General features: G+C 46.7%; 89 protein-coding genes and 2 pseudogenes (1 of these 91 running past the window's edge). 60 read left to right on the top strand and 31 right to left on the bottom strand.

From position 1 onward, the window contains the following. The 4 genes in view from L5M28_RS00455 to L5M28_RS00440 are tightly spaced (at most 41 nt apart) and all read right to left on the bottom strand, a layout consistent with a single transcriptional unit that may run on beyond the window. A protein-coding gene (locus L5M28_RS00455; protein WP_263202147.1) for a beta-ketoacyl synthase N-terminal-like domain-containing protein crosses the window boundary here: on the bottom strand, positions 1-4,196 show its 5' portion. Its footprint begins 1,690 nt before the window's first position; 4,196 of the gene's 5,886 nt are visible here — the first part of the coding sequence; the start codon lies at positions 4,194-4,196; its stop codon lies off the left edge, out of view. 41 nt (positions 4,197-4,237) lie between these two features. Beyond that, positions 4,238-6,517: a PfaB family protein gene (locus tag L5M28_RS00450; protein WP_263202083.1), complete on the bottom strand. Its 2,280-nt coding sequence runs from the start codon at positions 6,515-6,517 to the stop codon at positions 4,238-4,240. Further along, positions 6,514-14,676 (bottom strand): type I polyketide synthase, encoded by an 8,163-nt coding sequence (locus L5M28_RS00445; RefSeq protein WP_263202082.1) that lies wholly within the window; start codon positions 14,674-14,676, stop codon positions 6,514-6,516. The genes L5M28_RS00450 and L5M28_RS00445 overlap by 4 nt, the downstream gene beginning before the upstream one ends. After that, positions 14,673-15,542: a transcriptional regulator gene (locus L5M28_RS00440; RefSeq protein ID WP_263202081.1), complete on the bottom strand. Its 870-nt coding sequence runs from the start codon at positions 15,540-15,542 to the stop codon at positions 14,673-14,675. Before L5M28_RS00440 ends, L5M28_RS00445 begins: the two co-directional genes overlap by 4 nt. A 674-nt stretch (positions 15,543-16,216) precedes the next feature. Between L5M28_RS00440 and L5M28_RS00435 the strand changes: the two genes are divergently transcribed. Both L5M28_RS00435 and L5M28_RS00430 read left to right on the top strand, forming a co-directional pair. Continuing rightward, a complete protein-coding gene (locus tag L5M28_RS00435; RefSeq protein WP_317629989.1) occupies positions 16,217-17,086 on the top strand; it encodes a 4'-phosphopantetheinyl transferase family protein in 870 nt (289 codons plus the stop codon). A gap of 88 nt (positions 17,087-17,174) precedes the next feature. Next, entirely contained in the window at positions 17,175-17,720 is a 546-nt protein-coding gene (locus L5M28_RS00430) for a hypothetical protein (protein ID WP_263202080.1), read from the top strand. Positions 17,721-17,890: 170 nt separating this feature from the next. Here the strand turns inward: L5M28_RS00430 and L5M28_RS00425 are convergent, their stop codons facing one another. After that, on the bottom strand, positions 17,891-19,879 hold the full coding sequence (locus L5M28_RS00425) for an alkyl/aryl-sulfatase (protein ID WP_263202078.1): 1,989 nt from the start codon (positions 19,877-19,879) through the stop codon (positions 17,891-17,893). A 123-nt stretch (positions 19,880-20,002) separates the two neighbouring features. Between L5M28_RS00425 and L5M28_RS00420 the strand changes: the two genes are divergently transcribed. Continuing rightward, entirely contained in the window at positions 20,003-20,944 is a 942-nt protein-coding gene (locus tag L5M28_RS00420) for a LysR family transcriptional regulator (protein WP_263196747.1), read from the top strand. Between the two features lie 82 nt (positions 20,945-21,026). Here L5M28_RS00420 and queF read toward each other — a convergent pair whose 3' ends face one another. Continuing rightward, positions 21,027-21,884 (bottom strand): NADPH-dependent 7-cyano-7-deazaguanine reductase QueF, encoded by an 858-nt coding sequence (gene queF / locus L5M28_RS00415; protein WP_263180963.1) that lies wholly within the window; start codon positions 21,882-21,884, stop codon positions 21,027-21,029. Between the two features lie 59 nt (positions 21,885-21,943). Between queF and syd the strand changes: the two genes are divergently transcribed. Beyond that, on the top strand, positions 21,944-22,594 hold the full coding sequence (syd, locus tag L5M28_RS00410) for a SecY-interacting protein (protein WP_263196745.1): 651 nt from the start codon (positions 21,944-21,946) through the stop codon (positions 22,592-22,594). 95 nt (positions 22,595-22,689) lie between these two features. Here the strand turns inward: syd and L5M28_RS00405 are convergent, their stop codons facing one another. Together L5M28_RS00405 and L5M28_RS00400 are read right to left on the bottom strand one after the other, a co-directional pair. After that, entirely contained in the window at positions 22,690-23,463 is a 774-nt protein-coding gene (locus tag L5M28_RS00405; RefSeq protein WP_263196744.1) for a Zn-ribbon-containing protein, read from the bottom strand. Then, positions 23,463-23,846 (bottom strand): ELKS/Rab6-interacting/CAST family protein, encoded by a 384-nt coding sequence (locus L5M28_RS00400; RefSeq protein ID WP_263172270.1) that lies wholly within the window; start codon positions 23,844-23,846, stop codon positions 23,463-23,465. The genes L5M28_RS00405 and L5M28_RS00400 overlap by 1 nt, the downstream gene beginning before the upstream one ends. Positions 23,847-24,009: 163 nt before the next feature. Between L5M28_RS00400 and L5M28_RS00395 the strand changes: the two genes are divergently transcribed. Continuing rightward, a complete protein-coding gene (locus L5M28_RS00395; RefSeq protein WP_173913131.1) occupies positions 24,010-24,417 on the top strand; it encodes a DUF3192 domain-containing protein in 408 nt (135 codons plus the stop codon). A gap of 11 nt (positions 24,418-24,428) precedes the next feature. Here L5M28_RS00395 and L5M28_RS00390 read toward each other — a convergent pair whose 3' ends face one another. After that, positions 24,429-24,662 (bottom strand): DUF2789 domain-containing protein, encoded by a 234-nt coding sequence (locus L5M28_RS00390; protein ID WP_028760620.1) that lies wholly within the window; start codon positions 24,660-24,662, stop codon positions 24,429-24,431. Positions 24,663-24,812: 150 nt separating this feature from the next. Here L5M28_RS00390 and L5M28_RS00385 point away from each other — a divergent pair, with 150 nt between their 5' ends. Further along, on the top strand, positions 24,813-25,451 hold the full coding sequence (locus L5M28_RS00385; RefSeq protein WP_028760619.1) for a GNAT family N-acetyltransferase: 639 nt from the start codon (positions 24,813-24,815) through the stop codon (positions 25,449-25,451). Then, positions 25,444-25,749 (top strand): DUF962 domain-containing protein, encoded by a 306-nt coding sequence (locus L5M28_RS00380; RefSeq protein WP_263180964.1) that lies wholly within the window; start codon positions 25,444-25,446, stop codon positions 25,747-25,749. The genes L5M28_RS00385 and L5M28_RS00380 overlap by 8 nt, the downstream gene beginning before the upstream one ends. A gap of 1,825 nt (positions 25,750-27,574) precedes the next feature. Here L5M28_RS00380 and L5M28_RS00375 read toward each other — a convergent pair. Then, on the bottom strand, positions 27,575-27,961 hold the full coding sequence (locus L5M28_RS00375) for a DUF3301 domain-containing protein (protein WP_263165811.1): 387 nt from the start codon (positions 27,959-27,961) through the stop codon (positions 27,575-27,577). Further along, entirely contained in the window at positions 27,958-28,971 is a 1,014-nt protein-coding gene (locus L5M28_RS00370; protein ID WP_263196462.1) for a DUF3549 family protein, read from the bottom strand. The genes L5M28_RS00375 and L5M28_RS00370 overlap by 4 nt, the downstream gene beginning before the upstream one ends. Positions 28,972-29,134: 163 nt before the next feature. Between L5M28_RS00370 and L5M28_RS00365 the strand changes: the two genes are divergently transcribed. Together L5M28_RS00365 and truC are read left to right on the top strand one after the other, a co-directional pair. Next, positions 29,135-29,455: a YqcC family protein gene (locus tag L5M28_RS00365; RefSeq protein ID WP_198572040.1), complete on the top strand. Its 321-nt coding sequence runs from the start codon at positions 29,135-29,137 to the stop codon at positions 29,453-29,455. Then, on the top strand, positions 29,442-30,287 hold the full coding sequence (gene truC / locus L5M28_RS00360; protein WP_263196464.1) for a tRNA pseudouridine(65) synthase TruC: 846 nt from the start codon (positions 29,442-29,444) through the stop codon (positions 30,285-30,287). Before L5M28_RS00365 ends, truC begins: the two co-directional genes overlap by 14 nt. Before the next feature lie 121 nt (positions 30,288-30,408). On the opposite strand, the gene L5M28_RS00355 is transcribed toward truC, so the two are convergent. Continuing rightward, positions 30,409-30,603 (bottom strand): hypothetical protein, encoded by a 195-nt coding sequence (locus tag L5M28_RS00355; RefSeq protein ID WP_263196466.1) that lies wholly within the window; start codon positions 30,601-30,603, stop codon positions 30,409-30,411. A 121-nt stretch (positions 30,604-30,724) separates the two neighbouring features. Here L5M28_RS00355 and L5M28_RS00350 point away from each other — a divergent pair, with 121 nt between their 5' ends. The 4 genes from L5M28_RS00350 (at position 30,725) to L5M28_RS00335 (ending at position 35,758) form a co-directional block, all read left to right on the top strand. Beyond that, the gene (locus L5M28_RS00350) at positions 30,725-31,189 is read left to right on the top strand and encodes a flavodoxin (protein ID WP_113938961.1); all 465 of its coding nucleotides are present in this window, start codon (positions 30,725-30,727) and stop codon (positions 31,187-31,189) included. Next, positions 31,141-32,622, top strand: a complete 1,482-nt coding sequence (locus L5M28_RS00345; protein WP_263196467.1) for a PTS transporter subunit EIIC — start codon at positions 31,141-31,143, stop codon at positions 32,620-32,622. The genes L5M28_RS00350 and L5M28_RS00345 overlap by 49 nt, the downstream gene beginning before the upstream one ends. Before the next feature lie 165 nt (positions 32,623-32,787). Next, entirely contained in the window at positions 32,788-33,654 is an 867-nt protein-coding gene (gene purU / locus L5M28_RS00340; protein WP_105252965.1) for a formyltetrahydrofolate deformylase, read from the top strand. Positions 33,655-33,826: 172 nt separating this feature from the next. Continuing rightward, positions 33,827-35,758 (top strand): HD domain-containing phosphohydrolase, encoded by a 1,932-nt coding sequence (locus L5M28_RS00335; protein ID WP_168823188.1) that lies wholly within the window; start codon positions 33,827-33,829, stop codon positions 35,756-35,758. Between the two features lie 134 nt (positions 35,759-35,892). Here the strand turns inward: L5M28_RS00335 and dapD are convergent, their stop codons facing one another. From dapD to map, 3 genes are read right to left on the bottom strand one after another with little or no spacing between them, the layout of a single operon-like run. Continuing rightward, entirely contained in the window at positions 35,893-36,717 is an 825-nt protein-coding gene (gene dapD, locus L5M28_RS00330; RefSeq protein ID WP_028760609.1) for a 2,3,4,5-tetrahydropyridine-2,6-dicarboxylate N-succinyltransferase, read from the bottom strand. A 21-nt stretch (positions 36,718-36,738) separates the two neighbouring features. Continuing rightward, a complete protein-coding gene (gene glnD / locus L5M28_RS00325) occupies positions 36,739-39,324 on the bottom strand; it encodes a bifunctional uridylyltransferase/uridylyl-removing protein GlnD (protein ID WP_263202077.1) in 2,586 nt (861 codons plus the stop codon). A 33-nt stretch (positions 39,325-39,357) separates the two neighbouring features. Further along, on the bottom strand, positions 39,358-40,188 hold the full coding sequence (map, locus tag L5M28_RS00320) for a type I methionyl aminopeptidase (protein WP_226058787.1): 831 nt from the start codon (positions 40,186-40,188) through the stop codon (positions 39,358-39,360). Between the two features lie 283 nt (positions 40,189-40,471). Between map and rpsB the strand changes: the two genes are divergently transcribed. The 17 genes from rpsB to tilS all read left to right on the top strand — a co-directional run bounded on the left by rpsB (position 40,472) and on the right by tilS (position 60,472). Next, positions 40,472-41,200, top strand: coding sequence for a 30S ribosomal protein S2 (gene rpsB, locus L5M28_RS00315; RefSeq protein ID WP_028760607.1), 729 nt, complete (start codon positions 40,472-40,474; stop codon positions 41,198-41,200). Between the two features lie 120 nt (positions 41,201-41,320). Next, positions 41,321-42,172: a translation elongation factor Ts gene (gene tsf / locus L5M28_RS00310; protein ID WP_028760606.1), complete on the top strand. Its 852-nt coding sequence runs from the start codon at positions 41,321-41,323 to the stop codon at positions 42,170-42,172. 68 nt (positions 42,173-42,240) lie between these two features. After that, the gene (gene pyrH, locus L5M28_RS00305; protein WP_006080981.1) at positions 42,241-42,978 is read left to right on the top strand and encodes a UMP kinase; all 738 of its coding nucleotides are present in this window, start codon (positions 42,241-42,243) and stop codon (positions 42,976-42,978) included. A 21-nt stretch (positions 42,979-42,999) separates the two neighbouring features. After that, entirely contained in the window at positions 43,000-43,557 is a 558-nt protein-coding gene (gene frr, locus L5M28_RS00300) for a ribosome recycling factor (RefSeq protein ID WP_012088724.1), read from the top strand. Positions 43,558-43,638: 81 nt separating this feature from the next. Further along, complete coding sequence (locus tag L5M28_RS00295) at positions 43,639-44,466, top strand: isoprenyl transferase (RefSeq protein ID WP_028760605.1); 828 nt, start codon at positions 43,639-43,641, stop codon at positions 44,464-44,466. 20 nt (positions 44,467-44,486) lie between these two features. After that, positions 44,487-45,344: a phosphatidate cytidylyltransferase gene (locus tag L5M28_RS00290; RefSeq protein WP_131523803.1), complete on the top strand. Its 858-nt coding sequence runs from the start codon at positions 44,487-44,489 to the stop codon at positions 45,342-45,344. Between the two features lie 4 nt (positions 45,345-45,348). Next, positions 45,349-46,539, top strand: a complete 1,191-nt coding sequence (gene ispC / locus L5M28_RS00285; RefSeq protein ID WP_263196471.1) for a 1-deoxy-D-xylulose-5-phosphate reductoisomerase — start codon at positions 45,349-45,351, stop codon at positions 46,537-46,539. A 39-nt stretch (positions 46,540-46,578) separates the two neighbouring features. After that, positions 46,579-47,949, top strand: coding sequence for a sigma E protease regulator RseP (gene rseP, locus L5M28_RS00280; RefSeq protein ID WP_028760602.1), 1,371 nt, complete (start codon positions 46,579-46,581; stop codon positions 47,947-47,949). A gap of 31 nt (positions 47,950-47,980) precedes the next feature. After that, positions 47,981-50,461 (top strand): outer membrane protein assembly factor BamA, encoded by a 2,481-nt coding sequence (gene bamA / locus L5M28_RS00275; RefSeq protein WP_263196473.1) that lies wholly within the window; start codon positions 47,981-47,983, stop codon positions 50,459-50,461. A gap of 64 nt (positions 50,462-50,525) precedes the next feature. After that, on the top strand, positions 50,526-51,023 hold the full coding sequence (locus L5M28_RS00270) for an OmpH family outer membrane protein (RefSeq protein ID WP_028760600.1): 498 nt from the start codon (positions 50,526-50,528) through the stop codon (positions 51,021-51,023). 3 nt (positions 51,024-51,026) lie between these two features. Beyond that, entirely contained in the window at positions 51,027-52,052 is a 1,026-nt protein-coding gene (gene lpxD, locus L5M28_RS00265; protein ID WP_105249717.1) for a UDP-3-O-(3-hydroxymyristoyl)glucosamine N-acyltransferase, read from the top strand. A gap of 31 nt (positions 52,053-52,083) precedes the next feature. After that, positions 52,084-52,548, top strand: coding sequence for a 3-hydroxyacyl-ACP dehydratase FabZ (fabZ, locus tag L5M28_RS00260; protein WP_006080990.1), 465 nt, complete (start codon positions 52,084-52,086; stop codon positions 52,546-52,548). Continuing rightward, positions 52,545-53,315, top strand: a complete 771-nt coding sequence (lpxA, locus tag L5M28_RS00255) for an acyl-ACP--UDP-N-acetylglucosamine O-acyltransferase (protein WP_263196475.1) — start codon at positions 52,545-52,547, stop codon at positions 53,313-53,315. Before fabZ ends, lpxA begins: the two co-directional genes overlap by 4 nt. A gap of 241 nt (positions 53,316-53,556) precedes the next feature. Continuing rightward, the gene (gene lpxB / locus L5M28_RS00250; RefSeq protein WP_113938987.1) at positions 53,557-54,735 is read left to right on the top strand and encodes a lipid-A-disaccharide synthase; all 1,179 of its coding nucleotides are present in this window, start codon (positions 53,557-53,559) and stop codon (positions 54,733-54,735) included. Further along, complete coding sequence (rnhB, locus tag L5M28_RS00245) at positions 54,735-55,367, top strand: ribonuclease HII (protein WP_263172263.1); 633 nt, start codon at positions 54,735-54,737, stop codon at positions 55,365-55,367. Before lpxB ends, rnhB begins: the two co-directional genes overlap by 1 nt. Before the next feature lie 150 nt (positions 55,368-55,517). Continuing rightward, positions 55,518-58,991 (top strand): DNA polymerase III subunit alpha, encoded by a 3,474-nt coding sequence (gene dnaE, locus L5M28_RS00240; protein ID WP_263202076.1) that lies wholly within the window; start codon positions 55,518-55,520, stop codon positions 58,989-58,991. Between the two features lie 41 nt (positions 58,992-59,032). Then, positions 59,033-60,472 (top strand): tRNA lysidine(34) synthetase TilS, encoded by a 1,440-nt coding sequence (tilS, locus tag L5M28_RS00235; RefSeq protein ID WP_263202075.1) that lies wholly within the window; start codon positions 59,033-59,035, stop codon positions 60,470-60,472. 135 nt (positions 60,473-60,607) lie between these two features. On the opposite strand, the gene L5M28_RS00230 is transcribed toward tilS, so the two are convergent. Then, positions 60,608-61,498, bottom strand: coding sequence for a GGDEF domain-containing protein (locus L5M28_RS00230; protein ID WP_263202073.1), 891 nt, complete (start codon positions 61,496-61,498; stop codon positions 60,608-60,610). A gap of 170 nt (positions 61,499-61,668) precedes the next feature. Between L5M28_RS00230 and L5M28_RS00225 the strand changes: the two are divergent. Beyond that, positions 61,669-63,615: pseudogene (locus L5M28_RS00225) on the top strand (monovalent cation:proton antiporter-2 (CPA2) family protein). Positions 63,616-63,725: 110 nt separating this feature from the next. On the opposite strand, the gene L5M28_RS00220 reads toward L5M28_RS00225, so the two are convergent. After that, positions 63,726-63,935 (bottom strand): cold-shock protein, encoded by a 210-nt coding sequence (locus tag L5M28_RS00220; RefSeq protein ID WP_006080998.1) that lies wholly within the window; start codon positions 63,933-63,935, stop codon positions 63,726-63,728. Positions 63,936-64,501: 566 nt separating this feature from the next. Between L5M28_RS00220 and L5M28_RS00215 the strand changes: the two genes are divergently transcribed. The 8 genes from L5M28_RS00215 (at position 64,502) to L5M28_RS00180 (ending at position 75,721) form a co-directional block, all read left to right on the top strand. After that, positions 64,502-66,376, top strand: a complete 1,875-nt coding sequence (locus L5M28_RS00215) for a DUF885 domain-containing protein (protein WP_263202072.1) — start codon at positions 64,502-64,504, stop codon at positions 66,374-66,376. Between the two features lie 263 nt (positions 66,377-66,639). Further along, positions 66,640-69,861, top strand: coding sequence for a DEAD/DEAH box helicase (locus tag L5M28_RS00210; RefSeq protein WP_263196484.1), 3,222 nt, complete (start codon positions 66,640-66,642; stop codon positions 69,859-69,861). Positions 69,862-69,911: 50 nt separating this feature from the next. Then, positions 69,912-70,682, top strand: coding sequence for a phosphatase (locus tag L5M28_RS00205; RefSeq protein ID WP_263202070.1), 771 nt, complete (start codon positions 69,912-69,914; stop codon positions 70,680-70,682). Between the two features lie 15 nt (positions 70,683-70,697). Beyond that, positions 70,698-71,909 (top strand): SDR family oxidoreductase, encoded by a 1,212-nt coding sequence (locus L5M28_RS00200; protein ID WP_263202069.1) that lies wholly within the window; start codon positions 70,698-70,700, stop codon positions 71,907-71,909. A 367-nt stretch (positions 71,910-72,276) separates the two neighbouring features. Further along, entirely contained in the window at positions 72,277-73,083 is an 807-nt protein-coding gene (gene cysQ / locus L5M28_RS00195; protein WP_263202068.1) for a 3'(2'),5'-bisphosphate nucleotidase CysQ, read from the top strand. A gap of 60 nt (positions 73,084-73,143) precedes the next feature. Further along, on the top strand, positions 73,144-74,061 hold the full coding sequence (gene mak, locus L5M28_RS00190; RefSeq protein WP_263202067.1) for a fructokinase: 918 nt from the start codon (positions 73,144-73,146) through the stop codon (positions 74,059-74,061). Positions 74,062-74,278: 217 nt separating this feature from the next. Then, positions 74,279-74,980: a YdcF family protein gene (locus L5M28_RS00185; RefSeq protein WP_263196510.1), complete on the top strand. Its 702-nt coding sequence runs from the start codon at positions 74,279-74,281 to the stop codon at positions 74,978-74,980. A 57-nt stretch (positions 74,981-75,037) separates the two neighbouring features. Next, a complete protein-coding gene (locus L5M28_RS00180; protein WP_263202065.1) occupies positions 75,038-75,721 on the top strand; it encodes a DUF2982 domain-containing protein in 684 nt (227 codons plus the stop codon). A 149-nt stretch (positions 75,722-75,870) separates the two neighbouring features. On the opposite strand, the gene L5M28_RS00175 is transcribed toward L5M28_RS00180, so the two are convergent. The 6 genes from L5M28_RS00175 to galU all read right to left on the bottom strand — a co-directional run bounded on the left by L5M28_RS00175 (position 75,871) and on the right by galU (position 82,994). Further along, a complete protein-coding gene (locus L5M28_RS00175; protein ID WP_263202063.1) occupies positions 75,871-78,165 on the bottom strand; it encodes an OmcA/MtrC family decaheme c-type cytochrome in 2,295 nt (764 codons plus the stop codon). 477 nt (positions 78,166-78,642) lie between these two features. Beyond that, entirely contained in the window at positions 78,643-79,617 is a 975-nt protein-coding gene (locus L5M28_RS00170; RefSeq protein WP_263202061.1) for a LysR family transcriptional regulator, read from the bottom strand. A gap of 318 nt (positions 79,618-79,935) precedes the next feature. After that, on the bottom strand, positions 79,936-80,385 hold the full coding sequence (locus tag L5M28_RS00165; protein WP_113938943.1) for a polymer-forming cytoskeletal protein: 450 nt from the start codon (positions 80,383-80,385) through the stop codon (positions 79,936-79,938). A gap of 112 nt (positions 80,386-80,497) precedes the next feature. Then, positions 80,498-80,980: a ferredoxin-type protein NapF gene (gene napF / locus L5M28_RS00160; protein WP_168823154.1), complete on the bottom strand. Its 483-nt coding sequence runs from the start codon at positions 80,978-80,980 to the stop codon at positions 80,498-80,500. Positions 80,981-81,072: 92 nt separating this feature from the next. Further along, the gene (gene galE / locus L5M28_RS00155) at positions 81,073-82,086 is read right to left on the bottom strand and encodes a UDP-glucose 4-epimerase GalE (protein WP_263202059.1); all 1,014 of its coding nucleotides are present in this window, start codon (positions 82,084-82,086) and stop codon (positions 81,073-81,075) included. Then, positions 82,086-82,994 carry a UTP--glucose-1-phosphate uridylyltransferase GalU gene (gene galU, locus L5M28_RS00150; protein WP_168823151.1) on the bottom strand — a complete coding sequence of 303 codons (909 nt, stop codon included), beginning with the start codon at positions 82,992-82,994 and terminating at the stop codon, positions 82,086-82,088. Before galU ends, galE begins: the two co-directional genes overlap by 1 nt. A gap of 321 nt (positions 82,995-83,315) precedes the next feature. Here galU and phhA point away from each other — a divergent pair, with 321 nt between their 5' ends. The 8 genes from phhA to ompW all read left to right on the top strand — a co-directional run bounded on the left by phhA (position 83,316) and on the right by ompW (position 90,699). After that, on the top strand, positions 83,316-84,116 hold the full coding sequence (gene phhA, locus L5M28_RS00145; protein ID WP_263202057.1) for a phenylalanine 4-monooxygenase: 801 nt from the start codon (positions 83,316-83,318) through the stop codon (positions 84,114-84,116). Between the two features lie 131 nt (positions 84,117-84,247). Then, positions 84,248-84,586 carry a 4a-hydroxytetrahydrobiopterin dehydratase gene (locus L5M28_RS00140; RefSeq protein ID WP_106650051.1) on the top strand — a complete coding sequence of 113 codons (339 nt, stop codon included), beginning with the start codon at positions 84,248-84,250 and terminating at the stop codon, positions 84,584-84,586. A gap of 268 nt (positions 84,587-84,854) precedes the next feature. Beyond that, entirely contained in the window at positions 84,855-86,393 is a 1,539-nt protein-coding gene (gene tyrR / locus L5M28_RS00135; RefSeq protein WP_113938940.1) for a transcriptional regulator TyrR, read from the top strand. A gap of 383 nt (positions 86,394-86,776) precedes the next feature. Beyond that, positions 86,777-87,763 carry a fumarylacetoacetate hydrolase family protein gene (locus tag L5M28_RS00130; protein ID WP_028760574.1) on the top strand — a complete coding sequence of 329 codons (987 nt, stop codon included), beginning with the start codon at positions 86,777-86,779 and terminating at the stop codon, positions 87,761-87,763. An 87-nt stretch (positions 87,764-87,850) separates the two neighbouring features. Beyond that, positions 87,851-88,501, top strand: a complete 651-nt coding sequence (gene maiA / locus L5M28_RS00125) for a maleylacetoacetate isomerase (protein ID WP_219234214.1) — start codon at positions 87,851-87,853, stop codon at positions 88,499-88,501. 86 nt (positions 88,502-88,587) lie between these two features. Beyond that, positions 88,588-88,878, top strand: coding sequence for a hypothetical protein (locus L5M28_RS00120; RefSeq protein ID WP_263202056.1), 291 nt, complete (start codon positions 88,588-88,590; stop codon positions 88,876-88,878). 52 nt (positions 88,879-88,930) lie between these two features. Then, entirely contained in the window at positions 88,931-89,575 is a 645-nt protein-coding gene (locus L5M28_RS00115) for a nucleotidyltransferase family protein (RefSeq protein WP_263202143.1), read from the top strand. Positions 89,576-90,051: 476 nt separating this feature from the next. Further along, the gene (gene ompW / locus L5M28_RS00110) at positions 90,052-90,699 is read left to right on the top strand and encodes an outer membrane protein OmpW (RefSeq protein WP_263202055.1); all 648 of its coding nucleotides are present in this window, start codon (positions 90,052-90,054) and stop codon (positions 90,697-90,699) included. A 99-nt stretch (positions 90,700-90,798) separates the two neighbouring features. On the opposite strand, the gene L5M28_RS00105 is transcribed toward ompW, so the two are convergent. Continuing rightward, the gene (locus tag L5M28_RS00105; RefSeq protein WP_028760569.1) at positions 90,799-91,542 is read right to left on the bottom strand and encodes an SDR family NAD(P)-dependent oxidoreductase; all 744 of its coding nucleotides are present in this window, start codon (positions 91,540-91,542) and stop codon (positions 90,799-90,801) included. Between the two features lie 117 nt (positions 91,543-91,659). Here L5M28_RS00105 and L5M28_RS00100 point away from each other — a divergent pair, with 117 nt between their 5' ends. The 11 genes from L5M28_RS00100 to L5M28_RS00050 all read left to right on the top strand — a co-directional run bounded on the left by L5M28_RS00100 (position 91,660) and on the right by L5M28_RS00050 (position 103,853). Further along, complete coding sequence (locus L5M28_RS00100; protein ID WP_263202053.1) at positions 91,660-92,079, top strand: YbaY family lipoprotein; 420 nt, start codon at positions 91,660-91,662, stop codon at positions 92,077-92,079. Between the two features lie 70 nt (positions 92,080-92,149). Next, positions 92,150-93,091, top strand: a complete 942-nt coding sequence (gene metA / locus L5M28_RS00095; RefSeq protein ID WP_263202052.1) for a homoserine O-acetyltransferase MetA — start codon at positions 92,150-92,152, stop codon at positions 93,089-93,091. A gap of 292 nt (positions 93,092-93,383) precedes the next feature. Beyond that, complete coding sequence (locus tag L5M28_RS00090) at positions 93,384-94,574, top strand: thiolase family protein (RefSeq protein WP_198573590.1); 1,191 nt, start codon at positions 93,384-93,386, stop codon at positions 94,572-94,574. A gap of 132 nt (positions 94,575-94,706) precedes the next feature. Then, positions 94,707-96,206: a CoA-acylating methylmalonate-semialdehyde dehydrogenase gene (locus tag L5M28_RS00085; RefSeq protein ID WP_105249702.1), complete on the top strand. Its 1,500-nt coding sequence runs from the start codon at positions 94,707-94,709 to the stop codon at positions 96,204-96,206. 80 nt (positions 96,207-96,286) lie between these two features. Then, positions 96,287-97,444, top strand: a complete 1,158-nt coding sequence (locus L5M28_RS00080; RefSeq protein WP_113938930.1) for an acyl-CoA dehydrogenase family protein — start codon at positions 96,287-96,289, stop codon at positions 97,442-97,444. 59 nt (positions 97,445-97,503) lie between these two features. After that, entirely contained in the window at positions 97,504-98,277 is a 774-nt protein-coding gene (locus L5M28_RS00075) for an enoyl-CoA hydratase (protein WP_263202050.1), read from the top strand. Next, complete coding sequence (locus L5M28_RS00070; RefSeq protein ID WP_028760562.1) at positions 98,277-99,446, top strand: enoyl-CoA hydratase/isomerase family protein; 1,170 nt, start codon at positions 98,277-98,279, stop codon at positions 99,444-99,446. Before L5M28_RS00075 ends, L5M28_RS00070 begins: the two co-directional genes overlap by 1 nt. Positions 99,447-99,582: 136 nt before the next feature. Continuing rightward, positions 99,583-100,485, top strand: coding sequence for a 3-hydroxyisobutyrate dehydrogenase (gene mmsB, locus L5M28_RS00065; RefSeq protein WP_263202048.1), 903 nt, complete (start codon positions 99,583-99,585; stop codon positions 100,483-100,485). 24 nt (positions 100,486-100,509) lie between these two features. Then, positions 100,510-101,268 carry an SDR family oxidoreductase gene (locus tag L5M28_RS00060; protein ID WP_011846385.1) on the top strand — a complete coding sequence of 253 codons (759 nt, stop codon included), beginning with the start codon at positions 100,510-100,512 and terminating at the stop codon, positions 101,266-101,268. A gap of 215 nt (positions 101,269-101,483) precedes the next feature. Then, positions 101,484-101,726 carry a hypothetical protein gene (locus tag L5M28_RS00055; protein ID WP_263202141.1) on the top strand — a complete coding sequence of 81 codons (243 nt, stop codon included), beginning with the start codon at positions 101,484-101,486 and terminating at the stop codon, positions 101,724-101,726. 78 nt (positions 101,727-101,804) lie between these two features. Beyond that, positions 101,805-103,853 (top strand): alpha/beta hydrolase family protein, encoded by a 2,049-nt coding sequence (locus L5M28_RS00050; RefSeq protein ID WP_028760559.1) that lies wholly within the window; start codon positions 101,805-101,807, stop codon positions 103,851-103,853. Positions 103,854-103,886: 33 nt separating this feature from the next. Here the strand turns inward: L5M28_RS00050 and L5M28_RS00045 are convergent, their stop codons facing one another. Continuing rightward, positions 103,887-104,348 carry a Cu(I)-responsive transcriptional regulator gene (locus L5M28_RS00045; RefSeq protein WP_212600051.1) on the bottom strand — a complete coding sequence of 154 codons (462 nt, stop codon included), beginning with the start codon at positions 104,346-104,348 and terminating at the stop codon, positions 103,887-103,889. Positions 104,349-104,503: 155 nt separating this feature from the next. Between L5M28_RS00045 and L5M28_RS00040 the strand changes: the two genes are divergently transcribed. Together L5M28_RS00040 and L5M28_RS00035 are read left to right on the top strand one after the other, a co-directional pair. Next, positions 104,504-106,738 carry a heavy metal translocating P-type ATPase gene (locus L5M28_RS00040; protein ID WP_263202046.1) on the top strand — a complete coding sequence of 745 codons (2,235 nt, stop codon included), beginning with the start codon at positions 104,504-104,506 and terminating at the stop codon, positions 106,736-106,738. A gap of 382 nt (positions 106,739-107,120) precedes the next feature. After that, positions 107,121-108,713, top strand: coding sequence for an ABC-F family ATPase (locus L5M28_RS00035; protein ID WP_081729050.1), 1,593 nt, complete (start codon positions 107,121-107,123; stop codon positions 108,711-108,713). Between the two features lie 188 nt (positions 108,714-108,901). On the opposite strand, the gene L5M28_RS00030 is transcribed toward L5M28_RS00035, so the two are convergent. The 6 genes and pseudogenes from L5M28_RS00030 to L5M28_RS00005 form a co-directional block, all read right to left on the bottom strand. After that, positions 108,902-109,426, bottom strand: a complete 525-nt coding sequence (locus L5M28_RS00030) for a lipocalin family protein (protein ID WP_263202044.1) — start codon at positions 109,424-109,426, stop codon at positions 108,902-108,904. Positions 109,427-109,545: 119 nt separating this feature from the next. Next, positions 109,546-110,424 carry a DMT family transporter gene (locus L5M28_RS00025; protein ID WP_263202042.1) on the bottom strand — a complete coding sequence of 293 codons (879 nt, stop codon included), beginning with the start codon at positions 110,422-110,424 and terminating at the stop codon, positions 109,546-109,548. A gap of 97 nt (positions 110,425-110,521) precedes the next feature. After that, a complete protein-coding gene (locus tag L5M28_RS00020) occupies positions 110,522-113,116 on the bottom strand; it encodes an FAD-binding protein (RefSeq protein WP_263202040.1) in 2,595 nt (864 codons plus the stop codon). Positions 113,117-113,293: 177 nt separating this feature from the next. Then, positions 113,294-114,322: a diguanylate cyclase gene (locus L5M28_RS00015; protein WP_263180990.1), complete on the bottom strand. Its 1,029-nt coding sequence runs from the start codon at positions 114,320-114,322 to the stop codon at positions 113,294-113,296. A gap of 301 nt (positions 114,323-114,623) precedes the next feature. Beyond that, positions 114,624-115,112: a transposase gene (locus L5M28_RS00010; RefSeq protein ID WP_263196509.1), complete on the bottom strand. Its 489-nt coding sequence runs from the start codon at positions 115,110-115,112 to the stop codon at positions 114,624-114,626. Then, a pseudogene (locus tag L5M28_RS00005) lies at positions 115,109-115,343 on the bottom strand (IS4 family transposase); the annotation flags it as partial. The gene L5M28_RS00010 and the pseudogene L5M28_RS00005, both read right to left, overlap by 4 nt.

The following is a 115,343-nucleotide window of genomic DNA, read 5'->3' as shown; positions in this document are numbered from 1 at the left end:
CCTAAGCCCCATGCGCCGCCATGCACCTCAAGATTGCTGACTTGTTCAATCATCAGGAATTTTTCAGAGGCAAAACACAAAGAGGGCTGCAAACCGTGTTGGGCTTGATGCGCCGCATGGGCGCCGCTAAAACAGCCACCGATATCGGCGCCGAGCAATTTATGGATTTGGCTGTAATCAAATTGGCTTTGCGCGCAATCAAGCAGCGGATTAAAGCGCTGTTTATTCGGATTATTCAAGGCGAGGTTGCGCGCTTTGATTTCAGCTTCGGTGTGAATAACGCCTTTACCGTCGGCCAGTTCTTTATCGGTGAAGAAGCCGGCACAGCCGCCATCCATTTTAAGGATCAGCTTGTCACCCACGAAACATTCGTAGGAGAAGAAGAACAACAAGGTATCGCCATTGCGGGCAAAGTGATTGATGGAAATGTCGTAGCGCAGGGTGTCACCACCGCGCGGTAAGTCGCCAAGGAAGGTCAGGGTGCAATCGAGCAGGCGATAAACGCGCTCGCCCTTGTTTTCAAAATCGATACCTAAGTAGCTGATCAGCATCAAGTCGCATTGACCCGATTCGACCGCCACGGCCCAAGGGATTTGGCCATCGACCAAATACGGCGCGTCCACAGGAATGTCGTATTCCGTGGTCATAGTGCAAGGCTGATATTGGTTCATCTGGGCGTTTAATTTCGTTACCCGAGATACCAGCAAATAGTCAGTCGTTGGCAGGCGTACACGACGCGAATAGCTGTCGATAATGGCATAATCTGGGCCAAATACTTTAGCAATATCACCTTCGGCGTACTCGACTAAATCCGCATAATCCCAAATGCAAGGCTTGCTTATCGGTGTTGGCGGCGTGTACTCAGGCACTTTTGCATGATTGGGATAAAGCACTGGATGTGGAAGAACCGCTGTCGCAGATGCCTGAACAATGGCTTGCTGTTGTACTGGCGCAGCTTGGCCATTGACGGCTAACTCGCTGGCAAGCTGGGCTTTCATCAAGGCATCGGCTAGTTTCAAGCCTTCAGCACGGCTTTGTAAAAAGGCTAAATGGGCTTCACGGGCGAGTTGCTGATTGCTTAAAAATGCCGCGTCTTTTAGCTCTGCTTGAGTGGCGTTTTTATTGGTGCTTAGGGCATTCATTGGCATGCTGCTTAATGTCTCTTTTTGTTGAGCCGTGGTTGGGCTGCTTGTTGCAAAGCGACTCGTGTCTTTGCTCGCTATTTGGGCCAAATGTTTGCGTTGGCTGCGCGCTGGCAGTGCTGTCATGGCTTGGGCTTTTTGTTGTATAGCATCAAGGCCTGCGAGCGGCGTATCTAGGATATGCTGATAGATATCGCGGCCACCGAGCGTTACTTGTTTTATTAAGTGTTTTTGCTCAGAAAGCGTTAAATCTTGTTCAAGCCTTTGCTGCAAATTGTATGCTTGCGTGGCACTTTGGCTGAGCAGTAACTGCGAGCATTTACCTTGGCTAAACGTGGCAACGAGCGCGTGCTGCTGAGCTTGAGAAGAATGCTTGTTAAGTTGCGCTTGATTTTTAAGCTGCACCTGATTTTTAAGCTGAAGCAGCGCGCTCAAAATACTCGCCATTCCCGCAGCGGCAAAGTTGTGGCCTAGGGTATCAGCGGCTTGGCTGCGCTCACTCACACTCGGCAGCAGGGTATTGAGTACCTGCTCTGAATCGGCAAGTTGCTCAACCGCAATACTGGTTTCAATCAAGCTAATCTGGCTGCTATTCACCTTGGCTTGGGTTAGCAAGTCATCGCAAATACGCACAGTGTTGCTATTACCTTGTATGTCACAAATCGCGCCAAATACTTGGCCGCTGATGTGACCATAACTGTCGCCATAGCTGCTATTGGCATTAGCATTGTCAGCGGCATTACTTGGCTGGGCTGCACTTGATTGCGCTGTTGTGAGCACTAACGCGCCAGCACCTTCACCGACTTTCCAGCCTGCGTCAGTGGCAGTAAATGCCACTGGCGATACGGCGTTTTTAAGGATCACTTGCTCTAAACTGCCACTTAAATCGACGGCGGCGATCACTACGGCATCTAAGGACTCTTGGGACAACAGGTTTTCGGCCACATCGATACAGCGGGCGACCGATTGCTCCGCCGCCGAAATGGTAAAAGCTGGGCCGTTAAAGTCCCAAAGGGATGCGATACGTGACGCCATGATGTTGCCAATAAAACTGGTGTATTGGTTCAGTTTGGCGGCATCGAGCACACTGTCCATGGCGATCTTTTCAAGGGCGAGATACTCAGCTTGTGTGAGTGTTATCCCTTGTTTTTTAAGGCTGTCGGCCAGTTGAGTGTGTAGATTTACGCGGCCACGGAACTGGTGTAATTCCAGTTCAGTTTCCATCGCTACTAATACAGCAACCTTGCCACCGGGCTTTAAGTTGGCATCACGAATCGCTTCATCAGCCACTTTGATTAGCAGCAGTTGCTGGGAGATCAGGCGGTCATCTTCATTGGGCGGCACTTTAAAACGCAGAAAGTCAAAATCGAACTGGTCGATATACGCGCCCTGTGGTGCGGCTGCGAGGCCAGTTCCGCTTAAACCAAAGTTGGCCAGAATATCAGGGTGTTTGTCTAAGCCTTTCCAGCGTTTAGCGGGCAGCGGGATAAAGGCATGCTGCTTTGCGCTTATCGTGTTATCCAGTGCATTAATGGAGGATAAAGGCCCAAAGTGCGATGCTAAACCAATGATATTTAATGGCGTATGCTGGTAACTTACTGCGGCTTGTTCACTCTTTTTGTTTGTATTAGCAGCATAGGATTCCAGCAACAAATGCGCGTTACAGCCGCCAAAACCAAACACGGAAACACCGGCGTGGCGGCGGTCATTGCCGGCTTTATCTGGCCAAGCATGCAATTCAGTTGGCAGATTTTTTGCGCTAAACAAGCCCTTAGGCGAAGATATCGGCGCTGATAAGTTAATACTTGGCGGCAGTCGGCCCGAGCGCATGGCAAAAATCATCTTCATGATCCCCGGCATGCCTGCGGCGGTGAGTAAATGGCCTAAGTTGGATTTTGCTGAACCGATCAGCGGCACTGCAGAGCCAGCGAGTTTGTCCTCGAAGAAGCGCTCCATCGAGGCGAGTTCGACCTTATCCCCAAGCGGCGTGCCCGTGGCATGGCATTCAATCACTTCGATATTGGCAGGAAGTGTATTTGCCGCGCTATAGGCGCGCTCGAAGGCTTGAACTTGGCCCTTGCTGTTGGGGCTTAATACAAACTGGCCTTTACCGTCGTTCGATAAACCAATGCCGCTGACGACTGCGTAGATGTTATCGCCATCGCGCTCGGCATCTTCTAAGCGTTTTAAGACTAACACCCCTGCGCCTTCTCCGGCGAATAAGCCCTTGCTGTTGCTATCAAAGGGTGCCGAGATTCCATGATCAGGGTAGGCGTGGAAAATCGAGAATCCCATGTTGATAAAGAAGGGATCTGCGCCCGATACTGCGCCCGCAAGCATCATATCGGCCTTGCCTGTGGTCAGGTAATCGCAGGCGAGTTTAAGTGCGTAAACCGAGCTAGCGCAGGCGGCGTCCAGGCTTAACTGAGTACCACCTAAACCGAGTGCATCGCTGACTAGCTTTGAAGCTGTGTGAGCAACGGCGCCATTGGCGACGTTTAATGCTTGCTCGACGTTTAACGCTTCTCCAGCGTGAGCTTGGTTAAAATCAGCCAGTTGAAAAGCGCTTTGGTTAAGTTTGTTTTGCAGCGCCTTTTCAACGGTTTGATGATACAGAGGCAAAAACAGTTCGTTGGAGCGGGCGGTCGGGAACGACAAGGTTCCCATTACGATACCAGTGCGCGCCAGTACTGCATCGCTTGGGGCAATCCCTGCGTCTTGCAGGGCTTTACGACTGCAATCGAGTGCCCATAAAAAGCTTTCATCTAACCCGTCAAAGGCGGACTCAGGCAGTTGATAACCCTTGGCATCAAACTCAAAGTGTTGGATGTAGCCGCCCTTATCACAGTAAAAACGGTCAGACTGACCTTGCACACCTTGGTAATCGGCGGGATTGGCATTGAGCTTCTCGCGGCTGATTTTGGTGCGAGAGTCTTTTTTATCCAGCAGATTTTGCCAGAAAGTTTGAGGATTATCGGCGTCAGGATACTGAGTCGCGAGGCCGACAATCGCAATTTTTGATGCGCTTTTTGACGCACTTTTTGACAAAATCATAGGCACGGTAGTTTTATCAATAGTAGGGGAATGCTGAGAACTCACAGGGGTTCTCCTTTTGGTGATACTGCTGATGATAAAGGGGCTGCGTTAGCACTTAATGGCTGCATGAGCGACGCGAGCGACAGCGGTACTCTGTGGCTTATCAGTTGAGCTAAACACTTGAGTAAGCTGGTAATCGCATCGGCACCTTTGGCATTGCAGGCAATGGCGGCTGTTGCCTCGTTTACCGTGCTTTGGCCTGCATGGGCATGGCTGATTTTATCTATGAGTGTGCTGGTTTGCCTATCGGCGCCCACTTCGACAAATAGCCTTGCGCCTTGCTCAGTGGCATTTTGAATGAGTGCACTAAAGTCGAGTGGCGAACAAAAGGTATCGGCAATCGCGCGGCCAATGCTGTGACTATCAACGGTTACTGGCGCAGTTTGCGCTGCGCTAATAAAGCGAATAGGGGAATCTTGCGCCGCCGCTTCCAGCGCCTCAGGTTTCACTGCTTGAGTATAGAAATCTTGTACTTGCCCATGGACTAACAGGGCAGGTGCGGTATGCATGGCCGTGACGCGATTGGCGGCAATCCCGCGTTTGCCTAACGTGGCAAGCAGGGCTTTGCAGCTTGTTTCGCAGCCTGCAATGACGCAAGTATCACCTTGAGTGATGGCTAAATAAGCACGAGGAAACTCTGGCAATAATGCCTTGATTTCATGGCTATCAGCGCGCACCACAAAGCTGTTCCACACTATGGCTTCATTATCCGCAAGCTGCCACGCTCGGCGGACTGCGGTTAGCTCGCCAGAAATGGCATGGTTGAAAATATCACTATTTTCGGTGGCGTTGATCATAGCATGGGGTGTTTGCCACACATCTAGGCTGGCCCACATGGCTGCTTCGCCCATTGAGTAACCCAGCGCCATTTTTGGTTTAATATTAAAGACTTGGGTCAACAGCTTAGTGAATAGGTAACTGGCGCCCACGCCACTAATCGCTTGCTGACTTAAGCTCATGCCAGCTGCGGTTTTAACATCTGCCGCATAAATCTGCGGTGATTGCAGCATGGCGCTTAAATCGCCTTCACGTTCTAGCTGGTGATACAGCGTGGGGAAATATTCATGCAAGTTATTGAACATATTGGCGTAAACCGTGCCAACGCCGGGATACACGAAGGTGAGCCCCGCATCCCCTAGCGGCTTAGCGGTAAAGCAGCTGCCCGCTGGTGTCTTAAAGTGTTGACCATGATGACGCACCGCATCATTTTCAAGCGCCGTAAGCATGGCCTTAGCTTCAAGTTTGAGATCATCAATCGATGCTGCCATTAAGACTAATGCTAGTGGTGCGTTGGCATCATAGCGTTCAAACCAGAATGCGAGTTGATGTGATGCAAATGACGTGTTTAGTGCGCCAATCTCTAGTGAACTAAGCAGCTGAAACAGCTTTGCTTTTAGCTCATAAATACTGTCATCACTTATCGGCACAAACAGCCGGTTTTTATCAACAAGGGCTTTGGGCACGATAACTTGTGAGCCTTGGGTCAGCACAATACTTTGGTTTAGATGTCGAGATTCATCCGTTTGACTTGACGTTTTTGCTACAAGATTTAGGCACAACACCCGCGCTTGATGTTGGTCGCTAAACCAATAGCCCGTTTGCTGATTTTCCCCTTCTTTGCCATAAAGCGGCGCTTGTGTTCGTGCGGCGAGGGCGGTTACACCTTGGCGCAGCGCAACAAATGCTTCGTTGAGCGTGTTGGCGATAAGCTGATGCTGAACGGTTTGTGCTGGATTGCGCTTTGCCGCCGCTAATGCCGCATTAGCAACAGCCGCCGTGTTAGCAACTGCTTCCGTATTAGCAACAGTCGCATTCTCGCCACTTGTTGCCTCATTGCCTGCGGCAAAGCCTGCAATGAACGCGTGGGCGTGAAGGCGCAGTTTGGCGGCGCGTAAACCATCGAGCAAATACAGCGATTGAGTAAAAGGCTGTGCCTGTTCCCCATCATTGAATTTAAGTTCAACGAGCTTGCCTTGCTCAATGGCTGTTGTTGCTTGGCCTAACAAGGCAGTGAGCGAGCTTTGCTCATGCACTGACGGTTCATGCCCTCTTGGTTCATGAGCTGTCGGCACATGTACTGTTGATTGGTTGGCATCGGCAGCGCAAATCTGAACTCTTTCACGTTCCTCAAACGTCCCTAATACTTGGGCTGAGTGAGGGGAAAGATTGACCGCATCGCCAAGCAACACTGCAATACGCAATGGCTTGGCAAGCTTTTCAGTCATAGCCGTGTCAGCTGGGCCGCTATGGGTCGTTGCTAAAGTGTGGGCTAAATTCACTCGACTTTTGCCTCCACGCTTTCAATGGCTTTATTCGCAGCGGTTTGATTAGCAGCAACTTTATTAGCTAAGAATGCACCGTTAAGGTTTTTGCTGATGGTGACTTTGGCGTTGTTCATCTCGCAGCTTAAGCGGCCATCTTGATGATACAGCGTGATATTGGCTTCAAGGGCACGGCCTGAGTGTTTTACCACCTCGAGCACTAGATACCCTTTATCGCCAAAGGCAAACGGCGCATGGGAAATAAACTCCCCAATGCTTGATGGCAAACTCGCCGCGCCATATTTGAGTCTCGCCCACACCAGCATCGCCTGCAGCAACAAATCTTCCGCAAAGGCTTGTGAGCCTTTAGGGGCCAGATTGGGCACAAAACTCCCGCAGTCTGCTAACGTAACATGGGGTAGGCTCACCTTGGCGATTAAGCTTGCATCGTCAAACTTCAACACAGACTCAATACCTTGCAGTCTTGGACCGTGGAAAAGCGTGCCGTCGCTGTAAAGGCTGCTCGCGGTTGTGATGACAGAAAGTCCTGCCAAACTGTGCGCGTCAAAAGCAGTTGCTTTGCTGTTAGTGGCTAAGTGTTTGCTAGCTGCGTCATCAACGGCATCATCAACGACTAGGATAGCTTGATATTGCGGACGACCTTCAAAGCTGATTAAGGCATTGAATGCTTGTGCATTATCCAAGGGCGTTAGCTCAAGTTCCAGCGTGATGGGGGCTGCACTTTCTAACACTCCATTTTGTAACACGGCAGTGTCGAAAATAATGCCCTTCAACAGCTTATAGCTTTGCACTTTGACAGGCTGCTTGAGCACATCAAAGGCGGCTTCACGCATCCACTGAATCGCGCACACAGTCGGTAATACGGGATTACCGTTAATGCAGTGATCTTCAATAAAGATTATTGCCTTAGGGTCCAGTGTACGCTGCAGTGTTAGCGGTCGCGTGAAAGCGATTGCAGCAAGTGTTGATGCCAAAGCATGCGGATCCGACGCGTCAGTGGTCAGATCCGCTTCAGGCTTTTTTAGATTGCTACCTTGAGTTGCTTGCTCGTCACTTGGAACTGTGCCTTGCATATCAGTACCGACCAGCAATTGTGCGCCTGTGTTGCTCAGTAATTGGCTCGCAAATAACTCAGCGCCTGCCTTTAGCGGGATCACATAAACACCGCGATCCATAAACATCTTTTTCAGCGCAGGATTCACCATGCCGCCGTCCCACGGACCCCAATCGAAGCTCATCACTTTGGCATTTGGCAGTTGCTGCGCCAGTTGCAGTGCGGCTTTGTTGAGTATGTCGTTGGACATAGCGTAATCGCTTTGGCCGGTATTGCCGTAAAAACCCGCCGCCGAAGAGAACAGGGCGATCAGTTTTACTTTATCTAAATCCAGTGCGGCAAGCAGATTGCTAATGCCTGTGACCTTAGTGCCATACACCCGTGCTAACTCATCTAAGGTTTTGTCTTGGATATGTTTATCGGCGAGTACGCCCGCACCATGGATGATGCCAGTAATAGGCGACAACTCGGTGATCGGCACTATCGTGCTGGCGATCGCATCGGGATTGTTAACATCGAGACTTAAGTACTCGGCGCTCGCGCCCACAGCGGTAAAGGCTTGCAGTGCGGCTGCAATTTCTAGGCTGCTTTGAACTGGCCATACTAAGGCATCCACTTGTTTTGGCGTGGGTTTCTCGCCCAAGCTTTGAATGTGGGAAATAGCTGCGGCTTTAAGTTCACTGTTATTCTTACCCTGTGCCCAAGCGGGAATGGCTTGTTGGCTGCTTCTGCCAGCAAGGATAAAGTGCGCCTTGCTGCGTTTAGCTAAACTTAGCGCACATTCAAAGGTCACGCCTTTTGCGCCGCCGGTCACCAGTATTTTATCTGCACTCGTCAAGTTTGCAGCGCCGTGGCGGGTATCAGCCTTGCCTGCAACTAAGGTCACACGCTCAAGTGCTTGGGCTGCGCCTTGGCTAACACCGACTTCTAATAGCTTATCTGTTGCAAATAGCTCAGCGATCACTGCATTGGCCAGTTGCTTGGCATCAAGTGCTGGCGCGATATCTAAGGCTCGGCAATGCACGCTTGGCCACTCGTGGCTCAAGGTTTTCGTTAGACCTGCCAATGCTGCTTGGTTTAACTCGCTGCGGGCAATTTGGCTGTGGTTAAGATAACCAAAACCCCCGTCGATACGACTGACGCTGATAAAACTACTACCAGTATTGGCGGTTGCTGCTGTTGTTAAAAACGGTTGTAAGTGCTTGGCGAACAAGAATGCTTGCTCGACAGATGCCTTGGCGGCATTCGACAGCACTAAACCTTTAGTATCTGCTGAGGTTTTATGTTGTGGTTGCAGATGAATAAAGCCTACAACCGTACCTAAGCTTTTGATCTCATTAATTACTGCACCAATGTTGGCATCGTCAATCGCCGCCAATGTGAAGCTGGCAATGTGGCTATTGAGCGGTGATGCACTGGCCACAAGGCTTTCAGGCGAGCGCACAACCGCAACCGTTAGACCTTGAGCATGCAATTTTTCGGCAAGTACGCCAGCATTGTGGCCATCATCGCTAATGATAATGCAGGCATCTTTAGCGAAAGTTCGTGTCACAGCTTGTTGCGCTGATTGCTTTGACGATTGCTTTGACGATAGTTGCGTTAGCTCAGCCGCCGCTGGCAACTTTTTTAGCACTACCTCACTGTGTGGCGGTAAATCGATAGTAGGTTCAGGCTGAACGACAGTGCTAACTGGCGCGGCATTCTGGCTTACCGCGTTTTGGCCTAGCTTACCTTGCATATAGCTAACTATTTCACCTAAGGTGCGACACTCGGCCAGATCTTCAGGATTGAGTTCAGGTAAACCCGGTAGCTCGTCTTGCACTGTGCCTAAAATTTCAACGCGCTTGATGGAGTCGATACCTAAATCGGCTTCCATATCCATGCTGAGTTCCAGCATTTCAGTGGGATAGCCCGTCTTGTCGGCCACTACTGACATCATGGTTTGTTGGACAAGTGCAGCACTTAAGCCGTTATTTATTGTAGCGGTAACAGTGACTTGCGCTGTTGTTGTAGTTGAAATCGAGCCAACCGCAGGTAGTTTGCTGTTCATGTAGTCAACGATTTCGCCTAAGGTGCGACACTCGGCCAGATCTTCAGGATTCAGCTCAGGTAAGCCCGGTAGCTCATCTTGCACTGTGCCTAAGATTTCAACGCGCTTGATAGAATCGATACCTAGATCGGCTTCCATATCCATGCTGAGCTCCAGCATTTCAGTCGGATAGCCAGTCTTGTCAGCCACCACAGCCATCATGGTTTGTTGCACTAAGGCAGCGCTTAAACCGTTATTCGCTGGAACTTGTGCAGGCGTTGCTTCAACGTTTGCCGCTGGTGCAACTGCTACCACGCTAACTACTGGCAATTTGCTGTTCATGTAGTTAACGATTTCACCCAAGGTACGGCACTCAGCCAAATCTTCTGGGCTGAGCTCAGGTAAACTCGGCAGCTCGTCTTGCACTGTGCCTAAGATTTCAACGCGCTTAATTGAATCGATACCTAGATCGGCTTCCATATCCATGCTGAGCTCCAGCATTTCAGTCGGATAGCCTGTCTTGTCAGCCACCACAGCCATCATGGTTTGTTGTACTAACGCAGCGCTTAAACCGTTAACGGCAGGTGCGGCTGTTGCCACTTGAGTTGCCACATTTGCAGCAGTAATAGGCGCTACGATAATTGAACCCACTGCTGGAAGCTTAGAGTTCATATAGTCAACGATTTCACCCAAGGTACGGCACTCAGCCAAATCTTCTGGGCTGAGCTCTGGTAAACCCGGCAGTTCGTCTTGTACTGTGCCTAAGATTTCAACGCGCTTAATAGAATCGATACCTAAATCGGCTTCCATATCCATGCCAAGTTCCAGCATTTCAGTCGGATAGCCTGTCTTGTCAGCCACCACAGCCATCATGGTTTGTTGTACTAACGCAGCGCTTAAACCGTTAACGGCAGGTGCGGCTGTTGCCACTTGAGTTGCCACATTTGCAGCAGTAATAGGCGCTACGATAATTGAACCCACTGCTGGAAGCTTGTCATTTTGTGTAAGCTTACTTTGCATGTAGTCAACGATTTCACCTAAGGTACGACACTCTGCTAGATCTTCTGGGCTGAGTTCAGGTAAGCCCGGCAGTTCGTCTTGTACTGTGCCTAAAATTTCAACGCGCTTAATCGAATCGATACCTAAATCGGCTTCCATATCCATGCCAAGTTCCAGCATTTCAGTGGGGTAGCCTGTTTTATCTGCAACCACAGCCATCATGGTTTGTTGAACAAGTGCAGCACTTAAGCCGCTCGTTGCTGGTGCCGCAGGTGTCACTTCTGGCATCACTACAGCAGGCATGACTAATGCAGGAGCGGCAGGCGCAACTTGTACAGTCACAGCTGGTGCATAAGCAACGGGAGCGGTTTGCACAACAGGCGCAACAGGTGTGTTAATTGCTGGTCTCGTCGCAACAGCCTGAGCCGCTACTGGTGCGGCATTGTGCGCAACTGTCGATGCAGCAAAAGGTGCTGGAGCCGGCGCAGTTGCTCGTGGCTGACTTGCAACTGCTGGAGTAAAGTTAATCGGTGCATTGTTTAACATGGCCAAGGCCGCTTGGCTGCTACTGCTTTGCAGTTGCATAAATTCGGCGTGGCTTTGCAGGGTTTGCGCTTGATGCTGGTGGAACATTTCCATCGAGCGTTGCAGGCTTTCTGGGATTGCAATGCCAAGGCTTGCCATCTTGGCTTGTTCTGTCATCAGTGTCGTGAAGGTATCGCCATATTGCTGCGGGATAGCTAAAAACTGTTGATGCAACTGCGCCGCTTGAGATTGTGCGCTGAAAAATGCCGTTAATGCATCGCCGCTGACGCTTGGGTTCAATTGCGCCGTCGCTTGTTGCTGGTGATTGCTTAAGCCTTGCGTCACGCTTGGGGATTTTTGTTTCATTTCAACAGTTGCCACTTGATTCGCTTCCACTTCTATTATTTTTTCAACCACTTTTTCGACGATGACTTCTTTCTCAACGATTTTTTCGACAACCGTTTCAACGATGCGATCCACATATTGCACTTGGCTAGTCACGCTGCCTGTGGCGAGGGATTTGGCCATCTTAGCTTTGGTCGCAGCACTAATATGGTTAGTGGCGGTGAGTTTGATGTTCATCGCCGATGGCGCTTCACGCTCGGCAATCTCTTGTGAGGTGACGGCTTGATAGGGGTCAACCTCAGTTAACGCCACACCGGCTACCGCGAGTTGTACTGCGGCTAAGCGTAATTGACTGTCACTGTCGCCCTTAGGATTCGGGTTCATGCTGACAAGGCAAAGCTCATTTAAGTGTTCACCTAAGGTATTTTCAACTAACTTTTGCAGTATGTTCTTAGGGCCAAACTCAACAAACACACGGGCGCCAGCGTCATACATGGCCTGCAGTTGTTCGCTAAAGCGAACCGATTGCAGCATGTGTTGCTTAAATTCTGCTTTAATCGCTTTGCCATCGCTTGGGTGCAATTGACCCGTGCCGTTGGCATAAAGTGCGATTGAAGGTGCGCTAAATTTTGCTTTATCAATGGCTTTGGCAAAGGGTTTTTGTGCGTGTCCAACCAATGGAGTATGGAACGCGCCTGAGACAGGCAGGGCAATCGCTTTAAAGCCCAGTTCACTAATGGCTTTCGCGGCCAGCTGAGTTTGCTCTGTGCCACCTGCGATGACTAATTGCGTCGGCGCGTTGTAGTTGGCAATTTTAACGCCATCAAACTGGGCTAAACAGCTATTGATCGCATCGATATCATTCTTTTGCTTAAGAATAATCGCGAACATGGTTCCTAAATCAACTTGAGTCCCAGTATCGCTCGGCACTTGCGCCATGGCATGTCCGCGGGCGAAGGCCAGTTCGACGTAATCCTCATTGGAAATCACGCCTGCCGCGCAAAGGGCTGACAATTCACCAAAGCTATGACCCGCCACCATATCGGGGGCAAAACCCGCTTGCGTTAATAGCGAATATTGCGCCATTGAAACCGCGCCTATGGCGCTTTGGGCGAACAGGGTATTGGTCAGCGCCGCTTCTTGGGCTTTCACCGCATCGGCATCGAATGCCGGAATAGGGTAAAGGATGTTGGATAACGGTGTTTGGCCGTGGTGAGCAAATACTTTATCGCTGGCCATCACTTGTTGGCGCATTTCAGGGAAATGGCAGGCGAGTTCGCGGCCCATGTTCAGGTACTGTGAACCTTGACCGGCAAACAGGGCAGCCACTTTATTGGAGTCATTCTTGCTATTGGTTTCAGTGACTAAAGCTTTTGCGCGGTAGCTGATGCCAGAAGGTAATTGCCACACTTCAATTGCACTGGTTTCTAGGTGCCCGCTTTCTAAATGCCCACTGCTTTCTAGATGAGAGATGGCTTGATTTAACTGAGCTTGCAGCTGTGCGATATCCTTAGCAACAAAACCTAAACGGGCATCTGTGTCTGCCAGCGGGCGCAGCGGATATTGCTGAGCGATAGCGTTCAGGCTCGCAGCGCTGCTCTTATTCGCGTTTGCGCTTGTGTTCACGCTTTGGCTCAGCGCAGCTTTTAACTCGCTAAGCAGCGCGGCTTTATTGGCTGCGGCAAATAATAGTGTCTGCGGCACACTGCGCTGACGATATTGCTCATCGCGGCTGTGCTCAGGTTTGTATTCTTCTAATACGAGATGGAAGTTGGTGCCGCCAAAACCAAAGGAGCTTACACCTGCACGGCGCGGCGTTGCATCGGCGCGCTGGAACCATGGGCGAGTTTCGGTATTTAAATAGAATGGTGAGCTTTCGATATTCAGTTTTGGATTGGGCTGGCTGACGTTAATGGTCGCAGGCAATACCTTGTGGTGCAGCGCTAGCGCGGCTTTGATCACCCCAGCAGTGCCTGCTGTGGATTTAGTGTGGCCCACTTGGGATTTCACTGAACCTAACGCGATATGTTGATTTGTGTCGTTGCCTTGGGCAAATACTGATTTTAAGCCATTAAATTCAGCCACATCACCTGCGGCAGTACCCGTGCCATGGGCTTCAACTAAGCCAATGCTGTGCGGGGCAAAACCTGCATCGTCGTAAGCGCGTTCGAGAGCTTTAGCTTGGCCCTCAGGGCGCGGCGCATAAATACTCTTAAACTTACCGTCAGATGAGGCGCCAACGCCTTTGATGACGGCATAAATTCGGTCGCCATCGCGCTCGGCATCTTCAAGGCGTTTAAGCGCGACCATGCCGATCCCTTCGCCGATCATCATGCCTTTTGAATCGATATCAAAGGGTTGAATGGTTTCGTTAGTGGTGAAGGCTGGCGTTTTTGAGAAGCTCATGTACATGGACGGCGAGTTATCGGTACAGACACCGCCAGTGATCATCATGTCGCTGCGACCTTCGGTCAGTTCAGTTAGCGCCATACGCATAGCGGCAAGCGAGCCCGCACAGGCAGCATCGACCACACAGTTCATGCCGCCAAAATCAAACCGGTTGGCGATACGGCCTGCAATCACGTTGCCTAAGGACCCAGGGAAAGAGTTTTCTTCCCAGTGGATATATTGGTCTTGGAACTTTTTGATCAGCATTTCGCTGTCTTCATCGCTCAGGCCGCTGCTTTTAAATACTTTTTTTAGCACTGGATATTGCAGGCGCGAGTTCAAGCTCTGACTGATTTTTTGACCACCGCCCACGCCTAGGGTGATGCCGATACGGTCACGGTCGTAATCGGCGGGCAGATTAGCATCGGCGAGCACTTCTTTGGCGACAATCAGCGACAGCAGTTGCGAGGTATCTGTCAGCTCAAGAATATTGGGCGGCAGACCGAATTCCATTGGATTGAAGTCGACTTCTGGTAAAAAACCACCGCGTTTACAGTAGCTTTTATCGGCTTTGCTTTTGTCGGCATCGTAGTAATCTTCGGCGCGCCAATGGGTGTCTGGGATGTCAGTAATGGCATCGATTTTTTCGCTGATCAAATCCCAAAATTTATTTAAATAGCGTGAGTTGGCGAAGATGCTGGCCATGCCGACGATGGCAACGGGCATATCTTTTAAGCGTTTGTTGAGTCGTTTATCTTTTTTTGACTCAGCTTTTGAGTCAGTGGTTGAATGAGGTACAGAAGGGGTATGGCTCATAAAGAGTCTCCACGGGTCGACCTAGATTCGGTGACCTTGTTTTGGGATTTAGCCGCGTTTGTCTTTGGCGTGCCATGGGCACCGGGAAAACGGGCTAAGAAGGTGTGATAGTTGCGAACGAGCAACTTTCGTAAATGAAACGGCCCATGTCTGAGGACATAGGCGATATATCTATTGGTCGCTTGGGTATTGCTGTCTTGATAAATATCGAGGTAAATCCAATCACTTGCTGTGTCTACGCCTAATAGTACTGAGCTTGGTGCTTGCTCTGTGAGTTGCGGCGGTATGGTGAGTGACACCACTTGCACCACAGTATTGCCGTCGGTACTCGGCAATGCGAGGGCTTTAGCCAAGGTTTCTGGATTGACCGTATAGGTTTGGATATCGCTGCCTTGCGTCACAGGCAATTGATTAAAATAGCGTTCGGGGACTTGCGGTGCTTCAAATTCATCGAGGCGCGATATGCCATAGCGCTTTAAGCAACGGGCAAGACCGGAGCGCGACACATTGGGATTAATAAAGGTTTGGGTGACGTTGAGCAATCTATCTAAGGTGAGTTTGAGTTGATAGCGTAATCCCACCACCACATATTCTTCCATCGGCGTGAGCGTGGTATTGAGGTGATGGGGCGTGTTCGAACTGTTACTAATGGACTCACGTTTCCGCCATTTGCGGACTGTTGCCTCAGTAATATTTAAAATTTTTGCCAGCTGGCTGACGCTCAGATCCGATTGCTGGATAAAGAGTCGCATTTCAGGCGTGGTGGTGGCGTTGCGATGCCGAGGTGCGCTGTCTTTTTTCGCCGCTTGAGTCGTGCTCTTGGGGGCGTAAGACGGCGCTTTAGATTGAGAGTCGCGAGCTGCCATTAATAATAATTATCATCCGACATAATCTATTGGGACTGAGAAGCCATTTTGGCTGAGTCAGCTGTGGCACTCTTGAAGAACATAGTGACACTCATCGTAAAACCTGTGCTTATCATCTGTGTCACTTAATGGGGATGCAGATTACCTGAGGTTTCGGGTCGATACAATCATCTGGGACTGGAATTTATTGGCTTTCGTTGAGTAATGGTATTTTCTGTGCGTTATGTTGGGTTTTCGCTGACCGCTTGGGCTTTTTAATACTTTGATAGTGGAAGAGTTAAATTTTTAGGATCGATAAAGGCCGCTTTTTTGGGTTAGCGGGGTAAAATAGCCCAATATTGGCTTACGTCCCTTTCGTCATGAATGAGACTGTGCGGCTAAACCTGTTAATTTGGGCGCAAAATCTTGGCGCAATTGCAGCAAAAATTTGCGCTTAGGATGGCGTTCAGAGTCGTTCTAAGAATTGCTCTAATTAGAGAGTTGCTAAGAATTGCTCTTATTAGAGCGTGGCTAAGAATTGAAATAGGGCTTAGTTGAAACTATTTAAGATGCATAATGAAATCAGAGAACGATGAACCAAGACAATACCCAGATAAGAATGTTGCTAAGTGCTCTCCCAAAAGCCAGACAATGGTAATCATCAGCCGCAAGGCTTTGTCCTGCAAGGCTCTCAAATGACCGACTCCAGAACATCTAGCAAAAACGGCGTGAATGTGGATCTATTTTTTATTCCACTGAGCGATATTTCATTGCCGCAAATATCACTCGCTCAGTCTTGGTTAAGTGATGATGAACTCGCCAAGGTCGCGCGTTATCGCGATCCCAAGGCGCAAATGAAGGGATTACAGGTCAGGGCAGCGTTGCGGGCCGTGTTATCTCGCTATGCGGATTTATCGCCACACGAGTGGTGTTTTGAATATGGCGCTAAGGGTAAGCCGAGTTTAACGGCAAAATTGCAACAGCAAACGGGGCTTGAGTTTAACCTAAGCCATAGCGACGATTGGTTATTGATTGGTGTGACTCAGTTTCATGGTGTTGAGTCTGGTCTATTTGGGGTAGATATTGAAAGAGCGCGGCCGAAGACGGATATCTATCCAATCCTAAATCATTATTTTTCTCCCCAAGAAACGTCAGCCTTGCTCGCTCTCGCCGATGAAGCGAGTCAGCGGCAGCGCTTTTTCGATTTATGGGCGTTAAAGGAATCCTATATTAAGGCGACTGGCCTAGGTTTAGCGCAGTCGCTTAAATCTTTTGCCTTTGAGCTTAAGCCGTTTGAGCAATTGGTGGCCGGATCGGTTGAGCTTAGATGCCAAGATGCAGCGTTGATGTCGTTCTATGGTGTGGCGCCTTTGCTGAGTGTCTATCCTAATATCCCGCTGCAAACCATTGATGCAAGTTCATTGTATTGGCAAACCTATTTTGGGCGTTTGACCGAGGAGTACCGTTTTGCCGTGAGCTTAGGGCATGCTGGTAACACCGAGATTTCCATAATGCTAACGGCGCAACTGAGCAGCATAGAAGCCTTACTTGCCAATTATGGTTAACTGGTCTTATTCATCTTCGGTTAAACATTGCTGGGTATAGTCACGCCCATAATATTTTGAATTTGAATGAAATAAATGAGGTTTAACAATGAAACGGATTAAGTGCCTAATACCTGCCACTATGATGGTGTTGCTATCTGGTTGTGGTTATTTTGGTGGCGATGAAAAGCAGCAATTGGAGCAGGCTTGGTTAGCCCAAGATCCACAGTTGCAGCAAGTGGTTGAGCAAATTCGTGCCAATGGCTTAGATGTTGTGGCTCAAAGCGCGGCAGCAGGCACAGTTTCGGCCTGTGTGGCTGAAAAACTCAGCCAAGATCCGCTGGGTAAGTTAGTCAATGTTGAAGGCTCGCTGGTGGAGTCGGCTAAGGTGGCAGAACTGCTGGGTGACTTACAGAAAGTAATGGAGCAAGACATCAGTTTTGATCAGGTCGCGAGCTTGCTACAAAAGGGCGCCGATGCGGCGGCCTATGCTAAAAGTCTTATCGAGCAACAAGGTTTAGATCAAGCCTTACAAAGCCTTAAGCAAATGGTGACCGCGAGCGAGCAATTTGCCAAGCAAGACTTAGGCGCGCATTTTCAGCAGTTATTGCTTGAGTGCAAAACTTCAGTCCCAACGCCAGAGTCAGCGAATTAATTCTCTTACTTTAATCTGGCCTTTAAAGATTGCACGAGAGAACATGTCGTGCAAATGGCTATCCGTACTTCACTCTTGCTTACAGAACACGACTCGCCAAGTGTCAGAATGGTTAGTGCTAGTGTGATTTTTCCATAAAAAAGCCCTGAAGGTTCAGGGCGTTGATTTGGTTATTTCGTGCTTGGTAGTGGGACGATTTCAAAGCTTTCATCGAACTTTACTAAGGTCGACGCTATCTTACCGAAGGCATCTTTATCACCCTCTAACTTGGCAGTACCCTTAGCCAGTAATTCTTTAAGTGTGACTTTTCCGAGTAAAATCCCCGTAATATAGCGTTTATCAATATAAAGATTGGCATCGGCCTCCATCGGTTTATCAACCTTAATATTGCTTAAATTACCGTTACTTAGTTCAACATAGAGCGTTTCTTGGGTGTCGGGGTTAATCACATTAAGCCTGGTTAGCCCAAGTTCAGCAGCTTTGAGGCTATCGACTTTTACGGCGAGGAAGTCAAACAGGGTCGATATGTCCATTTCTCCTAAAATATCTGCTGAGGCCGATTTAGGCGCGCCGGGTTGAATGCCTACGCGTAACTCTTGGGCGCCAGTGAGGTAAATGTTGCGCCAGCCAGCCCCTTCGGCTTGATAACCCAGTTGCTCATAGGTATCGGCAAGTAATTGTCTTGCCTCTTTATTATTAGGTTCTGCCATCACGACCTTATTGAGTGCGGTGGCCACAAAACGGTACTCGCCTTGGGCATAGTCGGCTTTGGCGTGTTTCACTACGGCTTTGGCACCGCCCATATACTCCACAAATTTCGTCGCTTCATCTTTTGTCGGTAGTGGGTTTAAGTTGGCGGGATTCATATCGAAATAGCCAAGGTACATGTTGTACACGGCTTTGGCATTATGGCTGTAGGTACCGTGGTAACCATTGGTGTACCAAGTATCGCGCACAGCCTTAGGGATAGTGGTTTGAATCGCATCGCCAATATCTTGAATACCCACGCCATTATTAGCTAAACGCAGGGTTTGATTATGCACTAGGCCATAGTTATCCCTTTGCATTCTTAAGTATTGGTTTATATCAGTATTGCCAAATACGGGGGCTGAGTGGGCAGTGAATATAACCTGTGCATCATTACCAAAATGGGTCAGTAATTCGTTGATATCCTTAGACCATTTTATCGCATCTCGAACTTTTGCCCCGCGTAAGGTATAAATGTTGTGCATGCCGTGGTAGGTGAGCTCTGCGGTCCACAATGCTTTCATTGAGGGAATATAGGTGGCCATTTCCGAGGCGGCTTCTGTGCCTGAGGCATCCATAAACACCATGTCTATACCATCAATGGTGAGTGTTTCCCACTTATCTTTGGCATTTAAGGTGACATCGGGTTTAACGTAGGTCACTTCGCCTTTGGATAATCCCTTAGCAAGTGCGGCATCGACAATGCCTTGATCGTTTCGCTCTAATGTTGCGCCGTATTGATAGGCGGCGCGGCGGCTCATGGCATTACCAGCGAGGACGTTTTCGTCGACAATTTCTTTGGTGATGTTATTGGAACCATAGACTTTGACGTTTGGGAACATGTCTTTGATGGCGCGGGATCCGCCAAAATGATCTCCATGACTGTGGGAATAAATCATTGCGACTACGGGTAAGTTATTGCCCTCGGGCAAGTGTTTTAGTGCAAATTCGAGGGATAATTTTGCCGCTTCTTTGGTCAGCAGCACGTCATAAAGGATCCAGCCTGTTTTACCGCGGATAAGGGTTAAGTTCGATAAGTCTGTGCCACGCACTTGATAAATGCCATCTGTGACCTTGTATAAGCCGTTAGACACCATATTCAATTGAGCTTGGCGATAAAGTGAAGGGTTTACTGTGTCTGGGGTTTTGTCGCCAATAAAGCTGAAATCGGCACGTAAAATGGCTGCTGTTGGTTCATCGAGTTCAGCAATAAGATTTTTAGAAAACTCTTCAAAGGCTTTTTTGTCAGCAAAATTAAGGCTTGCTGCTGAGGTTTTATTTACCGCAATGGTTTGCTCGGTGGCAGGCTTTCCCTGATAGTGCAGGCTGATATGTTCATGCTCGTGTTCAGCGGCCACGGCGCTTAAAGAGAAGCTTGCGATAATACTCATTGTCATCAAAGATTTTTGCATTATTTTACCTACCGAAAAGTGGGATAGTGTCGTTGATGGTTTGAGTATAGCCAGCTTGTGTATTTAGATAACTCGAGTTAGCTTGGGTTGTAATATTCATATAGTGAATGAGTGCACTCCCTTATGCCGACACGAAAGCCATTAGATTTAAATTTATTACGCGTGTTTATGGTGGTTTACCGTACTCGTTCATTCACCCAAGCGGCACAGGAGTTAGATTTAACTCAGTCTTCCGTGAGCAATGCGATAAGCCGGTTCAGGGCTTGGGTCGGGGAGTCACTGTTTAATCGAGTTGGACGGGGAATTGAGCCTACATCGGTGGCACGGGAGATGTACCGTAAATTTGAGCAGCCCATGGCGGATATTGAAACCGTATTACTGGGGTTTGAGCATTTTGATCCCAACACGAGCCAGCGGCGCTTTTATGTATATGCTAATGAGTCAGTTATCGAAGCGCTGCAATCAGGCGTGCAGGCTTTGTTACAGAATGCGGATATTGAAGTCATTTTCCGCGAGTCACCGCCGCAGGAGGATGAGCTATATCGCGATATTTTGCTTGAGCGGGTCGCCGTTGCCATAGATATTAAGCCCGCGCAGCAAAGTTTGCTCTCGAGCAAATTACTCTTCACCGAAACCCTCGTTTGTATCGTCAGTTTGCAGCATCCTCGTATTCAAGGTGCTATTACCCATGGGCAGTATTTTGAGGAGAAACACGTCTTTTTAAATATGCGGCGTTTTAATTTGACTGCAGGGGATTTGTTTACCGAAGGTGTGTTACCAAGGCGCAAAATGTACAGTGAGCAATCATCTTTATTGAGTATGTTTGCAACTGTTGGCAAAAGTGAGGCGATAGGCATAGCGCCTTTGCGGTACGCCAGTCAGTACGCTGAGATGTTCGGCTTACAGATTTTACCTATGCCCCTGAAAACTCGGCCAATTGATTTGTATATGGTGTGGAGCAGTAAATATACCCAAAACCCGAGCCATCAATGGTTACGGCGTTTATTGCTCAATACGAGTGCAAACACTGTGAATAAAAAAGCTCTGAATCTAGCGAGCAGCTAGGGCTAGCGATTCAGAGCTTTGTTGCAGTTTTTAAATTTTATTTTCTATCTCAGATTGTTAATCTAATAGCCTAAGAAGGTCATTACTGTCTTGCGAGTCTGTGGCTTTCGCCTGGTTGCTCGAAGTCACTGCGATAAGGGTTGATATCTAAACCACCGCGACGCGTGTAGCGGGCGTAAACCGTCAATTTAGTGCAATGACAGAAACGTTTTAAATCGACGAAAATTCGCTCGACACATTGCTCGTGGAATTCGTTATGTTGGCGGAAAGAAATCAAATAGCGCAGCAGTTTCTCGCGATCGATTTTAGGGCCTTGATAACGGATCATCACGCTGCCCCAATCGGGTTGCGAAGTGATCAAACAGTTGGATTTCAGCAGGTTTGAATTAAGCGTTTCCGCGACCGTTTGCTTATCGTCTGTACTGTTAACTAAGTAATCAGGATTAAAACTATAATCGCTGACTTCAATATCGAGATCGTCAATACAAGTGCCTGGTAACTCAATAATACGCTGAATACCAAAGCTTTTTGGCTCGATAATCTTAACGCTAACATCACCTTGAGCACACTGACTTAAGTCTTGCACTAAGGTTTTTTGCAGTGAATCTAGGTTATCAAACTTGGTTTGATTAAAGCTATTGAGATACAGTTTGAACGATTTCGACTCAATCAGATTCAGGCTTTCATAGCTTAAATGAAATTCAGCTATGGCCACCATAGGCTTACCTTTGGCATTTAACCAAGACAGCTCATAACCCGTCCAGATATCGGCACCATGAAACGGTAACGTCCCAGTGAGTGCAATAGCATTACGGTTTAGTGAGCGTGGAACCCCTTGCAGCAGCGACGCATCATACTCGGCTTGGTAGTCGGTGGCTTTACCTAAAGTCAGGCCAACAAGCGCTTGCGCATCACTATAGGGATCGTGATTCTGTGTCATCAATACTGTTTCCATGTCAAAATAGGCGCACATTATACCTGAAATTGGATTGTGCTTAAGTGTCTTGTCTGCCCGCACTCGATAAATTTTTGCAAAACTATCATCAAGCTTACTTAACGAGTTTAGGTGAACTACCGCGTTATTACCCACAGGGTGAGTCTTCTGTGTGTATTCAAGGCGAATTTCAACCGGATCTTGAACAGGCCGTTTCTTGGCAGCCAGTGAAACGCAAAGTTGAAGGCAGTTTCGCCAATGTAGAGCATGCACTGGAGTTAACTTTATGGCCAGAGATCAATGATTTTTACGGTCATTATTTCTCCGCCCCAGTATTATTTGACTCTAAGTGGGGCACAGGGGAGTTACTGCAAGTCTGGAATGATGACGATTTTAATTGCCTGCAACAAAACTTGATTGGTCATCTGATGATGAAGAAAAAACTGAAGCAGTCACCGACTTGGTTTATCGGTCTGTTAGATGAGGGAGATAAAATGCTCACCATCAATAACAGTGATGGTAGCGTATGGATTGAAATCCCTGGTGAAGTGCAATCTGAGCAATTGTCCTCGAGTTTGACTGCGTTTATTGAAGCATTATCGCCACGGATAGCACCACCCGTTAAACATGAAGAATTACCTATGCCCGCATTAGAACATCCTGGTATTTTCGCCAGTTTTAAACGTATGTGGCAAAACCTTTTCGGTAAACGTTAACTTCTGTGAGCGACATTTTTATTATCAACCTAAGTATTAACTCAACCTAAGCCTGGCTTATCTTAGGTTGAGTTCTGCAAGGGGATAAACAGATGTTATTGATGATCCCAAGACAGATTCGACACTATGCGGCAAGGCTCGCAGCGAAAATGGAACATATCCAATAAAGGTTCATCGAGTTTCCAATCATGACTGCCACAACGTGGGCAAGGTCGCGTTTTTTCTGAGGCCAAATCTTGGCCGCCAATGCGATATAAGTAGTAATAGGTCGGGATCTGAGTGAGATATTCGATACGACCGCGCAAATCCCAACCTCTGCGAAATAAATCACTGTCAGGACTCGATAATTCCTCTAGCGCGGCAAATTCAGCCTTGGTGGCCGCCGCCATTTGCAGCTCGTCGCAGGCTTGCCATTCGCTCTGCCAACGGATAATACGTTTATGATCGCCATTAAAGGTTGCGGGTATACGGTACAGGGGAATGGGCAATAAAGTGTCGCCGCTGCGTAGGGGCGAGCACATATGCACAAAACTGGTGTATAGCAGTTGCCAGCTGGGTGTTTCGGTATTACTTACTTCAGAATTGATATCCTGACCAATAAACTTTTCCCGCGGCGCGAGTAGTTTAGCGTCGGTTAATTCTACTAAGGCTTTTTTGACCCAAGGGCTGTGATATTTGTGCGCTAAACTGCTTTTCTCTGGCATCAATAAACGCACTCTAAACTCACCGTCATTAAAGGCGACCGCAAATTCTCGTCCTAAGATTTGGCCATTAGCTCGATAGGCTTCAAGGAGCTGATTAATGGCCTTCTCGGCGGCAGATATCGTGGTGTCGGCGAAGCATTCGAAGCGCAGTTCAGTAACAAACATTAAGCTGTTTTTCCTTGGATTTCTAATAAGTTGATGCGTTGTTTAAGTTCAAGCAGTTCGTTTTTTAATTGCATTATTTCTGTTTTTTGCTGCTCAGCATGACGTTCAAAATACGCCTGTTGTATCTGCAGGCGCTCGGCGAGCACTGCAAGGGTTAAGGTATCGTTAGTTGCGGGAGTGTCAGTTGTAGGGCTGATAGTTTGCAACTCAGCTAAACGCTCGCGATCCGCCTTAGGCATAGATTTAAATTGCTGTAAGCCTTGGATCAATATAGGTAAAGGTAGGCTACTACCTAAACGGGTTTTAATTAAGGCAAGGCTCGGTACTTTACCGCAGGCTTCGAGCGAACGTGCTGCCGCTAATACTTGGTCAAGGGGACTCATAATTAGCAAAATTCCTTAATTTGTTGAATTGTTTAAACCAATTTTAAAATAATAATTAATTTTTTCATTTAAAAACAGTGTGTTGTCTTGTGGCATTTATTTTGCTTATTGTCCAGCCGAAATACCATTTTTAAGCTTCAATAATAATTACACAGGATGTCACATGATGAACCATAAATTAAATAACAAACTTATCGCCATCACTTTTTTAGGGCTCGCAAGCTTAGGTCTTAGCGGCTGCGTGGTCAATGTCGGTGATGGAGAATCGGGCTGGGATAGCAGCGAATCTTGGGAGAAAGTGCAGGATAAAAATCGCACTAACTTAACCAAACTGAGCTTAGGCATGCCTAAAGACCAAGTGATAATCTTAATGGGCACCGCTGATTTTAGTGAAGCCTATATTCAACAAAGTGCTCAACAAGGTGAAGCCAATAAAGAAGTCTTAGTGTTGTTTTATCGTACCCAGCGTAATAATGGCGATGGAAAAACCACTAAGGATGAATGCACGCCTATCGTGCTGAGCAACAATGCCTTAGTGGGTTGGGGTGAAACGGCTTACGGTAAAATCTGAACCAACGAGTCTTATCGTTTACGTAGCTGAGTGTCTAATTGCTCAATGGGCTCAGTCCAGAGGGCATCGGCTTCTAAACCTTCAATGATAAAGCTCTTTTGGGCAGGGGTCCAAAAGGGCGCTTGGCTTAAATGGATGTGATGGTCGATATCATGGGTTGCAATAAACTGCGCTATGGCCTCGTCGCTACTGTCTAAACCGAGTTGCTCAAACAAGTGGCTTAAGTCTACTGGAGTTGTATCCATCATTATTTCCTTTTCAGTATAGTGCCTTCGTTTAGAGTAAGCGCCTGATTGAAAAATGCAATCTATGATTAAAATTTGCACTTTTTAGTTTCCTTGGTAGATTAACAGTTACGCATAAAAAAGTGTGAGCTAAGTCAAGGAATGCTAACGATGGACAATGAAATTCTAGAGGACTGCCGCGCAGTCTATTTGACCGCGGAAGACTTACGCATTGCCGCTTCTATTCTCTATAACGCTTACCATGATGATCCTTTTTTTGTCGATTCACTCTTTACCTCAGACAAAGCCGCTTATGAGCAAAAATTGCGCGCCGCAATCAGGGAAGAACTCAATACGTTATGGCAACAAAAACAAGCCCTCATTGGTTTATTCGACCATGAAAGACTCTTTGGGTTAGCCTGTGTAGTTACTCAAGAAGTGCCTTTAGGGGAAGGGCGTTATTGGCATTGGCGCTTAAAGATGTTGTTAGGTACAGGTTGGCAATCGACTCAAGCACTAATGAACAAAGAGTCCAGTATTATTGAACTTTTACCCAGTAAGCACTGCGGTATTTTGCAGTTTATTGCTCTTGCACCAAATGAACAGCACAAAGGACTTGGACATAAGTTGGTGCAAGCTGTGGTGAGTTGGTGTGATGAGCAGCCTGATTTGGATGGCATTGGTGTGTTTATCGCTCAGGAGAACCACTTGCAACTGTTTACTCAGCATGACTTTGTATCCATAGGCGAGCTGAGTATCGGCAGTGTCCATGGCCAGCTTTTATTCTATTCGGTTCAACAAGATGACTAACTCTTATAAACGTTTCGCCGATTTTTATCCTTTCTATTTATCCCAACACCAGCACCCGATTTGTCGGCAATTACACTTTGTTGGCAGTTGTTTAGTTCTGCTGCTGATTGGCATTGCCTTGGTTTCACAAGCCTGGTGGCTATGTTGGTTCATTCCTATTGTTGGTTATGGTTTTGCGTGGGTGGGACACTTCGTATTTGAGAAGAATCGACCCGCGACATTTCAGTATCCTTTTTACAGTTTGATGGCAGATTGGGTGATGTTTGCGCAGATGATCTGCCGCTTTTTTAAACGTTAAAAAAATTGCCAGAGTGAGATGCCCATGCCCGTGTGAGAGATCGCTTACAAACGTTGTAGGACATAATGTTTTCTTTTTGATTGTTTTTTGTCCTTTAATATTTAATTTTAAATAGAATCATTGGTTTGTATTTATTTTTCTTTGGTTGGTCCGTAATTAATTTTGTAGTCCGTTCTTTGAGCCGAACAAAAACGTTAGGGTTAACGTAGAATTCACTCATGGCCAAAGCAAATGGATAGCAAGGAAAGCGAAACAGGCCAAAGGGACGCAAGAAGCAACGAATTAAGATTTCAAGGTTGAAATCGCTGACGGTAGGAAAACTGTCATTCGCCTCGGATAGGCTAAGGAAAAGCAGGATTGCTTTTCAAGGATGATTAGGGACAGTGATTTGTATCGTCAGGATGATGAATTTCAGGAAGAATACAGGACACGCTTAAGGATTAAGCATGAACTCGAAACAGGATGTGTCGAGATAAGGATAAAGTATAAGGGTGAACAGCTTGTACTAATCTATGGAAAATAAATTTTGCAGGATGCAATAGGAATACGTCATAGGAAATGACAGGCTCTGTAGAAAGGATTTACAGGTCAAGGGACTGAGTGTTATCTCACGTAAGTTTGATACACAGGGACAAAAAGGGATTACAGGGACGATGCAGGACGCAAGCAGACGCATGGATGGTGCAGGGAGCACAAATCGAGCAGGACGGCTTACAAAGGATAAATGGGGCGCACTTTAGTTGCGCCCTTTTCTTTGGTTCATTTTCAGCATTAATCTGGCTTTGCCAAGCTATAACGCTATTCACATAGACTTTATCTTAACGCTGCTTAAAGACTTCTCACCGTAAAGCATGTTCACCAGTCCTACTTCTCTTATTGCCCAATGATTTACTCTCTGTGTTGACTGTGTTGACTGTGTTGACTGTGTTGACTGTGTTGACTGTGTTGACTGTGTTGACTGTGTTGACTGTGTTGACTGTGTTGACTGTGTTCTGGTCATGCGCCGAATGCTTGTCGAATTTTGAGCGATAGCGGTTTATGCATAAGTCCTTCAGGGGAGAACATCTAGCGCTTTGCTTACTTTTGATTCGAATTGCCATCCTCCGTGTAAGAGATCTCTCACAAGTATGTAAGTAATTTGTAAGTCAAAAGGGTGGTTACGTCTTGTGGCTGGTTATTGTTTTTACTTATATCAGTAAGTTAGTCTATTTTTTGTCAGTTTAACTCACCATCTTCGTTAACATTTTAAATAATCCACAATGAGTACTTTCGTTGGTTGGCGTAGAATTCATCTTGTAGAAGGAATTGCGGGCAACAGGATGTTGGCGATCAGGATGATCGAACAGTGACTAAGGAATGTGGCTTAAGGAATGATAGGGATATAGGCCTTTCAGGATGAAAGAGAGCCAATACCAAGGAAGGGAGTCTATCAAGGATTGATAGACTCATTGCATAGGATGGCAATGGCACAGGGAGTGCAATTGAATGGATGCAATACCTGTTTCATGGATGATGATGGAACCGCTCAGGAAAGAGCAAGCTTGGGACTGGATGACCAAGAGATAGGGAAGTACATGAGTACAAGGACCTCAAGGATTGAGCAGGGATGAAGCAGGACGCAGATTGACGCATGGATGGTGCAGGGAGCACAAAAATAGCGGGATAGCTTAACAGAGAATAGGAGGGCGTGGCTTTAGGGCCGCGCCCTTTCTTTTTTAACTTTTACAGTGATCTATTTTTTAGCCGTATTTACGATAAAAAAGAATGATGTCTTGCTCTCTATGTTGGCTCACATTTTATTTGAGCCAACATTGTCGATAAAAGCTTAATGGCATTTGCCTGAGTTACAACCACTTTGCGTACCACAACCGCCAAATTTCCCCTGCGCTGTCGGCGCCTCTTGCCATTCGGGCTCAGGGAAAATAGGCCATTCAATCTTTTGAATTTTCTTGCCTTGCATCCAAATATGGCCACGGTATTGGTTAATGCCGTCGGTGCTGAATTCAAATAAATATTTCGCCTTCCAGCAGATCCCCGTCGTGCCGCCAATGCTAGGGCGGGCAGTTTCCATGGCAATGGCTAACAGTTGAACTTTTTGTCGCCAACATTCTTTTTCGGCAAAAATACGGCTCAACTCTGCCATTTGGCGTAGTTGCCAAAAGAATGCGGCAATCACGACGAGGCCAATAATTAACAGTAAATCTGACATCATTTGCTAGCTGCCTTAAACAAACCACCTATGGCTTGTGATAGTTGAACACTTCGATTGGGATTTCTTAATTCGCCTAGTAGTTGATTGCGCAAACTAGGAATAGCCACAATATCAGCAAAGACCTGATTAAAAAAGGCTTGGGGCTGCAGTGCCAGAGCTTCTAAGTAAAGACTGCGACTTGAATCTTGTTTTAATACCGACCAGTTACGTCCGGCAATGCTGATGAGGGCATTGGTATCTAAAGAGGATTGGCCGTGTAGATGCGCAAACGCTTTTTGGCTGTGTTTAGCGCTAGAAGCCAAAGCCCGTAGGAAATAGGCTTGGTGTTCTGGGGTTGCATCTTGAAGTTTCGCGAGAATCTTATCGGCGAGTGTGTCGCTAATCAGCAAGTGTTCAAGGCATTGGCATAGGGCGATTTGCACTTCGATGGCGGCTGTATCAAAACTCAATACCAAGTGCTGCTCATGATCAAATTCTTTTGTGCGTACACACACATCGGCTATTCCTTGCATTCCAATATGTTGCCATTGTGATGGGGCAATTTGGCCTGACAGATATTGCACGGCAAACTCGTATTGTGATGAAGCGCGCTGGCCAAGTTGTTTACGAACGAGTGCGTTAAATACGGCCAGTTTTTCCTGGCTTGGCTTGAAATTAAACGGATTATTCGCGAGTCGTTCTTGCTGCTCATCACTGAGTGGCTGAGTGGGATCTTGCCCTAATGCCGCTAATATCATTTCGATAAATTGTGAGCGCGGTGCAGGCGACAGTAATCCTTGCTCATCTAACGCCAGTTTTAGAAACCAAATAAAGTGTTGTTGGCTCGCATCCCAAAAGACAATAGCAAATTGTGCATGCCCTTGAATGGGATAAGGATAAGGGGCTGACAGAGATTCGATTTGGTGAAATGCGAGCATATCAATATGTTGCACCCTACGGCCAAGATCATACACTTGGAACTGGGTTTTGGCTGTGGTTAAAAACTGGCTTAAAGTTGTAATTTCAGTCATTTGGCTGCCATATCAATCAAAGAGGCTCAATAAATTGGCGCCATTATAGGGGGAAGTGCGTCTGGATGGTATGATTGCGGCACTTTAATCGACCTATTCGGCCAGTGAATTGTGGGGAGTTCTTGAATCACAAAGGGCTAATATGAGAATGGATCTGAAAGCTATGTTATACAGTCAAACCCAAGCTAAATTGGCTCAGATTACCCACGCGCTGCAAGCGGCCGAGTTGTGGTCTGAGCAAGCACCTTCTGCCGCTGCAATGGCAAGCACAGCACCTTTTGCCTGTGATCTTATGCCCCTTGAGCAGTGGCTGCAGTTTATTTTGCTGCCTAGAATGCAGACTTTAATCGAAACGAGGGCGCCATTGCCGACGCAAATTGCGATCGCCCCTATGGCTGAACATGTTTGGCTGGATATGCCCCCGCGCCAAACTTTAATTAGCCTATTGAATGAATTGGATATGTTGTTAAATGAATCAAGATGATATCTGGCTTGAAACGCCTGAAAATGCAGTGAATGTATCCCAAGAGGATGATTCAGAAGAGCAGGCGCCTGAGATTGAAATTCTTTATGAAGATGAGCATTTAGTGGCAATTCATAAACCCGCAGGCTTATTGGTCCACCGCAGTTATTTAGCGCGTCGGGAGCGATTTTTTGCCATGCAGCTGACCCGTGACTTAGTGGGCTGTCATGTGTTTCCTGTACATCGTCTCGACAGGCCGACATCCGGCGTGCTCTTGTTTGCCAAGAGTAGTGAAGTGGCCAATGCTCTGTGTGAGCAATTTGCTTCCCATACGATTGAAAAACAATATTTGGCTTTAGTGCGCGGTAATATGCATGAGAGCGGTATTTTAGATTATGCGCTTAAGGTTGAGTTGGATGAATTAGGCGATAAGAATGCCGATCCCAATAAAGCAGCGCAGGAGGCTGTGACGGCGTATGAGCCACTACTCAATACTGAAATCCCGTATCAGTCAGGCCGATATCCCACTAGCCGGTTCGCACTGGTACGCTTGAGTCCTAAAACGGGGCGTAAGCATCAGCTTAGAAGGCATATGGCACATTTACGTCACCCCATCGTCGGTGATACCACCCATGGCGACGGTAAGCAAAATGCATTTTTTCGTGAGCATTTCAGTATTAATCGCCTGTGGCTTATCGCAAAAAAACTCACCTTTACACATCCAATAACTCAAACTCGGCTCAGCATAGAAACCGAGCTCGAGTCCGAGTGGGAAACCGTGTTTGCCGAGCTAGGTTGGGACGAGGCGACCTTGAGTCAGCAAGCTGAGTTATTCATCGTCCAAGAGGCGTGAACAGCAAGCGGCCAATGCTTGATATGGTGATATCAACTTAGCCGCGTGAATAAAATTAAGTGCATTCACTTTGCTTTGTTATTGAAACTAAAGTCATCGAATTTAAAACGAGGTTGATTGCTTAATCGAGGAGTTGTGGCGTTTGTGCTGTTTGCGGCCGCAGCTCTTGCATCATAACGGCTAAGGTTGAGAATCCAGACGTGAGTGCAAGTGGCGATATGAGATTTTGCTGGGCGGAGTGGAAGTAGTTTTTACGCCGAATATGGGCTGTTTTGTGGTGCTGCTTGAGGTGTTTTTGGCGGGTGGACTGTCGCATTAGATATTTTCTCACGCTCAATGGCTTGATTTATAAAAAATTTGCGCCTTAGCTTGCTCATACGCTGAACAATAAAGTAAGGTCAGCCTAATAAGGTTTGCAACGCGATGTGGAGTGTATCATGAAAAAGGTGAATCTGGTGTTTGGCACTGTATATGGTAGTGCACAATTTGCCGCTGAAACCCTAGAGAAAGAAATGCAAGTTTTAGGTTATGATGTCACATTGTGGCAACCTAATGAGGTAGCAAGCTTTATTCCTCCTCAGGATGAATTGTTAGTGGTGGTGACTTCGACGACCGGGCAAGGGGATTTACCCGATGATATTCAGTCTTGGTACCATAATCTTAAACATTTAGCACCCTACTTACCTGAGCTTAGATACAGTGTGATAGCTCTAGGTGATTCAAGTTATGAGACTTTCTGCGGTGCAGGTAAGTCTGTAGATGCACTCTTGAGTGAACTTGGCGCTAAGCCGCTGGTGGAATTACTCGAAATTGATGCCTGTGAAACCATGGAACCTGAGGTTGAAGCGATAAAATGGCTAGAACGCTGGAATCAAGTCGTCAAAACCGAGCTCGTCGCTTAGGTAGTTTCGTCAATCTACAGTGGTTTAAATTTGCCCAGCGCTTAAGCCAAGCGCTGCTTATTCCTATTGCCATTTTACCCGCCGCTGGGGTTATGCTCGGCTTAACCGTTAGTCCGATTCCTTTTATGCCCGAAGAGCTGACAGTGCTGATGCTGGCGGTAGGCAAACTCATTTTCGCCATTATGCCGATGTTATTTGCCGTGGCTGTCGCTATTGGTTTTTGTCGCGATCAAGGCATTGCCGCCTTTTCGGCGGTGTTTGGTTATGGGGTGATGACAGCGACGTTAGCCGCACTGGCCGATTTGTATCGACTTCCAACCCAACATTTATTAGGAATGGATACCTTAGATACTGGAATTGCAGGTGGCATGATGCTCGGTGGTATTACTTGCCTCGCAGTCCGTTGGAGTCAATATATTCGCTTGCCTGCGATTTTCTCTTTCTTCGAGGGACGTCGCAGTGCATCTTTACTTATTATTCCCCTAGCGATGAGCCTAGGTTATGTACTCGCCCATGTGTGGCCACCCTTAGCTTTATTGATTGAGCTCGTATCCGACTGGGCGGTTTATCAAAAACCCGCCATCGCCTTTGGCGTTTATGGCGCATTAGAGCGGTTACTTATTCCCCTTGGCTTACATCATATTTGGAATGCGCCTTTTTACTTAGAGGTGGGCCAATATCAGTTATTGGGGCATGAAGTCGTTCGTGGTGAGGTGGCGCGCTATTTAGCGGGCGATCCGCAGGCAGGAAACCTTGCCGGTGGTTATCTGATTAAAATGTGGGGATTACCGGCGGCTGCACTGGCAATGTGGCGCTGCGCAGATCCCTCAGAGCGGAATCGCGTGGCGGGTATTATGCTCTCGGCGGGGGCGGCAAGTTGGTTAACTGGGGTGACTGAACCTATCGAATTTGCTTTTATGTTTGTGGCGCCGATTCTATTTATTATTCACGCCTTACTCACTGGGCTCGCTTATTTTGTCTGTATTATGCTGGATATTCACCACAGCATAGTATTCTCCCAAGGGCTGGTGGACTTTACGCTGCTATTTCCATTGTCCCGTAATGCCAGCTGGTTTATTTTCCTTGGGCCTTTAACCGCCATAATATATTACCTGTTGTTTAGGCTGAGTATTTTAGCCTTTAATTTGAAAACTCCCGGTAGGCTTGAGCATAACGACAGCAAAGGACCCAAAGAAAGTTTACGGGCGATTATTGCGGCGCTCGGCGGGCGTGAAAATATCGTTGAACTTAATGCTTGTTTGACACGGTTACGCTTGAGCGTACACAAGCCTGAGTTAGTCAATAAGGTGCGTTTGAGTCAGTTGGGTGCTAAGGGCGTGATCGTTATGGGCAAAGGTGTGCAGGTGGTTTACGGCACTAAGGCCGAAACTTTGCGTAAAGTATTGCAGCGTTACTTAGATACTCGCCGCTAGGATTGTGTTTTTACAAAATTAACTGCTTAATTTTTACATTTTATTGATTCAAGCCTCTGAAATATCATTTTTATTTTCGCATTATAGGGTTTTCATACTGTTCAGCATGATTTGCTATGGCAAACTCGATGTAGGGACAATATAGGAGAGCCAACTTTGCAACAAATGACTGAAACTCGCGGTAATACTTCGCCATCCATAGAGCGTAAAATCTTACTGACGGATTGCGCTGATGCCCAAGGCCTCATCGCTAAAATCACCAGTGTTTGTTTTACTCATAAACTGAATATCATCAAAAACAGTGAGTTTGTGGATAATGCCCAAGGGCGTTTCTTTATGCGAACTGAGTTAGAGGGCATTTTTAACAGCGAACAGTTATTGCAGGATCTGCGTGACGTACTGCCTACGCAAAATCATATGACGTTAGTTAGCGCGGGTAAAAAACGTATTGTGGTGTTAGTTACAAAGGAAGCGCACTGTTTAGGCGATTTGTTAATGAAAGCTTATTATGGTGGTTTAAGTGTCGAGATTGCCGCTGTGGTGGGTAACCATGATGCACTACGTGAATTGGCAGAGAAGTTTAACATCCCCTTTCATCTGGTGAGCCACGAAGGCTTAGACCGAATTCAACACGAGCAAGCACTGTTGGCCGCAGTATCACAATACGAGCCAGATTATCTGGTGTTGGCTAAGTATATGCGGGTGCTAACTCCAGATTTTGTGGCGCAATATCCTAATCGCATCATCAACATCCATCATTCTTTTTTACCTGCTTTTATCGGCGCAGCACCCTATCGCCAAGCCTGGGAGCGCGGGGTGAAAATTATCGGTGCGACGGCGCATTTTGTGAATAATTGCCTCGATGAAGGGCCGATCATCAAGCAAGACGTAATTCCCGTCGACCACAGTTATAGTGCCTTAGAAATGGCACGTGCTGGGCGCGATGTTGAAAAGAGTGTATTGAGTAAAGCGCTGCAATTAGTGCTCAACGAACAAGTGGTCGTGTACGGCAATAAAACGATCGTTTTCTAAGATGTAGGTGAGTCGTGGCAATGGCATGACATTCAGCGGCGTTTATTTTAACCCGCGTCTGTCATGAAATCAGCTATCATTATGTTTATTGGAGATTTTATAGTGCTCACATTGGGGTGAACATAGCGGTATAGTGTATTACCCATGCTCGAATTACAGGTCGGAGTGCTGGATGTCAACTCGTCAAAGCCTTATCGTTGGAATGAAAGACTTGCCCGATAGTTTGAATTTATCTTGGGCACAGCTAGATGAGCAGTTTTGTGTGCTACGGATGAGCCAAGCCTTTTATAGCCGTTGCAAACGCTCTGCGGCGCAAATCATTAATCAACCCATTAGCCAATTGTTTAGTGCTTTTAATGCTGAACTATGCGCCGATATTGTGAGGCGACGCGGCCAAGAAATAGGTTTTCAATTACAAGATCATCGCGGCATACGTGTGCATCTCGCGCTGCATTCTTTGCCTGAAATGGGATGGTATTTGATTCTATCCGACATCAATTTTGAAGATCCGCAGATGAAGGAGTTGCACTCGGATTATCGTCGAGCGATTCAAGCCAGCGATGCTTGGCTGCAACACATTGAAGATGTGATTAAATCCTCCCAAGAAGAAGTATTTAAAGTCGCAGTTTCTAAGGCGATGTCACTCACTGGCAGTCGATATGGCTTTATTCTGTTGCATAACGAAAAGTTAAAAACACTCACACTCGCCGCGCGTTCTGAGTATCCCCACGCAGAGGCTAATCAAGCCGATTTTGTTGAAGATAATACCCAAGTGTCAGAACTTGAAAGCCGCGTATGGCTCGAATGTGTGCGAGATTATAAGCCGATCATCCAAAATCAAACCGACTCCCAAAGGCGCTTAGGGGATTTGCCCTTAGATAAACTGCTACTTGGAGGGCGTTACTTGGCGGTGCCGATTTTATTTCGCAGTCGCTTAGTGGGCATGCTGTGCGTGGTCGACCGTAACGAGCCTTATAGTCGTAATGATGCGAGATCATTACTGACTTTTGCCAGCATTTTATGGCACAGCATTGAACTACCACGCACATTGCGCGCGGTATCCCGCCAGTCCAAAATCATTAAAGCGCAAAAAGAGCAATTATCTCAATCGTTAACACAGCTTATTAGTGCTATTTCTGAGGCATTAGAACTGAAAGATGCCTATACCGCAGGGCATCAAAAGTCGGTGGCGCAATTAAGTTATTTGATTGGTGAGAAATTAGGTTTAGACCCGCTGCGTTTAGAAGGGCTGAAGATTGGTGCCTTAGTCCATGATATCGGCAAGTTAGCGATTCCATCGCAGATCTTGACAAAACCGTCAAAACTTTCAAAAGAAGAATACGCATTAATTCAGACTCACCCATTACATGGTGCTGAAATTATTGAGGATGTGGAGTTTCCTTGGCCCATTAAAGAGATGATTTTACAGCATCATGAGCGGCTCGATGGCTCAGGTTATCCCGCGGGCTTAAAGGATAAGGCGATTTTATATGAGGCGAAAATTATTGCTGTCGCCGATGTTGCCGATTCGATATTGTCCCACAGGCCTTATCGCCCATCGTTAGGGCTGGAGAAAATGACTGAAGTGCTGCGTGCGGGTAAAGGGACACTTTTTGACCCTGAGATAGTCGAAACTTGTTTAGCGATTTTGATTAATCGAGAGTTGAGTATTAGCGATCATATCGGTGCTGCGCCGCTTGAACCTTTAGTCACTATTTCACTCGACCATGAGTTAGTTGATATTAAGCGTTTACTTACGACTGCCCATGCTAAGGTGGCCGTGGTATTGGATGAGCAACATAAGATACTTGGGGTGATCACGAGTCGCTTACTGGAACATTGGTTTAGCCCATTACTTGGCACTGCAGCTGAGCGTGAACTGGATAGGGCATCACTGCATAAAAAAGCCCATCAGATCATGGAGCATTCAGTGCCTATTATCAGTGAGGTGGCCACATCGGAAGATGCATTACTGCAGTTGAATTTACTAGACTCAGAATATCTTGTGGTGGTGAACAAAGCGCAGCAGCCATTGGGGATTATCGGCTGGCGGGCCATTGCCATGACGAGAAATGCATTCCGTGAGGTAGAGCGTTTGATTTAATTGCTTTATTAGACAGTTATTATAAAGCTGGGCAGTGATCGCTTAATCGTAGGTTAAATAGTTCTGATAATAAAAAAGATGCCCTTAGGCATCTTTTTTATGGAACTCATGTTATCGAACGAATGCTGTGACTGTTAATCAACAATACGCAGTAATTCGTTGATACCCACTTTACTACGGGTTTTTGCATCGACTTTCTTAACGATAATAGCGGCATAGAGGCTGTACTTGCCACAGGCTGATGGCAGGTTGCCAGAAACGACAACAGAGCCTGCTGGTACACGACCGTAATGCACTTCGCCGGTTTCGCGATCATAAATTCGAGTGCTTTGGCCGATATACACGCCCATGGAAATCACTGAGCCTTCTTCAACCACAACGCCTTCAACAATCTCAGAACGCGCACCGATAAAGCAGTTATCTTCGATGATGGTTGGGCCCGCTTGCAATGGCTCAAGTACGCCACCAATACCTACGCCGCCAGATAAATGCACATTTTTACCGATTTGTGCACATGAGCCAACGGTCGCCCAAGTATCAACCATAGTGCCTTCATCAACATAAGCACCTAAGTTCACATAAGATGGCATCAACACGGTATTTTTACCTATGAATGAGCCTTTACGCACTGTAGCCGAAGGCACCACGCGAATGGCTTCCGCTTTAAAGCGAGCTTCATCATATTCGGCAAATTTTAACGGCACTTTATCGAAGTATTTGGTTTCGGCGCCATCGATAACCACGTTATCGAAAATACGGAAGGACAGTAATACCGCCTTTTTCAGCCACTGGTGTACGTGCCATTGTCCGTCGATTTTCTCGGCGACACGGACTTCACCTTTATCGAGCATATTGATGACATTTTGCACATCGCTGCGCACACCTGCGTCAACTGTGCTTGGTGTGATGTCGGCGCGTGCTTCAAAAGCCGCCTCAATACGTTGGCGTAAAGCCTCCATTTACTTCTCCCACTGGTCTCGTTAATTAACTGATTCGATATTCTTTGCACTCAGGGCACTGATTAAAGCGTCCCTGAGGGTATTCTCTTGGTTTTCGTTAAGTTGCAAGCCGTCATTGGTCTGCAGCATAAAAAAGTCTTCGGCTCGCTCACCAATGGTGGTGATTTTGGCCGCGAGTAATGTTGTGTTGCAACGGTAAAAGATATCCCCAACTTTTGCCAGTAATCCTGGCGAATCTAAGGCGATAAGCTCCATCATACTTGTACCATGACGACTGCTTTCGAGGAAACTCACTTGTGTCGGCACATTAAAAGGTTTCATCTTGCGCGATAGTTTTCTAAAGCGCGGCAGTTTTGGACTGTCGCTCGACAGGGCTTTCTCAAGCGCTTTACGGATACTTTGAATGCGTGAAAGCTGGCTAACGGGCTCACCATCCTGCTCTAAGATCACAAAGGTATCGAGAGCATAATTATCTTTTGACGTCATGATGTTGGCATCATGGACGTTGATATTTTTATTGTCGAGTACCGCCATCACAGTTGCGAACAATTTAGGTCTGTCTTGGCAATAGACAAATAGCTCAGTACCACCACGGGTGGTGTGTTTGGACACTAAGACTAAGGGCTCATCCTGTTGTTTGTGCTTTAAAATCGCTTCGGCGTGCCACGCGACTTGATTTGGCTGGTGGCGTAAAAAGTAATCTGCCTTAAAACGTTGCCACAGGGCATCGAGATCTTTCTCTTTCAATCCGCGGCGCAGCAGTTCTTTTTTTGCCTTGGCTTGGTATTCACGCACTCTGGCACGAATATCGACGGGTTTTTCTTTACCGCGGGCGAGCACTCTTTGGGTCGAAAAGTACAAGTCGCGTAGCAGTGAGCCTTTCCAGTTGTTCCAGGTTTTTTCGTTGGTGGCGCAGATATCGGCGACGGTTAAGCAGTACAGATAGCTTAAATGCACGGCATCGCGGACTTTATTGGCAAAGTCGGCCACCACATCGGGATCGGAAATATCACGGCGCTGGGCGGTGACAGACATCACCAAGTGATTCTCAACCAGCCAAGCGACTAGACGGCCATCGTGATCATTTAATCCATGCAGCTTACAAAAGGCGAGGGCATCGCTGCTGCCAAGTTTACTGTGATCGCCACCGCGGCCTTTGGCGATATCATGGAAGATAGCGCCTAATACGAGTAAACCTTTTTTAGGCAGTTGGTTGATGAGAATCGAGCCTAAGGGAAATTCTTCTTTTTGTTCGGCTTGGGAAAAACGCTCGATATTGAGCAGTAATCTGTGGGTGTGTTCATCGACCGTATAGGCGTGGAACAGGTCGAACTGCATTTGGCCTTCAATATTTCGCCATGCGGGTAAATAGGCCGATAACACGCCGTGTTTATGCATTAAAGACAAAGCAACAATGCCGCGAGGGTGGCGCAGAATTTCCATAAAGGCTTGGCGACAAAGCGGGTTTTCTTGCAAGGCTTGAGATTGTGCGCGTCTTGCTCGGCGCAGCGAACGCAGCGTTGGTGCGTAAATGCCTTTGATGTTGGAGTTTTTAGCGACTAACAAAAACAGCCGGACAATTTCTTCGCCGCTATCGAAAAGATCATCGCTTAGCGCTTCAATAAAAGTGCCACGGCGCTGGTAGTGTTTATCTATCGATTGAATTTCTAAAGCTTTTGTATGGCCTAATGTTGCCCGTTTAAACAGCTGCAGCAACATTTCGTTTAGCTCCATCACTCGGCGTACCGTGCGATAGTAACGTTTCATCATTTGCTCAACAGCAAGCTGGGTGGCGTCTTCATACCCCATTAGCTCGGCAACTTGGCGCTGTACATCAAAGAGTAAGCGATTTTCATCGCGACCGACCACCATGTGCAGGGCAAAGCGTATCTTCCACAAAAAGTGCTGACATTCGAGCAGCTCTTCTAGCTCACCAGGCTCTAAAAAGTCGTATTGGACTAATTCTTCGAGGCGAGCGGCGCCAAAGTGACGCATGGCTACCCAAGCAATGGTTTGAATATCCCTAAGACCACCGGGACAACTCTTGATATTGGGTTCTAAATCGAAGGCACTGGCTCTGGCATGGCGGGCATTTTGCTCATCCCGTTTTGCGATAAAAAAATCGCTTGAAGTCCAAAAGTCACTCTGACGAATCGCATCATAAAGTTGATCGAATAAAAATTCGGGCCCTTCGAGCAATCGTGCCTCTAACAGATTAGTGGCTATGGTGATGTCTTCACGGCCGAGAATAATCGTGTCGTTTAACGTACGGACACTGTGGCCGATTTCCAGATTGGCATCCCACAGAAAGGCAATAAACTGACTGAGTGCCGCTTCGGCGGCGGGTGACAAGATATCATTAAACAGGAACAGTAAATCGACATCTGAGTGGGGATGCAGCTCCCCACGGCCATAGCCGCCCACGGCAATCAGGGCAATATCATATTCCCTTAGACCGTGCTGTTCCCAAGCTTGCTTGACAAGGGCATCGACAAATTGACAGCGCTGCGTGACGAGCTCTTCAATCGGGGTTTTAGCCTTAAAACTGGCCAAAAGAATCTGATTCTGTTCGATTAATGATTGTTTAGCGAGCAGAGCTATATTCATCGAGTCCCTTGTTTTTATGCTTGTTAGTGTGGCCTATCGCTCGTGATTGATGATACGTGGGAAATCCTCATCCTCACGCAGGGTAAGTACTTCAACCCCTTTTTCAGTCACCAGTAAGGTGTGTTCCCACTGGGCTGAATTTTTACCATCGGAGGTCGTTACCGTCCACTTATCATCGCGATCGAGTATGGTCGTGTGACGACCGGCATTGATCATAGGTTCAATGGTGAAACACATGCCTGGGCGTAATACTGTGTTATCGCCGTTACGGTAATGCATAACCTGAGGTTCTTCATGGAAACCCGAGCCAATACCGTGGCCACAATAATCTTGCACGATGGAATATTTCTCAAGGCCTGTTTTGCTGGCTTTGATGAATTTTTCGATAGTATTGCCGATTTCACCCAGTTTTAAACCTGGACGAACCTTACGAATAGCTAAATACAGGCTTTCTTGCGCGATGCGGCACAGACGTTTGTCCTTCGCGCTCACTTCACCGATTAAAAACATCATCGAGGTATCGCCGTGATAACCGTCTTTAATCACTGTGATGTCGATATTGAGGATATCGCCTTCTTTCAATGGTGGGTTGTCGTTTGGAATGCCGTGGCAAATCACATGGTTTACAGAAGTACAAATGGATTTGGGAAAACCATGGTAGTTAAGCGGCGCCGAAATCGCACCTTGCTCTTCGGTATATTTGGCGCAGAGGTCATTGAGCTCATTGGTGGTCACGCCCGGTTTAACATGCGGCGCGATCATTTCTAATACCTGTGCGGCTAGTTTGCCCGCAGCACGCATTTTTTCAATTTCTTCAGCGGTCTTGATGACTATACTCATTGCGTTTTCTCTTGTGTCTTTAATGTCTGTTGGCCACGCAACCTAATGCAAAAATTTGTGCTTTAGGGCTATTTATGGTATAAAGCGCGCCGTTATGTTTAAGTCTTGATGAATTGTCCAAGCCAGCTTTTGCGCTGCTTTGATACTTGCAAGACTAAAGATGGCTGCCATTATACATGGCTATTTGTCTAAATACTAAATCACACACGTGTCGACACATTCTTCGGGGTGCCCTCAGTTGTTATATAAGGGGTCGAAGACATGGGATACGTGGAGGTCTAACCCCCTAAATTTTAAGGTAATAGAAATGACTACAGTTTCAATGCGCGATATGCTTCAGGCCGGTGTCCACTTCGGTCACCAAACCCGTTACTGGAACCCAAAAATGAAGCCATTCATTTTCGGTGCTCGCAACGGTGTTCACATCATCAACCTTGAGCATACTGTGCCAATGTTCAATGAAGCGCTAGCTTTCATCAGCAACGTAGCTTCAAAGAAAGGTAAAGTATTATTCGTTGGTACTAAACGTGCTGCTGGCGAAGCGATCAAAGAAGCTGCTCTGTCTTGTGACCAGTACTATGTTGATCACCGCTGGTTAGGCGGTATGCTGACTAACTGGAAAACCGTTCGTCAGTCAATCAAACGTCTGAAAGAACTGGAAAGCCAATCAGTAGACGGTACTTTCGACAAGCTGACCAAGAAAGAAGCGCTGATGCGTACTCGTGAGCTTGAAAAGCTGGAAAAATCTTTAGGTGGTATTAAAAACATGGGCGGCCTGCCAGACGTATTATTCGTCATTGGTGCTGACCATGAGCATATCGCTATTAAAGAAGCTAACAACCTGGGTATCCCTGTTGTTGCAGTTGTTGATACTAACTCTGCGCCAGATGGTGTTAACTACATCGTTCCTGGTAACGACGACGCTATGCGTGCTATCCGCCTGTACACTTCTTCTGTTGCTGCTGCTGCAAAAGCTGGCCGTGGTCAAGATTTGGCTGTTCAAGCTGAGCAAGACGGTTTCGTAGAAGCCGAATAATAATAAGGCGGGATGATTATCATCACCCTTATTAACCAAGATTTTTGATTGGTTAACAGGGGCCATTCGGCCCCTGTTTTATATCTGCAAATTAGTCGATTTTTTATAGAGGATTTAACAATGGCAATTACTGCTGCCCAAGTTAAAGAACTGCGCGACCGTACTGGCGCAGGCATGATGGATTGTAAAAACGCTCTGACAGAAGCTAACGGCGACATGGAGTTAGCAATTGACAACATGCGTAAGTCTGGCGCTGCTAAAGCGGCTAAAAAAGCGGGTAACATCGCTGCTGACGGTACAATTCTGATCAAGAATGGCGAAGGTTTCGCTGCGCTATTAGAAGTTAACTGTCAAACTGACTTCGTTGCTAAAGATTCAAACTTCTTAGCATTCGCGAACGCAGTATTAGATGCCGCTGCTGCATCTAAAGTGACTCTTGAAGATTTAAAAGCACAGTTTGAAGATGCACGCGTTGCATTGGTAACTAAAATCGGTGAAAACATCAACATTCGTCGTGTTGAGTACATCGATGGTGCAAACCTATCTTCATACCGTCATGGTGAGCGCATTGGCGTTGTTGTTGCCGGTGAAGCTGACGAAGAAACCTTAAAGCACATCGCAATGCACGTTGCTGCTTCTAAGCCTGAATACGTGAACCCAGAAGATGTTCCTGCAGAAATCGTTGCAAGAGAACAAGCTCTGCAAATCGAAATGTCAATGAACGAAGGCAAATCGGCAGAGATCGCTGAGAAGATGGTTCTTGGTCGTATGAAGAAGTTCACCGGTGAGATTTCTCTGACTGGTCAAGCTTACATCATGGAACCAAAGAAAACTGTTGGCGAAATTCTGAAAGAGAAAGGCGCTAAAGTCACTAACTTCATTCGTTTAGAAGTGGGTGAAGGTATTGAGAAGAAAGAAGAAGATTTCGCGGCTGAAGTTGCTGCTCAAATCGCTGCTTCTAAAAAGGCTTAATCGCCAACGCTAAATACCCCCAAGACCGCGGCAATAGCTGCGGTCTTGTTATGACCAGGATAAAAATTATGAGCACCAATCCAAAACCCGCATTTAGACGCATTCTTCTTAAATTAAGTGGCGAAGCACTGATGGGCGACGAAGGCTTCGGCATCGACCCTAAAGTATTAGATCGCATGGCTCAGGAAGTGAAAGAGCTGGTTGAGCTGGGTATTCAGGTGGGTGTGGTTATTGGTGGTGGTAATCTGTTTCGCGGTGAAGGCCTAGCAAAAGCCGGCATGAACCGTGTGGTGGGCGATCACATGGGTATGCTGGCAACGGTTATGAACGGCTTGGCAATGCGAGACGCCCTGCACCGTGCCTATGTTAATGCTCGTCTGATGTCAGCTATCCCGTTAAAGGGTGTGTGTGATGATTACAATTGGGCTGAAGCGATCAGCTTGCTAAAATCTGGCCGAGTGGTTATTTTTGCTGCCGGTACAGGTAATCCTTTCTGCACGACCGATTCTGCGGCCTGTTTACGCGGCATTGAAATCGAAGCTGAAGTCGTATTGAAAGGCACTAAAGTTGACGGTGTATACTCCGAAGACCCAATGAAGAACCCAGACGCCGTTAAGTATGATGAAGTGACTTATGCGGAAATTCTGGAAAAAGAATTAAAAGTAATGGACTTAGCCGCCTTTACTATGGCGCGTGATCACGACATGCCTATTTTAGTCTTCAACATGAATAAACCTGGCGCTCTACGCCGCGTTATCATGGGTGAAGAAGAAGGCACGCTGATCAGAGCGAAAAAAGTTATTTAATGACCAAGAAGGACATTTAACGTGATTGAGAACATTAAGAAAGATGCGCAAGAGCGTATGGGTAAATGCGTTGACGCGACTAAAAACCAAATGGCAAAAGTGCGTACAGGTCGTGCCCACCCAAGCCTGCTGGATTCCATTCAAGTCTCTTACTACGGCACTATGACGCCACTAAACCAAGTGGCTAACGTGGGCGTTGAAGATTCACGCACTCTGTCTGTGACTGTGTTTGACCGTAGTGCTATCCAAGCCGTTGAAAAGGCTATTATGAGCTCTGATTTAGGTCTGAATCCTATGTCAGCTGGCGCGACATTACGTATTCCATTACCCGCGTTGACTGAAGAACGTCGTAAAGACTTCATCAAAGTGGTACGTAACGAAGCTGAAAACGGTCGTATTGCTATCCGTAACGTGCGTCGTGATGCGATTTCTGAAGTGAAAAAGCTTGAAAAAGCTAAAGCTTGTACTGAAGATGATGTGCGTCGCAGTGAAGAAGAAGTGCAAAAGTTCACCGATGCTCACATTAAAAAGGTCGATGAGATTTTAGCGGCCAAAGAAATTGAGTTGATGGAAGTCTAATCTCAGTTCGATAAGCTAGAGTTGATGCGCCGTGTAGGGGTATACTACACGGCGTTTGTCTATTTTAAAGGGCTGTATTAGATGTCATCCACAGTGGAACTTGATCCGCACCCTAGGACGAGTGAGAGTGATTTATACACTCAAACGACCTTGCCGGGACAATTACCCGAACTCGTGAAACAGTCGTTACCTAAGCATGTTGCTATTATCATGGATGGCAATGGGCGTTGGGCACAAACCCAAGGTAAACCACGAGTGATGGGACATAAGGCTGGTGTTAAGGCCGTTAGAAGAGCCGTAAGCACGGCAAGCCAATTAGGCATTGAATCGCTAACCTTATTCGCATTTTCTAGCGAGAATTGGCGTAGACCCGATAAAGAAGTCAGCTTGCTGATGGAGTTGTTTTTTACCGTATTACAGCGCGAAATTAAATTGCTGGATAAGAATCAGGTTAAGCTCAACATTATTGGCGATATCAGCCGCTTTTCTGCGCGATTACAGAAGCAAATTGCTGCTGCTCAAGAGAAGACATCTCGCAATACTGGCTTGGTTCTGAATGTTGCGGCTAACTATGGTGGCCGTTGGGACATACTTCAAGCAGCACAAAAATTAGCGGAAAAGGTCGAAACTGGCGAAATGACCAGCAGTCAGTTCACCGAAGAAGCCTTAAGTGCACATTTGTGCATGCAAAATCAGAGTGAAGTTGATTTAATGATCCGCACGGGCGGGGACTGTCGCATCAGTAATTTTGTGCTGTGGCAGGCGGCCTATGCAGAATTGGTGTTTACCGACACCCTTTGGCCTGATTTCGATGAACAGGCTTTTCATGAAGCGATAGCCATTTTTGCAAGTCGCCAGCGCCGTTTTGGTCTGACTGGAAGTCAGATTGATGAGATGCGTGCATTGTAAAACCTCATGAGGGATTTTTTTTGCTAAAACAACGAATAATAACAGCAACTTGGTTAGTTCCATTAGTTTTAGGGGCGATATTTTTGCTCCCTGCCAGCTACTTCGCCTGGGCCTTAGTTGCCGTCTTCCTTATTGCAGCAAAGGAATGGGGAAGAATTATCGATAATCAGTGTGATGTCACTCAGTGGAGCTTTACCTTCACAGTTGGTATCTTATTGGTGGCAATTAATCTTATTGTGCCAATCGATGCAGTTTGGTTAAGCCATCAGTTACATCCTATCTATTTGGCCATTCTCTATATTGGTGCATTCTGGTGGTTAGCATCACTATTATTAGTGGTAACTTATCCTAAAAGCGCTAAGTTCTGGCAAAAGAATCCTATGTTTAAGTCCATGTTTGGACAGTTAACCTTAGTGCCTTGCTTTGTTGCTCTTATCGCACTCAAATCCATTAGCTCACAAACTTCACCCTATTACGGCCCAGTATTAGTACTGTTAGTGATGTTGATTGTGTGGGCCGCTGATTCTGGGGCTTACTTCGTCGGTAAAGCGATAGGTAAAACGAAACTGATGCCTGCAGTGAGCCCTGCTAAAACCTTGGAAGGCCTACTTGGTGGTTTAGTGACGACTATGCTCGTGGTTGCAGGTGTTATGTATTATTCGCCAGAGCAAGAACTGGGCTTAGTTGTGGCAGTGACCTTATTTGTTGCTTTAGTGTCGGCGCTGGGCGATTTATCTGAGAGTATGTTTAAGCGTGCGGCCTGTATTAAAGATTCTGGCACTATTTTGCCCGGTCACGGCGGTGTGCTCGACCGCATCGACAGCCTGACTGCAGCCTTGCCGGTGTTTACCCTGATCTACATTGCATTCTGGATGTAACGCTATGCAAAATATGGTGATTTTGGGTGCTACCGGTTCAATTGGTGCTAGTACCTTAAGCGTGATTTCGGCTAATCCATTGGCTTATAGCATCTATGGATTGGTGGCCAATGCGAGCGTTGATAAGATGCTGGCTTTGTGTGTAGCCCATAAACCGAAAGTCGCGCATATGGTGGATGAAGAGGCTGCGAAACAGTTACGCGCCGTTTTACCCGCTGCGCTCAATATCCAAGTCACTACTGGCATGAACGATTTACTCGGTTTAGTGACGGCTGCCGAAGTGGATACTGTAATGGCTGCGATTGTCGGGGCGGCAGGGCTAGTACCAACCCTTGAAGCCGTGAAGGCGGGAAAGCGAGTATTACTGGCCAATAAAGAAGCTTTAGTCATGTCGGGTGAGTTGTTTATTGAGGCGACTAAGCGCTCTGGTGCTGTGCTCTTGCCCGTGGACAGTGAGCATAATGCTATCTTTCAATGTTTACCCCTAGAAGTGCAGGCTAACCTCGGCCGTTGCGATTTAACTGCATCGGGTATATCCCATATTTTGTTAACCGGTTCAGGCGGACCTTTCCTGCGGTCGGAACTTGCGACACTTGCGGCCATGACGCCTGCCCAAGCCTGTAAACACCCTAATTGGTCCATGGGACCTAAAATCTCTGTTGACTCCGCCACTATGATGAATAAGGGTTTAGAGTTCATTGAGGCGCGGTGGTTGTTTAATACTCAGGCTGAGCAACTTAAAGTGGTTATTCATCCGCAAAGCGTGATCCACTCTATGGTGCAGTACCGTGATGGTTCGGTTATCGCCCAAATGGGTAACCCTGATATGCGCACACCGATTGCCCATTGCATGGCTTATCCGCAAAGAATTCATTCGGGCGTTGAACCTTTAGATTTTTTCAAAGTCGGACAGTTAAGCTTTTATGAACCTGATTTTGAACGTTTCCCCTGTTTGGCTTTGGCTATGGAGGCGTGTGCCCAAGGCCAAGAGGCAACAACCGTATTAAATGCTGCCAATGAGGTCGCTGTTGAAGCATTTTTGCAGGGGAAAATTGGTTTTACGCAAATTGCAAAAGTGAATGAAGCTTGTTTAGTCACTGTGCCTAAACGTCCTATGGGCAGCATAGAAGATATTTTAGCCTTAGATGCGCAAACCCGCGTCTATGCGCGTGAGACATTAGCAAGCATCGCTTAGCAATAGCTGAGTGATTAAATTTATAACGTAAGGAGTGGGATGTTAGATTTTTTATGGAACTTAGGTTCTTTCATCGTTGCACTGGGTCTGTTAATTACTGCCCACGAATACGGCCATTTCTATATCGCGCGACGTTGTGGCGTGAAAGTCGAACGTTTCTCCATTGGTTTTGGTAAGGCTATTTGGCGCCGTGTTGGTAAAGACGGCACTGAATATGTGTTAGCCATGATCCCCCTTGGCGGCTATGTCAAAATGCTCGATGAGCGTGTTGAAGACGTTCCCGATGAATTAAAAGATCAAGCGTTCAATCGTAAAACCGTATGGCAACGTATTGCGATTGTTGCCGCAGGTCCAATTGCTAACTTTATTTTTGCCATCGTTGCCCTGTATTTTATGTATCTGATTGGTGTGCCATCACTTAAGCCTGTGATCACCTCGACGACACCCGGGACTGCTGCTGCGCAAATTCAAATCACAGAGCCAATGCAAATAACGGCCATTTCCGGTCAGGCTGTGCGTAACTGGGAAGAAGTGAATTTAGCTTTAGTCGGCCACATAGGTGATGAAAGTCTGAGTGTATCGCTAACGCCATTGAATGGTTTGCAAGGTTTAGACTCTAGTGCGCGGTCTTATACCTTAGATACGCGTAATTGGCGTTTTGATCCTGAAAAAGAATCCCCAATTACGGCATTAGGGTTAGGGATTTATCGTCCCGAAATCGTCCCCACCATTGCTGCGATTAGTCCTGACAGTGCCGCTGCGAATAGTGAGCTAAAAGTCGGTGACACCTTAGTCGCAATAAATGGTAAAAATTATACCGATTGGCAGGCTTTTGTTGACATTATTCAACATTCTGCCAATGTGCCTGTGAGTTTAACAGTGCGTCGCAATGGCGAACAGTTTAATGTGGCAGTGACACCCTTAAGCAGTAAAAATGCCGATGGCCAAGAGATAGGTATGCTCGGGGTGAGCCCAACCCAAGCACAATGGCCAGACAATATGCGTTTACAACTTGAATATGGACCAATCGATTCTTTCGGTATAGCAGCGGATAAAACATGGCAACTTGTTGCTGTGAGCTTTAAGATGATTGGCAAATTATTTACCGGCGATGTGTCGGTGAAAAACCTGAGTGGACCCATTTCGATCGCACAGGGTGCGGGCAGTAGTGCAAACTATGGCTTGGTCTATTTTCTCGGGTTCCTCGCGCTCATCAGCGTCAATTTAGGCATCATTAACTTGCTGCCTTTACCTGTGCTCGATGGGGGACACCTGCTGTATTACTTTATTGAAGTAATAACTGGTAAACCTGTACCTGAAAAGGTGCAGGAAATAGGATTCAGATTTGGGGCAGCAATACTGCTGATGTTGATGAGCGTTGCGCTTTTCAATGATTTTGCCCGACTCTGAGCAAGGACAGACTAATAATTAGAAGTGCTCTATGAGATTGAATAAACTTTTTGCCTCGATGTTATTCGTCGGTGCGTCGTTTTCAGGGACTGTGTTGGCTGATACTTTCCAACCGTTTGAAGTGACCGACATCCAAGTTGAAGGTTTGCAACGAGTTGCACTCGGTGCTGCCTTGTTAAGCTTACCAGTAAAAGTAGGTGACACTGTTGATCAGTTAAGAATCCAGCAAGCGATTAAAAGCTTGTATGCATCGACTAACTTTGAAAATGTCTCCGTGAGCCGAGATGGCGGCGTATTAGTGGTGAAAGTCACTGAGCGTCCAACTATTAGTGCCGTGACATTCGATGGCAACAAAGACATTAAAGACGAACAGTTACAGGAAAGTCTGGACGGTTCTGGCGTTAAAGTCGGTGAGTCGCTCGATCGCACTATGTTGACCGGTATTGAAAAGGGTCTGCAGGATTTCTACTACGGCGTGGGTAAATACGGCGCGAAAGTGGAAGCCCAAGTGATTAACTTACCCCGTAATCGGGTTGAGCTGAAATTTAAGTTTACCGAAGGTTTAGCGGCCGAAATCCGCCAAATTAACGTGGTCGGTAACAAAGAGTTCACCGATGCTGAATTGATCGGCATGTTGGAACTTAAAGATTATGTGGCTTGGTGGGATCTGTTTGGTGAGCGTCGTTATCAGAAGCAAAAACTGCAGGCTGATCTCGAGACCATCAAAACTTACTATCACAATAAAGGTTATATCCGCTTCGAAGTGACTTCAACTCAAGTGGCTATGACGCCTGACCGTAAAGGTTTATATATCACCATTAACGTTGAAGAAGGTGAGAAATATAAAGTTAAAGAAGTAAACCTGACGGGTGATTTGATGGGTCGTGAAGAGTTGATGAAATCAATTCTGCCAATCAAAGCGGGTGATATGTACAACGGCGGTGATGTGACTTTCACCGAAGAAATGTACAGCAAGTATTTAGGCCGCTTCGGTTATGCTTACCCTGAAGTGAAAACCTACCCTGAAATTGATGATAAGACTAAAGAAGTCACCTTAAACATCAATGTTAAACCGGGTAAACGTGTTTACGTACGGGCGATTAACTTCACTGGTAACACAGTGACTAAAGATGAAGTGATGCGCCGTGAGCTGCGTCAGATGGAAGGCGCTTGGTTAAACTCAGCGCAAGTTGAGCAATCTAAAGCGCGTCTTAACCGTTTGGGCTTCTTCGAAACCGTTGACACTGAAACCATTCAAGTGCCAGGTACCGATGATTTAGTCGATGTTGCGGTTAAAGTGAAAGAGCAGCCGTCGGGCTCATTCAACGCGGGTGTTGGTTATGGTACTGAATCAGGCCTGAGCTTGCAGTTTGGTGTGCAGCAAAATAACTTCTTAGGCACAGGTAACCAAGCGGGTATCAGCTTGAGCACCAACAAGTACTCTAAAAACGTTAACTTATCCTATACCGATCCGTACTGGACAAAAGACGGTGTGAGTTTAGGCGGGAGCGTTTATTGGAGTGAGTTTGACGCCAATGAAGCTAACTTAGAACGCTATAAAAACAGTTCGTATGGTGTGGCGCTTAACTCGGGTTTCCCGATTAACGAATACAACCGTATCAATGGTGGTATTGGCTATCGTCACAACACGATTTCTGAGATCTCAGCTTATGAGCAGGCGCTGCGTTTCTATAACATCTATCGTGATGACGATCCAAACGCGGACTTAAGTTTCGATAACTTCGAACTCAGCCTGGGCTGGTATCGTAGCACCTTGAACCGTGGCACTTTCCCAACAGATGGCTCTTCTCAGCGTCTGAACGGCAAAATGACTTCGCCAGGGTCTGATTTACAGTATTTTAAGACAGACTTTGATACTAACTACTATTTCCCTGTTAACCGCAGTCAGAGCGTTGTGCTCTTGGCCCGTGGTCGATTAGGTTATGGTAACGGTTATGGTCAATTCAACGATAACGACCAAATTCTGCCTTTCTGGGAAAACTATTACTCAGGTGGTAGCAGCTCGCTACGTGGCTTTAAGTCTAACTCTGTAGGCCCTCGTTCATTCTATCTCTATCGAGGTAGTGAGCCGTGTGCACCGGATCCATCGGGCGATGGCTGTAGCTTGCCTGGCGATCCTAATAGTATCCAAGTCAGTTCTGGCCGCTCTATCGGTGGTAATGCCCTTGCAACGGCAAGTATGGAGTTGATTGTACCAACCCCATTTTTGGATGAGGCTTACACTAACTCAGTTCGTACTAGCTTCTTCGTAGATGCGGGTAACGTCTGGGATACTGAGTTTGATTACGAGTCATATCAAACACTTCCGGCGGACGAGTTTGCTAAGTTACAAGACTATAGTGATCCAGCTCGCCTGCGCGCCTCTTGGGGCTTGAGTGTGCAATGGTTATCACCTATGGGACCTATGGTGTTCAGCTTAGCGTGGCCGCTTAAAGAATATGAAGGTGACCAAACAGAGATCTTCTCTTTCAATATTGGCAAAACTTTTTAAAAGGCATACACTCGGCAAGTTTTGCTGACAATAACAAGGTAACAAGGAGTTTATTTTGAACAAGATGGTAAATTGCGCGCTGATGACGTTAGTTTTGTTAGGCGCGCCGTTAGTGGCACATGCTGAGAAAATTGCCGTAGTGGATATGGGCGCTGTGTTTGAACAGCTCCCACAACGTGAACAGATCTCTCAATCTCTGAAGAAAGAGTTTGGTGATCGCGTAGCTGATGTCCAAAAAATGCAAGAAGAAATGCGTTCTCTGATGGAGAAGCAGCAACGTGACGGTGCGTTAATGAACGATGCACAAAAAACAGAGCTGGTTCGTAAAATGGAATCGCTAAAATCTGAATATCAGTTAAAAGGCAAAGCATTGGATGAAGACCTACGTCGTCGCCAAGGTGAAGAGCAAAATAAACTGTTAGTTAAAGTGCAAAAAGCCATCAACACTATCGCTGAAAAAGACCAATATGATTTGGTATTACAACGTGGTGCTGTCATTTATGTTAAGCCTAACGCTGACATCAGTGGCAAAGTGGTTGAAGCCTTAAGCAAAGGCAAGTAATAGATGAATAGTGTGACTTTAAAAGAGCTATGCCTGTTATTAGACGGTGATATCCAAGGCGACGAAACGCTAATTATTAATAGTGTGGCGACCTTAGAAAATGCCAAGGCGGGTCAGATCTCTTTTTTAGCCAACAGTAAATACCGCTCTCAGCTTGAGGCAACTCAAGCGAGTGCGGTGTTATTGTCAGCTAAAGATGCGCAGGATTATCAAGGTACTGCGTTAATTGTAAAAGATCCATATGTCGGTTTTGCCCGTGTTGCTCAGTATTTGGACACGACACCCAAAGCGGCGGTGGGCATCCATCCTTCGGCTCAAATTGATCCTTCAGCCCATTTAGGGGAAGGTGTCGCTATTGGCGCGAATGCTGTGATTGGTGCGAACGTCATTTTAGGTGAAAATGTGCAGATTGGTGCCGGTGTTGTGCTGGGACAAGATGTGGTTATTGGCTCAAAAACACGTTTGTGGGCTAATGTCACCGTCTATCACGATGTGCATTTAGGACAGGATTGTATTATCCATTCGGGTGCCGTATTAGGCTCAGATGGTTTTGGTTATGCTAACGAACGTGGTCAGTGGATTAAAATTCCGCAGACAGGTGGCGTGCGTATTGGCGATCGGGTTGAGATTGGTGCTAATTCAACGGTAGATCGTGGGGCATTAGGCCATACAGAGATCCACGACGGTGTGATTATTGATAACCAAGTGCAAATTGCCCATAACGATATAATCGGCGAAAATACTGCTATTGCAGGCAGTACTACTGTTGCTGGCAGTGTCACTATTGGTAAATATTGTATTATTGGCGGTAGCTGTGCCATCGCAGGTCATTTGAGCATTGCCGATGGTGTGCATGTGTCTGGTGCTACCAATATCACCACTAATATGCGTGAGCCTGGCTTATACTCTTCTGCCACGGTGGCAATGGACAATAAACTTTGGCGTAAAAATACAGTTCGTTTCCGTCAGTTAGATGAACTGTTCCAGCGTGTTAAAACGTTGGAAAAAAATTTAAAAACACCAGATTAATTGCCCCAAGGCAATTTGAGGAACTCGGTTCGTGTCTAATCAAATGAACACTATGGATATTAAAGAAATACTTAAATATCTACCCCATAGATATCCATTCCTATTGATCGATCGTGTGCTTGATTACACTCCTGGTGTTAGTCTGCAGGCGATCAAAAACGTTTCAATAAATGAGCCATTTTTTCAGGGACATTTCCCGATACAACCTGTGATGCCAGGTGTGCTTATTTTAGAAGCGATGGCACAGGCAACTGGCCTGTTAGCCTTTAAAACGATGAGTAGTGATGTACCACCACCAGGTGTGTTGTATTACTTTGCTGGTATCGATAATGCGCGTTTTAGACGTGTGGTTGAGCCAGGAGATCAAATTCATTTTGATGTCAAAATGATTAAAGAGCGCCGCGGGATTGGCGTTTTCTACGGTGAGGCCAAAGTGGATGGTGAAGTGGTTTGTTCCGCTGAAATCATGTGTGCCCGCAGAGAGATTAGTCAGTGATAGATACATTAGCGTTTGTGCATCCCGATGCAAAAATTGGCAATAACGTCACTATTGGCCCTTGGACCTATATCGGTGCGGGCGTCGAAATTGGTGATGATTGTTGGTTGAGTTCCCATGTGGTGGTCAAAGGCCCAACGATTATCGGCAAAGGGAATCGTATTTTTCAATTCGCCTCTGTTGGTGAAGAATGCCAAGACAAAAAGTACGCTGGTGAGCCGACACGACTGAGCATTGGCGACAATAACGTCATCCGTGAAAACGTGACCATTCACCGCGGTACGGTTCAAGATAACAGTGAAACCCGTATTGGTTCGAATAACTTGTTTATGAACTATGTGCATATCGCCCATGACTGTGTGGTCGGCGATAATGTCATCATGGCGAATAACGCATCTATTGCAGGTCATGTGCACGTCGGTGACTGGGCGATTTTAGGCGGTATGACAGGCGTACATCAGTTTGTGCATATTGGTGCCCATGCTTTTACTGCCGGTTGTTCTTTAGTTTTGCAGGATGTGCCTCCTTTTGTGATGGCAGCGGGTCAACCGACAGTGCCTCGCGGCTTAAACAGCGAAGGTATGAAGCGTCGCGGTTTTTCTAAAGAAAGCCAGTTAGCCGTGCGTCGTGCTTATAAAACCTTATACCGTAGCAGTTTAACGGTAGAAGAAGCGATTGAAGCATTAGCTGAAGATGCGCAGAACGATGAGCAAGTCAAATTACTGCTTGAGTTTGTAAAGTCATCGAGTCGCGGCATTATTCGCTAACTTGATGACCACATGACAACAAAAGGGCATTTATATGCCCTTTTGTATTATTGGTTTAAGCCTTTTTTGTGGTAGACGTAGCCGTTAAAAATGCGTTTATTCATCAATGCATTCGACCATAAATGAGCTTAGTCATTAATTGAATCATTAACTTAACATAAGTGTAGGCTTGGAACGATGCATTTTAGGTGCGGTTTACCTCTTCATCCAATGCCATTAATTCATGAGACGTGATTGGTTTATGAGCAATAAAACTCCATTAGTGTTTGCCATGGTTGCCGGAGAACTCTCAGGCGATATTTTAGGTGCAGGTTTAATGGCTGCGCTGCAAAAGACCCATCCCGATGCGCGCTTTGTCGGTATCGGTGGACCCCGCATGGAAGCCCTAGGCTTCAAATCCCTGTTTGCGATGGAAGAACTCGCAGTGATGGGAATCGTTGAAGTGTTATCCCGTCTACCTCGCTTATTAAAAGTGCGGTCATCCTTGATTAAAGAGATCACCGCGCTTAAGCCCGATTGTTTTATTGGTATAGATGCACCGGATTTTAATATAGGCCTCGAGCTTAAACTCAAAGCGCGCGGTATTAAAACCGTTCATTATGTGAGCCCATCCGTGTGGGCATGGCGCCCAAAACGTATATTCAAAATCGCGAAGGCGACCCATATGGTGTTGTCGCTATTGCCATTTGAGAAAGCTTTTTATGACAAGCATCAAGTACCTTGTACCTTTGTGGGTCATACCTTAGCGGATGATATTCCGTTGCGAAGCGATAAAGCGGCGGCGCGTCAGTTACTTGAACTCGATGCCGATGCAGAATATTTAGCGATTCTACCGGGATCTCGTGGTGGCGAGTTAAAGCAATTGGCCGAGCCTTTCGTGAAAGCGGCTTTACTGATTAAACAGAACTTCCCTGATATACGTTTTGTGACGCCGCTGGTCAATCAAAAACGCCGTGAGCAATTTGAGCAAGCGCTGAAGGATTTTGCACCGGATCTCGAAATTCATATGGTCGAAGGTCAGTCGCGCGAAGTCATGGCGGCTGCCGATGGCATTTTATTAGCATCAGGCACCGCGACGTTAGAAGCCATGTTGGTTAAGCGTCCAATGGTGGTGGCTTATCGTGTTAGCCCTATGACCTATTGGATTGCTAAGCGCATGATGCAGGTCGAGCGTTTCTCGTTACCGAATCTACTGGCTGGAAAAGATCTCGTCCCTGAGCTCATTCAAGAAGATTGCACGCCAGAGAAAATCGCTGCGGCGGTCACAGTCGAGTTAAATCGAGATTTTACGCCGCTCAAAGCTGAGTTTGATGCCCTGCACCAAGTGTTACGCCGTGATGCGAGCTTAAAAGCCGCTGAAGCGGTAATGGCACTGGTTGAGCCTAAACCAAGTCATGCTAAATCACTGGAGGCTAACTAGTGGCAACTTTTAAAAGTTTAACCGACGCCGATTTGCTGGCCTTTTCGACGGGATTAATTGCTGGTGTGGATGAAGTCGGCCGTGGGCCATTAGTCGGCGATGTAGTGACTGCGGCTGTGATTTTAGATCCAAACAAGCCCATCAGTGGTCTGAATGATTCCAAGAAACTCAGTGAGAAGCGCCGCGAAGCTTTGTTTGATGAGATTTGTGAAAAAGCCCTGTGTTATCACGTGGGCCGCGCAAGTCCTGCTGAAATCGATACGCTTAATATCTTGCATGCCACTATGTTGGCAATGCAGCGCGCGGTTGCAGGGCTTAAGATTGCGCCTACGTTGGTGTTAGTCGATGGCAATCGCAGTCCGGCATTTGTTGCCCATAATGGCGTCTCGCTTACCAGTCACAGCATCATTAAAGGTGATGGTTTAATTGCCAGTATTAGTGCCGCATCGATTATCGCCAAAGTGACGCGGGATCGTGAGATGGATGTGCTCGATGCTGCTTATCCGCAATACGGTTTTGCTAAGCATAAGGGCTATCCGACTAAGGCGCATTTTGAGGCCATCGCCGAACATGGGGTGTTTGACCAATATCGTAAAAGTTTTAAACCCGTCAAGGCATTACTGGGACTGTAAGCTGTGCTCCCAAGCTACCTGAAGATACGAGTTTCAGGTTGTTTGGGTATAAGTTCCCGTTATCCAGCAAAGTCACTGGCTCTGGCTGCGTGACTTTGTTAGTCTGCTTTCTAGTTATTGTTAACCTGCTATTCAAAGATAATCCTAATTATGTCCGATCCTCGTTTTGTGCATCTTCGTGTCCACAGTGACTTCTCTATGACCGATGGCGTGGCCAAGGTCAAGCCTATTTTGGCGCAGGTGGAAGCACAGGGAATGGCGGCTGTCGCCCTGACTGACCAAAACAACTTTTGTGGTTTGGTTAAGTTTTACAGTGGTTGCCATGGTGCGGGGATCAAACCGATTATCGGCGCCGATTTTTGGATGCAAGTGCCCGGATTCGAAGGCGAATTATGCGCCTTGACCATAATTGCGATGAACAATGTTGGTTATCAGAATCTGACCCAAATTATCAGTCAGGCCTATTTGCGTGGCCAAGTGGCTGGGCGCGTGGTGATCGACCAAGAGTGGTTACTCACTTATAACGAAGGCATTTTGCTGTTATCAGGTGCCAAAGAAGGCGATCTGGGTAAGGCGTTGCTCAAGGGTAATAGCACTCAGGTTGAATCTTTATGTGAGTTTTATCAAACTCATTTCGCCGATCGTTATTTTCTTGAACTCATTCGTACCGGTCGCCCCGATGAAGAACGCTATCTGCACATGGCTGTAATCTTAGCGCAGGAGAAAGGCATTCCAGTGGTCGCCACCAATCAGGTGGTGTTCCTTAAACCTGAAGATTTTGACGCCCATGAAATTCGGGTGGCAATTCACGATGGCTTTACCCTTGCAGATCCTCGTCGACCTAAAAAATACAGTGAACAGCAGTATTTGCGTAGCGAAGAGGAAATGTGTGAACTATTCGCCGACATTCCTGCGGCGTTGGCGAACAGTGTCGAAATCGCTAAACGCTGTAATGTAACGATCCGTTTGTACGAATATTTCCTGCCCAACTTCCCGACGGGCGATATGTCCATCGAAGACTTTCTGGTTGATTGTTCGAAGAAGGGCCTTGAAGAGCGGCTCGAGTTTTTGTTCCCTGATCCTGAGGTGCGCGCCGAGAAACGCGGCGAATACGATGAGCGCCTCGACATTGAACTTAAAGTGATCAACCAGATGGGGTTCCCAGGTTACTTCTTGATCGTGATGGAGTTCATCCAATGGGGTAAAGATAACGGTATTCCAGTAGGGCCTGGTCGTGGCTCGGGCGCGGGTTCACTCGTGGCCTATGCGCTTAAGATTACCGACTTAGACCCATTAGAATTTGACTTACTGTTTGAGCGATTCCTCAACCCAGAGCGGGTTTCTATGCCCGACTTTGACGTCGACTTTTGCATGGATAGACGTGATGAAGTGATCGACCATGTGGCCGAATTGTACGGCCGCGAAGCGGTATCGCAAATCATCACCTTCGGAACTATGGCGGCAAAAGCGGTTATTCGCGACGTGGGTCGCGTGCTGGGTCATCCCTATGGCTTCGTTGACCGAATTTCTAAACTCATTCCACCAGAACCTGGGATGACGCTGGCGAAGGCTTTTGAGGTCGAGCCAGCCCTGCAAGAATCCTATGATGCCGATGAAGACGTAAAAGATCTGATCGACATGTGTCGCAAGCTCGAAGGTGTGACGCGTAACGCCGGTAAACACGCGGGTGGTGTGGTGATTGCACCGACAAAAATTACCGATTTTGCGCCACTCTATTGCGATGCTGAAGGTAAAAACCCAGTAACGCAATTCGATAAAAACGACGTTGAAACCGCAGGTTTAGTTAAATTCGACTTTTTGGGTTTACGCACTTTGACAATCATTGACTGGGCACTGGAGATGGTGAACAAGGTCGAGGTCAAAAACGGTCGCCCACCGGTGCGCATCGAAGCGATTCCGTTAACGGATGCGGCATCTTTCCGCTTGTTGCAAAAATATGAAACCACAGCGGTATTCCAGTTGGAATCCCGCGGTATGAAGGATTTGATTAAGCGTCTGCAGCCCGACTGTTTTGAAGACATGATCGCACTGGTGGCATTGTTCCGCCCTGGGCCTTTGCAATCGGGCATGGTAGATAACTTCATCGAGCGTAAGCATGGGCGCGAGGAAGTATCGTATCCCGATTCTCAGTACCAGCATGAATCCCTAAAAGAACTGCTATCGCCGACCTACGGTATTATTCTGTATCAAGAGCAAGTGATGCAGATTGCACAGGTGTTATCGGGTTACACCCTTGGCGGCGCCGACATGTTGCGCCGTGCTATGGGTAAGAAAAAGCCCGAAGAGATGGCCAAGCAGCGCAGTATCTTTAAAGAGGGCGCAATCAATAACGGCGTCGATGGCGACTTGTCGATGAAGATCTTCGACTTAGTGGAAAAGTTCGCTGGCTACGGTTTTAACAAATCTCACTCAGCCGCCTATGCGCTTGTGTCTTATCAGACCTTATGGCTAAAAACCCATTATCCTTCGCAGTTTATGGCGGCGGTAATGTCGGCTGATATGGACAACACAGATAAAATTGTGACTTTGGTCGATGAATGCGAGCGTATGGGATTACCGCTCATTCCTCCGGATGTGAACAAAGGCTTGTTCAAATTCACCGTTGATGATGATTTGCGCATTGTTTATGGCATTGGCGCCATTAAAGGCGTGGGTGAAGGTCCAGTTGAATCGATTTTAGAGGCGCGTAAAGATGGCCCCTTCGTGGATCTATTCGATTTCTGTGCCCGTATCGATTTGAAAAAGCTCAATAAGCGCGTGATTGAAAAGCTGATCTGCGCGGGCGCACTCGATACTCTAGGGCCGCATCGTGCGTCTATGATGGCAACCTTGCCCGAAGCGATTCGCGCTGCTGATCAACATGCCAAAGCCGAGGCGATTGGCCAACACGATATGTTTGGTTTGCTTAACAGTGAACCCGAAGACAGTAAGCAGCAGTTTGTCGAATGTACCCCATGGCCAGATAAAATTTGGCTCGAAGGCGAGCGCGAAACCTTAGGCTTGTATTTGACCGGTCATCCGATCAATCAATATTTAAAAGAGCTTAAGCATTACACGTCCGGTCGTTTGAAAGATGTGCATCCCACCGAACGCGGTAAAACTGCTAAGGCTGCGGGGTTAGTGGTGGCAACGCGAGTGATGCTGACCAAGCGCGGCTCGAAAATGGGCCTGTTGACACTCGATGATAAGAGCGCACGTCTTGAAATCATGTTGTTTACCGAAGCCTTTGAAAAATTTAATCATCTGCTGGAGAAAGACCGCATCCTCATTTGTGAAGGTGAGGTGAGTTACGATGATTTTGCCGGCGGCAACCGTATGACGGCGCGTAACATCATAGATATCAGTGAGGCGCGCAGCCACTTTGCCAAAGCGCTGGAAATTGATATGGATGGCAGCGAGTTAACGCCATCGGCGTTAGACACTTTTGAGCAAGCCCTAAGCCCGTGGCGTAACGGCGCCGTGCCTGTGGTGATCAATTACACTCAAGCTCAAGCCAAAGGTCAGTTTAGGTTAGCCGATGCTTGGCGAGTGAATCCGACCGATGACTTGATGCTCTCGCTCGAATCGCTCCTCGGGCCAAACAAGGTGAGAATTTTATTCTAATGTTGGCGAATGTCTTAGGTGCAAACAGATGAAGTTAACTTATGTCGGTTAAGCTTGACGAAGCGTTGACTGCTGGCGATCTCAGCGCGCATATCTGTGATTTTTTGGCTGCGCAATCCTTAGCGCCTGACAGCAAGTTAGTACTGGCTTACAGTGGTGGGGTTGATTCCGAAGTCTTGGCCTTTGGTTTAAGCCAGTTTGCACGGCAACATCCGGAGTTTAATTATCTGCTAGTGTATGTACACCATGGCCTAAGCGATAACGCTGAGGCTTGGGCACAGCATTGCCTTGAGCGGGGCCAGTATTACGACCTGCCCGTGACGGTTGAGCGAGTCGCGGTTAATCGTGGACCAAGATTGAGCCTTGAAGCCGAAGCTCGAAAAGTCCGTTATCAAGCGATTGAACGGCATTTAAGCGAAAATGATGTGTTGTTGACAGCTCACCATGAAGACGATCAGCTCGAAACTATTCTGCTGGCGCTCAAACGTGGTCAAGGCCCGAAAGGGCTGGCGGCCATGGGGCAAGTACAAGCATTAGCACAAGGCAAACAATTGCGGCCGTTATTGGATATCAGCCGTGAGCAGATTGAAGCCTACGCAAAACAGCAGGGCTTAGTGCATATTGAAGATGAAAGTAATCAAGACGATAAGTACGATCGAAATTTTTTACGCTTAGAAATCATTCCCCGCTTAAAAGCGCGTTGGCCGAGTATTGCGACAACTGCGAGTCGAAGTGCGGCATTGTGCGCCGAGCAACAGGCGACGCTGGATTTACAGGTGAGTGAACGTTTACCTTTATGGTTAACCCAAGCGCCTTACCATACTCAAAGTGTATTCAAGCTCGATGGTTTTGCCGAACAGTCAGCCGACTGGCAAGCGTTACTCTTGCGGGGTTTTATTGAATCCCAAGGTTTTGCTTTGCCCTCAAAGGTGCAGCTTAAGCAAATCATCACTCAGCTTCTTAACGCGAAAGACGATGCTAAAGTGCATATTCGAGTGGGTGAGTGTGAAATCCGCCGCTTTGCTAATCAAGTCTATTTATTCCAGTATCAAACTCACAAACGTTACACTCAGCCTGTGAGTTGGAGCTTGCCACAGCATGACTTTATTTCTTTATTACAGGGAGATAGTACCGAATTAGTCGTGTCGCCTGCGGGCTTAGCGAATGGTGAGCAGATTAGGCTGATAGTGACAGAACAAGGTCCCAGAGTCCGTTTACCTTGGCCTGATGAAGTGGTCAGTGTGCGTTATCAACTTGCGGGACAATTTCGCTGCCACCCGCATTCTCGGGGTAAGGGGCGAGAATTAAAGAAACTGTGGCAAGAGTTTGCCATTCCGCCTTGGGTACGCGAAAAGGTGGGGTTTGTGTTTTATGGCGAGCAACTGGTGATGGCAATTGGACTGTGGGTTGAAAAGGGCTTTATTGTTGAGTCGAATGGACTTGGTTTACAGGTGTTTGTTGAGGAAGCAAAGGAATTCTAGTCGAGAGTTAATCTTGGAATATTGGTGTGTTCTAGGAAAGCGAGAGTGGAACGCAGCGCGTCAGTTTGATTTAGACCTTTATGGGGTACGAGCTGCGAGTGAGTTATCGCATTTCATTTGGCATCCCTGCGCGTGTTAAACTAATTGATTTTGGCTGAGTTTATAGCAGTTACGTCCGGCGGCTTTGGCTTGATAAAGCGCCTTATCGGCGAGTTCATAAAGTTGTTCGGCTTCAATGGTATCGTGTGATTCTGCCGCCCCTAAACTACTGCTCACCCCAAATTGATTGAAACTACTGTGCTGATTGATTACCGAGACAATCCGTTCACATAACAAGCCTGCCGCATGAATATTGCCTTGGACAATAATGACGAATTCATCACCACCAATCCGGAAGGCTTGATCTGTGTTGCGTATGGTTGCACGAATGATGTCACCAAATTCCTTCAGAATATAGTCACCACATTTATGGCCGAATTTATCATTAAGTTGTTTAAAGTTATCAAGATCGAGCACTATGAGAGCGACTGCTCCTTGTTTTCGATGGGCTCTGGCGGTCGCATTACTGAGACTCTGACTGTAATAATGGCGATTGCCTAAGCCAGTGAGCGAGTCAAACATAGCTTGCATCGACATTTCTTGATATTGCAACGCATTTAATAAAGGTTGCAATAACAGCGGTTCAATATCCTGTAAGTTTGAGGTTTGTGATGGCGTAAATGGCGTCACCAGTTGGTACTGAATCGTTAATGGCATTCCTGCACACATGAGCTGTCGTTTGACGCTGATACCATAACGTTTGCCCCAGCTGAATTTGTGCTCGCCATAGGTTAAGCGCACGCCTTGGATCGGCAAGTGTTGTCCCAGCACTTTGCCATAGCAGGCAAAGACTGTCCTAGGATCTAAACTGGCATGCAGTTGTTGGATCACTTGCATCAAGTCCAATGGATTATCATTGGGACTATAATGTTCTGTTTGATAGCGATATTCGTCGGGATACAGCTCGGTCGCTAGGCCAAAGTCCATAATCATCACTCCAGCAAATGTTAGTGCGATACATCTCTAACCTAGTCTAAGCAAATACCGTGCCGCAATATTTGTTAATAAAATTTGTCTTTGTTAGTCATTCAGTTAAGCTTAAAACTCAGCGTTAGATTTTTTGACACGTCAGCATTTTGACAGGAGTCATAGCCCCAATGGAACATAGCTTTTTAATCCAAGTATTACTTATGCTCGTGATTGCCATTGTGGCCATTGCTGTGCTGCGCCGTTTGGGCCTACCCGCAATTCTGGCTTATTTACTCACAGGGGTAGTGAGTGGCCCAAGTGGTTTTCATTGGTTTACCCAGCATCAAATGCAATCTGTTGCCGAGCTTGGCGTTGTGCTGCTGATGTTTACCTTAGGCTTAGAGTTCTCTGTGCCGCGGCTGTGGGCCATGCGCCGGACTGTATTTGGCTTAGGCAGTGCGCAGATGGTGATCACAACCTTGTTGACCATGGGCGTGGCCCTATTGTGCGGCTTGAATTGGGTTGAAGCCTTGGTTATCGGTGCTGCCATCGCGTTGTCATCTACTGCTATTGTCCTTAAATTACTCAATGAACAGGGATGGCTGAGGCGCCGCCACGGTGAACTCTCCGTCAGCGTGCTTTTGTTCCAAGATTTAGCGGTTGTGCCGTTGTTGATCCTATTGCCATTATTGGCCAATGGCGGCGAACCTTTGATGGTCGCGGACATCGCCTTTGCCTTGCTTAAAGGCATATTGGCCTTTTTCCTCTTAATGGCGTTTGGTAAGTGGGCGTTGCCGCGGATATTTGATGAGGTTGCGCGTTCTCGTTCCAATTAGCTGTTTGTATTATCGACCTTAGTCGTCGCGCTTGTCACAGGGGCTTTTACTCAGTGGCTAGGATTATCTATGGCGCTGGGGGCATTTATGGCGGGTATGCTGCTGGGAGAAAGCCAGTACCGCCGCCAACTTGAGGCGGATATACGACCGTTTCGCGATCTATTGATGGGACTGTTTTTCATCTCCATTGGCATGATGCTGGACTTTACCTTAGTGATGCGTTTCTGGTGGCAGATACTGCTGATCTTAGTGGCGGTTTTGCTAGGTAAGGCGCTGATCATTCATGGCATTTTAAGATTAGTAGGCGAGCCCTTTCGAATTGCGATGAGTACGGCTATGAGCTTAGCTCAAGTGGGGGAGTTCAGTTTTGTGGTATTGGCTTTAGCGGTCAACTATCAACTTTTAAATAATGAGATCAGTACCATATTAGTCATGGTCGCCGTGCTTTCCATGGCAATAGCTCCTTGGTTAGTTCGTCATAGTGTGGATATTGCTAAGTGGGCGCTGGGGATCCGTCAGGCAAAGCATGTGGATGAAGCTGTGCCATTGATGATGGATGATCATGAGCTGGTGATGATTTTTGGTTACGGCCGAGTAGGGCAAACCATTGCCCGTTTTTTAAAAACTGAAGCTGTACCTTATCTGGTATTGGATCTCGATCCAACGCGCGTCACTGAAGCGCGTCGTGCGGGCGAACCTATTTATTTCGGTGATGTGTGTAAACGGGCAATTTTAAAACAAATGGGCGTTAAACAGGCCAAGATGATCGTTATCACTTTTTGTGAGTTACGTAGTTTAGAAGAAGTCTTACCTTTATGTAAGTTATTGGCACCAGAGGCTAAAATTTTAGTTAGAACCAAAGACGACAGTGATCTAGACTTGCTTAAAAAGGCGGGAGCTAATCAAGTGATCCCTGAGTCTTTAGAGGGGAGCTTGATGTTAGTATCGCAGGTACTACACCAATGTGGTGTGCCATTGGCACGGATCCTAAAACGGCTAGAATCTGAGCGGCGCAATCATTATCAATTTTTACACGGCTTCTTTTCCGGCACAGAAACTGATTTTACTTTAGAGTCATTGCATGCGGTGGCATTACCGCGTGGGGCTGATGCGATTGGTAAAACCGTTGCCGATATCCTGTGGGAAACATTGAAAGTAGAGTTAAGGGCGATTCGTCGCAATGGCGCCGAAGTGGAACATCCTGAGCAGGACTGGGTTTTTCGTGCAGGGGATATCTTACTGATAGTGGGTAAACCACGGCGACTTGAGAAAGCTGAGGCTAAGCTCCTACATGGCTAAAGGCCTGAGGTTCACTCTTTTGAGATGGATGAAAATGCAGATATAAAAATGCCGACATAGTGTCGGCATTTTTGTCTGGAACTTGTTAACTTAAATTAGACAAAGTCTAATTACAGAATAACTACGTTCGCAGCTTGAGGACCTTTTTGGCCTTGTTCGATGTCAAAAGAAACCTTTTGACCTTCAGCAAGAGTTTTAAAGCCTTCTGAAACGATTGCGCGGAAATGAACGAATGCGTCAGCGCCACCATTGTCAGGAGAAATAAAACCAAAACCTTTATCTTCGTTAAACCATTTAACTACACCAGTAGTTTTAGACATGAATGTCTCCAAAATTTTCAAACAAATAATTCGCAATTATGCGGTATGTTAGCCAGAAATAGAATTATTTACATTGATGATAAGTTATGAGTGGAAAGCTTCATGACAGCAAAAAAAATATTACAGGCGTAGCGAAGGTTTTCAAATACATAATATTGCTTATAAATAGGTCTGAATCACAGGCCGGAGTGCAGATTAACATACTCTAGGGGTTTGTATAGTTTTATTTTTAAATACTTCTCATATTGAAACTTCTTTTTTGCTACTTATTGAGTGCGGAATTAGATATAACTCTTAATATTCAAAGCAATAGGTTTTATGTTTGATTGTTATCTAGTGTAAAAGTTTTTTTATGTTTGCCACGACTGACTTGCGATTAACCTTTCAATCCGTTCCATTAGGTTTAAATGCGGCTTGTATGCTTAGGTAAGGATTCTGTCATGATTCGTTACGTTATTGAATTGTTGCTTATTTGTGGTTAATGGTATTCTCGTCATCCAATAAAAACGTGCTTGAGCTATGGATTCAGGGCGATAACTGTAGACCCAATATAATAAGAATGGAGAATGACGTTGAAAACAGTACTGAAACGGATTGGACTCGGCAGCTTAGTCTTAGTGCTGTTATTAGTGGCGCTGGCCGCCCATGAATGGTTTGCGAAAAAACCGTTTTTCTTTCGCGCGTTCTTAGATCGAAGTGTGGTCAAGATGGCTTTCGAAAGCCCTGAGACCTTAACCTCATTGGGTTTCTTAGAATCGGTAGGGATTACAGGCCATAACGCCGAGTTGGATGATGATAGTACAGAGGCGATGGATAAGACTTTCGCGCAAGTGCGAGATCTGCGTGAAACCTTATTGAGCTATTCCGATGCGGATTTAGATGAAAATCAACGTATCTCCAAGGATATTGCCTTATATCTTGCCGATTTCGCATTGGTCTCTGAGCCGTATCGTTACCATAACTATCCGCTGAATCAGTTGTTTGGTGTGCAAAACGGGTATCCCAGCTTTATGCAGGCGCAGCACCAAGTCCATTCTGTTGGCGATGCTGAAAACTATCTGTCGCGTTTACAAAAGGTGAAACTTAAGTTTGCGCAAACTCTCGAAGGCTTAAAAATCCGTGAAGCTAAAGGGATTATTCCACCTAAGTTTGTGATTGAGCGAGTACTGACCGAGATGAATGATTTTGTCGCGACGCCGATTCAAGACAATATCCTATACAGTTCATTCAAAACCAAATTAGCTGACACGGATATCAGTGCCGATGAACAAGCACGCTTATTGGCCGCCGCCGAAGCGGACATTAAAGGTTACGTGCATCCGGCGTATCAATTATTTATCGACTACCTTACCCAGCTACAAGCCAAAGCTGGGACGGATGATGGTTATTGGGCGCTGCCAAATGGCAACCTTGCCTATGAGCAATTGCTGAAGTTCTTTACGACCACTAATTACACTGCGGACGAAATCCATGCCAAAGGGCTCGCTGAGGTAGATCGCATTCAAAATGAAATCATGACTATCTTAGCCGCTGAAGGTTACGATATAAGCCAAGGTTTCTCGGTCGCGATTGAAGCATTAGCCGCCGATCCTAAGTTTTACTACGAGGATAGCGATGCGGGTAGGGCGCAAATCCTCGTCGATTATCAAGCCATTCTTGATGAAGTGAATGCGGGACTCGGTGATGCCTTCCGTATTCGACCCGAAGCGGGCATGGAAGTGGTGCGTATTCCTGAGTTTAAAGAGAAAACGGCACCGGGAGCCTATTATCAGCAGCCCGCGATTGACGGCAGTCGTCCAGGGCGTTTCTATGCCAATTTATATGACATCAAGGCCACGCCTAAATACGGTATGCGCACTTTAGCCTACCACGAGGGGATCCCTGGGCATCATTTCCAAATTGCAGTGGCGATGGAGTTAGAAGGTATGCCACTTATTCGTAAGATGGCGCCTTTTACGGCGTACATTGAAGGTTGGGCTTTATATAGCGAACGTTTGGCGTGGGAGCTCGGTTTTCAAAAGGATCCCTTTGATAATATCGGTCGTCTGCAGGCTGAGTTGTTCCGCGCTGTGCGTCTAGTGGTGGATACGGGTATTCATCATAGTCGTTGGACTCGCGAGCAAGCGATTGACTATATGAAGAAAAATACTGGCATGTCCGATCGTGATGTCACGGCTGAGATTGAGCGTTATATCGTTATGCCAGGTCAAGCGACGGCTTATAAAGTCGGCATGATGAAAATTCTCGAACTGCGCGAAAAAGCCAAGTTGGCCTTAGGTGATAAGTTCGATCTCAGGGATTTCCACGATGTAGTTCTGAAGAATGGTGCAGTTCCTTTGGATATCTTAGAAACATTAGTCGATCGCTACATTGCTGATAAAAAAAGTGCTGATACAAAAAATGCTGAGGCCAAAGCCACTGACGCTAAAGCGAAAGTTTAGCATTTGGTTGTAACAGTTAACGCTCAGTAATTGATAATAAAGTATTATTTATCAATTGCTTTACTCTTGGTAAAGCTCATACTCTGTCTGCGAATAAGTGTGTTCTCTTAATCTTGCAGGCAGGGTGGGTTTATTGATAGAGGCTATCATTCTGGCTTTCGGCCAAGGCTTTCAATACAATCCCACACAACTTATTGATAAATGTCGCGCGGCAATGGCTTGCTATTGCTCGGAGTTGATATTTTTAGTTTCAAGGTTTTTACATGAATCGCTTGTCCCCCCAAGATCCTATCCAATTGACTCGAACCACTATTGAGTCATTATTCACGCCGCCAACCTTAATGCGTGCCCGTGATTATGTGATGAAGGGACGGGTGTTGAGCGCCAAAGCGAACGCCGATTTTCGTCATATTGAAGGTCGTGTCATGGGGACGGAATCCCAGCCCTATCGGCAGGATATTCGCCTTGTCAGCATGAACCATAAGTTGATCATGAATGGCTTCTGTTCATGTCCCGCCACTGGGCATTGCAAACATATTGCTGCCGTACTTTACAGTTTACTTAGCGATAGAACCGTTGAAGATCAACGTATTGCTCAGTGGTTACATCTGCTAGACGAAAGTGATGATCTCACGGTTTCAAATGTCGATTTACTCTACGACGATCGCGTGCTGTACGTGTTATCTAAAGATGATAACGGTGTCTTTCTTGAGCTAAGAAAAGGCAAGTTGGCGAAGAATGGTGGCTATAACAAAGGCTCGAAAATCGCTTTGTCTGACGTGCAATATTATATGCCCGCTTGGATTGGCGCAGAAGACGTGCTCATCATCAATCTCATCATGTCAACCCGTCGCCATGGTGCCTCGCGTCTGTATCTTAAAGCTCAGTTAGGTGCCATGGCACTGGAAAAAATGCTCGTCACTGGGCGGTGTTTTTGGGAGGAGAGTCGTTTACCGCTCACCCGAGGTGAAGCGAGCAAGCCTGAATTCATTTGGCTAGATAAGGATGCCGAGCATAAACAAATGCAGTTAATGCTGCCCAATAAAGACAATTGGGAGCTTATCCCCTGTGAGCCACCGACTTATATCGATTTAGATTATTTTAAAGTGGGCGCATTGGACACTGAGATCAGTGTTGAAAAGCTGTTATTACTCAGTCAGATGCCGCCAGTGCCTAGCTCACAGATTGAACTGGTGAGCCACAAACTGATTAAGCATTTTTCGGCGAAAACGGTACCTACGCCTGCTTTGATTGATTTTGTCGAGCTGCAAGTGCCGCTTCAAGTTAGGTTGACCTTAACCTCGCAGGATTTACCTGAGTTTGCTATGGCGCAGCCATTAGTGCTGTTGGAATTTGTCTATCAAGACGTGGTGCTCGGCGGCCAATATCCCGACGAGCCCTTGTCCTTAGTCACTCATCAAGGCAAAACCTATCAAGTCGCGCGTCAACTCGATGCGGAAATGGATGCGATTAATCGTTTGATGGCATTGGAACTGGTGGAGCTGGCGCCTTCTTTTATCCCTAACAGTGGCAGCTATGTCAGTATTTGGGGGTTAGGTTCACTGCCTGAAACGATTGATGCTTGGTTGCACTTTATTCAACAGGAAATCCCGGCGCTAGAGGCTTTAGGTTACCAAGTGCATTTTGCCGACAATTTCAGCTTAAATGTCATTGATACTCCGCTGGCGATTGAGCTGGATGATACACAAGAGGGTTGGTTTTCTCTGTCACTGAATGCTGACATCGATGGTCAAATAGTGCCTATGCTGCCCTTAATTGCCACTTGGCTTAAGCAGTACGGTGAGCCCGCCGATGATGCAGAACTGCTGTTACCCAGCCCAAATGGTGATTGGTTAAAAGTCAAAGCCAGCGTGATTAAGCCGCTGATCAGCATTATTTTAGAACTGTTCGATAGCCACAAAGGCAATAGCGTGTCTTTGCCTAAATACCGTGCCCACCTATTAAATGATTTTGCCGACAGTGATATTCGTCTGCTTAATGGCGAACGGGTACGCAGTTTAGCGACTAAGCTCGAAAATTTTAACGGTGTGTTAGAGGTCGCAGTCCCAGACAACTTAAATGCTGAATTACGTCAGTATCAACAGCAAGGGTTGAATTGGCTCTGTTTCTTAAAGGAATATCAGCTTGGCGGTATTTTGGCCGATGATATGGGGCTGGGTAAAACCATTCAAACCTTGGCTTTTTTACTTAAGCAGCAAGCACTAAAATCCACGGTGGCAAGTTGTTCACCGAGTTTAATTATTTGCCCAACGAGCTTAGTGGGTAATTGGGCGAAAGAAGCCGCGAAATTTGCGCCTTCGTTAAAGCTAGTCGTTATTCATGGTGCTTTACGCAAGCCTTTGCTCGAACGCTTAAATGAGTTTGATATTGTGGTGACGACCTATCCGCTGATCGTGCGCGACAGTGACTATTATCAACGGCAGGTGTTTGAACATATCGTGCTGGATGAAGCGCAGCAGATAAAAAATGCGCAGGCGAAAGTGACTCAAGTGATTAAAGATCTTAAAGCGCCGTTTAGATTGTGCCTGTCGGGTACGCCGCTTGAAAATCACTTAGGTGAACTTAAGTCTTTGATGGATTTTTGTTTGCCCGGATTACTCGGTACTAATGCTTTTTTTAACAAATCCTTTAGGCACAAAATCGAACGTTATGGGGATATGGAACAAGCGCAAATCTTGAGTCAACGGATTGCGCCTTTTGTGCTGCGCCGAACCAAAGATGAAGTGGTCGGTGAATTACCCCTTAAAACCGAAATCTCCCAGAGCTTAGAGTTAGAAAAAGATCAGCGAAATCTCTACGAGAGTATTCGACTGGTGATGGAGAAAAAACTGCGGGATTTATTTGCCACTCAAGGCGTTGGTAGCAGTCATATCGAGTTTCTCGATGCCTTACTTAAGTTACGCCAAGCCTGCTGTGATCCGCGCTTGGTGAAGTTAGAGCAAGCGCAGAAAGTGAAGAATAATGCTAAGTTAGACTGGCTAAAACAGAACTTGCCCGAGATGGTGCAAGAGGGACGTAAGATATTGATTTTCAGCCAGTTCACTAGCATGCTCAGCTTGATTGAAGCTGAGCTGGTGGACTTGGGGCTTGATTACAGTAAGCTCACAGGACAAACTCGCCTGCGCCAAGCGCAGATAGATAAGTTCCAAGAGGGCGATACGCCTGTGTTCTTAATCAGCTTAAAAGCGGGCGGCACTGGGCTCAATCTCACCGCGGCGGATACTGTGATCCACTATGATCCCTGGTGGAATCCGGCGGCGGAAAAACAGGCTACAGATAGAGCCCATCGTATCGGCCAAGATAAGCCAGTGTTTGTTTATAAGCTGATTGCAGAAGGTACAGTAGAAGAAAAAATCCAAGAAATGCAGCAGCATAAGCAAAGTCTGGCGGACAGTATTCTCGAAGGTAAAGGCAAGGGCACATGGCAAGGAAGCGCCGATGAACTGTTATCGCTTTTTAGCTAAATCGTGGCCAGTTTTTCTAAATTGATTGAATCATTTGACTGAGGTGAACCATGCAGTACCAAGTCGACACTCATACCCATACTGTGGCTTCGAGCCATGCTTATAGCACGATTCATGACTACTTAGCGGTGGCAAAGCAGAAGGGGATTCGCCTATTTGCCACCACAGATCATGGGCCTGCGATGGCCGATGCACCGCATTTTTGGCACTTTGTGAATTTAAGAGTGCTGCCACGTATGGTCGATGGTGTCGGGATTTTGCGCGGTATCGAAGCCAACATAAAAAATATCGACGGCGAGATTGATTTCTTTGGCGATTATCTAAAGCAGCTGGATATTGTGCTCGCGGGATTCCATGAGCCGGTTTATCCGCCATCGGATAAGGCAACCCACACAGAGGCTATGATTAATGCGATTAAGAGTGGCAAGGTTGATATCATTACTCATCCGGGAAACCCAGCCTACCCGATTGATATTGAAGCCGTTGCCCGCGCCGCTGCCGAATACGGTGTAGCGCTTGAAATTAACAATTCCTCCTTTGAAGTATCCCGTAAGGGTAGCGAAGCCAATTGCACTGCGATTGCTAAAGCGGCCAAGGAATTTGGCACTATTTTAGTTATGGGCTCTGATTCCCATGTGGCCTTTAGTTTGGGCGGTTTTGCGCGGGCGCAAGCGATCATCGATGAAGTGGCTTATCCGCCATCACGATTACTCAATCGCAGTCCTTCTGCACTCTTGGCCTTTTTAGCCGCACGTGGTCATGAAACCGTCGCCGATTTGATCCCCTTATTTAGCGACGATGCTCAATTAATAGAAGCATAGTGAATATGATTAGTGATGAAAATAGTGGTCACTGAGGCGATGCCAACTCCAAGCGCTGAGGCGAGCACTACAGAAGCCAACATCCCGCAAGTCGTGTTAATCACGGGCGCGAAGAGTCAGCTCGCACAGGCCTTGCTGAGAGTCGCTGCCGATATTGGCGAGCTAGCCCTAAATAGCATCGCAAACACAAACACAAACACAAACATAAGTGCAAACACAGGCGCACCGCTGAAGCTGTATGCGTTAAGTCGCAGTCAGTTAGACATTACCGATGCCGCCAATATTGCTGCCGTATTTGCTCAATATCGACCAAGCTGGGTGATCAATTGCGCGGCCTATAATGCGGTGGATGCTGCTGAGCATGATGCAATCGAAGCGCATCGGGTTAATGCACTTGGCCCTGAGTTACTGGCGCAGCAATGTTTACTGTCGGGCGCGCGCTTACTGCATGTGTCGAGCGATTATGTGTTTAGTGATCAAGCTGTTTGCGATAGTGCTCATGCTGCTGAACGTGCTGTTTGCGATGCTAGAGAAAGTGGCGTTGAACAGCATCAAAACCCTGACTTAGCTCCAAATTCAAACCCAAACCCAAACCCAAACCCAAACCCAAACCCAAACCCAAACCAAGTTCATTTACCAAGGCCATTTGTTGAACTTGATGCTCCCGAGCCGTTGTCTGCTTACGGCAAGAGTAAGTTACTCGGTGAGCAGAGGGTAGTGGCGGTTCTTGGCGAGGATGCAGCGATTGTTCGCACCTCATGGCTTTACGGTCAAGATGGGCATAATTTTGTCAAAACCATGCTCAACTTGATGCGTACTCAGCCAAGTTTGCAGGTAATAGCCGATCAAATCGGTTGCCCGACCTGGAGTGATGCACTCGCTAAGGTGATATGGCAATTAGTCGTGCAGCAGTGCTCTGGAGTATTCCATTACAGCGCTCAAGGCCAGTGCAGTTGGTATGAATTTGCCAGTGAAATCCAGCGACAAGCCCTAGCGCTTAATTTGTTAAGTCAACCTGTGGATATCCAGCCGATTACCAGTGCGGATTATGCTAAACAGGCACTAAACCGCGGCGTGAGTTTGGCAAAAAGGCCGAGTTATAGTGTGTTGAACAGTGGTAAATTACGCTCCACTTTGGTGACCCATAACGCACTGTTGATGCCTGAACTGATCGAGTGGCAAGATTGGCGTCAGCAACTGAATCGCATGTTGCGGCGGTTATCTTGACGATAATGAGCGTGACTCACATTTTGCTTTAGGCTGCTTTAATCAGGCTTTAAGCGTTTACGTCATCAGAGTGATTAACGCTGTCGAAAACAATAAGCCCGCCAATAATCAGATTTGAGCGACAGATGTAGACTATCCGTATGAAAACAAGGGCTGTGAATACGAATGCAGCTGGACTCAAGGCTCTTCTCAGCGCCGATGGCTTGCCTTAGTATCGTAATCACTTTGTTTATCTGTGGTTTTGTACGCAGCGGTTCAAGCCGTGAGTCTTAGTCTATTTTGCTTGATGTATGATGAATTTGTTCTAAATTCTCCTTGGATGACAATGGCATAATGCCAGAATATTTAATGCATTAAGGACGTTTCAGTGACAGACAAGACGACAATAGCACAGACATTGACCAAACAAGATTTATTGCAAGTGGTCGCGATTGCCAAAGCGGCGGGCGATGCCATTATGGTGGTTTATGGTCAAGATGACTTTTCGGTGAGCCATAAGGGTGACGATAGTCCCGTGACGGCCGCCGATTTAGCCGCGCACCACGTGATAGTGGCAGCATTGGCGCAGCAGTTTGTCGGTATTCCTATTATGTCTGAGGAAGCGGCGGATATCGCATGGGACGTGCGTCGTCAATGGCAAACCTATTGGTTAATTGACCCTTTAGATGGCACGAAGGAATTTATTAAGCGCAATGGCGAGTTTACTGTCAATATTGCGCTTATTCATCAAGGGGTTGCTATCGCAGGGGTGGTATATGCGCCTGTGCTCGATACGTATTATTACGGCGCTAAGCATTTAGGTGCATGGCGTCAACAAGCGGGTCAAGAAAGTCCCTTATTGGGGGCTAACACGCCACGTGCGATGCCGATGATTGTCGGCAGTCGCTCGCACTTGAGTCCAGGTTTAGCGCAATACTTACAACAGTTTGGCGAGCATGACATCTTAAGCGTGGGGAGCTCGCTTAAGTTTTGTATGTTGGCAGAAGGCAGTGCCGATCTGTACCCTAGACTTGGCCCTACTAGTGAGTGGGATACTGCGGCGGCGCAAGCCGTGCTCGAAAGTGCAGGCGGCACAGTTGTCTGTTATGACTCAGGTGAACCATTAACTTATAATCAAAAACCTGACATTTTAAACCCTTACTTTATTGCCACAGCCCCTGGTTGGGTGAAGTAACGACCGCCTAGCATCGACATTCGGTGATAAAAGGGCGGGCTAAACACTGGAGTAGTAATCATGATGCGCATGGGCGTCGATTTAGGCGGAACAAAAATAGAATTAGTCGCACTGAGTGATGAAGGCAATGAGCTATTTCGCAAACGTGTGACGACGCCGCGTGACTATCAGGGCACGCTAGCTGCGGTTGTCAATCTGGTCAAGGAAGCGGAAGCGACACTTGGCGAGCAAGGCACAGTCGGTGTGGGAATTCCTGGTGTGGTATCGCCCTATTCAGGTTTAGTGAAAAACGCCAATTCAACGTGGATCAATGGTCATCCCCTCGATGTGGATTTAGGGGAATTGTTGCAGCGTGAAGTGCGGGTTGCCAATGATGCAAACTGCTTTGCGGTATCAGAGTCGGTCGATGGTGCCGCCGCTGGCGCATCTGTGGTGTTTGGCGTGATTCTCGGCACTGGCTGTGGCGCTGGCGTGGCAATTAACGGCAAAGTGCACGGCGGGGGTAATGGTATCGGCGGTGAATGGGGTCATAATCCTCTGCCTTGGATGACTAAGGAAGAGTTTAATACCACCCGTTGCTTCTGTGGCAATCCCGATTGTATCGAGACCTTTATCTCTGGCACTGGCTTTGTGCGTGATTATAATGCGGCTTTGATGGCGGCGGGCACAGTGCGTGCTGCTGCAAAATCTGGTGCCGATATTATGTTGTTAGTCGATGAGGGTGATGCCATTGCGGTCGCTGCGTTTGATCGTTATATGGATAGGCTCGCTCGTTCACTCGCCCATGTGATCAATATGCTCGATCCCGATGCCATAGTGCTGGGCGGCGGTATGTCTAATGTTGCGGCGATTTACCCAAGATTACCGGCATTGCTGGCCCATTATGTGGTGGGGCGTGAATGCAATACGCCTGTGATGCAGAATCTTTATGGTTGTTCATCGGGTGTGCGCGGCGCCGCTTGGTTATGGGAAAAGTAATCTTTGCTTGGATATATGTACTCATCTAGTGAGCTTATTAGGCTTTGAAATCAATGCTTAATGGCCTATACGTTTTATAAACATTAGCCCAGCGAAACGCTGGGCTAATGTTATCTGCTATGCGTTTCGCCGTATTTTGATGCTATGATTGCGCTCTTTTGGGTTGCTTGGCATGGACATCATGTTTTGGGTTAAGAAAGTTGTTTCACAGGGGATGATGCCGATTCCCTTTATCCTATTGTTATTACTGATTTCTTTTCTAGTATGGCGCCGTCGCAGTATGGCGAAATACTTAGTATCCTGCGCTTTTTTTCTCTTACTGTTTTTAAGCAGTCAACTGAGTGTGAATACCTTAGTGCGGCCGTTAGAATCAGCTTACCCGATTAATTCCACGCCCATCGCAGGCGCTTGTTTTGTGATGGTATTAGGTTCAGGGCATGCTGATATAGTAGGAGCGACTGCGGTGCAATCCTTATCAGACGTCGCCCTTACAAGGTTAACTGAAGGAATTCGGCAACTTAAGTTGGGTCAAGAGTGTATGTTGATTGTCAGTGGCGGGGGCGGTGAACTCACTCAATTTTCCCATGCTGAAATGATGGCTAAAGCCGCGGTAGAGCTAGGTGTTGATAAAAGCCGAATTATTCAATTTCCACTGGCGCGCGATACGATAGAAGAAGCGCAATACTTAAAGTGGGAGTTAGGGGAGGAGCCCTTTCGCTTAGTCACATCGGCCACTCATATGCCAAGGGCGATGGCTATTTTCGCCGCTAAAGGCTTACACCCCGATGCTGCCCCAACGGATTTTATTGGCCGAGATGATTTTTGGTGGCGGTTAACTGCCGATAATTTAGTGGCTTCTCAACGGGCGATTCACGAATACATTGGCCGTTTGTGGTTATGGATAAAGGCCGTAAGTTAAAGGTGTGGTTTGCCAAGTTCAGTCTAAAGATAGTGAGTTTTAACAGGAAGATGAACAATGACAATTGAGTCAGAAATAGTATCTGTGCGTCCTTTATCGAAACGAAATGGGTTAACCTTAACTTGGCTGGGAGGCTTAAGTCTGGTGCTGGGTTTGGGACTGTTTCTGACGTGGCCGGCCTTGTTTGCTGTTGGTTTGATGTTTTTTAGTTTGGGCGCTATTTCACTCATTCTCGGTTTAGCCAAGGTGTATGAGCCGGAAACGACTCTAGCACTAGATGACAAGGGGCTGACCTATTTTCATCGCCGCGGCAAAGTGTCTATCGATTGGGATAATATTCAGCGGGTCGATATTCCGCGGGTGACTAATGGTTTAGATACTATAGAGTTATCTTATTTAGGCATTAAGCTAAAACACTTAAATCCTATTTTGGATAATATCTCCCTGCGCTTAGCCACCGGCTTATTAACAGAGCAGCGGCCTTTATTGGTGACTGCAGCCTCGCAAGATGAAGACTTAGCGACTTTAGAAACTTATCTCGGCGCAGAGTTTGGTCCTTTGGTGATAGAAGGGGATCGTTATCGCGGTGTATTGGCGATGTTTGGGCATCGCTGCGTGATGTTAGATACGCGTTTAGGTTATCACTTGTATATTCCCCACGACAGTTTGGACAGAGAAGCTAAGGACTTTATCAAGCTGCTTAGACAACGTATTGCACAAGCCAGTCGCTTAGCGGATTAAGCTTTACTGCAGTTATTAATACGATTGATATTGCATTTTTCTGTGAAGATAATTGGCAATAAAAAAGGGGACCCTAAGGGTCCCCAATGAGTTGCAGAGATGAAGTTTGGGTTGTGCAGGGGCAACCCAAAGGTACTAGTACTGCTGTGCTACTCTGCGTGTACCTTATCTACGCCGTAGGTTTTTCCTTCAGCATGACAGGTCGCGCAAGATTCTACTGGTAGGTTAGGATCTGTCATTGCATCCGCTTCTACTACCGCACCGTTACTTCTAAAGTGAGCGACAGCTGCCGCATCAGAGTGAGCGTGACAAGTACGGCATGATTCAGCCACTGGGCTAATGTAGTAAGCACCTACTTTGATTGAGCGTTTGCCTGAAGTTAAACCACCGTCAGTTGCAAACAGTTTGGCATTGTCTTTATGACAAGCCGCACAATCTGTTTCAACAGCAGGATAACCGAACAAACCACCTTTCGCATCGCGGAAGATACCTTCTACTACACCGAAGTTACCGCTGTGGAAACGGTGAGCAACTGTGAATAGGTCTTTGTTATTGAAGGTCACTTCAGGATTAACTACTAACTTACCATCATCGCCTTTATAGCCAGTTGCACCGTGGCCAGAAGCGCCTGTGGTGTCGTTATGGCAGTGCATACATTGGTCGAAGGTGTAAGCGCCGTGTCTTGAACCTTTTGCATAATCTAAGGTGCCATGACAAGCATTACACTTAGTTTCTGCGACTGTGATACGAGTAGGATCAGTCATACGGGCTTTAGTGACTGCGCTACCATCAGGGCTATAGAATTTCACTGCAGCTTCGTTACCGATAGGGCTAGTTGGACCAAACTCTAAGTTTGTAGTATTACAGCTAACCACTTTACCCGCTTTAGCACAGAAGTTGGCTTCTGAACCTACGTAGAGAGTGCCCACAGCTTGCGCATCTGGGATATCTTTAACGATAGTTAACACGCCACCAGCAAGTGTACCGTTTTCCAGTTTCAGGCTGATTGCTGCAGGTTTAACATCTCTCCAAGAGTATACAGTACCGTCAGTGGCCACATTACCGATCAATAGACCATTAGCGACAAACATCGCTGTTGGGTTAGTGGTCGCGTTGTAGGCTTTTAACGATGTACCATCAGCAATTGGCGCACCATTTAAGGTGACATTGGCTGTTAAGGTTAAGGTTTTCATGCCTAGAGTCGCTGATGGAACTGTTGTAGCACTGGTGAAGTCAACTTTGAACAGAGATGCATACTCTGCACGTTTACCAACACTATGTACCACCGCAGGTGACAAGTTACCTGTGCCGTGGCAAGAGCTACATTGAGTATCATCTGCTTGAGCTAGGGCAAATTCAGAGTGGTTTTCACCGGTCGCAAAGTTGACTGTCATATGGCAGCCTACACAAGCTTGGGCGTAAATAGTGTTATAGCTAGGTTGGTCTGTAGTATGACAGGTCGTACATTCTTTCAGATCAGATGGGAAGCCAATTTCACTCCATTCTTTAGCGGTTTTGTTACTAGTATCGAAGTTTGCTGCGTTTTCTGCGCCAGAATGGATCCTGTGGATCATAGGTGCAAAGTCAAATATTAAGCCAGCAGCTAAATTTGCATCACTTGGGATTTGATCTGGGTTATGGCAGGTCACACAGTTTTTAACGTCTTGATAGTTGCTATGTGCTGAAATATTGGCGATATGGCCATCAGCTTCACCGTGACATTTTTCACAAGCTGCACTGCTGACGGTATCTTTACCAGAAGCCGCTAATTCATCGGTAGCAGGGATAAAGTCAACGGGTACAGATAGTATTTTTCCAGAAACCGCGACACCTGTGCTATCAACTATGTTGTATGCACGTAGGAAGACTCTGTGTACTGCGTTTGGATTGTCATTGGGATTAATGATTGGCGCTGCGCCATCATATGCCCAAGTTGCAGTGTAAGTGCCTGGTGTTGCTGTATCTTCAGTTAAAGTACAAGCGTTTTTAGTGCCGTTAAGGCCGTTTAGAGTACAAGTTAGTGAAGTACCAGCGGCATTTGCCGTGGCATTATTTTGCCACTCAATCGGTGCGCCAGTACCTGAGGTGTTTTCATTTGCCGTTAAAGAATAAAGTGCAACTTTATCGAGTCCTTTGAATGGGACCACTTTACCTGCATTTTTACCTGTCACAGTAAATTTAACGCTGAAGCCTTCACTGCTGGTCACTTTAATGTCAGCTGGACTTAAAGTGAAAGCCAGATCAGTAATAGATTGAGCAGTCGTTGCGAAGGAGCCCGCAGGGGTTCCGGGTGTACCTGGTGTTCCGGGAGTGCCTGGTGTTCCGGGTGTACCTGGTGTGCCAGGTGCCCCATCTTGACCATCGCTTCCGTCCCCGCAGGCGGTAAGACTTAAGGTACTGACGAGAGCCAGTGCCAGTAGAGATTTATTGTAGTTTTTCATCATCGCGTCCCTTTTTCTATCTATAAGACTGCGTGTGCAGTGCCTCTAATATAGGAGGATTCATCTACTTATAAAGTGGTATTTGCAAATTTGTATCTGATATGTGAACGATGATTTAACACCCGTGAATGGTAATTCTAAACTTTGCATTTTGATATTTTAAATAGTGAAATTAAGCCGCTAGCCTATGATGTGTATCACAATTTCAATCTTTAAACTTAGGCCGAAATGATGAATTCATTTTCGGTTAAGCAAAATGAACGATGTTAAGAGAGCCTAAATCTTAAGTAGTTATCTTAAGGTTTTGAGCATAAAAGCAATGGGATAAGAGGGCGAGGATTGGGGGAAGATATGGCATTTTAAAGTGATTTAATTGTGCCTTGGATAAATAGAAGCCATAGCCCAGTAAACCCACTTAACCCACTTAACATCCATGACGTAAGCTAGGTTGATGAACTTAGTGTGTAATCTATTTTTGTATTAGTGTGCTGGTTCGAGTGCGGCAAGTAAGGAGCGCACGACGAGATCACACTGGCTTTGGCTGTAACGCCGATGAACTGCAGGTTTCTCAATCAGATAATAATGTGGCGCCATCATAGTTTCGTGGAGTCTATTAAGCTCTGTGTCGCTAAGGCGCTCGAGATGTAATCCGGGCATATGTTTAACTGTGTGCATATCAATGCTGGAACAGAAAGCCACACTCTTCATGGTTAATAGATGGGCATACCATTCCTCCCTGTCTATCACTTTCTCTACTGTAGGCAGTAAGATACCTTGGCGCTGGCAAAATAATTCTAAGGGATCGATTTTACTGTTAAAGCCCTTGAGTTCTTGAAATAGAAACGGATGGCGACAAATTTGCTCTAAGGTAATATTCGTCTCAACGTCCCAAAGTGGGTGTTGCTTGGCTGCAACGATATAAATGCCATTGATTGAGCCAAGTTTGGTGTAACTTAATTCTTTATTTTCAGCACTTTCAAACGTAATCCCAAAATCAAGCGCACCTGCGTGGATCAACTCAGCGCTATTTTCCTGCCATTTATGTAAGCGTATTTGTCCTAGCTTTTGGGCAAGTTCAGGAGTACTTAACTGAGGCGCTAAAAAGCTTAGCAGGCCATTACAAGCAGCGATATGCAGCGGTAAGTCGGCATTGATGGCTGCATTTTGTATCTGGATTGCAGATTGTTCGAGGTGATAAACCGATTCAGTAAACTGGCAAATAGCAACGTAGAGACTTTCTGCTAAAGGCGTCGGTTTAAGCCCCTGTTGACGACGATAAAATAGTTCATCGTTAAAGGTTAGGCGTAATGCATTGAGGCAGCGGCTTATTTTGGGTGCAGAAACATCTAGCGCTTTGGCCGCGCTATTTGCGTGCCCAGTGTCGAAAATACTTTTAAATACAAGCAAGGTAAAAACATCGAGTTCACAGATCTGTTTTAGTAATAAGTTGCTCATTTTGTATTTTGCCCTGTATGAGTCTTAAATGTTTTTGCGGCGCTATTAGGGGAGTTCTGTGTCCTTGCGATTACCCGAACCACCGCGATCAAATATCATGGATACTAACTGCCAAGATTAACATTCAGCATGCGGATTAACTGTGATCCCTCTCGGCAAAATAACAATTATTTAACCATTGTAAAGGGGAGAGTTGGGGAGAGTTAGATGAGTAGGCGCTATGTTTAACATCAGGCGGAAAGGAATGATTGAGCTAAAAGAGTGAGTCAAAGTCTGCTCACCTAAGGCGGCGAGCAAACGATAGTGATGCATTTCGGATTAACGAGATTCTATGACGTCGTTTTGCACGGACGGTAAGTTGAGTGGATCTGCTGTTGGTGTATGGCCTATTGCATGGGAGTAAATGGTTGGTGCATCTTCTTTAATCCGCATCCCGATAAATTGGCCACCCTCTAGGATTTGCATTGAGGTACTTGCCACTTCGCCGTCGACAACACCATTACGTTGGATCACTAAACGCTCACAAATAAGTCTGCCTTTGAAGTGCCCATCGACGATAAATTCATGGCACTTTACTTCACCTTGAATTATACCGCCTTGTTCTATGGTGATATTGGCCTCAGAAAGCAGCTGACCTTGGATATCACCGCCAACAAGCACGTCGCCTGTTAATTCGATATTTCCCGTGAGTTTAGTGCCTCGAGCAATAAAGCTAAAAGAGGTACTTTTTTTAGGCGGGAAAAACAGTTTTTTTACAAACATCATCATAAATTAACTTAATTCGAGAAGGGATTAACTGAGTTCAACAGAGGCGCGATACTAGCTTAAAATCCATGAGAAGCACAGCTCTGCATGTGTTAATGCAATTACAGTGTTTCTATCAAGTTGGTCGTTTTATCTCAATGGCTTTGCTAGGGCAAGGAGCTACGCAGGCACCGCATCCAGTACAAAGATCAAGATCTATTTTGGGGCTCGGAGCCTGACCAATACTGAGCACAAAACTGATGGCTCTTGGTTCGCAGGCATCCTTACAACTTTGGCACCAGATCCCTTGAAAGGTTAAGCAGCTTTCTTGAATATGGGCTTGGTATTGCCAAGGTGCTTGAGTCAAATCGAAAATATTTTCAGGGCAAGCCTTAGCACACAGGGTACAAAATGTGCACTCATTGTCCTTAAAGGAGACTTCAGGAAATCCGCCATCACCTTTGATGATAATGTGAGTTTCACAAACCTCAAGACAGGCGGAACAACGAGTACACACATCGGTAAACTCGATATCATCACGTACCCAAGGCGGCCTTATCGCATTATCTTTACGCCGGCGAAAGAGGCTGCGACGGCTGTGATTAATACTTTGAGTCATGTTGCTCCTCGGGTGGTTAATGATGTAAAGCGATGGTATTTAGAGGGATAAAGAAAAATGGCTTGGGAGATTTCCACAAGCCATTCAAGTTATTAGCCGTTATAACCATTCGGATTGGTTGATTGCCAATGCCAGCTACTGTTGGCCATATCTTCTAGGGTATGAGTCGCTTGCCAGCCAAGATCTTCCCTTGCGTGGGTTGGATCGGCGTAGCAGGCGGCAATATCCCCTGGGCGACGTGGCGCAATTTGGTAGGCAATGGTGTTACCACAAGCTTTTTCAAAGGCTTTAACCATGTCTAATACACTATATCCTTGGCCTGTGCCTAAGTTATAGGTCACTAGACCAGGCTTAGTGGCCAATTTTGCGAGCGCTTTTAAATGGCCATTGGCTAAATCCACGACATGGATATAGTCACGCACGCCAGTACCGTCGTGTGTCGGATAATCATTACCAAACACGCTTAAGGCGGTGCGTTTGCCCACGGCAACCTGCGCAATAAAGGGCATCAAGTTGTTAGGGATATCGTTAGGATCTTCGCCGATTAAGCCACTGGCATGGGCGCCAACCGGATTAAAATAGCGCAGACGGGCGATATTCCAGCTCGGATCGGCATTGTGTACATCTGCCAGTATATGTTCAACCATCAACTTAGACTGACCATAAGGGTTTGTTGCCCCTGTGGGAAAGTCTTCGGTGATCGGTAAACTTGCGGGATCTCCATACACAGTTGCCGATGAGCTGAATACGAGATTTTTTACCTTAAACTCTGCCATGACTTGGCAAAGGATAAGCGTACCCGTAACGTTATTCTCATAATACTTAAGGGGTTTTACGACGGATTCTCCCACCGCTTTTAATCCTGCAAAGTGGATAACTGAATCAATAGCATGATCGTTAAACACTTTCTGCAATAATGCTTTATTGAGAATATCGCCTTGATAGAAAGTAACCGATTTACCAGTGATCCGCTCGACTCGGTTTAAGGCTTCTATGCTTGAATTAGACAAGTTGTCCAATACAATCACATCATTACCAGCATTGAGCAGTTCTACTACTGTGTGGGTGCCAATATAGCCAGCACCACCGGTCACTAAAATCGTCATTACTTAATTCCTTTTACAACGGTTTTTAAATAGTGCGCAAAATCTTCACCGATTTCGCTGTGGCGCAGGGCATATTCAACGTTAGCACGCATATAACCTTGCTTGTTACCACAGTCGTGGCTCTTACCTTCCATGTAGTAAGCATTTACGGTTTCTTGCTTCATTAACATCGCAATCGCATCCGTTAATTGAATTTCATCGCCCGCGCCCGCAGGAGTTTTAGCCAGTAGTGGCCAAATGCTGGCAGGTAACACATAACGGCCTACAACGGCTAAATTAGAAGGAGCTTCATCTACAGAGGGTTTTTCAACTAGTTCGACTAATGGCTCAGATTCACCCGGTTGTAAATCATGACCATTCACATCGGCAATACCGTATTGGTTGACGACGTTATGTGGTACGCCTTCCACCATGATTTGACCGACTTGGGTTTCATCAAACAGGGCAACCATAGCGGCTAAGTTATCGCTACGAAGGTCACAGCTGGCTTCATCTATGATCACATCCGGTAGCAATACGGCAAATGGAGCATCGCCGACGACAGATTTAGCACACAAAATCGCATGACCTAAGCCTTTAGCTTGAGATTGGCGCACGCTGATCACTGTTACATCTTTAGGACAAATAGATTGTACTGCTTCAAGTAACTGACGTTTAACGCGGCGTTCTAATTGGGCTTCTAATTCGAAACTGGTATCGAAATGGTTTTCGATAGAGTTTTTACTGGCGTGGGTCACGAGTACAATTTCTTTGATCCCTGCCGCGATAGCTTCACTGACTACATATTGAATCAATGGCTTATCAACAACTGGTAACATTTCCTTTGGAATTGCTTTGGTCGCTGGAAGCATACGAGTGCCTAGGCCTGCGACAGGAATAACGGCTTTACGAATTTGATGTTGTTTCATTGCGAACCTTTTAGGTCAAGGAGATGCGGTTAATGGCCAATATTGTAAATGACCTGCACAGAAAAGCTATTTAGAAACGCTGAAAACTTAGGATATTTAAGTATTTTTACAGCGAAGTCGACGTAAGTTTTAGCAAAGGTAGCACAGTGCATCTCATCCAGCATGGGTGATGTGCACTTACATGGCGTTTTTAATACCCTTGTAATATTTGCTTTACGTTTACGTCACAGTGGTGGTGCAAGAATAAAGTGTGAGGGAGTTAACAAATTTAAAGGCTTAGATCACTATGGTTCCATGAGGGCTAGCCACTAAGTGAAGACTATGACGAAAGGAACAGAGTACATCGCTCACAGAGCTGATGACACAGGGTTTATCAACTACCCGCAAGAAGAACATGAGATTTGGAGCCAGCTTTATGCCCGTCAAGCGATAAACCTGCCTGGCCGTGCCTGTAAGGAGTATTTGCAAGGGCTAGATGCCTTGGCTATGCTAAAGGATCGTATTCCGCAACTTACTGAAATTGATACTGTATTGCAAGCGACCACCGGCTGGAAAACGGCAGCCGTACCTGCGCTGATTTCCTTCGGCCGTTTCTTTGAACTACTGGCCAATAAAGAGTTTCCTGTGGCGACATTCATTCGCCGTAAGGAAGAGTTTGATTACCTGCAAGAGCCTGATATTTTTCATGAAATCTTTGGTCATTGCCCTTTGCTCACCAACCCTTCATTTGCTAATTTTTCACATATGTATGGCCAATTAGGTTTAAATGCCAGCAAAGAAGAAAGGGTGTTTTTAGCGCGTTTATACTGGTTTACGGTTGAGTTTGGCTTGCTACAGCCTAAAGATGGCCCCTTGTGTATCTATGGTGGCGGTATTTTAAGCTCACCTGGTGAAACTTTATATGCAATGGAAAGTGACGTGCCAGAACGTCAACCCTTTGATTTATTGAATGTGCTACGAACCCCATATCGCATCGACATTATGCAGCCGATTTATTATGTGATTGAGCACATTGATATGCTTGATGAAATTGCCAAAATGGACATCATGAGTTATGTCACTAAGGCACGTCAGTTAGGTTTATTTGCTCCTAAATATCCTCCCAAAGCCAAGGCGAGCTAGTCTCGATTCGATGGATGGTTTGATGTTTTATTTGAGTCGCCATCTAATTTAGTCATGTGATTTAAGTAATTAATAAGTAATGAGTAAAGTGCAACTGAATATCCCTATTAATGTTGCCAACAGGAGTATGTATGACTGCGTTATCGAATATGAAATGTGAAGCGTGCCAAGCCGATGCACCAAAAGTGACCGATGAAGAGTTGGCAGAACTTATTCGTATGATCCCTGACTGGGGCGTGCAAGTGCGTGACGGCGTAATGCAGCTTGAGCGCGTCTACAAGTTTAAAAACTTTAAACTGGCGATGGCATTCACGAATAAGCTGGCGGATTTAGCGGAAGAAGAATTCCATCATCCCGGCATTTTCACTGAATGGGGTAAAGTGACTGTCACTTGGTGGTCGCACTCCATTAAGGGGCTACATAAGAATGACTTCATCATGGCCGCCAAGACAGACCAGTTACTAGGTTAATTATTTAATCAATTTAATCAGCATCTTAATGTGTTTTATGATGCTGATTTTTTCTTCCTGTTACAATTCAACTGTAAACTAGGCTTGCCACTTTCAGTTTAACCTTCTAACGTATACGGGCTCTGCTATTTCCCCTCATCGCTGACGTTTTCGTCAAAGGTAACGATTTGCCTAGCAAGCGTTATTTTTGTTGTAAAGCCTAAGGCGAAAAATAGCTCTGCACGGTTTATCCCCAAAATTCAAATCAAAAAAGGGAATATCAGTCATTATGCGCTTGGAAGTCAGCTGTCAGGATCGTGTTGGTTTAGCCAAAGATATCTTAGTCGTGTTAGAGCGTTATGGTATTAATTTAATTGCTATTGATGCCAGTAACCAAGGATTCCTGTACTTACAATTTGCCGAAATCAGTTTTGAAACCTTGAGTGCCTTGATGCCGCAGATCCGCAAAGTGGAAAGTGTCCACGATGTGCGTACGGTGTCATTTATGCCCTCAGAGCAAGAACATTACGCCCTTAAAACCCTGCTCAAAACCTTACCCGACTCCGTTTTTTCTATCGATGCCAAGGCACGTATCCGTATCGTTAATGAGTCCGCCTTGCTCAATATCGGCATGGGTGAGCACGAAGTGCTCGAAGAGTCGCTTAATCATTGGGTGCAAGGTTTTAACTTCAGCCGTTGGTTGAGTGAAGCACAAGTATTGCCACAAGCGGCGCGAGTTCAAATCGGTCCAAACGAATATTTAGCGGAAATGCTGCCGATTTACCTACCCGATGAGGATGAAAAAACCATCTTGGTTGGTGCTGTGGTGTCGCTGAAATCCCCTGCGCGCGTTGGAAAACAGTTTAACGCGCTGCAGAACCAAACCACTGGCTTTGAAAATGTATTAGCCAGCAGTGACAAGATGAAGGAAGTGCTTAAGCAAGCGCGGCGTATGGCCCAGCTCGATGCACCTTTGTTGATCACGGGTGAAACGGGTACTGGCAAAGAATTAATGGCCAGAGCTAGCCATGATGCGGGGATGCGCCGTGAAAAACCTTTTATCGCCATCAACTGCGCCGCTCTACCCGACAGCGCTGCCGAAGAAGAATTATTCGGTTACGTCAGTCAGGGCAAAGTCGTCAAACGAGGTTTTTTTGAAGAAGCTAAGGGGGGCACTGTATTTCTCGATGAAGTGGCTGAAATGTCTAGGGCGGCTCAAGTTAAGCTGCTACGGCTATTGCAAGATGGCACTTTTAGACGCATAGGGGGCGATGAAGAAGTGCGTGCTGATGTACGAATTATTTGCTCGACCCAGAAAAATTTAGCTGAACTATGCCAAACCGGCGAGTTTAGGGAAGATTTGTACTATCGCATCCATGTGCTGAGTTATCACATTCCGTCCTTACGCGAGCGTAAAGTCGATATTATTCCACTGACGGAAATGTTCCTCGAACATTACAGTCAACAGTTGTCTAGCCCTGTTCGGCGGATTTCGGCCCAGTGCCGCGATCATTTGCTCACCTACGCTTGGCCAGGTAACGTACGCCAATTAAAGAACGCGGTATTTAGAGCCGTGTCTATGTGGGATGGCTCGGCCGAGTTGACGGTAGAACAGCTGAAATTGCCGTCATATGCTGAAGGTTTTGGTTACTTTGATAATGAGTTTGAGGGCAATCTGGACGATGCAATGAAGCAGTTTGAAGCGAGTTTGTTGCGTCGATTATATCCGGCCTACCCGAGCACTCGCCAGTTGGCGAAAAAGCTAGGTGTATCACACACAGCTATTGCTAATAAACTGCGTGAATACAAGATAGCCAAGCGCCGTTAGTCAGAGTCTCGTTGGGTTGACACAGTCAATGTAACAGTATCGTTCCACTTAGTTGCCGACTTTTCAGGCATATTGCTTACCGAGATATTGATAAGCGGTAACTAGGTTATAAACGTAATGATTAGTTTACAAAATGTGAAATAATTGACCTAAATGTGATTTTGGTCACGCTATAGGAATCTTGAGCTGCATCGGGTATTTCTACGCGCAACAAATACGTTAAAGCAAGTAACAGAGCATGCCTCGTTGGCGCGGAATGCGTAACGTGTATGCCCTTAATGAGTCAAAAGTCCGATTTAAATCGCCGAATATAAGCTGGGTGACGTCGCGCGTTTTCCAGCACAATAAAATTGTACACCTAGCCGAAGAGCACTGGAGCCAATATGAAACTTGCAAGTTATAACAATGGTCGTCGTGATGGTCAGTTGATGTTAGTCAGCCGCGATCTCACTAAAACGGTTGCCGTTCCTGCCATTGCCCACACTATGCAGCAATTACTCGATGGTTGGGATTTACTGAGACCGCAATTGCAAGAATTGTACGATGCGTTAAATGAAGGCATGTTAGATAACGCGCAAGCGTTCGACGAAGCTAAGTGTTTATCGCCATTACCACGTGCCTACCAATGGGCCGATGGCAGCGCTTATGTGAATCACGTTGAGTTAGTCCGTAAAGCCCGTGGCGCAGAAATGCCAGAAACCTTTTGGACAGATCCGTTGTTTTATCAAGGTGGCTCAGACAGCTTTATTGCCCCTAAAGCGGATATCCCATTGGCGAGTGAAGACTGGGGTATCGATTTCGAATCTGAAATTGCGGTTATTACCGATGATGTGCCTATGGGCGTGAGCACTGACAATGCAGCTAAGCACATTAAATTGTTGATGCTAGTTAACGATGTGTCATTGCGTAACTTGATCCCTGGTGAGTTGGCGAAAGGCTTTGGTTTTTTCCAATCTAAACCATCGAGCAGTTTTTCGCCTGTGGCTGTGACACCGGATGAATTGGGTGTCCGTTGGGAAGATTCGAAAGTGCATTTACCGCTGATCACCTATTTAAATGGTGAATTATTTGGTCGTCCGAATGCCGGCGTTGATATGACCTTCAATTTCAGTCAGTTAGTTTCGCATGTTGCAAAAACCCGTCCATTGGGCGCAGGCGCGATTATTGGCTCTGGTACTATTTCTAACTATGACCGTAGCGCAGGTTCGAGCTGTTTAGCGGAAAAACGTATGTTAGAAGTGATTGCCGAAGGCAAAGCCACTACGCCATTTATGCGTTTTGGTGACACAGTGCGTATCGAAATGCTCGATGATAATGATGTAACCATTTTTGGTTCTATCGATCAAAAAGTGGTTGAATACAAAGCCTAAGGCTTTCCCTTAAAGGGCGACACCGACTCAAACTAACGGGGCTTAATTGCCCCGTTTTTATACTGACTTTTATAAGGACATGAAAATATGAAACTTTACGGTTATTGGCGTTCCAGTGCAGCCTATCGGGTTCGAATTGCCCTTAATCTCAAGGGGATTTCAGCCGAACAGTTTTCAGTACATCTCGTACGTGATGGCGGCGAGCAACATAAAGCTGCCTACATTGCGCTTAATCCTTTAGAGTTAGTGCCAACCTTAGTGGTGGATGATGAGCTGGATGTGGATGCCTTATCGCAATCTTTAGCGATTATCGAATATCTTGATGAGATACATCCACAGTCGCCATTATTGCCTGCATCGGCTCTTGAACGTGCTCACGTGCGCGCTATGGCACTTACGGTCGCCTGTGAGATCCATCCATTAAACAACTTGCGGGTATTGCAGTATTTAACGCAAACCTTAGGTGCTGATGACACCGCCAAAAATACTTGGTATCACCATTGGGTCGCAAGTGGTTTTACGGCCTTAGAAACCTTGTTAACACGGCATAGCGGTCGTTATTGCTTTGGGAATGCCGTGACATTAGCCGATCTGTGTTTAGTACCGCAGGTGTATAACGCCCAGCGTTTTAATGTGGATTTAACGCCTTATCCCAATATCATGCGCGTGTGGGCTGAGTGTAATCAGCTTGAAGCCTTTGTCGATGCTGCGCCAGAGCGCCAAGCGGATGCGGTGTAACGAATTGCGCGGATACGGTTTTTACCAATTGAAAGAATGGATGATGAGGCTTGCTTTGCGAGTCTTATCTCAGCGATGGAGTTTAAATGCTTTTCAGTAAAAAATGTCCGTATTGCAAACATAAACTCGGCGCTAAGGATGTGCCGATTAAGGAAGGACGCTGCTGTCATTGTGATAAGCCGATACTGTACAAATTCAATATAATAAAATGGATGGTCCTGTTCGTGCCTATCTATATTGTTAGCGTTAATCTGCTAGACAAAGATGTACATGGTTTTTGGATTTGTGTTGCGGTGATGGCACCGATTTATAGTCTCGTTTCTCTGCTCTGTCATGAGGTCGAAAAGTGCTCAGAAACCGATGGCGAAGTGGAGTAAGCCTAATGTCTTTCCCGTGTTTTTATCTGATATTGAAGCTGGCGATACTGTTATGAGTGGTGCTACGGGTAATGTCATGAGTGAAGCAGCGCTAGAGCATCAATTACTCGAATGGATAGCTCAAGACTGCGAGCGGGTGAGGGCGCTTGAACTCGCGCTTCAATGTGCCAAAGTACACTCAATGCCGCAGTGGTGTCTGGCGGCGGGATTTGTCCGTAATTTAGTCTGGGATCGCTTGCACGAATTTGAGTTGAGTCCACTGAACGATATCGATCTGATCTATTTTTGCCCTTTAGATATTAGCCCTGAGCGGGATCTGGCGATTGAAACCTATCTTCATCAGCTTGCCCCTGAGTTACCTTGGTCGGTTAAGAATCAGGCGCGCATGCATAGTCGCAATCAAGACATGGCTTACACATCTTGTATTGATGCTATGGCTCATTGGCCAGAGTTAGAAACCGCGGTTGGGGTGGGTTTAAAATCTCATGTTGAGACAGATACTCAGGTAGATGCAGAGACTGATCATCATTGCACGCATTACGGTATTGAGCTGGTGGTTCCCTTTGGGCTGAACTCTCTGTTTGCCCTCAAATTGAGCGCCAATCCAAAGCGATCATTACCAGTGTTTCATCACAGAGTCGCGACTAAGGGCTGGCTAACTCGCTATCCTTTGCTTACGTGTTGCTACTCAAGCTAATCTTCTCACTTTCTTATTCGTTCAGTCTAAAACTGACTTAACCGCCTCACACTATCATTCCATGCAATCTAGTTATCTAACATGATAGGTATCATCCTCAAGCCGTTTTTATTTGTTCATTTTCTGTTTTTAGCCTTATTCAACCCGTCTCTATAATTTGAAATTAATGTTCAAATAACCTCTTAGTTAAGTGCTTTTTATTGTTACTAAAATGTTTATGGTGTTGTTGGTCACTACCTCTTGCGGAAGTCATTAGTGATGGCTAATACAACACTTAGCTCACAGAAAACAAAGGGGTATTATCAATAAATGTTTGAATTTCGTGATTCAGCTCCCATGTGTAGTACCTATAAGTGAGTATTGCTCACTCACTTTGATTTGGATCAATAAATCAGCCGCATATCTCTGGCAGTGTAGGCGTCAATTGTTAAGGATGTAATACAAAACAAAAACCTATGTTGTACATATGGAGTATGATGATGAATAAAAACACTGTTTCTACACTGGTCGCTGCCACCCTTTTAGCCGCTGGTTTTTCTGCCTCTGTATCGGCTCACCAAGCGGGTGACATTATCGTTCGAGCGGGTGCTGTAGTTGTTGCGCCAAATGAATCAAGTGATGATGTTGCGGGTAACGGCGAGTTCCAAATCAGCAATAACACTCAAGTGGGTTTAAACTTTGGCTACATGCTGACAGATAACTTTGGGGTTGAGTTATTAGCTGCCACACCTTTTAGCCACGATGTTTCTTTGGCTGGCGTAGGTAAGATTGCTGAAACTAAACATTTACCACCCACTTTAGTGGCGCAGTACTACTTTGGTGATGTGCAATCTAAATTACGTCCATACGTGGGTGTTGGTGTTAACTATACTAATTTCTTCGACAATGAGTTCACCAACGATTTAAATGGTGCGTTAACTGACTTGAGCATGAGCACTTCGTGGGGCTTAGCGGCACAAGCAGGTGTTGACTATCAGGTTAACAAAAACTGGTTAGTGAACGCTTCAGTGTGGTACGCACAAATTAGCAGTGACGTGAAGTTTAAATTAGCGGGCGACACTGTGGTTATCGACACTGATATCAACCCATGGGTTTATATGGTCAGCGTGGGTTACACTTTCTAATCCACTGATTAGATAAGCGTAAAAAAGGAGCCTTAGGCTCCTTTTTCGTTTCTGCACTTTTTATCGCGCTATGTTCTGTTCCACTTAGGCTAAGCCGATTTAGCGCTTTGGCTTTTTAGCTTTCCAGTGGCGAGTGTTATAGATAAATTCGGGTAATAACACAGTAAGCCAAGCGACGAGGCGCCAGCGTTTGGTCACATAGACGCGGCGTTTGCCTTGTTTCATTGCCTTGATGATTTGCGCTGCGACTTGTGGCAATGGTGCAAGCCACATTGCACTTTGCTGCATAGCGGCTTTATCGAGCAAACCAAGTTGGATATCGGTAATCGTAATCGGTAACTTAAGGCGCTGAGCATGCATACTTAAGCCCTCAAGGTAATTCTGGCCAAAGGCTTTTGAGGCGTGATAGGCCACACTCGGCCCGCCGCGCAGGCCCGCAATCGAGTTGATTGCCGCCAGTTGTCCATAACCTTGCTCGCGAAATAGTCTAAATGCCGTATTGCAGATGGCAGCAAAACCTCGCACATTGACATCGATAATGTCTTGCTCCGGTAGCCAAGGCAACTCGGGGTCATAGCTATTGAGGCCTGTATTAACTAAGACTAAGTGCGCGCCGCCAAGAGTTTGCCAGACTGATTCAAGTTGGTTGATGATGGCTTGAGGTTGTTCAATTTGAAGTGCAAAAACTTGTACTTTTGTTGGCAAGGATAAGGCAAAATCGCGCAGTGATTCTGGATCTTGGGCGAATAAGACTAATTCAACCTGTTGATCTGCCAATTGCTTTGCAAGTTCACGACTTAATTGTGAGCTAGCTCCCACAATGATTGCAGTTGCTTGGGTCATAGATTTTTCGGCAACGAAATGGTGGCTTATGATAGAAAGTTATGTTCACCAAGACAAGATTTATAGCTTGGGCGTATGGACATCTAGAAGTCTTTATGTATGATTAGGAGAAACAAAATGAACAAATGGTTGCGTTTAAGCGCGTTGAGATTAACAGCCTTAGCATTAATGGCCGTAATGGGGGGGTTATCGGGTTGTGCGACACCGAATGCTATCGTTGAGATAAAAGGCGAGACCTTATATCGCGAACGGATAGCCTTACCTGCCGATGCTAAGGTCATAGTGCAACTGCTTGATGTCTCAAAAATGGATGTGCCAGCCATAGTGATGGCGGAGCGCGTGCAACAAGGTGCTGCGACACCCGCGCCATTCAGTTTTGCGATTGGTAGCGATCAGTTCCAACCCGGTCACACTTATGCCATAGGTGCCCGGATTATGTTGGGTGATAAGTTATTGTTTATTAATACTCAAGCCTATCACATTGATCTCAATTCCACTGAGCCAATGACGATACTGCTAGAGAAAGTCGGTGGCTAGTTAGCCCGCTCAAAAGTGAGCTGACATACGCGCCGAATCCGTTAGTATTTACGAACAGAAGAGGCGCGGTATGCCGGTTAGAATTCCAGATCATCTGCCCGCAGCAGGGGTGTTAGAGTCAGAAAATATTTTCGTTATGTCCGAGACGCGGGCGGCGAATCAAGATATCAGGCCGATGAAGGTGCTGATTTTGAACTTGATGCCGAACAAAATCGAGACAGAAACCCAGTTACTGCGCTTACTGGGCAACACGCCTTTACAAGTCGATGTGGATTTACTGCGCATTCACGACAAAGAGTCCAAGCATACTTCCATCGACCACATGAATACTTTTTACCGTGACTTTGAAGCCGTGCGCCATAAAAATTACGACGGTCTTATCATCACAGGCGCGCCGCTTGGGCAAATCGATTTCGAAGATGTGGTTTATTGGGATCATATCCGTGAAATCATCGACTGGTCCCAAGAGCATGTCACCTCAGTGTTGTTTTTATGCTGGGCAGCTCATGCGGGCTTGTATCATCTCTATGGTTTAAATCGAAAAATATTGCAACAGAAGCGTTCTGGCGTATTTGTACATAGGCGCACTTGTCAGCATTTCCCACTGTTACGTGGTTTTGATGATGAGTTCTTTGCACCCCATTCGCGTTTTGCCGAGATGGATGTGGAAGAAATTAGACAACACCCGCAGTTGCAAGTGTTAGCGCAGTCCGATGAGGCCGGGGCCTATTTAGTATTAAGTCGCAATAACCGTAACTTGTTTGTAATGGGGCACCCTGAATATCAAAAATCGACCTTAAACGATGAATACCATAGGGATTTCGCCCAAGGCTTAACGCCAAATGTGCCACAAAACTATTATCGAAATAATAATCCAGAAGCCGAAGCCATTGCCCGCTGGCACAGCCACGGTAGTTTGTTGGTCAGTAATTGGCTCAATTATTACGTTTACCAGTTAACGCCTTATGACTTAAGTGATATGACGGCGATGACACCGTGGGAATCGCGCTAAGGTTTTGTTTAGCCTTTTATGGTGATGTGGTCACATGGATGTGACCTAAGCTGATACCCAAAAACCCCTTAATTTATCTCTCCCTTAGATGCTGTTGTCCACGCTTGACTGTGCTTAATCCCTGCCTCGCTGTAAATCCTTACTGACAATTTTTACCCGATAAAATCGACACATTAGACCAAGGAATACTTGCTTTACGTTCGCGTAAACGTCAGAGTGGTTTTATTGTCGATTTTATTAAACGTCCCAAGGCTAGCACTAGGCCTTGTGGTCAATTTGGGTTGGAGCCTGCATGAGTACTGAACCGTTAAATCAAGATATTGTTATTGTTGCCGCTAAACGCACCCCTATGGGTGGTTTTCAAGGCAGTTTGTCATCTGTTGCATCACCGACTTTAGCCGCGACAGCCATTAAGGGCTTGTTGGCGGAGACTCAATTAGCGGGTGAGCATGTCGATGAAGTCTTGATGGGCTGCGTATTACCCGCTGGTTTAGGTCAAGCGCCTGCGCGTCAGGCCACTTTGGGTGCGGGATTACCCTTATCCGTTGGTGCGACCACAGTGAACAAAGTCTGTGGCTCAGGCATGAAGACGGTAATGTTAGCCCACGATTTGATTAAAGCGGGCAGTGCAAAAGTGGTGATCGCTGGCGGTATGGAAAGCATGAGCCAAGCGCCGTATCTATTAGATAAAGCCCGAAGCGGCATGCGTATGGGCCACGGCAAAGTGTTAGATCACATGTTTTTAGATGGTCTTGAGGATGCTTATACTGGCGGCGCCATGGGAACATTTGCCCAGAAAACCGCCGATGAATTTGGGATCACCCGCGAGCAGATGGACGCCTTTGCGCTAAGTTCGCTCGAAAAAGCCAATGCCGCGATTAACTCGGGTGCCTTTAAAGCTGAAATTACGCCAGTTACTGTCAGCGATCGTCGTGGTGATGTGACTATCGATACCGACGAGCAACCCGGTAATGCCCGCCCTGAAAAAATTCCTACGCTGCGCCCAGCTTTTACCAAAGATGGCACTATCACAGCGGCGAACTCTAGCTCTATTTCCGATGGCGCAGCGGCATTGATGCTGACCTCTCGCGGCGAAGCTGAGCGTTTAGGCTTAACGGTATTAGCCACCATTAAAGGCCACACGACCCACGCCCAAGAGCCTTCACTCTTTACCACTGCACCGGTTGGCGCTATGGCGAAATTGCTGGCTAATGTGGGTTGGTCAACGGATGACGTCGATTTATTTGAAATCAACGAAGCCTTCGCCATGGTGACTATGCTTGCCGTGTCTGAGCTCGGTTTAGATGTGGCTAAAGTTAACGTCAATGGCGGCGCCTGCGCTTTAGGTCATCCTATTGGTTGCTCGGGTTCTCGTTTGCTGGTGACCTTAATCCATGCATTAAAAGCCCGCGGCCTTAAACGCGGTGTTGCCTCGCTGTGTATCGGCGGTGGTGAAGCAACAGCGATGGCGATTGAGGTCTAATCGCAAAGGTTTTTGTCAAATCAGGTTTTAGTTAAATCAACAAGACGGGGCTGGCAAGGGCAATCACTTCCCTTGAGGATAATCATAATATCGCACCGCCAGCCCATCACTCTACAAGGAAAGGATTGCAACATGACCACACAAGTAAAACATTACATTGACGGCGAGTTTATCCAAGGTACGGGCACATCACAGATTATTGTCACCAATCCCGCGAATAACTCGCCGATTGCTGTGATTAATGCTGCCACTAGCGAAGAAGTTCACGCTGCGATTGCTAGCGCCAAAGCGGCCTTTAAAACCTGGAAAGAAGTGCCAGTGTCTGAACGCGCGCGCGTCATGTTGCGTTATCAACATCTGCTAAAAGAACATCACGACGAACTGGCGACCATTCTTGCAAAGGAAACCGGTAAAACCTTTGAAGATGCCAAGGGCGATGTATGGCGTGGTATCGAAGTTGCTGAACATGCTTGTAACGTGGCGTCATTATTGATGGGCGAAACCGTCGAGAACGTCGCGCGTTCAATTGATACTTACAGCTACACTCAACCGCTCGGTGTGTGTGCCGGTATTACGCCATTTAACTTCCCTGCGATGATCCCGTTATGGATGTTCCCATTGTCGATTGCCTGCGGTAACACTTTCATTTTAAAGCCTTCTGAACAAGACCCTATGACGCCGCAGCGCCTAGTTGAGCTGTTTGTTGAGGCGGGCGCACCTAAAGGCGTATTGCAATTAGTGCATGGTGATAAAACAGCCGTAGATATCCTGCTGGCAGACCCTGCGATTAAAGCCATTTCCTTTGTCGGTTCTGTGGCTGTGGGTCAATATATTTATAAAACGGGTACCGATAACTTAAAACGCGTGCAAGCCTTTGCGGGCGCGAAAAACCACTGCGTTATCATGCCAGATGCAAACAAACAGCAAGTGATCAACAACTTAGTTGGCGCTTCTGTGGGCGCGGCGGGTCAGCGTTGTATGGCGATTTCGGTTGCCGTGTTTGTTGGTGCCGCTAAAGAGTGGATCCCAGAATTAAAAGAAGCCTTAGCCAAAGTTCGCCCAGGTTTATGGGACGATAAAGAAGCGGGTTATGGCCCGGTTATCAGCCCAGCCGCTAAGGCGCGGGTGCTTAAACTTATCGCTCAAGGTAAAGCCGAAGGCGCCGAGTGTTTACTCGATGGCAGCGATTTTACCGTGGAAGGTTATGAATCCGGTAATTGGATTGGCCCAACCATGTTCGATAAAGTCACCACTGAGATGAGCATTTACAAGGAAGAAATCTTTGGCCCGGTACTGTGTTGTATGGAATCAGACTCCTTAGAAGCCGCCATCGAATTAGTTAACGCCAGCCCTTATGGCAACGGCACTTCTATCTTTACCGCTAGCGGTGCAGCTGCCCGTAAATATCAACATGAAATCGAAGTCGGCCAAGTGGGGATTAACGTGCCTATTCCTGTGCCATTACCTTTCTTCTCATTTACGGGTTGGAAGGGCAGTTTCTACGGCGATCAACATGCTTATGGCAAGCAAGCGGTGCGTTTCTATACCGAGACCAAGACCATCACTTCCCGCTGGTTTGAGTCCGATATCGCCGTAGCTTCAACGCCAAATATGAGCATTAACTTACGCTAAGCTCGGTTATAAACCACGGCGTCTTTATGGCGCCCAATTTATTCAATAAAAAAGTGACCATAGAGTCATAGGAGAGCCCAATGGATTTTAATTTCAACGATGACCAACGCCAGTTTGCCGATCTTGCGCGCCAGTTTGCCGCGGAAGAATTAACCCCGTTCGCCGCCAAGTGGGATGAAGAACATCATTTCCCAAAAGACGTGATCCAAAAAGCCGGTGAGCTAGGTTTTTGCTCTCTGTATTCGCCAGAATCCGAAGGTGGCATGGGCTTATCGCGCCTCGATGCCTCGATTATTTTTGAAGAACTCGCCAAGGGCTGCACCGCGACCACGGCCATGCTGACCATTCACAATATGGCGACTTGGATGGTGACGACTTGGGGCACAGAAACCCTGCGTCAGACTTGGTCTGAGCCGTTAACCACTGGGCAGATGTTAGCGTCATACTGTTTGACTGAGCCGGGCGCGGGTTCGGACGCTGCATCTTTGCAAACTAAAGCGGTGCGTGACGGTGATGAATATGTGATTTCAGGCTCGAAAATGTTTATCTCGGGTGCGGGCGCCACTGAGCTTTTAGTCGTGATGTGCCGTACAGGTCAAGCTGGGCCTAAGGGAATTTCGGCCATTGCCATTCCGGCGGATGCCGCTGGCGTTATTTATGGTAAAGCTGAAGATAAAATGGGCTGGAATGCCCAGCCGACCCGTCAAATCACCTTTGAAAACGTGCGCGTGCCAGTAGCGAACTTGCTCGGTGAAGAAGGCCAAGGTTTTGCTTTCGCGATGAAAGGGTTAGATGGCGGTCGCATCAATATCGCTACCTGTTCTGTGGGGACGGCGCAGTCGGCTTTAGAGCGCGCAACTCAGTATATGAATGAGCGTCAGCAATTTGGTAAACCGTTAGCGGCTTTCCAAGCGCTGCAATTTAAGCTTGCCGATATGGCGACAGAATTAGTCGCAGCCCGCCAAATGGTGCGTCTTGCGGCATTTAAACTCGATAGTGGCGATCCTGAGGCCACGGCTTATTGCGCTATGGCGAAACGCTTTGCCACCGATGTGGGTTTTCAAGTCTGCGATGCGGCGCTGCAAATTCATGGTGGATATGGTTATATAAGGGAGTACCCGCTGGAACGTCATTTCCGTGATGTGCGTGTACACCAGATTTTAGAAGGCACTAACGAAATTATGCGCTTAATTATCGCCCGTCGTTTACTCGATGAAAATGCAGGACAAATCCTGTAATTCAACTCGCAATATGCGTGACTTACAGGTCGGCGATAACTGAAAAGGAGTCTATAAAGATGGAATATTTAGTTGAACGTATCGAAGGCCACACGGCGATTCTGACCATGAACAATCCGCCAGCCAACACTTGGACCGCCGAGAGTTTGCAGGCGCTTAAAGCCAAAGTGCTTGAGCTGAATGCCAATAAAGATATTTATGCCTTAGTGTTAACGGGCCAAGGGCAAAAGTTCTTCTCCGCTGGCGCCGATTTAAAACTGTTTAGTGATGGTGACAAAGGTAATGCGGCAACGATGGCAAAGCATTTTTGTGAAGCCTTTGAAACCTTAAGCCAATTCCGTGGTGTGTCGATTGCCGCGATTAATGGCTATGCCATGGGCGGCGGCTTAGAAGTCGCGTTGGCCTGCGATATTCGTATCGCCGAAATTCAAGCTGTGATGGCATTGCCCGAAGCGACGGTCGGTTTATTACCCTGCGCGGGTGGCACTCAAAATCTGACCGCACTCGTCGGTGAAGGTTGGGCTAAACGGATGATTTTATGCGGCGAGCGTATCGATGCGACTCAAGCATTGAATCTACGTTTAGTGGAAGAAGTGGTTGATACTGGCGAAGCGCTTAATGCGGCAATCGCGTTGGCCGTTAAAGTCGCTAACCAAAGCCCAAGCAGCGTCACAGCGTGCAAGACACTTATTCAAGCGGGGCGCACTATGGCGCGTAGCCAAGCGCTACCGATTGAGCGTGAGTTATTTGTCGGATTATTTGATACTGAAGATCAGGCCGAAGGCGTGAATGCGTTTTTAGGGAAACGTAAAGCTGAGTGGAGAAACCGCTAATGACGAATGTAGTAGATAATGACGTGGTCGAGCATGTCGCAAATCAGGTCACGACCACACAAAATGTGGTTTTTCAAACCTTAGCCACTGCTTCTGGCAAATTGGTTGGGGTGGTCACACTCAATGTGGAAAAAGCCCTCAATGCCTTAGATTTAGGCATGGTGCGCGCTATGACGGCGCAGCTTAATCTGTGGAAGAAAGATCCCCTTATCGCTTGCATCGTATTAGATGGCAGCGGTGAGAAGGCATTTTGTGCCGGGGGGGATGTGCGCGCTTTATACCATGCTTCCATTGCCGCTAATGGGCAAGTGACTGAGGAAGCAAAGGTTTTCTTCGAAGAGGAATATCGCCTCGATTATCTACTGCATACCTTTGGCAAACCTGTGTTGGTGTGGGGCGATGGCATAGTCATGGGCGGCGGCCTCGGTTTGATGGCGGGCGCGAGCCACAGAGTCGTTACCGAAACCTCGCGTATCGCTATGCCTGAGGTGACTATCGGCCTGTATCCCGATGTGGGCGGCAGTTATTTCCTTAATCGTATGCAGGGCAAGATGGGATTGTTTTTGGGATTGACCGCCTATCAACTCAATGCCGCCGATGCCTGTTATGTGGGCCTTGCGGATCATTACCTGAACCGCGACGACAAAGAGCTGATGTTTGATGCCATGGCAACCTTAGATTGGAGCGATACGCCAGCACTTAATCATCAACGTTTAGATAGCATGATCAACGAGCTGTCTAATCAAGTGGATATTCCTAAGGGCGACAGTGTATTAGCCGAAAGCCAAGACATAATCGACAGGCTTATGGCGGGCAGTCTGCAGGATATTGCAGCACGCATGTCAACTCTGGTATCGGAAGAAAAGTGGTTAATGAAAGCGCGGGACACCTTCCTTGCGGGCAGCCCTATCAGCTGGCACTTGGTCTATATCCAAGGGCAGTTAGGGACTAAGCTTAGCTTAGCTCAATGTTTCAAATGGGAATTAACTGCGAGTGTTAACGTGTGTGCCCACGGTGATTTCTGCGAAGGCGTTCGTGCACTCTTGATTGATAAAGACAAGAAACCTCAATGGCGTTTTAAGGATGTTAACTCAGTACCCACAGCGGTACTTGAGCAAATATTGGCTTCCCCATGGGGCGAGGCGCATCCCTTTAACCAACTGAGTTAAGCGTTTAAGGGCCGAGTTGGCTAAGCGCTGTATTTATCGGCTTAGCTAAGCTCGCTTTACTCTGTGATAATGACAGCATAATCAATGGGCTAGCATTATCGCAACACTAAAAAGAACAATATACAGGAGTGATGGCATGAGTACAGTAGCCTTTATCGGTTTAGGTAATATGGGCGGCCCAATGGCGGCCAATTTATTAAAAGCAGGCATGACGGTTCGCGTCTTTGATTTAGTCCCAGAAGCTATGCAGCAATTGGCCGAAAAAGGCGCCTTAGTATCAAGTACAGCCTGCGGCGCTGCAGCGGGCGCAACTGTGGTGATTACTATGCTGCCTGCGGGCAAGCATGTAAAAAACTTATATTTAGGCAATGGAACAGACAAAGGCCTGTTTGAAGTGGTTGCGGGTGATACTTTACTGATCGATTGCTCGACCATCGATGCACAAAGCGCACAATTAGTGGCGGCCGAAGCGGCTAAAAGCGGCATCGAATTTATGGATGCACCAGTTTCTGGCGGCACGGCAGGCGCGGCAGCGGGCACCTTAACTTTTATTTGTGGTGGCTCGGATAACGCTTTTGAACGTGCGCAGCCTGTACTTAAGGCTATGGGTGTGAATATCTTCCACGCTGGCGGTCCAGGTGCGGGGCAAGTCGCGAAAATCTGCAATAACATGCTGTTATCTGTGTTGATGGTCGGTACTTCCGAAGCGCTGCAAATGGGCGTCGATCATGGTCTCGATCCCAAAGTGTTATCCGACATTATGAAAGTCAGCAGTGGCGGAAACTGGACGCTAGAGAAGTACAATCCCTGCCCAGGCGTGATGGAAACAGTGCCTTCTTCTAAGGGCTATCAAGGTGGCTTTATGGTAGATTTGATGGTCAAAGATCTCGGTCTGTCACAAGAAGCTGCATTATTGAGCAACTCTAGCACGCCAATGGGCGCTTTAGCCCGCAGCTTGTATGTTAATCATGCAAGACAAGGCAATGGTCGCCGAGATTTTTCCAGTATATTTGAACAATTTGCACCACTTAAAAAATAGACACAGATAACAAGGGATCACCAGATGGATTTAAAAGATAAGGTTGTCGTCATTACTGGCGGCGCGGGTGGCTTAGGCTTAGCAATGGCGCAAAATTTTGCGCAGGCGGGTGCTAAGATAGCGCTTATCGATGTGGACCAAGAAAAACTCGAGCGAGCCTGCGCTGAGCTTGGATCGGACACTGAAGTTCAAGGTTATGCCTTAGACATTACCGACGAAGAAGACGTCGTCGCGGGTTTTGCCTATATTCTCGAAGATTTTGGTCAAGTGAACGTGTTAGTGAACAACGCCGGTATTTTGCGTGATGGCATGTTAGTCAAAGCCAAAGACGGCAAGGTCACTGATCGTATGTCTTACGAGCAATTCCAATCGGTGATCAATGTGAACCTGACCGGCAGTTTCCTCTGTGGCCGTGAGGCCGCAGCGGCCATGATTGAATCGGGTCAAGCGGGGGTGATTGTTAACATCTCTAGCCTTGCTAAGGCGGGTAATATGGGCCAATCAAATTACGCGGCCTCAAAAGCGGGTGTTGCGGCTATGTCTGTCGGTTGGGCGAAGGAGTTAGCGCGCTACAATATCCGTAGTGCAGCCGTAGCACCAGGCGTGATCGCGACCGAGATGACGGCAGCAATGAAGCCAGAAGCGTTGGAGCGTTTAGAGAAACTCGTGCCTGTTGGCCGCTTAGGTCATGCCGACGAGATAGCTTCTACCGTACGTTTTATTATTGAAAACGATTATGTTAACGGTCGTGTGTTTGAAATCGATGGTGGTATCCGTCTTTAGAGCGATATCTTATTGATTTGCATAAAAACCGAGCTTAGGCTCGGTTTTTTTATAGGGTAAATAAAGATAATGGTTCTTATGCCCTAGCTTTCGGATTTATTTAGATTTCACTGTTGGAGTTGACATTTAGTTGTTAACCTTCAACAATCGCTCTCCCGTTTTTTTACATAACTTTACAAACATGTTGATCACATGTAATGGAGCTTGAAATCCGGATGTCTTGGCAGGAAAAAGCCCACTGGCTTGAGAAAATCACTAAGCGCATGATGTTGATCGTGGGTATCTTAGGGGTGGTTGTGATTTATTGCGGTTTCTTTTTTCTGCTCTTTAGTGGCCGCTCTGTGGCCGTGATCCCATGGTTTTTTCTTATCTCACCTTGGGTGTGTATTTATTTTGGTTTAACGCAAGTACAACAAGTGCAAGTGGTAAATTGGTTCTTAAAAAAATTTAAAAAATAACTAATTTACACATAACTCATTTCTGCAAGTTCATATTTTGTTTCGGTTTGTGCAGTTGGCAAACATTGGGGAGAAACAATGAAGCTACATGGATATTTATGGATGCTGGGGGGCTTATTTTGTTTAGGTGCTTGCGAGCGCTCGAACAAAGAGACGCCGCATCTTAGTGATAATGGCGCGCGCATAGTTGCGCCCTATGGTAGTTGGCAGTCTCCGCTATCGGCGACTGAAGTTTTTGAGCAGGCCGATAATGTGGCTGAGTTGCAAAGCGTTGATGGTGCTATTTATTTCTCTGAATCTGATGGTGAAAAACAAGGCCAAGTCGGCATTAAACGCCTCGATCAACGGGGAAAAATTACCGACATAGTGCCGCCTGCGTTTAATGTTAAATCCGCCGTTCATGAATACGGTGGTGCCGCCTTTTTGGGGATTGGTCAGAGTCTGTTTGCCACTAAGGCACAGGACCAACTGTTTTATCGTTTTGCCCCTAATCAACCCCCTTTGCCTTTAACGCCAAATGGTACTCGTCATGCAGATTGTATTGCTTACCCCAAAGGGTCGAGGATTATCTGTGTGCGCGAAGATCATCGCCAAGCGGGTGAGCCTAAGGCGAGTCTTGTTACCATTAATCTTAATTTTGCCGGTGAAGGCGATACCTTTGTTTCGGGCCATGACTTTATTTCTTCGCCAGCCATCTCGCCCGATAACAGCCAACTGGCGTGGATCACGTGGGAACATCCCTATATGCCATGGGATAATAGCGTGCTCTGGCTTGGGGATCTAGACCGTAAAGGGCAATTACACAATATTCGTAAGGTAAACACGCCCGCAGACTCTTCGGTGTCGCAGCCATTATTTAGTCCTGATGGACAATTGTATGTCGTATCGGATATCAGTAATTGGTGGAATATCTATAGAGTCACGGCACAAAATACCTTAGACCCAGTGCTAAAGAAAAAGGCCGAGTTTGCGGTGGCTGATTGGTATTTAGGCAATCATAACTATGCCTTTGAATCCGAAAAAACGATTATTGCCAGTTATATGCTTGGTAGTCAGGCCGTTTTAATTCGATTGCATCTAGATTCAGGCCTGACCGAATCTTTGGCCGTCGACTTTGGTGAAATCACCCAAGTGATCCGAGGGGAAGATGCTGTTTATTTTGTCGGCGCTAAGGCGACGCCAGAGAAGGGCATTTATAAAGTGATCGGTCGTGGTACTGAGTTGGTGTATACCCCTAACTTACCAAAACTTAATCCCAATTATATCTCCCGTGCTAAAAATATTACTTTTAAAACAGGTGCTAACCAGCAAGCTTACGGTTATTTTTATGGTCCGGTTAACCCCAACTATACTGCGCCTAATGATACCCGTCCGCCCTTGATTGTAATGTTACACGGCGGTCCTACGGCGCGGGCGAGTCTGGCTTATCGCAGTGATATTCAATTTTGGACCAGCCGAGGTTTTGCGGTTCTCGATGTTAATTTCCGTGGCAGCAGTGGTTTTGGCCGTGCTTACCGTCAAAGTATCTACGGAAAATGGGGCCAAGTTGATGTGGAAGATGCGGTCAATGCGGCCCGGTATTTAGTTGATAAAGGTTGGGTTGATGGACAAAAGCTGGCCATTCGAGGTGTTAGCGCTGGTGGGTTAACTGTGATGTCGTCCTTGGCATTTTATGATGTATTTCAAGCGGGGGTGAGCTATGCGGGGATCAGTGACTTTGAACAGCTCGCCAAGAGTACCCATAAATTCGAGACTGGCTACTTAGATCTGCTTATCGGCCCCTATGGTGAAAATCAAGCCCGCTATAGGGAACTGTCGCCCCTGCATCACCTTGAAGGATTGAATGAGCCTTTATTAATTTTTCAAGGATTACGTGACCAAATCGTGCCACCACAGCAGTCGCGGCAGATTTATGAGGCGTTAAAAGTGAGAGGCGTACCCACGGCTTATATCGCCTATCAGGATGAACCCCACGGCGGTTGGAAACCTGAGCACAAGGCCGCAGGATTAGAAACTGAGCTGGCATTTTATGGGCAAGTGTTTAACTTTACCCCTGCGGGTAAGCTTGCAACACTGGTACTGGATAACGCCGCGGCGCTAAAGCCAACCATAGTGAGAAGCCAATAACGCAGTATTTACCGTTATTGAACTTGGCCATCATTATTGCGATTGGCTTTTACTGCAACACTCAGAGCCAGCATTTTGCTGGCTCTTGTGATTTTCATGGCTGCCATGAGTCTCGTGACTTAGGCTGTCGATAATGGCACAGTGGGGCTGATCGCCGCCTTGGCATTGGGTCACCATGTGCTGCAATTGCGACCTAAGCTGCTGTAACTTATTGATTTGTTGCTCGACATAGGCAAGGTGCGTTTGGGTAAGCTGCTTAACGTCCTCGGCATTACGGCTTTCATTGCCCTTAAGACCAAGCAAGGATTTGCAATCCTCTAGGCTAAAACCTAAGTCGCGACATTGATGCACAAACTTAAGTGCTTCAATATCTTGATGGCGATAAACTCGATAACCCGCCTCATTGCGCTCGCCGCACACTAAACCAATATCATGGTAATAACGGATACTCTTAACACTTAAGCCCGTTTGTTTCGCCACTTCACCTATCTTCATTTTGACCTCTATTTTTCCAACTGAATGGTATCACCCACTTCGCCCAACAATTAATTGTCGATGTGATCACATTGAGCAAATTCATCCTTGACTCTCCAGTGATGGGAGACTTTATCTTAGACCTATAGTGTGAAACATCAAGTGAGGGATCTCCCATGTCTATGACCAGACTCTATGTCGCCAATATGAATTGCGCTGGCTGCGTCGCAAAAATTGAAAAGGCGTTTGCCGCCCAAGATGGCGTCGAAGCGCGTGTGAATCTCGCCGATAAGCAAGTGACGGTAGAAGGCAAGATGAGCGCTGATACCGCCTTGGCTGTGATGGCAAATGCGGGTTATCCGGCGCAGGTCGTTATTGATGCTAAAGTCGCCGCCGAAGAAAAACGCCTTGAAGATGCCGCCGAGTATCGACTGCGGATGCGCCAAGCTATAGCCGCGCTCGTTGTGGGTGTGCCCATGATGCTGTGGGGATTACTGGGCGGTGAAATGATGATCAACAGCCCAAATCTGCAGCTAGGTTGGGGCATCATGGGACTGGTCACTTTAGCTTTACTCATCACCACAGGCGGCCATTTTTATCAAGGCATGTGGCGGGCGCTCAAAGCCAAAACCACCAACATGGATACGTTGATTGTGCTGGGCACCAGTACCGCATGGGCCTATTCCATGTTGGTGGTCATTATGCCGAGCGCATTCCCTATGGATACCCGCCATGTGTACTTTGAGGCGAGTGTGATGATCTTAGGTTTGATTAACTTAGGTCATGGACTCGAACTCAAAGCGCGGGGCAAAACCAGCGAAGCGGTGCAGCGACTGCTCGGGTTGCAATCCACTACTGCGATTCGTATTACGGATAAGGGTGATGAAAAGGTTGAGATAAGTCAGTTGAAACTGGGCGATAAGCTGCGTTTGCGCCCCGGTGACCGAGTTGCCCTCGATGGTGAGGTCGAAACGGGGCAATCCCTACTCGATGAAGCCATGCTCACAGGTGAGCCTATTCCTGTCCTTAAATATCGGGGAGACAGTCTGAGCGCGGGCACAGTCAACGGCAATGGCAGCCTAGTTTACCGAGTGACGGCTGGGCAACAAGATACTAAGCTCGCCAAAATCATTGCACTGGTGCAACAGGCACAAACGTCAAAATTACCCATAGGTCGATTGGCCGATAAGATCTCAGCGGTATTTGTCCCTACTGTGGTGGCGATAGCGCTACTGGCGGCGGCTATTTGGTATTTTGCAGGTCCAACGCCCGCCTTAAGCCATGCGTTAGTGGTGCTGACGAGTGTGCTTATCATAGCTTGTCCCTGTGCGCTGGGACTGGCTACGCCTATGTCTATCATGGTGGCCGTTGGCCGCGCAGCCCAAATGGGCGTGTTAGTCAAAAATGGCGAGGCACTGCAAATCGCCAGTAAAGTTGATTGTGTGGTGCTGGATAAAACCGGCACTGTCACCTTAGGTAAGCCACAAGTCACTGACTTTGTATTAGTACAAACATTGAGTGATGCCGATAAAGAAACCTTGCTGGGCGAAATTGCAAGCCTTGAGCAGCACTCTGAGCATCCGTTAGCGGGGGCGATTGTCAGTTATGCCAAGGAATCACTGACGCAATTGCCCGATACACAGGCATTTACGAACCATCAAGGTAAGGGGATTGAGGGCAAGGTCGATGGCGTATCGCTGGCGATTGGTAATCTCGCCTTGATGACGGCATTGGAGATTGTCAATTCCGATGGCAGTGCCTTAGATCCTAACGCGACATTCAGTTTTGCGAACCAAGGTAAAACCCCAATTTATGTCGCCAAAGCGGGCAAGTTAGTGGCCACTATCGCGCTGGCTGATCCGATTAAACCTGATGCCAAAGAAGCCATCGCGGCCATGCAGCAACGGGGCATTCGTGTGGTGCTGTTAACGGGGGATAACCCACAAACGGCGCAGGCGGTGGCCGACCAAGTGGGTATCACCGAAGTGATTGCCGGCGTACTGCCCGAGCAAAAACAACAGCATGTGCTGGATTTGCAAAAGCAAGGGCATGTGGTGGCTATGGTTGGGGATGGCATTAATGATGCCCCCGCCCTGATGAGCGCCGATGTGGGGATCGCGATGGGATCGGGCACTGAGGTGGCAATTGAAAGTGCGGATATCACCTTGTTGTCGCAGCAATTGATAGTGATTGCTAACTTATTGGCATTGTCGCGGGCGACGATTACTAATATTAAGCAGAATCTGTTCGGCGCCTTTGTGTATAACAGTTTGGGTATTCCGGTTGCGGCGGGCGTGCTTTATCCACTTACGGGCATGTTATTAAGCCCTGTGATCGCGGGTGCAGCCATGGCTTTGTCTTCACTGACTGTCGTCACGAACGCCAACCGCTTAAGACGGCAGAAGTTATAAGCTGTCGATACCTAAGCTAACTCAAAATGTTGAAACGGGTATCTTGAGTTAGCTTAGGGCTATGCCCACATTAGCACTTACCACATAAGCCCTTAGCGTCGGCAAGCTTTACGACGCTAAGGGTCATCAGATTGTCATTCTGCTCGAATACATTGAAAGCTAAGCCAATTGGGTAAAATTAATTACGCTTCTCACGCAGGCATAGTGCGGCGATTTCGGCATTCCCTCTGGCTTTTGATCCGCCTTGGTAGTTGATAATTTAGCCCAAACTGCTATAGTGCCACGTTTATTTTTACCCCTTCGGCATAGCGTTATTTGGTTTATGCTTATTTAAAGCGGCGCCAGCGGGCTCGGCCAACATTACTCGATTTGGAAGTTCATTTTGATCACAACAGCAAATATCACCATGCAGTTCGGCGCTAAGCCACTGTTTGAAAACATCTCAGTTAAATTTGGCGGTGGTAACCGTTACGGTCTTATCGGCGCGAATGGCTGTGGTAAATCGACCTTCATGAAGATCCTGTGTGGTGATCTAGACCCTAGCAGCGGTAACGTCTCGTTAGATGTGAATGAGCGTCTGGGTAAATTAAGCCAGAACCAGTTCGGTTATGAGGAATTCAACCTGATCGATACCGTGATCATGGGCCACCGCGAACTGTGGAAGGTAAAGCAAGAACGTGACCGTATTTATTCTTTACCCGAAATGAGTGAAGAAGATGGCATTACCGTCGCCAACCTAGAGATGGATTTTGCTGAGATGGACGGTTATACCGCCGAATCTCGTGCCGGTGAATTGCTGTTAGGTGTAGGTATCGGTATTGAAAGCCATTTTGGTTTGATGTCTGAAATCGCCCCGGGTTTAAAACTGCGTGTATTGTTAGCACAAGCCCTGTTCTCTGATCCAGACGTGCTGCTGCTTGACGAACCTACCAACAACTTGGACATCGACACAATCCGTTGGTTACAAGACATGTTGAACCAACGTAGTAGTACTATGGTTATCATTTCGCATGATAGATATTTCTTAAACTCAGTCTGTACGCACATGGCTGACTTAGACTACGGCGAACTGCGCGTTTACCCAGGTAACTACGACGAATACATGCAAGCAGCGACTCAAGCTCGCGAGCGTTTATTGTCTGATAATGCGAAGAAAAAAGCCCAGATCTCTGAACTGCAAACCTTCGTCGCACGCTTCTCGGCTAACGCTTCTAAAGCGAAACAAGCCACATCACGTGCCCGTCAAATCGACAAGATTAAGTTAGATGAAGTAAAAGCCTCTAGCCGTGTGAACCCCTTCATTCGTTTCGAGCAAGAGAAGAAATTGTTCCGTAATGCCTTAGTGATTGAAAACCTAACTAAAGGCTACGACACTCCGTTATTCAAAGACTTAAACTTAATTGTTGAAGTGGGCGAGCGCATTGCGGTATTGGGTGAAAACGGCGTCGGTAAAACAACCCTGTTACGTACCCTTATCCACGATATTCCACAGGATGCAGGTACTATCCAATGGTCTGAAAACGCTAATATTGGTTACTATGCGCAGGACCATGAGTCTGATTTCGCTAACGAAATGACGCTGTTCGAGTGGATGAGCCAATGGCGCAAGCCAGAAGATGACGACCAATCGGTACGTGGCATCTTAGGCCGTATGTTATTTGGCTCTGACGACATTAAAAAGTCAGTCAAAGTGCTGTCTGGTGGTGAGAAAGGTCGTATGTTATTCGGCAAGCTCATCATGCAAAAAGCCAACATTTTAGTGCTCGACGAACCGACCAACCACATGGATATGGAATCGATCGAATCATTGAACAACGCGCTGGAAATGTACGAAGGGACCTTGATTTTCGTGAGTCATGACCGTGCATTTGTATCATCGCTGGCAAACCGTATCCTTGAAGTCACTCACTCAGGCGTGAATGATTTCAGAGGCACTTACGATGAGTTCCTTGCCAGCAAAGGCATTGAAGTCTAAGGTTATTCGCTCATTTAGCTGCATGTGTAAATACATGCATTTAAATATATGTATTTAAATACAGTGCAGCTAAATGCAGCATCAATAAAAACGCCGCGATTCATTGCGGCGTTTTTGTATCCATTGGCTGTCTTTTATCTAGCGATTAGCTTTTCGCGCACTCGATTTTAGCGCATTGGCGGCACTCGTTAGGGCGCTGACTCTTGCTGCACATAAATCAAATTGTCGGTATCAAAGCCGCGGGCTTTAGACATTTCAACAAACTTTTGCAGTACCTCGGGTGGCACAGTCGGGGTTTTAGCCAGTAGCCACAAATAATCCGTGTCGGGTCCTGATATAAAAGCGTATTGATAGTTTTTATGGTCTAATTCGAAGACCACATACGATCCATAAAATGGCCCAAAGAAGGAGACTTTCAAATAGCCTTCTGAGTCCCCATTCACAAAATAGGCTTTTCCTTCGGCTTCTTTCCATTCGTTTTTAGCCGCTGAAAATCCACGGTTAATGACCCTAACACCGCCATCCTCTTTCAGGCTGTATTCTGCGCTAACTTGGCTTAAGCCTCTTTCGAATGAATGATCTAAGCGCGCAATCTCGTACCATTTACCTAAGTATTTATTCAGCTCAAAATCATTAACGGGTTGAACCAATTTAGGCATGCCTAAACAACCGCTGAGCAAAAATATACTGATGACTAACAGTAGCTTTCTCAATTTGACCTCCTGATCTCAAGTCTTAGTCGCACATCTTAAGTTAAATGTTCAATCAATCCTCTGTCGAGCTTACACTATTTTCTTCACATTATTTCAGCAACTTGGCAAAGTATTGTTGGTTAGCCGCTCGTAATCAATGCGTTGCGCTGACTGATAAAGCCTTGGCTAATGCCGGCCAGAAGAATTAAGCCGACACCGCTTAATTGCATTGGGCTCAAGCTTTCACCAAATATCCACCATGCCAGCGTCACTACGATAACCGGTTCCACATAGGCGAGGGTGCCAAAGGTGACTGCAGGCAATTGCCGCAGGGCTTTTACCGCCAGTAATATTGCTAAAAATCCGGGGAAGAATCCAATCGCAATTAACCAACCCATTTGCGGCAAACTTGGCGTCAGCGGTGCATTTATCACTAAGGGCAGTAGGCACAAAGCGCCGACACTAAGCTGCACTAAAGTGCTCTGGTAGGGCGAACTCAGGCTAGGTTTTCGGTTGATTAACATAAAACCGCAGTAGGTTAATAAGGCGAGTAGGGCATAAAAATAACCTAATAATTCAGTGTGATTGCTCGCTTGCTGCGGCCCTGTTGGGATCATTAACATAAAGCCCACCAGCGCGACGACCACGCTTGCCATGCTTAAGCGGGTGAGTTTTTCGGCAAAGAAATAATGGGCGAAAATAGCCGACACTACAGGGGCTAAGTAAATAATCATGATCACATTGGCCATTTGGGTGTACTGAATGGCTTCAATGTAAAATGCCATAAAGCCCGCGAGCATAGCACCGTTAACTAAGTTACGCTTACTCGGTCTATGGCGAATCTGATGGCCTTTACCTGTGAGCAGCATATAAGCCAATAGAAATAGGGCACCGAGCAGTAAGCGGTAGAAGGTAATGTGCTCGGCGGGCAGGGCGGCAAAGCGCGCTAATACACCGATTGTGCCCATAAGAATGGCCGCCAATAGGGCAAAAATGATAGCTAAAGCTGAGCTTGGCATAGACAACCTGTAACTGAAGAATTTAAGGGCGACACCGTCTGTGGACGGTGTCGATTTTGCCTTAAAAACTCACCCTAGGCTATGCCGATGTATTAACTTAGATAATGCTTTTACGTGAACGGAAATGGTTAAAGCTATCTTGGCTGTAGGCCGCCTTAATCCGTTTTAACGCGGCGTAATTGTGGTCAAAGTACACATCTGTAGGGATGCCCTTATCTTTGAAACTGATAAAAGCGCCCGAGGTGTTGGGGATGTCATAGTTTCGGCTGGCATCAATCCAATCGAGTGCACGATTGATGCGGGTAAACACTTGGCTATCCTGCAATTGTTGTTTCTCTTGCAGCGCGTTATTCCACCAAGTTTGATATTGAATTGTGTATTGTCTGTCCTTGTAGGGGAAGGCGCTGCGGCTCTTTTGCTCTTCGCCCATAGTGCGATAATAATCGCCCGCAATGGCGCCAAGGGTAACATAGGTAAATAGCCCCAGTTGGCGATTGCCTTCAAGCACATAGCGAGAGGTTAAGCTTTCAAGCAGTGGCTTATAACCGTCCCTTAGGCCCGTTTGATTCACTAAGCGCGAGGTGACTTTATGGGGCGCGGGCTCATCCAAATCGGGTGGCGTCGGTGAGCGGTTTATGCCTTGTAAGTCAGCTTGCAGATGATGAAAAGATTCCCTTTCCCAACTGGGCATTAAGTTTTCACCGTAGGCTTTGGTGAGTCCGCCCATACCCTCGATGCGAATATCATTGGGGATTAGGCCAAATTCATTAAATTGTTTCTGGATAAAGTGGTTTAGGCTGGCGGAATTGCCCTCCCAAAAACCATACATCAAGCAGTTATGCGTAATTGAGTCAGTGTCTATGTCGAGTGTTTTGTGTTGTTCTACGGGTAAATGTTTGGCATTAATCTTGAGATTAGTGCCAATCAAACAGCCAGTGCTGTCGGCATTTATGATGGCTTCCCAGCGCTGTAAAATGTCTTTAGTTGGGGTGTGCTCAATGAGTTCATGGGTTTGTTTATTGTAGCAATTCCATTCTAATTCAAACTTGATAAGGCAAGGTGGTAGTGGAAAGGTTTGCACAAAAAAGCGGGTCACTATGCCGTAACTTAACCCACCGCCACCCTTGAGCGCCCAGAGTAACTCAGGTTTATTGGCAACAGAGACGACTTGAGTTTCACCAACGCCGAGGACGATTTCTGCCTGTAATAGGGATTCGCAGCACATGCCGTGTTTGCGGGTCCAAGGTCCTGAGCCGCCGCCCATAATAAATCCCGCTATGGCAACACTGCCACAGGAGCTATGGGGGAGCATCACGCCTTGTTTGGCAAGGGCTGTGGTGAGATTGATAAAACGATTACCTGGGCCAATGGCCGCAATACCTGTAATGGGATCTAAAGTGAGGCTATCCATCTTCAGCAGATCTAACACTACGGTATTCGTTTCAGTGCTTTCACCTTCGTGATCATTCCCACCCGAGCGTACGCTGATTGGCAAGTTATAATCGATGGCCGCTTTATAGGCGATTTTGACTTCTTCAGTTGACGTGCATTTGATGATCGCCAGTGGTTTTTTTTGTAATCTGCGGTTGAACAGTTGGCAAGCCTGTTGATAGGCAATCATTTGCTTACCTGTGCTGACCGAGAGTTGCTGCTCACTATAATAATGGCCACCGGTAATAATATTATCGGCCGGAATGTGTGCGCGAACTTCATTGATGAAATTAACAAAGTTTTTGGCTTGAGTGATCACTAAGTTTTCACTAATACGCACTTCAGCACTTAATTCTTCTTCGGTCGATTGAATAATCAAACAATCCCGTTCGAGTTCATTTGCGACGGTGACTTTAATGTTAGAGCGATAGGCTGTCAGCGATTTAAACACTTCAATATTGAGTGTAATATCCGCTTGATTACTCGCCGTGTAATTCACTAAATAACTAAAATTTGGCCAAGTGTTATAGTTACATTCAATAATATAGGCTCGGCGTTCGTGGGGCGGAATAATCTTAGGCAGTTGTTGATTATAGGTGTTGCTATCCGTAGTGGTTTTTATGAATTGATGTTCAGTATCATTAAATATGACCAGCAGCACTTTTTGCCTTTTAAGTGGGATAAAGTTTTCACCACGAATATTATGTGCATCTTGATGCTGATAAATATAAAGGTTATTTTCGCTAATCGATCTTTGTTGCGCTGGATTACGGTAATAGTCAACGATTTCAGTTCGCGTTAATAATCGATTGAGCAAGGTGATGCCAAATATTTCACCATCGAAATGTGTATCGCGATGATTCGGTAAAGACACGTTTTCAATTAAAAATTCATTGTCGGCAACCAGTGACAGATTATTGAGTTGTGTATGGGTAATTTCACCATCCACATAACAACTGATTTCATGGTATTCATGGCAGATGGACAATAAGTGCCACTGACCGTCGTTGAGTCCACCTAAGGTTGATATTGCCTCAACCCGCAGTAAGGTGGTATTAATCACGCATTCAATATGCCCCAGTGAATTTATATCCACCGCAAAATAGGTATCTTCCCTATCAGTTTTATAATGGAACACACGCCCACCTGCGCTGGTTTTCAACCAACACTGGTATGTGAATATGGCAAGGGGTGACGTGCTCACGGGTAAGCTTTTTTCAATCACTGCCCGTATATTTCTTGATGCCTCAAGCTTATTCATATTCGTGCGTCCTTTCGTGTGCTTTGCGTGTTTTACCTCAGTGCGCTAAAGCGCTACTGGGGTAATTCATCCCGTGGTTAATCCATCGCGGGTAACTAAGTCGCGGGTAACTATGTTTTGGGTCAATCAGTTTTGGGTAAATCAGTTGCGGGCAAACAAGTCGCCAATTAATAGGTATTAAAGCGACGTATTGATCCTGTCACGGCCATCGGCTTTGGCGCGATACAATGCGGTATCGGCGGCGCACAGCATGGCGAGTGAGGTACGGAATTGGCCATTGATTTCACTCGCAATCCCTTGGCTCGCGCTCACAGAGACATAGTCGCGCAGGCCTTGCTCAGTAAAGCGCAGGTCATTAATCCCTTGCTGCACTTTTTGGGCAATCGTCAGTGCCATTTTGGCATTGTGGCTTGGCAGTATTAGCGCGAATTCTTCACCGCCGTAACGCGCTGCCAGGCCAATTTCTATTGGCACTATGTCAGCAATCACTTTGGCAATCTTTCGTAGACATTCGTCCCCTTGGATATGGCCGAATTGGTCGTTGAACACTTTGAAGTAATCCACATCGATAATCACCACGCTGATCGGGCGCAACTTACCTGTGCATTCTTCCCAATAGTGATGCAGCATTTCATCAAAATATCGGCGGTTCGCCAGTCCTGTCAGTGAATCTGTGGCGGCCAATTTACGTAGCTTTTGATTTTCCGCTTTGTGCTGCGTTAAATCGTGCATCATCATCACAAACAGAGGTTCATGGCTGGGGATGTAGGAAATGGAAAGCTCAACATCTTTTGCTTTGCCTGAGGCGGTAATGAGGGTGATTTCTTCGGCGCAGTGCTGCACTGGGATACCGCAATTTTTGCCTAATTTAATATCATTGCTCAGCAGATTGTCATAGCGAGCTTGGTGGTGTTCGGTCAAAAAGTTGCGCCAATCTTGTCCCTTCAAACTGGCCTGCGGGCATGTCAGTAAGTCAGCACCTTTGCTATTGCTAAAGTAAATGTAACCTTGGGCATTGACGATAATCACCGGCTCTGTCAGATGCTGAATAAACTGTTGAATCGTTTCAATCGAGGCATGTTCGAAGAAGGTTAACGGCAACGAGGGTTCGACCAAGCCTTGCTGCGCAGTGCACTGTGAGCCATTGCCTTCACCCACAAGTGATAATGGATGTTGTGAGCGAGTCTGTTTAGGTGAGCTTGTCATTGTTATCATTCTCCGTGAACCTAATGTCATCTGCGCTAAGCGCTTTTCTGATGATGACTTTATTCTTCGCAAAGAAAAGATACCTTCTGCTTACCTTCTGGTGTAATCTTTTGATTTTAAATGTTTTAAATTTACTCTTCTCACGGTAAATTCTCAGGTTTAGCTGAAACGTGCGAGGTTTTTGGGCATGGCTAAGTTGAAAGAGCGGTACCCATGAGTGGATTTTTGGCTATTAAGCGGCAAGCGCAAAGGATTTTAGTGTCGAAATTTAACTGCAGATAAAGAGTGAGGAACGGTTCGTTTACCCTAAAGGTTGATTTGGATGCAGAGCTTCGCTACTCGATTTTCCTCTACACCATTTACCACCTTGCTGAAGTTTGAAAGCGCACATCGCATCCCAACGACCACTGATGCCACTGTACTGGCGGCGAAAATCTTTAGCAGAGCTGAGCCAAGCATCTGATGCAATCCCTAACTCATTGAGCAATTTTGGTCGCTGGTTATCGATAAATCCTTTTTTATCATGGCGAATCGCGCGACCCGTCCAATCGATAAGTTCCAGATAATCGGCAAAATGAAAGGGGATGCCCGTTTGTCGATGAAGGTGCGTTGCACCATCAAATTTTGCGAGGGATTTATCTGGTGTTGGCTGAGAGTTATCTATTGGGGTTTTGGCTATCAGTGGTGTGATACTGTTAGGGGAAAGCGCATTTAGACGTTCTTGAATTGATGTGAAATCAGAAGATTGCAAAGAATCTGCAATCCCTGCTCGAATCTGTCTCTTGATCACATCTTTTGCTCAAGAGACAAGGCTAGCTGGTAACCTTCAAGGATGGTTTGCAGTTTAAACCATCCTTGCCATAACCTTTCCCAGCCCACAATTCCGCTTCGTTTGCTGTCATTCCAGCCCGCGAGTTTTCCTAATCTTAGATAAGCCCAATGCACACTGGGGACTTGTTCGGGCGGTTGGCTTTTTTCCGTCTTTAGCCATAACAACTTCCAGGCCAATGGGCTTAACAGG

Source organism: Shewanella sp. SW32, from assembly GCF_025653365.1.
GTDB classification, from domain to species: Bacteria; Pseudomonadota; Gammaproteobacteria; order Enterobacterales; family Shewanellaceae; genus Shewanella; species Shewanella oncorhynchi.
Note: the sequence above shows the minus strand (reverse complement) of the source record. Positions and strands in the feature narration are given on the sequence as shown.

What these genes read in the sequence shown, in the direction of transcription:
- L5M28_RS00445 (WP_263202082.1), bottom strand. Translation starts at nt 14,676, where the DNA reads ATGAGCCATACCCCTTCTGTACCTCATTCAACCACTGACTCAAAAGCT.
- L5M28_RS00440 (WP_263202081.1), bottom strand. Translation starts at nt 15,542, where the DNA reads ATGGCAGCTCGCGACTCTCAATCTAAAGCGCCGTCTTACGCCCCCAAG.
- L5M28_RS00435 (WP_317629989.1), top strand. Translation starts at nt 16,217, where the DNA reads ATGACCGACTCCAGAACATCTAGCAAAAACGGCGTGAATGTGGATCTA.
- L5M28_RS00430 (WP_263202080.1), top strand. Translation starts at nt 17,175, where the DNA reads ATGAAACGGATTAAGTGCCTAATACCTGCCACTATGATGGTGTTGCTA.
- L5M28_RS00425 (WP_263202078.1), bottom strand. Translation starts at nt 19,879, where the DNA reads ATGCAAAAATCTTTGATGACAATGAGTATTATCGCAAGCTTCTCTTTA.
- L5M28_RS00420 (WP_263196747.1), top strand. Translation starts at nt 20,003, where the DNA reads ATGCCGACACGAAAGCCATTAGATTTAAATTTATTACGCGTGTTTATG.
- queF (WP_263180963.1), bottom strand. Translation starts at nt 21,884, where the DNA reads ATGACACAGAATCACGATCCCTATAGTGATGCGCAAGCGCTTGTTGGC.
- L5M28_RS00405 (WP_263196744.1), bottom strand. Translation starts at nt 23,463, where the DNA reads ATGTTTGTTACTGAACTGCGCTTCGAATGCTTCGCCGACACCACGATA.
- L5M28_RS00400 (WP_263172270.1), bottom strand. Translation starts at nt 23,846, where the DNA reads ATGAGTCCCCTTGACCAAGTATTAGCGGCAGCACGTTCGCTCGAAGCC.
- L5M28_RS00395 (WP_173913131.1), top strand. Translation starts at nt 24,010, where the DNA reads ATGATGAACCATAAATTAAATAACAAACTTATCGCCATCACTTTTTTA.
- L5M28_RS00390 (WP_028760620.1), bottom strand. Translation starts at nt 24,662, where the DNA reads ATGGATACAACTCCAGTAGACTTAAGCCACTTGTTTGAGCAACTCGGT.
- L5M28_RS00385 (WP_028760619.1), top strand. Translation starts at nt 24,813, where the DNA reads ATGGACAATGAAATTCTAGAGGACTGCCGCGCAGTCTATTTGACCGCG.
- L5M28_RS00380 (WP_263180964.1), top strand. Translation starts at nt 25,444, where the DNA reads ATGACTAACTCTTATAAACGTTTCGCCGATTTTTATCCTTTCTATTTA.
- L5M28_RS00375 (WP_263165811.1), bottom strand. Translation starts at nt 27,961, where the DNA reads ATGATGTCAGATTTACTGTTAATTATTGGCCTCGTCGTGATTGCCGCA.
- L5M28_RS00370 (WP_263196462.1), bottom strand. Translation starts at nt 28,971, where the DNA reads ATGACTGAAATTACAACTTTAAGCCAGTTTTTAACCACAGCCAAAACC.
- L5M28_RS00365 (WP_198572040.1), top strand. Translation starts at nt 29,135, where the DNA reads ATGTTATACAGTCAAACCCAAGCTAAATTGGCTCAGATTACCCACGCG.
- truC (WP_263196464.1), top strand. Translation starts at nt 29,442, where the DNA reads ATGAATCAAGATGATATCTGGCTTGAAACGCCTGAAAATGCAGTGAAT.
- L5M28_RS00355 (WP_263196466.1), bottom strand. Translation starts at nt 30,603, where the DNA reads ATGCGACAGTCCACCCGCCAAAAACACCTCAAGCAGCACCACAAAACA.
- L5M28_RS00350 (WP_113938961.1), top strand. Translation starts at nt 30,725, where the DNA reads ATGAAAAAGGTGAATCTGGTGTTTGGCACTGTATATGGTAGTGCACAA.
- L5M28_RS00345 (WP_263196467.1), top strand. Translation starts at nt 31,141, where the DNA reads ATGGCTAGAACGCTGGAATCAAGTCGTCAAAACCGAGCTCGTCGCTTA.
- purU (WP_105252965.1), top strand. Translation starts at nt 32,788, where the DNA reads ATGACTGAAACTCGCGGTAATACTTCGCCATCCATAGAGCGTAAAATC.
- L5M28_RS00335 (WP_168823188.1), top strand. Translation starts at nt 33,827, where the DNA reads ATGTCAACTCGTCAAAGCCTTATCGTTGGAATGAAAGACTTGCCCGAT.
- dapD (WP_028760609.1), bottom strand. Translation starts at nt 36,717, where the DNA reads ATGGAGGCTTTACGCCAACGTATTGAGGCGGCTTTTGAAGCACGCGCC.
- glnD (WP_263202077.1), bottom strand. Translation starts at nt 39,324, where the DNA reads ATGAATATAGCTCTGCTCGCTAAACAATCATTAATCGAACAGAATCAG.
- rpsB (WP_028760607.1), top strand. Translation starts at nt 40,472, where the DNA reads ATGACTACAGTTTCAATGCGCGATATGCTTCAGGCCGGTGTCCACTTC.
- tsf (WP_028760606.1), top strand. Translation starts at nt 41,321, where the DNA reads ATGGCAATTACTGCTGCCCAAGTTAAAGAACTGCGCGACCGTACTGGC.
- pyrH (WP_006080981.1), top strand. Translation starts at nt 42,241, where the DNA reads ATGAGCACCAATCCAAAACCCGCATTTAGACGCATTCTTCTTAAATTA.
- L5M28_RS00295 (WP_028760605.1), top strand. Translation starts at nt 43,639, where the DNA reads ATGTCATCCACAGTGGAACTTGATCCGCACCCTAGGACGAGTGAGAGT.
- ispC (WP_263196471.1), top strand. Translation starts at nt 45,349, where the DNA reads ATGCAAAATATGGTGATTTTGGGTGCTACCGGTTCAATTGGTGCTAGT.
- rseP (WP_028760602.1), top strand. Translation starts at nt 46,579, where the DNA reads ATGTTAGATTTTTTATGGAACTTAGGTTCTTTCATCGTTGCACTGGGT.
- bamA (WP_263196473.1), top strand. Translation starts at nt 47,981, where the DNA reads ATGAGATTGAATAAACTTTTTGCCTCGATGTTATTCGTCGGTGCGTCG.
- L5M28_RS00270 (WP_028760600.1), top strand. Translation starts at nt 50,526, where the DNA reads ATGGTAAATTGCGCGCTGATGACGTTAGTTTTGTTAGGCGCGCCGTTA.
- lpxD (WP_105249717.1), top strand. Translation starts at nt 51,027, where the DNA reads ATGAATAGTGTGACTTTAAAAGAGCTATGCCTGTTATTAGACGGTGAT.
- lpxB (WP_113938987.1), top strand. Translation starts at nt 53,557, where the DNA reads ATGAGCAATAAAACTCCATTAGTGTTTGCCATGGTTGCCGGAGAACTC.
- dnaE (WP_263202076.1), top strand. Translation starts at nt 55,518, where the DNA reads ATGTCCGATCCTCGTTTTGTGCATCTTCGTGTCCACAGTGACTTCTCT.
- tilS (WP_263202075.1), top strand. Translation starts at nt 59,033, where the DNA reads ATGTCGGTTAAGCTTGACGAAGCGTTGACTGCTGGCGATCTCAGCGCG.
- L5M28_RS00230 (WP_263202073.1), bottom strand. Translation starts at nt 61,498, where the DNA reads ATGGACTTTGGCCTAGCGACCGAGCTGTATCCCGACGAATATCGCTAT.
- L5M28_RS00220 (WP_006080998.1), bottom strand. Translation starts at nt 63,935, where the DNA reads ATGTCTAAAACTACTGGTGTAGTTAAATGGTTTAACGAAGATAAAGGT.
- L5M28_RS00215 (WP_263202072.1), top strand. Translation starts at nt 64,502, where the DNA reads ATGACGTTGAAAACAGTACTGAAACGGATTGGACTCGGCAGCTTAGTC.
- L5M28_RS00210 (WP_263196484.1), top strand. Translation starts at nt 66,640, where the DNA reads ATGAATCGCTTGTCCCCCCAAGATCCTATCCAATTGACTCGAACCACT.
- L5M28_RS00205 (WP_263202070.1), top strand. Translation starts at nt 69,912, where the DNA reads ATGCAGTACCAAGTCGACACTCATACCCATACTGTGGCTTCGAGCCAT.
- L5M28_RS00200 (WP_263202069.1), top strand. Translation starts at nt 70,698, where the DNA reads ATGAAAATAGTGGTCACTGAGGCGATGCCAACTCCAAGCGCTGAGGCG.
- mak (WP_263202067.1), top strand. Translation starts at nt 73,144, where the DNA reads ATGATGCGCATGGGCGTCGATTTAGGCGGAACAAAAATAGAATTAGTC.
- L5M28_RS00185 (WP_263196510.1), top strand. Translation starts at nt 74,279, where the DNA reads ATGCCGATTCCCTTTATCCTATTGTTATTACTGATTTCTTTTCTAGTA.
- L5M28_RS00180 (WP_263202065.1), top strand. Translation starts at nt 75,038, where the DNA reads ATGACAATTGAGTCAGAAATAGTATCTGTGCGTCCTTTATCGAAACGA.
- L5M28_RS00175 (WP_263202063.1), bottom strand. Translation starts at nt 78,165, where the DNA reads ATGATGAAAAACTACAATAAATCTCTACTGGCACTGGCTCTCGTCAGT.
- L5M28_RS00170 (WP_263202061.1), bottom strand. Translation starts at nt 79,617, where the DNA reads ATGAGCAACTTATTACTAAAACAGATCTGTGAACTCGATGTTTTTACC.
- L5M28_RS00165 (WP_113938943.1), bottom strand. Translation starts at nt 80,385, where the DNA reads ATGATGATGTTTGTAAAAAAACTGTTTTTCCCGCCTAAAAAAAGTACC.
- napF (WP_168823154.1), bottom strand. Translation starts at nt 80,980, where the DNA reads ATGACTCAAAGTATTAATCACAGCCGTCGCAGCCTCTTTCGCCGGCGT.
- galE (WP_263202059.1), bottom strand. Translation starts at nt 82,086, where the DNA reads ATGACGATTTTAGTGACCGGTGGTGCTGGCTATATTGGCACCCACACA.
- galU (WP_168823151.1), bottom strand. Translation starts at nt 82,994, where the DNA reads ATGAAACAACATCAAATTCGTAAAGCCGTTATTCCTGTCGCAGGCCTA.
- phhA (WP_263202057.1), top strand. Translation starts at nt 83,316, where the DNA reads ATGACGAAAGGAACAGAGTACATCGCTCACAGAGCTGATGACACAGGG.
- L5M28_RS00140 (WP_106650051.1), top strand. Translation starts at nt 84,248, where the DNA reads ATGACTGCGTTATCGAATATGAAATGTGAAGCGTGCCAAGCCGATGCA.
- tyrR (WP_113938940.1), top strand. Translation starts at nt 84,855, where the DNA reads ATGCGCTTGGAAGTCAGCTGTCAGGATCGTGTTGGTTTAGCCAAAGAT.
- L5M28_RS00130 (WP_028760574.1), top strand. Translation starts at nt 86,777, where the DNA reads ATGAAACTTGCAAGTTATAACAATGGTCGTCGTGATGGTCAGTTGATG.
- maiA (WP_219234214.1), top strand. Translation starts at nt 87,851, where the DNA reads ATGAAACTTTACGGTTATTGGCGTTCCAGTGCAGCCTATCGGGTTCGA.
- L5M28_RS00120 (WP_263202056.1), top strand. Translation starts at nt 88,588, where the DNA reads ATGCTTTTCAGTAAAAAATGTCCGTATTGCAAACATAAACTCGGCGCT.
- L5M28_RS00115 (WP_263202143.1), top strand. Translation starts at nt 88,931, where the DNA reads ATGAGTGGTGCTACGGGTAATGTCATGAGTGAAGCAGCGCTAGAGCAT.
- ompW (WP_263202055.1), top strand. Translation starts at nt 90,052, where the DNA reads ATGATGAATAAAAACACTGTTTCTACACTGGTCGCTGCCACCCTTTTA.
- L5M28_RS00105 (WP_028760569.1), bottom strand. Translation starts at nt 91,542, where the DNA reads ATGACCCAAGCAACTGCAATCATTGTGGGAGCTAGCTCACAATTAAGT.
- L5M28_RS00100 (WP_263202053.1), top strand. Translation starts at nt 91,660, where the DNA reads ATGAACAAATGGTTGCGTTTAAGCGCGTTGAGATTAACAGCCTTAGCA.
- metA (WP_263202052.1), top strand. Translation starts at nt 92,150, where the DNA reads ATGCCGGTTAGAATTCCAGATCATCTGCCCGCAGCAGGGGTGTTAGAG.
- L5M28_RS00090 (WP_198573590.1), top strand. Translation starts at nt 93,384, where the DNA reads ATGAGTACTGAACCGTTAAATCAAGATATTGTTATTGTTGCCGCTAAA.
- L5M28_RS00085 (WP_105249702.1), top strand. Translation starts at nt 94,707, where the DNA reads ATGACCACACAAGTAAAACATTACATTGACGGCGAGTTTATCCAAGGT.
- L5M28_RS00080 (WP_113938930.1), top strand. Translation starts at nt 96,287, where the DNA reads ATGGATTTTAATTTCAACGATGACCAACGCCAGTTTGCCGATCTTGCG.
- L5M28_RS00075 (WP_263202050.1), top strand. Translation starts at nt 97,504, where the DNA reads ATGGAATATTTAGTTGAACGTATCGAAGGCCACACGGCGATTCTGACC.
- L5M28_RS00070 (WP_028760562.1), top strand. Translation starts at nt 98,277, where the DNA reads ATGACGAATGTAGTAGATAATGACGTGGTCGAGCATGTCGCAAATCAG.
- mmsB (WP_263202048.1), top strand. Translation starts at nt 99,583, where the DNA reads ATGAGTACAGTAGCCTTTATCGGTTTAGGTAATATGGGCGGCCCAATG.
- L5M28_RS00060 (WP_011846385.1), top strand. Translation starts at nt 100,510, where the DNA reads ATGGATTTAAAAGATAAGGTTGTCGTCATTACTGGCGGCGCGGGTGGC.
- L5M28_RS00055 (WP_263202141.1), top strand. Translation starts at nt 101,484, where the DNA reads ATGTCTTGGCAGGAAAAAGCCCACTGGCTTGAGAAAATCACTAAGCGC.
- L5M28_RS00050 (WP_028760559.1), top strand. Translation starts at nt 101,805, where the DNA reads ATGAAGCTACATGGATATTTATGGATGCTGGGGGGCTTATTTTGTTTA.
- L5M28_RS00045 (WP_212600051.1), bottom strand. Translation starts at nt 104,348, where the DNA reads ATGAAGATAGGTGAAGTGGCGAAACAAACGGGCTTAAGTGTTAAGAGT.
- L5M28_RS00040 (WP_263202046.1), top strand. Translation starts at nt 104,504, where the DNA reads ATGTCTATGACCAGACTCTATGTCGCCAATATGAATTGCGCTGGCTGC.
- L5M28_RS00025 (WP_263202042.1), bottom strand. Translation starts at nt 110,424, where the DNA reads ATGCCAAGCTCAGCTTTAGCTATCATTTTTGCCCTATTGGCGGCCATT.
- L5M28_RS00020 (WP_263202040.1), bottom strand. Translation starts at nt 113,116, where the DNA reads ATGAATAAGCTTGAGGCATCAAGAAATATACGGGCAGTGATTGAAAAA.
- L5M28_RS00015 (WP_263180990.1), bottom strand. Translation starts at nt 114,322, where the DNA reads ATGACAAGCTCACCTAAACAGACTCGCTCACAACATCCATTATCACTT.